Source organism: Pedobacter miscanthi (assembly GCF_003315595.1).
In the GTDB taxonomy this organism is placed as follows: domain Bacteria; phylum Bacteroidota; class Bacteroidia; order Sphingobacteriales; family Sphingobacteriaceae; genus Pedobacter; species Pedobacter miscanthi.
This window is the reverse complement of record NZ_QNQU01000008.1, coordinates 1-115343: the sequence shown is the minus strand read 5'-3', so window position 1 is coordinate 115343 and position 115343 is coordinate 1. Positions and strand designations below refer to the sequence as shown.

The window sequence follows — 115343 nt, the reverse complement described above, 5'->3', positions numbered from 1 at the left end:
TAAAGTATTGCTATTTTTATTTCCAGATTTTTTAACATTTCAATTTCGAAAATTATAGAACATCATTACTAAAACCACAAATATGAAAATAGGCTCTACTTTATTAAAGCGGTATGGTTCCATATTGCTCTTGCTTATTCTTTCTTTTTCTGTTAAAGCACAATATTTCGGACAAAATAAAGTAAGGTATAAAAAACTCGATTTTAAAGTATTACAAACACCACATTTCGAGATTTACTATTACATTAACAACGAAAAACTTCTTAAACGTTTCTCTCAGGATGCCGAAACCTGGTATAAAATGCACCAGGAGGTGTTTAGGGATACGTTTTTAAAGAAAAATCCGATCATTTTATATAATAATCACCCAGATTTTCAACAAACAACCGTTTTGAACGGAGAAATTGGCATTGGAACCGGTGGAGTTACCGAAGCCCTTAAAAACAGGGTAATTATGCCTGTTATGGAGCTTAACAGTCAAACCAGGCATGTTTTAGGTCACGAGCTTGTTCACGCTTTTCAATATCACCTTTTACTTGAAAAAGATTCGATCAGTTTAGAAAATGTCGGACAAACACCTTTATGGATGGTTGAGGGTATGGCCGAATACCTTTCTATCGGTAAAAAAGATGCTTTTACGTCGATGTGGATGCGTGATGCCATGTTAAACCGCGATATTCCTTCATTAAAAGACTTAACCAATTCAAATAAATATTTTCCTTACCGTTATGGTCAGGCATTCTGGACATATATCGGGTCACAATACGGCGATACCACCATTGTGCCTTTGTTTAAGAATACGGCTAAATACGGCTACGAAAATGCCATCAGGTATACTTTCGGTTATGACGACAAAACATTGTCGGGGCTCTGGAAAAATTCCATTGATGCCCATTACAAGCCGATGTTAAAAGCCGATAGTTCGCAGATTAAAATTACAGGTACGAAAATCATCGATAATAAAAATGCAGGAAACATGAACGTTGCCCCTGCCCTTAGTCCTGATGGAAAGTACCTGGCATTTATGTCTGAAAAAGATCTTTTTGGCATTGATTTATTCCTCGCTGACGCTAAAACCGGACGTATCATACGTAAATTAAGTAGCCAGATTTCCAACGGACATATTGATGATTTTAACTTCATCGAATCTGCCGGAGCGTGGTCGCCGGATAGTAAACAGTTTGCCTTTAGTATTTTTAGCCAGGGAAGAAACCAGATGATGGTCATCAATGTGGCCAACGGAACAACGGTATCGCAAATCCCGATGGCCCAGGTACAGCAGTTTGGCAATTTAACCTGGTCGCCAAACGGAAAAGACATCGCGTTTTCAGGTATGGTGGAAGGTCAGAGCGATATTTTTTCTTACAACTTCGACACCAAAGTAGTAACACAAATTACCAATGATGTTTATTCTGATTACGCACCAAGTTATTCGCCCGATGGTAAAAAACTGGTGTTTTCATCAGATCGTGCTGCTATTCAGGCGAATGTAATCAATGCTGTATTACCCATCAATCTGGCAGTTTACGACATTGCTTCAAAAACGGTTACCAATCTCGACGTTTTTCCGGGAGCAAATAATTTAAATGCACAGTTTTCGGCCAACAGTCAAAATATTTATTTCCTTTCCAACCGAGATGGTTTCAGGAACTTATATAAATACAATTTTGAAGATAACACGGTTGATCAGTTAACCGATTATTTTACCGGTATCAGCGGGATTACCGAGTTTTCACCTGCCATTTCCGTTTCTACAACTGATGAAATTGTGTATAGTTATTACCGTTATCAACGTTATACCCTATATAATGCAAAACTGAGCAGTTTTAAAGCCAAACGCATTGGTAACCGCGAAGAAAACTTTGATGCCGCTATCCTCCCCCCTATGGAAAACATTGGGGTTAATATTATTAATTCCAATCTAAATAATTTCGATCGTTTCGAAAAAATCGTAGCCGATTCGATGAGAACGGTACCTTACAAGCCTAAATTCAGGCTGGATTACCTGGCCAACAGTGGCGTTGGTGTTTCTACCAGCCGTTTCGGAACAGGTGTTTCTGGTGGTATTGTGGGTATGTTCAGCGATATATTGGGTACCAACCAGATTGTTGCCAACTTATCCGTAAACGGAGAAATTTATGATTTCGGTGGTTTGGTAGGTTATATCAACCAAAAAAGCAGGATAAACTGGGGAGCGGCCATTTCGCACATCCCTTATGTATCAGGTTTCAGATCTTATGGTTATGAAAATGTTCCTGTTGGTGATAATCAAACCATTAATGCCCTGGCAGACAGAACTGATATCATCAGGACATTCGAAGATCAGCTGCAGGTTTACGGTGCATATCCATTTAGTAAAATACACCGTTTTGAATTGGGTGGCGCATTTTCTCATTACAGCTACAGGGTTGATAGGTATAGCAATTATTATAATTCGGCTGGCAATTATATCGGTTCTGATAAAAGCAGGATTTCCAACGATGTTGCCTCCCAGGATTATGGCATTCCTTTCAATTCATTCACACTTTATCAGTTGAACGCTGGTTTTGTTGGCGATAATTCTATTTTCGGTTTAACTGGTCCGCTTGATGGTTACAGATACCGTGTAAGTGGCGAAAAATACCTTGGCACATACAACTTTGCCGGTGTAACTGCCGATCTTCGTAAATACTGGAGGGCAAAACCGGTAACCTTTGCCGTAAGAAGTTATAATACTCTAAGAATTGGTAAAGATGCCGACAGGCTTTATCCAATGTACCTGGGTTATCCATACCTGATCAGGGGTTACGAATCGAACTCGATTTACAAAAGTACATCTGCACAATCTTCTGAATCTTTCGATATCAACCAGTTAACAGGAAGTAAAATAGCCGTTTTCAATTTCGAGGTACGTTTGCCATTTACCGGACCTAAAAAACTGGCTGCTATACCATCGAAATTTTTATTTTCAGATCTGAATTTATTTTTCGATGCAGGTTTAGCCTGGACCAACGACACCAAGGTGAAGTTTAAAAGTGAACCAACTTATACTACAGAACCTTTACTAAACAGCAATGGAACGCCGGTTAAGGATGATAAAGGAAATCCGGTTACCTACCAGGCTACAACTGAGCGTGTTCCTGCCATGAGTGTTGGTATATCGGTAAGGGTAAATGTTTTTGGTTACTTTGTATTGGAACCTTATTATGCAATTCCTTTTCAACGTAAAGATGTTAAAACCGGTGTGTTCGGGTTAACATTTGCTCCGGGCTGGTAAGGAGGAGTTGAAGTATTGAATGAGAGAATATTGAATGAGGGGATATTTAATGTATGAATGAGGGGAATATTGAAGGAATGAATGTGGAAATTATTGATTGAATGAATAAGGAATAGGCTTCAGTGCTGGGATGTCGAAAATCATCTTACCTCAATATATCAACAAATCATGTGATAGATAAACTCATTAAATGCTTGAATGATGGATACGGGAAAGCGGACCTATCATTCAAGCATTCTTTTCATATATACCTATTTCTTTCATAGCAATCTTCTATTTAACGTTAATAAATAACTTAAGATAAGCTCGAGAAGGAAAGTTTCACCTGATTGGTGATATTCTTATGTAAAAGAATATTTTCGAAATCAAGGCCTATGGTCAAATCAATCCAATCAGGGTTGCAAGATCTTACCAAACGCTCTTTCTGCATACGGGTAAACCTGCTGATCGATTTAAAACGCACCAATGCCTGTGCTTCTGTTTTAAACTCTTCAAAATAAACCAGCCTGGTTAACTGCTGCCCGCTATCAAAAAATAAGTTTGGCATCTGTTTGTAGAAATCCAGTGTCTTAATCAAATCTGAGCTCATGCCCACGTGCATACTTGTACGATTTCTGTCGGTAACGATATAAACAAACTTTTTCATGATGGGGTGTTTAAAAATTAAAACTAAACTATTTAGTATACTTTCTTGCAATTCAAAATAATATTACTAACTTTATGAGCATAAAATTACTAACTATTTTAGTAATTCCAAATTTATTTTAAAATTTATTTTTATGTCAAATATTTCAAATAATTTAAAGTACCTCAGGAAGAAAAAAGGCCATACACAGCAAAATTTCGCTGATATTATGGAAATCAAGAGATCGCTTATCGGCGCTTACGAGGAAGACCGGGCGGAACCTAAATATGATTTGCTAAAAAAAATAGCCGAATACTTTGATCTTACCATCGATGAATTCATCAATGAGAAAATATCTGACAGCTGGAAACCGAAGCCAAAAAGCCAGGGATCGAACCTTAGGGTATTGAGTATTTCGGTAGATCAGAACGACCGTGAGAACATCGAACTGGTTCCTGTAAAAGCAAGTGCTGGTTACTTGAATGGTTTTTCGGATCCGCAGTACATCAGCGACCTCCCTAAATTTCAGCTTCCCCTACCCGCCTTAAGACAAGGTACTTTCAGGGCATTTGAAATCATGGGTGATAGTATGTTGCCTGTTCAGCCGGGGAGCGTAATTATCGGCGAATATTTAGACAACTGGAATGAAGTAAAAACAGGCGAAACCTATATCATCATCAGTAAAAATGAAGGTGTGGTATATAAAAGGGCCGGTAACCGCTTCAGAGAAAATAAAGATTTAAAACTGATATCAGATAATAAGGTATATGACGCCTATACTATTGCAGCTGAAGATATCCTCGAAATCTGGAAAGCCAAAGCTTATATCTCTACTTCATTGCCTGAGCCTGCACCCGATCCTACAATGGAAACATTAACCCAGATGATGGCGCAGATGCAGAAATCAATTTCGCAACTGAACAAGAATTAACATTTTTTAACAAACGCCGATTAAACCGTTTGCCTTTTTATGTATCTATTGATTTAACAAACACATAAAAAAACATAACATGAAAAAGGCAATTTTAACAATAGCAATTGCAGTAATGGGTTTAACTGCTGCATTTGCTCAAGACACAACAAAGCGAGAAAGAAGGGCAATGCCTAAAATGACCGCCGAACAGCGAGCTGAAAAAGTAACCGCCAGGCTGGATAAACAGTTGAGCTTAACCGCCGACCAAAAAACCAAAATTTATGCTATTGAGCTTGAAAATGCAAAAAAAATGGACGACTGGAGAACAGCAGACAAAAGCGACATTAAAGGCAAAATGAAAGAGCGCAAAGCGGCAATAGATGAGCAAAAAGCTAAAGTTGATGCTGTTTTAACCGCAGATCAGAAAACAAAAATGGATGCTTTCCGTGCTGAAGCCAAAGAAAAAGGAGAGAAAATGAGAAAAGGATTTGGCGCCAGAGGTAAAAAAGATAAAGCACCAGTGGTGTCTAATCCTCCTGCACAAGGATAAATAGAGCAGAGCAAGTAATTAATTAATATTTTGAAAAGCGTTCCGGTAATCCGGGGCGCTTTTTTTACTTTTGACCGATGAGTAAAATTGAACAGTTTCTTCAGGGAAAACTTCAGGAACGAAAAGATAATCTTTCGATCAGGAATTTATCTGCTGCCCACCCTCCCGTCGATTTCTGTTCGAACGATTATCTGGGTTTTGCAAGATCGACTGAATTAAAAAAACTGATTGATGAAATCGTAGCAACAATCCCCAATTATTTAAATGGTGCAGGTGGTTCGAGGCTGTTAAGTGGCAATACCCTATATACCGAAGAAACAGAACAGTTTATTGCTAATTTTCACCAGGCAGAAAGCGGCTTGATTTTCAACTCCGGCTATGATGCCAATGTAGGTTTATTATCAAGCGTTCCGCAGCGGGGCGATACCATTATTACCGACGAGCTGATCCATGCCAGTATTATCGATGGCGGTCGTTTAAGCCATGCAACGCGTTATAAATTTCTCCATAATAACATCAGCGATCTCGAAGCCAAGCTTAAACTGGCAAAGGGAAATATTTTTGTTGTGGTAGAAAGCGTGTATTCAATGGATGGGGATATTGCGCCATTGATAGAAATTTCAAACCTTTGCGAAAATTATCAGGCCAGTTTAATTGTAGATGAAGCACATGCCACAGGTATTTTTGGCAAAAAAGGTGAAGGTTTGATTAATCAGTTAAACCTAACCGAAAAGGTATTTGCGCGTATTGTTACCTTTGGTAAGGCTATGGGTACACATGGTGCCGTTATTTTGGGAAGTAAAAATTTAAGGCATTTCCTCATTAATTTTGCCAGGTCGTTTATTTATACTACTGCGGCGCCTATCCATAATATTATAGCCATTCGTTCGGCTTATCAGCTTTTGGATAAAACTGATCATCAGCTCATCCATCAGAAAATTGAATTGTTCAGAAGAACTATAAAAGAACAAAATATTAATGCTTTAGAAAGCGAAAGCACCATTCAGGGAATTTTATTCTCTTCAAATGAAGCAACTAAACAGGCTTCAGGCACATTACAAAATAAAGGCTTTGATGTTAGGGCCATATTAAGCCCTACAGTAACGCGGGGTAAAGAAAGGCTGAGGATCTGCCTTCATACATTTAATACCGACGATGAAATTATTTCGCTGGTAAAACACCTTAAAGAATTGAACTAAATGGCAACATATTTTATTACAGGAATTGGAACCGGGATTGGAAAAACATTGATCAGTGCCATTTTAACCGAAAAATTAAAGGCAGACTACTGGAAACCAATCCAGTCTGGAGATTTAGACACCAGCGACAGCTTAACAGTCGAAAAATTAATCAGCAACTCAAAAACAGTTATCCATCCCGAAAGCTACAGGTTAACGCAGCCGCTATCGCCACATTTATCAGCCAAACTGGACGGAATTGAAATCGACCTCAATAAAATTAACATCCCCTTAACCGAAAATAACCTGGTTATCGAAGGGGCTGGTGGTTTAATGGTTCCTCTAAACGAAAATGAACTGATTGTAGACCTGATTAAAAAACTCGATGCAGAAGTGATATTGGTTTCCCAAAATTACCTGGGCAGTATTAACCACACGCTTTTATCCATTAATCTGCTTAAGCAATATGGAATTGAGATTAAAGGAATTATTTTTAATGGCGATGAAAACGCCGAAACGGAAAGGTATATCCAGCAGTATACTAAAATAAAAAAGCTGGGGTTTGTGCCAAGTTTAAATCAGATTGATAAAACCAGTGTTGCTGTAGCTGGCGAAAATATATTGATTTAAATGATAAGATGTTTGCGATCGTTTCTAACGAGTGCATAAATAACTAAACGATTTTATCGTTTGTAAACGACAAACTATTTAACGCTCGTTAAAAACGAGCATTAACAGATTTCTTTTTTACTTTGTTTCAAGACCTCGCAGGTTTTTAAAACCTGCGAGGTCTTAGATTTTACGCTGGTCGAGATTTGCAATCTCGACCGAATGAGTTGTGGATTTTTAATCCACATCAAGGATTAAAAATCTCTAAGGTCGGGATTATAAATCCCGACCAACTCAGACCAACTGTTATTTCGCCTGCACTAAAATATCCGGATAGTCGGAAATAATTCCGTCTACATTTAATGCTTTTAATTTTTGGATATCGGCTAAGGTATTCGCTGTCCATGGAATAATTTTTACGCCATCCGCATGTGCCTTTTTAACCAGATCTTCATTCACCATCTGCCAAACCGGACTTAAAATAAAAGGTTTATATCCTAAATCGGCAATATTTTCTTCGTAAGTCTTTTTATTCGCTACTAAAAAAGAGGTTTTGATTTTTGGATATTTCTCATGGATGAGCTGAATGGTACGTTTATCAAAAGATTGAATGACCACAAAATCATCAACTTTTTTCCTGATGATTACCTCCATCAGAAGTTTAACAAACTCCTCCGGTTTAGGGTTAGTAATGCCATCACCGCTTTCGCTGCATTTGGTTTCGATGTTATAGAAAAATTGTTTGCGTTTATTGGTTTTGATATCGCGCTGTACAGCATCAATCAAATCAGTAAGCAAAGGTAAATGTGTTTTTATTTTTTTCTGTTGCGGAAAAAGATCATAATTCCTGGTACCTAAATCAAACTGTTTAATTTCATCGTAATTCATGCCGAAAATCGGATATTTCTTGGCATCAGTTGCAGGAATATCTTTTCCATCAGGTGTGAGCATAAAAGCCGGACTCAGGTAATCATCATGTGTAACCACCACTTTACCATCCTTTGAGATATGTGTATCCATTTCCAAAGTGGTAATACCATCAATTTTCATGGCATTTAACATGGCTTCGATGGTATTTTCGGGCATTAAACCACGTCCGCCACGATGGGCTTCGGCGCTAAATGCTGGAAATTTCACTTCCTGAGCGTTTGATTTGATCACAAAGGCAGATAAAAGAATAAGGATTGCTGTTTTTTTAAGTTTCATATCCAAAAAAGGGATTTTACAGTGGCGTTGAATGTTGCCATTTAATGCTATTAATTGAGCCACAATATAGAGATATCAGGCGTTTCCATTTAACGCAGTTAATTAAATCTATATTAAATTTACGAACAATTTCAGTGGTATGAGGTGTTGCCATCTAACGCTATTGACTATTTACAACTGTCGGATGGCAACATCCGACAGTACTCCTGGCATGATTAAGCATCAACTTCTACTTCAAACTTCTCGCCGAAACGATCGGTAGCCACTACTTTAACTTTTCCAACTTCAGGTCCGAAATGTGCCATAAATAAATGATCGGTAGAAATTGGCTCAACAAATGGCCTTGGATTGGGTAATTTATCACCTTTATATAATTTAACCGATAAAGGATCAAATCCATCCTGCTGCGCCAAAGCCCCCATTGCTTTACCATCCAGAAAGTATTCTACTTTCCATTCCGGATCGTAATTCCAAACGTTGGCAATTAGCCTTTTCTGATTGGTTAAGGTATCAACATAAGCACTTAACTGCTTTTTGCGGTCTTCGCCTGTTGATTTGTAATACCATTTTAAATCTGTCCCGTTTACTTCATAAACACCATAACCTCTTGGTGTTCCATCGCCACAAATTGGGCCTGTCCACCAGCCGCCGCAAACCGTACCATGGTTGTGCTCATAAATGCCGTTTTTGATTACATTTTTATTAAAATGCGTGTGGCCCGACATAATGTGCACGTTTTTGAAGTCTTTTAAAACAGCATAAAAATCTTCATTGTTTTTTACTGAATTATGTACCGGGATATGAAGACAAACAATCAGCAAAGCATCTTTTGGTACCAATTGTAAATCTTTAGCGAGCCATTCTAATTGTGTTGGCGTAATGTATCCATCATAGGTTCTCTCTACACCTAAATAACGTACATCATCTAGAACTACATAATGCGCCTTGCCCCTGTTAAACGAATAATAAGTAGGCCCGTAGTGTGCCTGAAAAGTCCGGTCAGAGGTATCATCACCGCCTTGTCTGTAATCCTGATCGTGGTTACCCAGCGCCTGGAAAAATGGGATTCCGATTTTGGCAATGGCTTCGTCGTAGGCAGGGAAAAGATCGAAGTTATCCCAAACCAGATCGCCTACTCCGATACCATGTACCAATGTTTTCCCCATGCCCTTAACCACTTCACGCGTATCAGGAACTGAAGTTTCCATCATCTGCACTACATCTTTTTTGGTTTTCACCTGCGATCGGCCCAAATGATAAAATTATGCTTGTTATCGTCTTGTTTTAATGGTTTCAGGTCAAAATTTAATTTACCAGCGGTATCTGGTTTATAATAATGGCGTGCTATGCTGCTTTCAGTTTTGAATTCGTAGCCTGAGGGTGTACTGATCCACACAAAGCGGGCGAGATCATGCAATTTTAGCTGATAGTTTCCGGTTTTATCGGTTTGTACTACGCTGTAACCGTCAGAAATGACAACCCCGGCAACGGCTTTACCTTTACTGGTTACCGCTCCGCTTACCACACCATCAACAGAAAATAGAGATGAAGGGAATGATTTTAAGCTAACAAATAAGGTGGTGGTTAATAAACTTGATTTTTGTATAAATGATCTTCTGTTCATGGTTTTGATTGGGATTCAATCATTGTGCTTAAATTTCTATGGTATTATGAAGACCGGCTTTACCGGTCTTCATTTATTTGTTTATTTATCGATCAGCGTGGTAACACCTCCTGTTTCTATATCGTTGAGTACCGAAGTATTGCTTAATACAACGCTGGTCATGGTTCTCACCGACTCCCATCCGCCTTTGGTTGCTTTGTATACACCGCCTAACTTTGCAAAACTTATAGCTGTCGGAAAACCCGCAAAACGCTTAGAAATATCATTGGTTCCTTTTCCATAATATTCTTGTGGAACTTTTCCGGCATACGTAGCAAATTTGTCTGTAATGGTAACCCTTAGGCCATACTCAGGTGGCCCTGCAGTATAAAAACTTCCGCCAGCTCCACCATAAAAAATAACATCTAATGGTATTGTACTCGGCGTGATATTTGTTCCTTCAAAGATGGCGACACCTGCAACATTCCCACTATTAGCCAACAGGTTACCCGTTACATCGCCCACACCGTTTGCTCCTGGTACTTTAGTATAATCCACAGGCGATATCCATTTTGAGGCTGCTATAACTGTCGAGCCTGAACCATTAATACGCTGTCCTGTTCCTCCAACATAGAAAAACTGACCTTTTTTCACTGATCCTGAAGTAAGATTGAACTTATAGGTCCTCAGTGCACCAGTGTTCCAGCCTAATGTTGGAAAAGCGGTTGCACCTGCATTATTGTTGGTATAAACAGAAAATGGTGTGGCAGCAAAATCAATATCCTTAGTGGCTAAAAACTGAATGTATTCATAATTTCCGTCTGTGCTGTTCGGATCAACCAAAAATCCCGAGATGATGGCAGGCGAAAGTTTAGGCATCGGAACGTAGAAAAAATCATCTACTGTCCGCATCCTGTATTCAATCTTTTTTGAGTTTCCGCTACCGGTAACATATACTATACCTGTAAAATTACCCGATGGCTGTATCGCCGTATTGGTAAAAGTAGCATTGGCACTGGTACGCAAGGTTGCTACACCAAAACCATCGTTCAATATCTTATCGCCCGAATATACCGTACCGATTGTAGGTTCCGGATCATACACCGCATTATTGATAGCTACCAATGTACTTTCGTAGCGATCGGGGTTGGCCAAAATGGTGTTTGTATTTGCTGCCTGCAACTTAATGGTTCTTCCTGACGCAACTTTCGTTATGGCCGAGCTTGTTAAACCAGTGATTTGTAAAATCCCGTCAACTCTTTTTAACACACCTCCATCCAATTTGATGTGCAACGAATCGCCAGGTACAAAATTTGAAGCAGCCGTACCGATATTGAATGAAATTCCTCTTAGCGAATCTGCTGTACCATTGATACGGCTATTCTGCAAAGCAATCAGTCCTGGCACCGAATTACCCGATCTAAAATCTGAAACCACTACTCCCCTGATACTGGTAGCACCGCCTATTGCCTCTGGATTGAGCGGAAGATCTGCATTTTTATAGTACCTTCTTAAATCGAAGTTGGAAATAAAACCACTTTCCGAAAATTTATAGCGGTAATCGTCATCCCGTTTACAGCTGGTGTAAATCGCTACAACAACTGTTAACAAAAGAAAATATTTTAATTTATTTTTCATCATTAATCGTATTTAAGGTTTTTGCCACCACATGAGTGTATTCACATCATCTGGTCCTTGTGCGGCCAGCACATTTTTATAATTTGTTGGATTTGTTGATTGGGCAAGTATTGGATAATATAAACGCACCGGCATTTTGCCTCCGTTTAGTAAACTTGCACCTTGCGGAAGTAATGGGTGACCGGTTCTCCTGTACTCAAACCACTGTTGAAAATCGACCAAAAACAAGGCATAGTATTTTTGTAAGTGGATCTGCTCCAGTTTGCTGTTGGCGCCAACTACCTTACTATCCAAAGGCAAAGCATTGTTCCATGCAAAATCGCCTTTAAAAGCATAATCTCTTACCGCGGCATCATTACCATTTGCATACAAGCTTGGGATCCAATAGTTGATTCCGTCTGCTATTCCTTTATAATAATAGTTTTCGCCAGTGCCATTAATCCAGCCTTTGGCAGCTGCTTCGGCCAATATGAAATCAACTTCGGCCACGTCCATGATCACCCCTGTTGAAGCATCAGTTTGCAAACTTGCCGGATTACCCGATTGTGCATCGGAATAAAAATAAGCCTGTTTTATCGGTGCTCCACTTCCTATCGGATAAGCACTCTGTACACCAACATATCCCGCTGGCCCTGCAGCAATGCCCCATCTGTTTATTCCATTCTTTCCGTAGGCTGGACTTATCCTTGGATCATTCCAGCTGGTAAGATTATTAATAAAAAAGTCGACAATGGCTGAGGCCCTGAAATCAGCTGGCCTAACGTTTACCATAAATGGCGAAGAATATACTGCCGTACTGCTGTTTGTACCGTTCCAAAGAATTTTAGCGGTGTGGGTATTGTCGGTCATGATCGGATACTTGGAAGGATTGGTATCAACAATCTCTTTAATTTTGGCTATTACCTGTGCACTTACCTCCGCCTTACCAGAAATACGCAATAACAGCCTTAAATACAATGAATTTCCAAACCTGCGCCATTTATTGATATCACCATTATAAACCGGATCGCTACTGGCTACAATCTTCTTTCCGGCAGTAAGAAGCGTATTGGCTTCTTCCAGCTTGCTCAGCAAAGACATGTAAATATCTTTCTGTTTATCGAAAGCGGGTTCGAGCACACCAAATTTACCCTGGTTAGCCTGTGTATAAGGCACATCGCCATAAGTATCAGTAAGCAATTGCATGGTCCATGCTTCTGCAATCTTTGAAATCGCCTGATAAGAAGTATTAACCGAATCAGGGCCGCTGGCGATAGTATTGATATCTTTGATATTGGTAAGTTCCGAATACCACGAATTCCACATGGCATCAGATAACTGCCGTCTGATATCGTATCTGTAAATCCTACCTTCCAGTACTTCATCAAGCGTAGAAATGGTAACTTGCATCAACTCGTTATTAATGCTCCTGTTACGAATCAGGTTGGCACCCAAAACATTTGTTAAAGTAGGTGCCAGTAATTTATCAGCTGCTACTTTGGGTACACCTATCGGATCGGTATTAATTTTATCGAAATCTTTCTTGCAGGAGAAAAATGAGGTCCCCATAACCATTAAGAAAGCATAACCTGTAATATTTTTAATTTTTTTCATTTTCTTATTAGTTTATACCCACTACTAAACGTGCACCAAAAGTTCTGGTTGATGGCAGCTGCCCTACTTCAAAACCTGTTACAATATCGCTACCGGATAATGTACCAAACTCAGGATCGAAAGCTGGCCATGGCGACCAGGTGTAGAGGTTACGTCCGTACACACCAATGGTGATGCGGCTCAAACCTAAACTCGAAACCAATCTATTTGAGAAGGTATAATTGATGTTGGCCTCTCTGAATTTCAGGTAATCGGTTCTGAAAGTACTTCCTTCAGCATTGGTAGAGCCATACATAGCTTCGTAAAATGCACCAATATCGGTAGCAACGGTTGTATTTGGACTGTAGGTAACACCATCAGGGTTCAACATTACACCCTCTCCAATCAATCCTCCATATCTTCCCGGCAGGGTCAGTTTCAATTTACCTAAACCTGCCATCCTTGCAAATGTTAACGAGTGAGCAACAGCACCCAATTGCGCATCAAATAACACATTGGCACCAAAGCCTTTATAAGTTACACCTGTACCAAAACTGAATCTGAATTTGGGCATGGTATTGCCGAGGTATTTTAACTGTGTCTGATCAGGAATGGCTTTACCCGTATTATCGAATATCACCTGTCCATCAGGAGAACGTTTCAGTCCAAAACCGTATATATCACCCAAACTACCCCCAACATTCGCTACAATCTGAGTACCTCCAAGCGGTCCGGTACGCAATATCACTGAGCTATCAGCAAGTTCTTTAATGGTATTTCTGTTTGCAGAAAAAGTTCCGTTAACGGTCCATTTGAATGAGCGGGTTTGTAAAGGAGTTGCATTTACCGACATCTCCAAACCTTTGTTATCTACACGACCGGCATTGAAAACCGCAATCGAATAACCAGTAGCCCTATCGATAGACCTGCTCAGGATCTGATTTTTCGTATTTCCGGTGTATGCAGCAAAATCAAAATTCAGTCTGTTTTTAAATAATTTCAATTCTGCCCCCACCTCCACTGTGGTTGTAGAAAGCGGCTTTAAGTTAACGTTAGGCAATATGGTTGGGTTCGTCATTGCGCCCCCCGGATAAATCCCGTTTGAAGCCAAAGTATAGTTATATGCTGTTCGGTATGGAGTTGTACCACCGCTACCCACCTGGGCAATTGATCCACGCAATTTAAAATAACTGATCGCTGAAGGCATTTTCCAAAAATCGGAAGCAATAAAAGATAAACTTGCAGATGGATAGAAAAAGCCAACATTATCGGTACGGAGCGGTGAGGCCAAAGTACTGTTCCAATCCTGCCTTCCCGTTAAATCCAGGTACAGGTAACTTTTTAGCGATAACGACATCGTACCGTACAAACTATTAATGTTATAGCGGGCAGTATCTGGTACAGAAATAAGCGGGTTCTGATTGTTATCGAGGCTATAATATCCCGGAATAACCAATCCATCGGCACGTAGTTCTGATTTGTAATAACGGTTTCTTAACTGGCTACCTCCTACCGATGCAGAAAGTTTTAAATCTCTTGATAAATCCTTATTGTATCTTAATAAGAAATCGGCATTAACCTCATACGAATTTATATTTTGTACACGAAAAGATCCCTGGGCAAATTTTGCTCCGGCGGCGTCCCAAGGGCGACTTGTTTCTCGGATATCGTGGTTATAATCAATAGATGAACGTACCAGTAAAGTTAAATCGTTGGTAAACTTATAAGTAGCCTGAATATTTCCAAGAATACCGTTTCTTCTTTGTCCGTTCAGGTACTGTTCAGAAATTGCATAGGGCCCCTCAGGGAAACTAGAAGTTAAGTCGATAAATTTCCGTTGTTCCTGTCCTGCCACCCAATAGTTTTTAAACCAGTCCAGATTCATATTTGGATGTGCAAACATAAACCAGTACATCAACGATTGATTGCCATAACCTGTGGCTGGTAGGTTATCACTATGCCTGTTATTATAACTGGCTTTAAAAACAATGCTCAGTTTTTTGGTTACATTGCTATTACCCGATAAAGAAACCGATGTACGTTCCAAACTTGTATTTGGAACAATCCAGTCGTTATTACCATGGCTTGCGGTAAAACGTAAACCCACTTTTCCGGCGTTGCCATCCAGGCTTACCGAATTGGTGGTTTCAACCCCTGTTTTGAAAAATGCATCAAGCGCATTCGGGTAAGCAACCCAGGGTGTGCGTACGGTTCCTCCTTTTTGCGTAGTTGGATCATATTGAAAAAACATGCTGGTACCATCAAACCTTGGTCCGTAAGTAGAACTCGTTGCATGGGTATCTGCACCATCGGCATTTGTTCCGAAACTGTAATAACTAGCACCGCCAACACCTGCGCCATACTCTTGCTGAATATCGGGTCCTCTGTTGATCTGCTCAAAAGCTGTATTGGAAGTATAGGTGATGTTGAATTTTCTCTTTTTACTACCGGCCGATTTAGTGGTTATTACAATGGCTCCGTTGGCCCCCCTCTGGCCATAAAGGGCTGATGCTGCCGGGCCTTTCAATACAGTAACATTTTCAATATCCTCAGAATTTAAGTCGTTAAGTGCACTTCCAAAGTCAGTAGGCAAAATATCGCCAGATGTACCATAAACGCCACCACCTGTTCCGGCTGTACGTTTTGCGCTGCTGCTGGCTACAACTCCATCAATTACGATTAAAGCCTCATTATCACCTGTTAAATTATTTTCGCCCCGGAGGATGATTTTGTTTGATCCCGCCAATCCGCTGTTACGCACCAGGTTCAAACCTGCAACTTTTCCTGATAAAGCATCCGTCCAGTTGGTTGCAACTGCGTTTGTAAATGCAGAACTATCCAAAGATGTAATGGCATAACCCAATGCACGTTCCGAACGTTTGATCCCCAAAGCCGTAACCACAACATCATCCAATGAATTATCTGATGATTTAAGTTTAATGGTTCCTACTTTAGTTACCTCATTAGTTCTTACTGTTAAATTCTGAACCCTGTTAGTTTGGTAAGTAATAAAGCTTGCCTCAACCGTATATGTTCCGGGTACCACAGAAATGTTAAAATTACCCTCATTATCGGTTTGTGTAACACGACTTAACTCAACAACTTTAATAGTTGCTGCCGGGATAGGTTCATTGTTTTCGTCAACAACCTTACCAACAAGCCTCCCGGTAGATGTAATTTTTGCCGTAATCAGAATATTACCTGCTGAACCCGATTTATAGGTAAAGGGCATCCCTTTTAAAAGCAGATCAAGTATTTCATATACCGATCGCTGTCCGCGCGAAACATATACCCTTTTCTGGTCATCCAGTTGCGAATTATTGTAGGCAATATGGTTGCCGCTAAGCTTTTCCAAAGTTTCGAAAGCTTTTTTTAATGTCATGCCATCCGCTTCGAATAAGATTTTATTATCGCTTTGTGCATAGGTATATAGAGAGAAAGAGAGCAGGTTCAACATCATTATGGCCATCACAACCATAATTTTTGAGGTATACTGGTGGAGATTTTTCATCCACCGGGTATTAATTTTCATATCTTTACTAAGTTTTACTTTGTCAAATGAGTATACAGTTTATCAGGGCTTGAAATGTGTCCAGCATTTCGAGCCATTTTTAGGTTCTGGTAATTTTATATCATATCTATTTTTACAGTTTATCGTTAATAAATAATTACTTTATTTTCATAGATTGTATATTTTGAGCCCGATAGCTTAGCAATTACATCCATAATCTGCTGCACCGAACATTTATCAAATTTTGCCGTAAGCTTTATTTCTTTAAGGGCTTCGGTTTTTATTAAAATATCAAGATCATACTCGCGCGAAATGATTTCAGCGATTTCATTTAAGGGTTTATCGTAGAAAAAAAGCTTGTATTCCCTCCAGCTGTTAAAATCGGTTGCATTTACATGTGTTTTGATAAGCTTTCCATTGTTTTTATCAATTGTAAGCTGCTCATTGGGTAGTAAAAATTGAACAGGATCATTTTTAACCTTATTTTTGAATATTACTCCCACTTTTCCGGTTTGAACAGTAACGGTAATATTTTTTAGAGATGGATAGGCATTTATATTAAATGAAGTACCCAGAACGGTGGTACTTACTTTTCCTGTGTAAACTATAAAAGGCTGTTTGCTACGGTGCTGCACATCAAAAAAAGCTTCACCTTCTAAATAAACAATACGTTTACCAGTATTAAAATTTAAAGCATAACGGATTTTACTGTCACCGTTTAGGTAGATATTCGAACCATCGGGCATGGTAATCAGTCTTTTTTGTCCGCGTGGGTTATAAATCTCGTTATAGGCAACAACTTCTGTCTTTTTTGGCTTAAACGTCTTGAAATACAACAATGGCAACAACATTATAACCACCATAGCAGCGGCAATGGTAAAATATTTACGGTAATTGATTTTACGAACAATTGGTAATTGAGGAGCTGTTGTATTTTCGATATGCTGTTGAACGGCCGACCAGCTTTTTGCCTGGTTTACAGGTTTGTTCAGGTAATAATCTGCAGCTTCGAAAGCCTGTAAGGTTTCCCTGAAAATCTGCTGATTCTGCTGGCTGCTTCCCACCCACATCAGTAAATCAGTTAAATCTTCACTGTTAATGGTTTTCTTGCTGTAATCTTCTATTAATCTGTAATAACGTTCGTCCATTTAGTAATGCTGTTCTGGATGTAAGACAGATTAAACGAATTGGATACGTAGCGGAAAAGATCAAGTTATTGTTAACAAATCGTTAAGTGTAAAGAATTGCTTCTTATCTAAAGGTTAAAGGATTATTCCATCAAGGGAAATATGAATTCTTTGGATTTGGAAATGAGAGGTCAGTGTTTCATAGATACTTTAGTCCCGCTTTCCGTTTGTAGTACCGGCGTGAAGCCGGCAGCTACCACTTCAATCGGGTTTAGACACAAAAGCCTGTTGTAAAACCAATCCATCCTGATCTGCCTTCGAAAAATGGTTTATTTGCCGAACACCATCCCCAGTTAAATAAACCCAATTGCAGGGAAGAGCTTCCGATCTTTCATCGGAACTCGTACCAAAAAGCGGGACTGAAATCCCCCATGAAAAACCGAACCTGCCTTTCCAAAAAATAATGCAAGTAATGTTATAATCAATTATCTTTTTTAGGACGATTGGGGTTCAATCATGTGCGCTTTCCAGGTAAAGAAAGGAAATTAAATCAAATAGCCGATCGGTCGGTGGTTAACAACCTGAAGTTTTTTATCGCCTGGTAAAGTAAGGTTTCTACTGTTCTTACCGAAATACCCAATAAATCGGCAATGATGTTTTTTTCCAAAAGATCAATCCGGCTCATCAATAAAACTTCGCGTTGCCTTTCGGGCAATAAATTAATCAGACCAATAATTTCAGAATAAGATTCTCTGCTGGTTAGCTGTTCGTGAGGATTTAAATAGGTATCGGGATAATCGAGCGTATCTTCGCGGTCGTTTATACTTAAAATATGGAGTTTTACACGCTGGATTTCGTTAAAGGCTAAATTCTTAGCTGCCGTAAACAGGTATTTTTTTACCGATTTGATCTGAAGCTCATTCTTTTTATCCCAAAGTTTCATAAAAAGATCTGCTATCAGCTCTTCGGCCTTATTATAATCCTTAATATAAATAGAGGTAAATTTGCACAACGCCGGATAATACCTGTTAAAAAGGGTTTCTAATGCAAGGCTGTCATGGTTTACCAATAAAGACATTAAATCTTCATCACTTTTGCTTAAATATACATCCTTCATCTTGCCTGCAAAAGTAGCCTGGCAATATTACGGTAATATTAAGCAAACTTTGCCTTTAAGTTACCTATGTATTAATTGTGTTGGATTTATATTGAGCACATGCTTCTTATACAAGCTGTTCAAAGAAAAATTACGTTCCAAAATAATCAATCCTACAACGGGGAATATTAAAAGTTCGATGATATTGAAAGTATAGAAAAAATAACCGAACACAAGGATCAATCTGAAACATTCGAGGTAGTAAATCCACTTCCGTTGTTCCAGTAATGCACCGATATTAATCAGCGTTACCAAAATAAAAATTGCTACAGCCACTTTATGTACCAGCGTTAGGTACCCGTAAAACATAGTAGTACCGGTTAGCATGGCTATCACCATAATCAGCTGGATATTTAAGTATATTTTAAACCTGGGTTTGGGTTTAGCTTCGTGCTGGCTTTTATTCTGATAGTAACGTTCTTCCAGAATTGGTCTGATATTCTGGTCCATTAAGGCCGGACTGCCAAATATGGCATTCCATTTTGCTTTAAAACCTTCCGCCCGTCGGTACGCCTCCCCAATTTCCAGGTAATAATGAAAATGCTGCCATAAAAAACTATAACTTTTAATGGGATGCGTTAAGCCATACTGTGGAGCCTCTTCCTCTTTTTGGAAGGTACCAAACAGCTTATCCCAAAAAACAAAAACATCGCCATAATTTTTATCGAGATATTTCTCATCCGATGCATGATGAACCCCATGCAGCGAGGGTGTAATAAATATATTTTCGAGCCAGCCAAGTTTGCCTACCAGTTGCGTATGCGTAAAAAACGAATAAGCACCGTGGGCTAAAAGAATGGTAATAATCATGTTTGGATGAAAACCGATTAATGGTAAGGCACACCAGAAAACGTTGCGAAAAATAGCCTGAATGGTAGTAATCCGCGCTGCTGCAGATAAATTAAATTCTTCACTCTGGTGGTGTACAATGTGCGCAGCCCATAAAAAATTAATCTCATGCCCTAATCTGTGGTACCAGTACCAAACAAAATCGGTAGCGAGCAAGAGCAAAACCCACACATACCATTTAGCAGAAATATCAAAAATGGCATAATTTGCATAAACCCATTTGTATACCTGGTAAAAACTGGCAGCAATAAAAAGGTTCAATAACCTTTCGGCAATGCCAACACTAAAATTTGCAACCGTACTTTCGTATTTAAAAATTTTAGCATTTTTTTGATGCTGGGCGATCTTAAGCTCTATATATACAAAAATAAAAAATGCTGGTATAGCAAAGGCCAGGTAATTTACCGTCATAACAATTGTGGTCTTTTTTTATGTTAACGAAACAAACATAATTATATTCTATTAAATACATAGACAATGTAGATAATTTTATTACACATAAATTACCTCGATATCGATTTTATGTTTGTGGTTTTAATTTATTTGTAGAACTTCGGATTTATAAATACAGAATTATGGCTGCACAGAAAAAAGCTGAAAACAATAATATATTATCGATCGATATTGGCGGTACCAGTATAAAAACCGTTCTTTTAGATGAAGGTGGAAACATGCTTACCGAATATTTAAAAAGCAAAACCCCGCCCGAAGCTACTCCAAAAGATATTGTTACGGGTATTGTAGAATTGATTAAGCCTTTTCCTGATAATTATAACCGTGTATCGATCGGATTTCCCGGTTATGTAAAAAACGGTATCGTAAAAACGGCCCCTAACCTGGCCAAAAACAAATGGACCGATGTAGATCTGGCCCAGCGCGTGGCAAATGAACTGGGCAAACCTGTGCGTTTGGTAAACGATGCCGATCAGCAGGGTTTAGGTGTAGTAGCAGGTAAAGGCTTCGAAATTGTGTTTACCGTGGGTACAGGTTTCGGTACAGCCTTATTATTTGATGGAGAACTGCTTCCTCATTTAGAACTTGCACACTTTCCGATCAACAAGGAAGAAGATTACGACGATTATATCGGCAACAAAGCTTTCGAAAAAATCGGAACCGAGCGATGGAACAAAAGGCTAAAAAAAGTAATCGAAATTTATAAAACGGTTTTCAATTACGATACCTTATATATAGGTGGCGGAAATTCGAAACAGATCGATTTTAAATTAGAAAGTAATATTAAAATCGTAACCAACAGGGATGGGATTAAAGGTGGTGCCAAGCTTTGGAAACTGGCCGATAAGTACAATATCTTTACGGTTGAACCTGAAAAATAATTTGACCTTTTATTACATTCTTTTAACAACAATAGCTGCAATATTAATTTGTAAACCCTAATTTTGGGTGCATTCTAAAAAATAAAAAATGGCAAATAACGATTCGAAAAAATATAAATTGGGGATGATTGGTTTAGGCACAATGGGCCGCAACCTGTTATTAAACATGGCTGATAAAGGTTTCTCTGTAACCGGTTACGATAAAGACCGTAAGATGATCTCGAAGCTTGAAGAAGAAGGCAAAAAGCATAATTTAGAAGGGTTTGATGATATTGAAAGCTTTATTGCAAGTTTACAAACGCCCCGTACACTGATTCTGCTGGTACCTGCCGGACCCATTGTAGATAGTGTTATTGCAGAATTAAAACCGCTTTTAAGCAAAGGCGATATCATTATCGATAGCGGTAACTCACACTTTACCGATACCAACCGCCGTGTGGATGAATTAGAAAAAGATGGACTACATTTCTTCGGAATGGGTATTTCTGGTGGTGAAGAAGGTGCACGTTTCGGTCCGAGTATGATGCCGGGTGGCGATAAACAGGCCTATAATGTAGTTAAAGATGTTTTCGATGCCGTAGCTGCAAAAGTGGGTACCGATCCATGCGTTACCTACATCGGCCCGGGTGCTTCAGGCCACTTTGTTAAAATGGTACACAATGGTATCGAATATGCCATTATGGAACTGATTGCCGAAGTTTATGGCATCCTTAAAAACGGCTTAGGCTACTCGAACGATGAGATTTATAAAGTATTTAAAAAATGGAACGAAGGCAGGTTGCAGTCATTCCTGTTGGAAATTACTGCCGAAATCTTCCTGTTTAAAGATACCGAAACCCAGAATGATCTTTTAGACCAGATTAAAGACGAAGCCCGCTCAAAAGGTACCGGAAAATGGACGTCAGAAGTTTCAATGGAACTTCAATTGCCAATCCCAACCATTAACGAAGCTGTTTCTAACCGCGATTTATCTAAATTTAAAACACTAAGGGTTTCATTGGAAGAGGCTTTTGGGAAAAAAGATACTAAAATCGATGTAACAGTTGAAGAACTGGAAGATGCTTTTTACTTCGCGATGATCAGTGCTTATGCACAGGGCATGCATTTATTGGTACAGGCCTCAAAAGAATATAAATACGATCTGCAACTGCAGGAAATTGCTAAAATCTGGCGTGGTGGCTGTATCATCAGGGCTAAATTCCTCGAAGATATTTATCAGGCATACGAAAAAAACAATGCTTTAGAGCACTTATTTGGTGATGCAAATATCCAGAACATCATTAAAGGCACTTTGGCAGGCACACGTAAAACCATTGGTGCAGCTATCGCTTCGGGCTTAGGTAGTCCGGCTTTTGCATCTACCCTAACCTATTTCGATACCATTACTACCGGCAGAATGCCTTCTAACCTGATCCAGGCCCAAAGAGATTTCTTCGGTGCGCATACTTTTGAGCGTATTGATAAAGAAGGCGTTTTCCATGCCGATTGGAATAAATTATCATAACCCATTTGATTCACGAACAACAAGATAAAATGAAAAGCAAAACCGCATTAAACCCTACCATTTTTGTAATATTTGGTGGAACAGGTGATTTGAACAAAAGAAAACTAGCACCTGCCCTATATAACTTATTTATAGAGGGTTACATGCCAAATAAGTTTGCAGTAATTGGTACGGGCAGAACCGAATTTACCGACGATAGTTACAAAGCTGCTTTAGAAGATGCCGTAAACCAGTTTTCGCGCAGTGGAAAAGTAAAGAAAGAAAAATGGGATAATTTTGCAGGTACCATGCATTATTGCCCTACTGATTTTGCACAGCCAAAAACTTTCGAAAACCTTAAAGCAGCCGTAGAAAAATATCAGAAAGAATTTGGCCCGGGCACGCAGGTAATTTTCTACCTGGCTGTAGCACCAAACTTCTTCCCTATCATTGCAGAGTGTTTACAAAAATACAAACTAACGCAGGATGAGGATAACAGCCGTATCGTGATCGAGAAACCTTTCGGACACGATTTAGAATCGGCAAAAGAACTTAATGCTTTACTGGCAACTATTTTTACCGAGAAACAGATTTACCGTATAGACCATTATTTAGGTAAAGAAACTGTTCAGAATATGATGGCTTTCCGTTTTGCAAATGCCCTTTTCGAACCATTATGGAACAGATCGTACATCGATCACGTTCAGATTTCGGTAACGGAGCAGCTGGGCGTTGGCGATCGTGGCGGTTATTACGAAGGTTCGGGTGCTTTGAGGGATATGATCCAGAATCACCTGTTGCAATTGCTTTGTTTAATAGGTATGGAAGCACCGATCAATTTCGATGCCGATGAAATCAGGAACCGTAAAGTAGAAGTTTTAAAGGCTATGCGTCCTTTTTCTGCTGAAGATATCCGTTTCCACACTGTTCGCGGTCAGTACAGCAAAGGCTGGGTTGAAGGTAAAGAAGTTCCCGGATACCGTCAGGAAAAAGGTGTGGATCCACATTCAAATACCGAAACTTTTGCTGCTGTTAAATTCCACATTGATAACTGGAGATGGCAGGGCATTCCTTTCTATTTAAGAACAGGAAAACGTTTAAACCAAACTTCATCGTTAATCACCATCCAATTCAGAGATGTGCCGCACCAGATTTTCTCTTCAGGTGTAACCGAAAATTGGCAGCAGAACAGGTTGGTAATCAGTATCCAGCCCGAAATGAGTATCCGTATGCAGGTTCAGGCCAAAAGACCTGGTTTGGATATGGTATTAAACCCGGTTGATATGGTTTTCGATTATAAGGGAACCTACGAGGGCGATACCCCCGAAGCTTACGAAACTTTATTACTTGATGCGATGATGGGCGACCAGACCTTGTTTATGCGCGGCGATCAGGTAGAAGCGGCATGGGAACTGGTAATGCCAATCCTGAATACCTGGGAAAGCAAAAAATCAATCAACTTCCCTAACTACCCTGCAGATAGCTGGGGACCGGAAGAAGCCGAAGCATTAATTGCCAGAGATGGTTTCCACTGGTTTAATTTGCCATTAAAAAATAAAGAATAAAACTCATCCGTCATTGCGAGGTACGAAGCCATCTTAAATCAATAGGTTTCGAATAGCGACCGTTGTAGGATTGCTTCGTTCCTCGCAATGACGATTAATATATTAGCATGAATCTACTCATATATAAAACATTAGAAGAACTTAACCAGGATCTGGCAGATTATGTAATCAAAATTGCAGAAATGTCTATCGAACAAAACGACCGTTTCAACTTTGTACTTACCGGTGGCAGTTCTCCTAAAGCACTTTACCATTACCTGGCTACAGAAGGCGAACACCGTATTGACTGGGAGAAAGTATATTTCTTTTTTGGCGATGAGCGTAACGTTCCGGCCACTGATGATAATTACAATGGTTTAATGGCCAAAAAAGCCATATTAGATCCGCTCGGCATTAAAGAAGATCACATTTTTTATGTAGATACCACTTTAGCGCCCGAAAAAGCAGCGATTGAATATAAAAAAGCCATTGATGCACATTTTAAAGGCGAAGATATTGTATTCGACCTGATCCTTTTAGGTATGGGAGATGATGCACATACCGCTTCAATTTTCCCACATACTACTTTGGTTAAGGATGAGGAAGTAAATGTAGCTTCGGTTTATGTAGAGAAACTGGATACTTACCGCATCAGTTTTACTGCTCCGTTGATCAACAAAGCAGAAAATGTAGCCTTTCTGGTTTTTGGGGAGAACAAAGCAGAAGCATTAAAACATGTGATTGGCGATACAGAAAAAAATGTTGATTTATACCCTTCTCAGTTAATCGATCCGATTGATGGTAAGTTAACATGGTTTACCGATGAAGCAGCGACAAAATTATTAGAAGATTAAAAAGAATGATGTCTGAAGAAAAACATTTGTCAGACTTTTTAAACGGGAAAACGGAACATACTTTAGGGTTGTTCCGTTTTTTTATGGAGCAATTGGCAGAAATGGGTGAAATTAAGCTTCGCGCTACCAAATCGATGATTGCTATCGAATCCAAAATCACTTTCGCATACGTGACGCAACTAGGCAAAAATTATGTACATATCGTTATTCCTTTCAATCAGGCTTACGAAGATAACCTGTGCTTCACCAAAATTGCACAGGTACCCGGAACCAGCCAGTTTAACCATCATTTAAGGATTTTCTTTCCTGAAGATATAAATGAAGAAGTGAAAAGTTTTTTGAGGCTGGCGATAAAACAAAATACGTCACCCTGACCTGAAGCGGAGCGGAAAGCTACGTAGTAAATTTATTTCAGGGTCTATATTGTGCCGCAATGGTTTTCCAAAAAAGATCCACACCATCCGTCATTTCGACTGGAGTGCAGTCCCGAATATTCGGGAGAGAAATCTACCTAGGTAACAATTCCAAACATAGATTTCTCCACTGCGGTCGAAATGACGTTTAGCGGGAGTGGTAGCCCGGGAATTACCTTAATCCAACTTCTCCTCAATTAATAACTTAATAATCCCATCGGCCATACCTACTTTAGGCACATAAATCTGTTTAATACCTGTCCATTTCATTAGGGTAAGGTAAATTTCGCAGGCCGGGATAATTACATCCGCACGATCGGGGTTTAAACCCAATGTATTGATGCGTTCTTTTAAGGAATAACTGGTGAGCTTATTATACATCGAATTTAATTTCTGCAACGATAAAGGCGCGTTTTCTTTCTCGTCCGACATGCGGAAAAGTTTATTGATGTTACCTCCGGTACCAATGCCAGCAAGGTGTTTATAAGCTTTAGTATGCTCTTTTACCCAGTCTTTCATTTCTTCCCAGGTTTCTTCCTTGTCCTGGTTATCCAGCATCCTGATGGTACCAATATTGAATGACCTGGAAGCTTCTGGCGCACCTTTCACAAAAACAGAAAGTTCGGTACTACCTCCACCCACATCAATATACAGGTAAGTTTTATTTTCGTCGAGTTCTTCTTCGATATGGTTGGCATAGATGATATTTGCCTCCCTTTGTCCCTCGATAATCTCTAACGTAAGGTTGGTTTCTGTTTTAATGAGTTTTACAATATCCTGTCCGTTATGGGCCTCGCGCATTGCAGAAGTTGCACAGGCCAAATATTCAGATACATGGTAAACATCCATCAGGTTTTTAAAAGCTGCCATGGTTTTAACCAGGTCTGCCGATTTTTTCTCTGAGATGTGCTGATCTAAAAATGCATCATCGCCCAAGCGCAATGGCACACGGATTAACGTATTTTTTTTGTATTTATATTTTCCGTCCTGTTTGCTGATATCGGCAATGAGTAACCTCACCGCGTTCGAACCGATATCTATAGCTGCGTATCTTAACATTATGATTGATGCTTGGTTTTTAAATAGTTGTAGATGTCTACCTGTGCCCTTATCTTTTTACTTAATCTATTTTTATGGTACTTATTATTGTTTAAAGGATTGATTTGCCTTGATTTTGTATTATCCTGCAGTTGCAGATCGATAATATCCTGTATTTCCTGTTTCACATCCTTGTCCAGAACCGGGAATCCCACCTCAACACGGTGTTCGAAATTCCGGCTCATTAAATCAGCTGAGGAAAGGTACATATCATTTTTACCGTTGTTGCCAAAAATATAAACCCTGGCGTGCTCCAAAAACTTATCAATAATGCTAATGGCCGTAATGTTTTCGCTAAAGCCTTTTACCCCAGGCACCAAACAACAGATACCACGGATAATCAGCTGGATTTTAACCCCGGCATTACTTGCGTCGTAAAGTTTAGAAATAATACCTTCATCTGCCAAACTATTTACTTTCAGCATGATATAAGCTAATTTACCCTGCTTTGCATTCCTGATTTCGCGGTTAATAAAATTAACCAGTTTCGAACGGCTTTCTAAAGGCGAAACAATCAGATGTTTAAATCCTTTGGTTACTGTACGTTTGCTCAAAGCGTCAAAAAGTTTGACCAGATCGTTCGTAATCTCCTTTTTGGCAGTAAAAATACTATGATCGCAATATAAGCCAGCGGTTTTTTCGTTAAAGTTACCTGTTGCTAAATTAGCGTAATAAACTGGTTTTTCTTTTTCGATCCGTTTAACCAAACAGATTTTCGAGTGTACTTTATAATCGGTTAAACCATAATTTACCTTCACCCCTTCTTCCATCAAGCGGGTTGTCCAGAAAATATTGGCCTGCTCATCAAAACGGGCTTTAAGTTCCAACAAAACTGAAACGGCTTTACCATTTTTAGCCGCATTGATCAAAGCATTGATGACTTTCGAATTTTCGGCCAAACGGTATAGCGTAATCTGAATTTCGGTAACTTTCGGATCTATTGCTGCCTCACGCAGGAATAAAATAATGTAGTCGTACGATTGGTAAGGCAGGTTAACCAGGTAATCGCGTTGTGCAACTCTGGCAAACATACTCTGCGTGCGGTGCAGATCGTGCACCTTAAGCGGCACATTCGGCGCATACTCAAGTTCCTTTTTACCCACATTCGGGAAAGCAATAAAATCGCCAAATTTATGGTAACGGTTACCGGGAATCAGGCTTTCTGCTTCCAGTTTAAGTTTGTTTACCAAAACGGTAAGCATATTTAAAGGCATAGCCGAATCGTAAAGCAAACGCATCGGCTTTCCCTTTTTGCGTTTCTCCAGACTGTTTTTTAAGTCCTCAATAAATTTATCATTGATATTTTTATCAATATCCAGCTCCGCATCCCGCGTAAGCTGTATCGAATAAGCTTCTAAATTGTCGTAGGTAAAAACGTAAAAAATATCATCTAAACAATATCTGATAATATCTTCGGCAAGAATGATAAATTTAAGGTCGTTTGTTTCAGGAAGCACTAAAAACCGTGGTAAATTAGGCGGAATCTCTATAATTGCATACTTTTCCCTTACTTTAGTATCCTTTTTTGAAAGTTTTACAAAAAAATACAGATACCTGTCTTTCAACTCCGGAAAGGGTTTATCCATATCCAGCATAATCGGAACCAGGTTGGATAAAATCTTGTCCCTGAAATGGTTTTTAACAAATTCGCCCCTGCTTACGTTCAGCTGCGTATCATTTAAAATAAAAATCCTGTTCTGTGCAAGTTCATTGATTAAAGTGGCCTGAAAAAGCTGATCGAATTTTCTTTCCTGCTTTACCACAATATTTTTAATCTCGTTAAGGATTTTTTTTGGATTAAATCCCAAAAGTGCCTTTGCTTTATCGTTCAGGTTGGTTAGCCTGCTCATGGTAGCTACCCTAACGCGGTAAAACTCCTCTAAATTTGAAGAAAATATGGATAGAAATTTAATCCGTTCAATCAGCGGCACCGTTTCATCGGCAGCTTCCTGCAATACACGGTCGTTAAAGTAAAGCCAGCTAATTTCACGGTTTAAAAAGGGGATCTTCTTATTGCTCATCTAAAAAAATAAAAAATCCCTGCCGAAAACAGGGATGCTCAAATCTGCATATTAATTTGTTAAATCGATGTTAATTCATCTACGTATTAACGTTAACAAATTTATTTTTTGACAGGTGTTTTAACCTCTTTCTTAACTGCAGGTGTTGCTTTTGCCACTGTTTTTTTAACAACTGGTTCTGCCTTTTTCACTTCAGTAGCCGGCGTTGTTTCTTTTTTAACTGCTGTTGCCGGCTTTGCGGGGGCTTTAGTTGCTGTAGTTACTGCCTTTTTTGCAACTGTAGTTGTTTCTGTTACTGCTTTTTTCGCAGCTGCAGCCGGTTTGGCTAAAACTTTTTCTGCTTTTTCTTCTGTTTCTATAGCTGCTACCTTAACACTCTGTACAACGGGTTTGGCCTTGGCAACTGCTTTTTTAACCACTTTTTTAGCAGTCTTTTCCGATTTGCTTACCGTCTTTTCAACCGGTTTTTTAGCCGTTTTTGCTTTCTCTTTTGATGTTTTCAGTAATTCATCAATTTTTTGTCCAACATCTGCTTTTACGATCGTAAATTTCTTGGTAAGTTTTTTAGCCACACGTTTACTCGCCTTTCCAACCTCCGTACTAATTTCCGATACATCATGACCTAAACTTTTGATTACATCCAGGAATTTATCAGAGATAGACTGCTCCAATTGTTTTTTAACTTCTTTCTTGGTGATCTTTTTTTGAGACTTTGGTTTAGTGGTTTTCATATAATTTTTCGTTTTTTTGTGAGGTTAGATTAATTTCTACTAAATCTACTTATTTTTTTACTTTAAAGCTAAAACCATGCCTTCTTTTGATATAGTAAGTAAAGTTGACGCGCAAACATTAGACAATGCGGTTAACAATGCAAAAAAAGAAATCCTTAACCGTTACGACTTCAACGGCTCGAAAAGTACCATCGATCTGGATAAAAAAGCAAACGTAATTACCATTGTTACCGAAGATGATATGCGTTTAAAAGCCATTGAAGATTCGATTATTTCGAGGATGATGAAACAAAACCTTGATCCTAAAAGTCTGGATTTTGGAGATGAACAACAGGCTTCGGGCAATATGATCCGGAAAGAAATCAGCATTAAAGAAGGATTGGACAAAGAAGCCGCTAAAAAAGTGGTGGCAAAGATCAAAGCCAGCGGATTAAAAGTACAACCTTCCATCATGGACGATCAGGTAAGGGTAACGGCAAAAAAAATCGACGATTTACAGGCAGTGATCAGTTTATGCAGAGGCGAAGATTTCGGACAGCCATTGCAATATATTAACATGCGTAACTAATGGGTTAACTGTTTAAATTGGTTAATCGGTTAACTGTTTTGGATGGTTGTTAGTTAAATTGGTTAACTGTGCAAAGTGCGTAAGCAATTAGTTATTGCTGCAATTTGCTTTTAAAACGCCCACCAAATTAATCATTCAAAATTCACTCATTAATTAATATGGAGATCAGCGAAAACGGATTTATATTTTCTGATAAAAAGGAGCTTTTAGATATTGAGGCCATCCACCATTATTTAAGTACCGAATCTTATTGGGCGAAGAATATTCCTTTTGATACGGTAAAACGTTCTATTGAAAACTCGCTTTGCTTTGGTATTTATAAAGATGGCGAACAGGTTGGCTTTGCTCGATGGGTAACGGATAAAGCTACCTTTGCCTGGCTTTGTGATGTATATGTAAAAGAAAGTTACCGTGGTTTGGGTTTATCTAAAAAACTGATGTCGTTTATGATTTTTCATCCCGATTTGCAGGGCTTGCGCCGTTATCAGCTTGCTACTTTAGATGCCCATGGCTTATACGAGCAATTTGGTTTTTCGGTTATCGAAAATCCGGACAGGCAAATGGGCATTGTGATACCAGATATTTACACCAGAACTGCTGAATAAGATCAAAAACCTTTTCTAGGCTTTCTTGTTTTCAATACACATCAAAATATAGAGAAAACATGAAAAAAATATTCTTATTGTCTACAGCTTTTGCATTAGCACTTTCATTCGAGGCCTGCCAAACTGCCGATAAAAAATCGTCGACGATGAAAGACAGTGTTTCGGGCGATACCAATATGGTAAATGGCAACCATGTTACCGGTGCCGAAAGTACCGAATCGGGCATTGACGAAGCTGGTGCTACTTTTGTAAGAAAAGCAGCGGTTGGCGGTATCATGGAAGTTGAAGCAGCAAAAATTGCGGCAAAAAATGCAAAAAGTACCAAAGTAAAAGATTTTGCAGCCAAAATGCTGGCCGATCATACCAAAGCCAACACCGAATTAAAAGCATAGCCCAAAGTAAAAAAGTAATTACGCCAGATGCTTTACCTGCCGATCAGCAAATCCATCTGGATGAAATGAAAAAAATGACCGGCGCAGCGTTTGATAAACATTATATGGATATGATGGTTACCGATCATGATAAAACGGTAGCACTTTTTAAAACAGGGACTGAAAACCGCGACCAAAGTATAAAAGAGTGGGCTGGTAATACGCTGAAAGTAATCGAATCGCATGATGAAATGGCAAAAAAGATTGTAGCTGGTTTGAAATAGGTTTATTCATTGTTAATAACAATCGGTCGTCATTTCGAGCGGAGTGCAGCGAAGTCGAGAAATCTGTCTAGATAGATCTCTCCGCTCCGCGATGCTACGGACGAGATGACGACTTCTTATTTGATCCAACGACAAAATATGCCAAAACCATTAATTTTTGTTACATTTTCTTTCAATAAAAAAATTAAAATTAACTTTCCGCGTTTAATACAAAAATAAATAAATGAATAAGAGTAGAATTTTCAGAACGCTTTTCAGTTTAGCGCTCGTAAGTACAGTACCAACTTTAGTAAACGCGCAAAAAGCCAATTGGCAAAATCTTGATCTTAAAAGCGACACTACGTTCGGTATCAGTACCGAGAAAGCATATAAAGAACTTTTAAAAGGCAAAAAATCAGTTAAAGTAATCGTTGCTGTTAATGATGGCGGTGTAGAAGCCAATCACGAAGACCTGAAACGCATCATGTGGGTAAATACCAAAGAGGTTGCGGGCAATGGTAAAGATGATGACAAAAATGGCTACATCGATGATATTAACGGATGGAATTTTATCGGTGGTGCAAAAGAATCTGTAAATTTCGAAACATTGGAATTAACGCGTTTAGTGCGCCGCGATCAGGAACGTTTTGCCAATACTACTGATGCGAACGTTACCGAAAAAGACAAAAAAGACTGGGAAACTTTTAAAGCAGAACGTGCTGATTTAGAAAAACAATTGGCCGAGGCTAAGGAAAATCTTGCCGGTATAACCGGATTTAAAGCTGCTTTAGATGCTGTAGTAAAGAAAATCGGCAAGGAAAATCCAACTGCTGAAGATTTTAAAAACTTCAAGCCATCTACTCAGATCGAAGGCAGGATCCAGAATGTTTTATCTCAACAATTAGAGAAAGGCAGTTTTAAGGATTTTTACGAAGACCAGATTGTAGAAGGACTGGATTATTACACCCGTCAGGCCAATTACAACCTAAATCTTGATTATGATCCGCGTTCGATTGTTGGTGATGATCCGAACAATGTAAAAGAGAAATTTTACGGTAATAACGATGTTAAGGGTCCCGATGCTATGCACGGCACACACGTAGCGGGTATTATTGCTGCCGACAGAACCAACAAACTTGGTATTTTAGGCGTAGCCGACAATGTGGTCATTATGGGTGTGCGTTGTACGCCAAATGGTGATGAAAGGGATAAAGATGTGGCTAATTCGATCCGTTATGCGGTTGATAATGGTGCAAAAGTCATCAACATGAGTTTTGGTAAAGCTTACAGCTGGAACAAAGAAATTGTTAACGAAGCAATGAAATATGCAGCTTCAAAAGATGTATTAATTGTACAGGCTGCCGGTAACGAAAACAAAAATATTGATGTAGAAAACAACTTTCCTAATCATAAAGATTTAGATGCAAAAACCATTGCATCATGGATTACGGTTGGTGCTTCTGGTCCGAAAGATGATGAAACACTTAAAGCAAGTTTTTCTAACTTTGGAAAAACACAGGTAGACGTTTTTGCTCCGGGTGTACAGATCTACTCCACCGTACCGGATTCTAAATACAAAAACCTTGATGGTACCAGTATGGCCTCTCCTGTTGTGGCTGGTTTAGCCGGATTGATCCGTTCTTACTATCCAAAATTAACTGCTGCGCAGGTAAAAGAAATTATCGTAAAGTCGGTTACCAAAGTTAACCATAATGTAGAGTACGCTAAAGGTGAGGAACCAAGTGCAGAAAAAGTTTCCGTTCCTTTCTCTGATCTTTGTATCAGCGGCGGAATTGTAAATGCCTATAACGCATTGAAATTGGCAGCTACTTATAAATAAATTATTGCAATTCGTCATTTCGAGCATAGTCGAGAACCACGGAGTGCTCAGCGAAGCTAAATCTGTCTCGAGATAGATCTCTCCATTCCACTACGTTTAAGTCGAGATAACGACCTTATAAATGAAATAACAAAAAAAGCGTCCCGATTTTAAATCGGGACGCTTTTTTGTTGAAGAACAGAGAAGTAAAGTTTTAAAAACTTGACTTCTCTAAACTATATCGTATCCATATCAATTACGAAACGGTATTTTACATCACTGTTCAATACGCGTTCGTAAGCTTCATTTACATAGTTGATGTTAATCACCTCTACGTCCGAAACAATATCGTGCGCGGCACAGAAATCAAGCATTTCCTGTGTTTCTTCTATCCCGCCAATGCTCGAAGCTGTTAAAACACGGTTACCATGCATTAAACCCGAGCCTGGGAATTTTATCGGCTCTGCAGGTATCCCCACACAGATATGTACACCATTTACATTTAATAATTTGAAATACATTTCATAATCGTGCGGTGCCGATACCGAATCGATAATAAAATCGAAATGTTTGGCATATATTCTTAACTGCTCAGGGTCTTTGGTAATCACAAAGTTATGCGCGCCTAAATTTTTAGCATCGGCTTCTTTTGATGGAGAGGTACTTAAAACCGTTACTTCGGCACCAAAGGCAACAGCAAATTTAACCGCCATGTGGCCTAATCCACCCAAACCTAACACCGCAACTTTATGTCCTTTCGTTATCCCCCAACGTTTAATCGGCGAATAAGTGGTAATACCGGCACACAATAAAGGTGCAACACCAGCCAAAGGCAATTTATCAGAAACATGTACCACAAATTCTTCCGTACAAACAATTTTGTTCGAATAACCGCCATAAGTTGGTGTGGTTTTATCACGCTCTACACTATTGTATGTCCAAACGGTTTCGCCTTTTTCGCAAAACTGCTGCTGACCACCTTTGCAGGTTGGGCATTCTTTACAGCTATCAACCATACAGCCAATACCTGCCAATTCGCCCACTTTAAATTTCGTAACCTCCGATCCTACTTCGGTAATGCGTCCAACAATCTCGTGTCCCGGCACCATCGGGTATCTTGCTGGTCCCCATTCGCTCCTTACCTGATGGATATCAGAATGGCAAATGCCGCTAAATAAAATTTCAATTAATACATCTTTCGGTCCCACGTTTCTTCTATCGAAATTCCATGGAGCCAATTTATCGGTTTGGCTGTGAACAGCGTATCCTTTTGCAGCTATCATATATATTTAAATTTTGTTCAAAGCTAGAAGATTAAGTATTATGCTTTGTCAGCGCGGGTTCATTTCGGCAGGTGCCATCTAGTTGCAATTGCAGACCTATCAGGTTTTTAAAACCTGATAGGTCTAAACTAATTTATAGTCCTCATTTGTAACGAGGATTATCGAAAGGTGCATTTATAATGCACATAAAATAGATTTCTTACCGCGATAAATTGCTTTTTCCATACATCCCGATTACAAATCGGTACGATGATATGGGCGTTACCCAAGCTACGCAAGGGTCGGGCTTTTCAGGGCTGCGCTTCGCTACGGTACCGATAAAAAATCGGCACTAAACCCTTACAATCCCTAACGCAAACCTCCCGCTTAAAATTAAGACCTCGCAGGTTTCGAAAACCTGCGAGGTCTGAACTAAACTAAGCCAATACCTTATCAGGCGTAATCGGCAAGGTTCTGATTCTTTTTCCTGTTGCGTTAAAAACCGCATTGGCTACTGCTGCCGAAAAGCCGATCAACGCAATTTCGCCCATTCCTTTTGCGCCCATCGGGTTGATATAAGGGTCGGGTTTATTAATAAAATTAACATCAATTTCTGGAACATCGGCATTTACCGGAACATGGTAATCGGCAAAGTTGTTGTTGATATACCTTCCGTAACGGTGATCAATAATAGATTCTTCTGTTAAAGCCATACCTATACCGCCAACAGCGCCACCCAGCATCTGACTCCGGGCCGTTTTCGGACTCACGATAGTCCCTGAATCGCCTACTGATACGATTTTACTCACTTTTACCACACCGGTTAAAGCATGAACTTTTACCTGCACAAAATGGATGGAAAAGGAATACATCGAATAATTATCCTTTTCTTTACCGCTCTGACTTTCTTTGGTTACTTCTATTTGCGGCAGGTTGTTTTTTTTCAATACCTCCACAAAATTAGCCGTGGCATCCATATTCGAATTGGCTGCCAGCTCGGCAATGGCTGATTTCAAAGCCACACAAACATCATTTACAGCTGACCCGACAGTAGATAAGGTAGCTGATCCTCCCTGACTTGGCGCAGGAGGTAAGGAAGAATCGCCCAGTTCAAACGTAATTTTATTTACAGGAATCTTCATTAATTTATTGGCAATTAAAGTCATTCCTGTACCTGTTCCGGGTCCAATATCACTTGTTGCACTTTGTAACAGCAAAGATCCATCAGCCTTTAATATGCCTTTAACGCTGGCCTTACCCCTGTTGGCATTAAATACCCCGACACTTACGCCGTAACCCGTTTGCCATGGTCCTTCAACCAAACTGCCCGGTTTATTTTTACGGTTGCTCCAGCCTATTTTTTCTGCACCCAGTTTATAAGCTTCTTTAATGTTTTTGCTTGAAAAGGGTTTATTCTTCTGCTGGTCGGTTTCAGGGTCGTTTTTAATCCTGAAATCAAGCGGATCCATATCCAGTGCATGTGCCATTTCATCGATGGCACTTTCTAAAGCAAAAGCGCCTGTTGCTTCGCCCGGACCACGCATCCAGATCGGTACCCCCAAATCAACTGGAACAATAGCATAAGAAGTATTTACATTGTCACATTGATACATAAATTTCGCCATATTCACCACACCTTCGGTAAAGTTCTCGTATGTAGAAGTTTCGCCATAAGCCCGGTGTGTAATACCCGTTAATTTACCGTCTTTATCCGCCCCCAAACCAATGGTTTGGATAGCCGCAGGCCGGTTACCTACCATCGTAAACATCTGTGCCCTGGTAATTACCACTTTTACGGGTTTGCCAATATGTTTCGAAGCCATTACGGTTGCAATTTCGAGCGGCCATGTACGCAAAGCCATACCAAAACCACCACCCACAAACTCCGAATTCACCTGAATATTTTCCATCGGGATTTTAAAAACATTGGCAATGGTGCCCTGCGTAGCTTTTACACCCTGTGTTTTGGCATAAACGGTAACCTGGTTGTTAGGACGCCAATCAGCAATTATACCGTGCAGTTCCATCGGATTATGCGTTTCAATTGGCAAAAAATATCGTTCTTCGAGTTTTACCTCAGCCGTTTTGTAGGCATTTTCAATACCGCGTTTATAGTCGGCCTGCCCTTGCAATTTTTTTGCCTTTGGATCTTTTAAAGCCTTTGCAAAATCAGTATTAAATTCTTCTTTCGCATAAGTTGCTTTTACCAGCGAAGCAGCATAAGTAGCCCTTTCGAAGGTATTAGCTACCACAATGGCAATTGGCTGTCCGTTATAAAAGATTTTATCAGTATAAAATATCTTCATCTGCGGACCACCTTCCTGCTCGTAAGCAGTTGCCGATGGTTTGTTTAAATGCGAAACCACAGCAATAACGCCAGGTGCATTTTCTGCTGCTTTGGTATCGAGTCCGGTAATTTTTCCTTTAGTGATGGTACTGGTTACCAATACTCCATAAGTTAAGCCCGGAAGTTCGTATTCTGCAAAATACTTGGCTTTTCCCGTAACTTTTAAAATGCCATCTACGCGGTCGGTATCTTCTTTTAACATGCGTTTTTCCATAATTAAGCTTTCGATTTTGCAAGATTTAACGCCTCGATAATTGTATTGGGAGCCAGTTTAAGCTTGAAATTATTTTCGCCAAAACCTTTAGCACCTGTCATAGCCAGTTCTGCTGCCTTTTCGAAATTCGATAAGGTAGCTTCTTTTCCTTTAAGGAAATTCTCGGATGCCGTTAAACGCCATGGTTTATGCGCCACACCACCCATAGCCAAACGGATATCGGTAATTTTATTATTATTCAATTCAAAAGCCGCTGCAACCGAAACGAGTGCAAAAGCATAAGAAGCGCGGTCGCGTACTTTTAAGTAATGGTAGTTTTTAGCGATATTATTCACCGGTATTTCCAGTCGGATAATCATTTCATCTGCTTTTAGGTTATTGTCTAGCTGTGGGGTATCTCCCGCCAGGCGGTGGAAATCTTTAAAAGCTATTTTCCGCTCGCCTTTGCTATTGGCCAGCACCACTTCGGCATCTAAAGCGGTTAAGGCAACACACATATCGCTTGGATGTACGGCAATGCATTTTTCGGAAGTACCAAAAATGGCATGCATACGGTTAAAACCTTCCATAGCGCCACAGCCAGTTCCGGGCTGACGTTTATTGCAGGGCATTTCGGTATCGTAAAAATAACCACAACGCGTACGCTGCATCATATTTCCTCCTACCGTGGCCACATTCCGCAATTGTGCCGAAGCGCCGGCCTGTAAAGCCCAAGAAAGCAGTGGCAGTTTTTCTTTGATCAAAGCATGATCTGCAACTGCAGTATTGGTAGTTAAAGCTCCAATGTGGATTTTATTTCCAATCTGTTCAATCTGTTTTAAGGGAACGTGATTGATATCAATCAGCTTTTCGGGTGCGGTAACGCCTCTCTTCATCAGGTCGATCAGGTTAGTACCGCCAGCTAAAAATTTAGCATTTTTATCTTTTAGCAATAGCGCAATGGCCGATTTGGCCGAGGTTGTTCTCAAATATTGAAAATTGATCATACGTTTGCCCCCCCTTCCTTCACATCCACAATGGCATCAACAATATTCGGGTAGGCACCACACCTGCAGATGTTGCCACTCATGTATTCGCTGATTTCGGCCCTCGAACTGGTGTGTCCTTCGCGGATGCAGGCCACTGCCGACATGATCTGCCCTGAGGTACAGTAACCACATTGAAAACCATCGTGTTTAATAAAAGCGGCCTGCATTGGATGTAAGGTATCTCCATCGGCCAGACCTTCTATCGTGGTAATTTTCTTTCCTTCGTTCATTACCGCTAAGCTTAAACATGAATTCACCCTTTGTCCATCTACGTGTACGGTGCAGGCGCCGCACTGACCATGGTCGCAACCTTTTTTAGTTCCGGTTAAATGCAATTCTTCACGTAGATAATCCAGAAGGGTTACCCTTGGCTCAACCGAAGCTTTGTACGCTTTGTTATTCACGGTGAGGTTTAGGGGGATTTTCTCAAAAAGTTCGGCAAAACGTTCATCGGCATTATTTTCAGCTGCTTTAACTGCAATGCCGGGTGTTAAGGCAATGGCTGTAATTACTGAACTTTTTTTAAGGAAATCGCGCCTGCTATCGCCCTGATTCGGCTTTTGATCAGAAGGTTTCATATTTGAATGTGATTAGCTTTAGGATGTTCTTCTAAGTTCGTAATTCTAAAGTTTAAATGATAGTAAATCAGAAATTTAGAATTGTTCTATAGAGTAATATTTCAGATAACTCCTTAGAAATAAATCATTAACAAAATAATTTTCAAAATGTTCATTCAATTTATATTTTTATAAAATGGACAACGTAAAACCACTACCCGATTTATCAGCAGAAGAACAACGCGTTTTGGGTGCTTTAATAGAAAAAAGCCGGACCACGCCCGATTATTATCCGATGACTTTGAACAGTTTAACAGCTGCCTGTAATCAAAAAAGTTCCAGAAATCCGGTTGTAAATTACGATGAGGAAACCATTACCCTCACTTTAAACCAGCTTAAAATAAAAGGACTGATCTCAACCGCAACAGGTGGATCAAGTCGTGCAACTAAATACAAGCACAACCTGGCAATAGTTTATCCGTTATTGCCTTCAGAACTGGCCATTATCTGTCTTTTGCTTTTGCGGGGGCCTTTAACTCCGGGTGAAATCAACAGCAACTCGGGCCGTTTATACGAATTTGAAAGCATTGAAGAAGTACTGGAACAGCTTCAGAAACTATCGGATGATGAACCTGCTTTCGTAAAACAGCTGGCTAAAAAAGCCGGACAAAAGGAAGCCCGCTTTGTTCACCTTTTAGGCGAACAGGCAGAAACCACCACCGAAACAGAAACCGAAACCCTTGCAGCGCCAACTTTTGATACCACAGAATTGGAAAACCGCATCCAAAAACTGGAATTAGAAGTAGAAGAGTTAAAAGAACTGGTTAATTTGTTGATGGATAAATAGGTTCATTAATCATTGGGCATTGGTTTATTGGTGCTAATCCGAACAAACTCCGTCACTTCGAGAGGAGCGCCCCTTAAAGCCGTCATTTCGAGCGGAGTGCAACGTAGTCGAGAACCCGAAGGCTCAGCGAAGCTAAATCTATCTCGAGATAGATCTCTCCGTTCCGCTTTGCTTCAGTCGAGATGACGACGCCTTTATTCCGTGTTTTCCGTGCCTCCGTGGCAAAACAAAACTTAACAAAAAAGGTCTTAGCGAGACGCTAAGACCAGTAAAGACCAGTAAATCACTTTATAAAACCTAATTAAGCACTATATTTCTTAAAAATCGTACTTGCCGTATGTCCACCGAAACCAAAAGTGTTATTTAAAACATAATTGATTTCCTTTTTAATCGGTTCGCCCAGCACAATATTTAATCCTTTCGGGATATTTTCGTCGAGATTTTTTGTATTAATGGTTGGAGGAATCACATTATCCCTGATTGAAAGGATACTGATTAAACTCTCAACGGCACCTGCAGCACCCAATAAATGGCCTGTCATTGATTTAGTAGCACCAATTATCACCGGCAAGCCATTAAAAACAGTATTGATACCATTTAATTCGCTTAAATCGCCTAAACCGGTTGAAGTAGCATGTGCATTGATATAATCGATTTTATCAGCTGTAATATTGGCATCTTTTAGTGCACTTCTCATACCCAAAGCAGCACCTATACCATCAGGAGGTGTTCCGGTTAAGTGATAAGCATCAGCAGCCATACCGCCACCGATAATTTCAGCATAAATATGTGCGCCACGGTGTAAAGCATACTCCAGTTCTTCCAAAACCAAAGCTGCTGCACCTTCACTCATCACAAAACCATCCCTGTCCTTATCGAAAGGTTTAGAAGCACCCTGAGGATCTTCGTTATTTTTAGACAAGGCCTGAGCAGCATTAAATCCACCAACTGATGATTTTGTTAAAGCCGCTTCCGAACCTCCTGCAATCATTACACTTGCCTTTCCTAAACGGATGGTATCAAATGCATTGATAATCGCTGTGTTCGACGATGCACAAGCCGAAACCGTACAATAATTTGGTCCGCGAAGTTTATGGCGGATGGAAATCGCCCCGGCAGCGATATCAACGATCATTTTCGGAATGAAATAAGGATTAAACCTTGGTGTTCCATCTCCGGCATGAAATTCTTCCAACTGCGATTCGAAAGTACCGATACCGCCGTTTCCGGTTGCCCAGATTACCCCAACTTCTGCCAGTTGATCATCGTTCATCATGGTGAAATCCAATCCGGCATCTTTTATCGCCTGATCGCTCGAGCCGATGGCGTACTGGGTAAAAAGATCGTACTTTTTAATTTCTTTTTTCTCCAGGTATTCTTCAGGATTAAAATCCTTTACTTCACCTGCAAATTGTGTTTTAAATTTGCTTGAATCAAATTTTGTAATGGGGCCAATGCCACTTTTACCAGCTAAAATCTGTTGCCAAAATTGCTCAACAGTATTGCCAAGCGGGGTTATAGCACCTAAACCTGTAACTACTACTCTTTTCATTTTATGTTTTTTAGTCACTAAGCTCAAATGATCAAACCATATAATATGCCTGATCATTCGAGTTTTACACTTATTGCCGCGAAAGTAAGCATTCCTGCGGTGAAAAATGTCATAATATAAGCAAAGGAAAATCCTTGCCTGTCTATTTCCGGTTATTGTTGAACCGAATCAATATTGGCTTTTCTGCTGGCATTCATTACGTTTAATGCATCAACCGGCGATTGCCTGAACAGTTCATAAATTTTTGCCGTATCACCTACCCTGATTTCATATTCATCATTGGCCAAAGCTGCCACTAAATCATCAGCTACTACGGATGGTTTGATACCGTTATGTCCACCAATTTCTTTCGAAAATTCTGTATCCACCAATGGAGGCATCAATTCGAAAACTTTAACAGCTGTATCTTCTAAACTTAACCTTAAAGAAGTACTGTATGAATGAAGTGCTGCTTTACTGCCCGCATAAGTAGGCAAATTTACCCCCGGAACATAAGCTACAATTGAAGATACATTAACAATTGCCGATGATTCCTGCGCTAACAAAACAGGTAATAATTTTTGATTGATCCTGATGATCGACAGGTAATTGGTCAGCATTTCGTCTTCTGCATTTGCAAAAGCATCCTGCCCCTGATCGGTTAAGTTGTAAACAAGTGCCCTGCCTGCATTGTTAATCACGATATTTAACTGAGGGAAATCTACCTTGATCTTTTCTACCAATTGCTCAACATCTCCGGCTTTGCTTACATCCGAAAGAATGGTGGTTACGTTTTTTAGCGACGCAGCAGCAGCATCAAGCCTTTCCTGGTTTCTACCGGTAATAATCACATGGTTATCTAAAGCGGTTAATTGTTTTGCGATTTCTAAACCGATACCGGCAGTTCCGCCGATTAATAAAACTGTATTTTGTGAAGTTTTCATTTTTATATTTTTTTAAAATTTTAAGATTAAACAGGTGCTCACAGCATGAGCGTAGGTAGTATTATTTTCATCAACCAGCTGTGCTTCTACCAAAGCAGTGCGACCGCCCAGATTAATCACTTTGCCAATGGTTTTTAGTTTTCCGGTTTTAATGGTGATGGCCTTGAGGAAATTTACCTTCAGCTCTAAAGTGGTATAACCTTTCCCGGCAGGTAATAGCGAATGTACCGAACAGCCCATGGCCGAATCTAAAATGGCTGTAATCACACCACCATGTACCGTACCAATCGGATTGTAATGGAATTCCTGTGGTGTAAATTCAAAAACTACATTGCCTGCCTCAATCACTGCAACACTAAAATCAAGCGTATGTGAAAGCGGCGGCAGAGGGAATTTATTATCGCTCATGGCTTGCAAGTAAGCAATTCCGTCCATTTGCATGGCTTCTTTTGCGCCTTTCATGGGGTCATCCCAGGTTATTGTTCTTTTTCTTTCCATATTAAAATACCAATCGGTATATTTTTGATTAAAAATTTTTAGCCGAGGCCATCTACATATTTTTTTAGCGAGCCCATAATCAGGCTCCAGTATTCAGTGTTTGAGGTGAGTTTCGAGATCATGATCCCTCCTTCCACCATTGCAATAATGGTTAAGGCAATTTGTTCGGGATTGTGATTCTTGCTGATTTCTCGATTGGCAATACCAGTTTTAACCAGTTGGGCCAATTTCTTTTTCCAGTCTAAAACGGCTTTTAAAACTCTTCTCCTTAATTCGGGATGGGTATCATCGGCATCTATGGCGGTATTTAATACCGGGCAGCCTCCTTCTGACACCGAACCATCGATAAATTTTTGATAAATATTAATATACACCAAAAGTTTATCCTTAATACTGGTTTGCTGGTTCATTTCGGCCTCTATCCTGGTTGATACATTATTCAGGTTATAATCAAAAGATGCCAGTGCCACTTCATCCTTATTGGCAAAATTGCCATAAATACTGCCCTTGGTTAAACCTGTAGCAGCGGTAATATCATTTAAAGAAGTACCGGCATAACCTTTCATATTAAAAATCGGTGCGGTTTTTTCTACAATGAATTTTCTCGTTTTTTCTGCCTTGGTCATGTTGTTGTGAATTGACGATACAAATATATACCAATCGGTATATTATTTCCAAATTGTTTTATCATTACAATCTCCTTTTAAAGATAGTTCTCGTTATGCTGTCCTGAAGATTCGGGATCAGCCCTTTTTGCTAAGTACATCTAAGGATATTTTTATCTAGTAGCCATCACCCTGAATTTATTTCAGGGTCTATCCGGCAGGAAAGATGCTGATCCCGATATAAAATCGGGACAAGTTGAGTACAATGAGTAATTTTACAACTCAATTTGTTTTACGTTTGAATTTTGTAACTTTGATTTATGAACAAACCAGAAAGCATAGAAGACTTTTATCAGAACAAATTTAGTTTCATGCCTGATAATCTACAAAACGGCGTTGGACATTTTAACGTTTTTAAACTGGAAGATTGTTTACGGGACGACTCGAAACCGATGAGTTATAACCGCAGGGATTATTATAAGATCTGCCTTACCCGTGGTCATAATGTATACCACTACGCCGATAAAAGTATCGAGATAGACGGAACGGCATTGATCTTTTTCAACCCCCTTGTTCCTTATACCTGGGAACTGGCCAGTGGAAAACAGAGTGATGTAACCGGTTATTTCTGCATCTTTACCGAAGCTTTTTTTAAAGAAAAAATCCGTGGAAACATTGGCGATCTTCCCATGTTTGTACCCGGCGGAAACCCTGCCTATTTTTTAAATGAAAGTCAGGATGCGCAGGTAGAAGGTATTTTTGCCAAAATGTTTGAGGAGATTAATACAGATTACGTTTATAAATATGATCTTTTAAGGAATTATATCACCGAAATCACTCATTTTGCCCTAAAAACACAGCCATCAGAAGCTCTATTTAAACATACTGATGCCAATACGAGGATTACTTCGGTGTTTACAGAGTTACTGGAGCGTCAGTTTCCAATCGAAACCACCACACAAAGACTAACCATGCGTTCGGCTAAAGATTACGCTGCACAACTTTCGGTACATGTAAACCACCTGAACAGGGCCATAAAAGAGACCACCGGAAAAACGACCACAAACTATATTACCGAGCGGTTATTGAGCGAAGCAAAGGCTTTATTGAAACATACCGACTGGAATATTTCAGAAATAGGCTATTGTTTGGGCTTTGAAGAACCCACACATTTTAACAACTTTTTTAAAAAACAGACCAACCATACCCCTACTTCTTATCGAATTGTTTGAATTTCGTAATCATAAGTTTGATTGGCGTAATAAGGAGTAGCGGTTTCTGCTGTAATTTTGTATCAATAAAAAGAATAAAATTATGGGCATGAAAAAAGTTTGGTTTATTACCGGTGCTTCAAAAGGCTTAGGATTAAGTTTGGTAAATCAATTATTGAAAGCTGGACAGTCTGTTGCGGCTACCTCAAGAAACATTGATGAACTTAAAAAAGCCGTAAATGCTGATACGGGAAAATTCCTTCCACTGGCCGTTAACCTGGCTGATGAAAAAAGTGTGGAGGATGCGATTAAAGCGACCATTGCAAAATTCGAAAGGATTGATGTAGTGATCAATAATGCTGGCTACGGCATCGGGGGCAGCATTGAGGAGTTAACTGATGCCGAAACACGCAATAGTTTTGATGTAAATGTTTTCGGAACATTAAATGTAATCAGAAAAGCTTCACCTTATTTACGGGCGCAACGTTCGGGACATATCATTAACATTGCATCAATTGCGGGCATAGCCGGCGCAACAGGCTGGGCAGTTTATGCGGCAGCAAAATCGGCCGTAATCGCATTATCGGAAGTTTTGGTCGAAGACCTTAAAGAATTCGGCGTAAAAGTAACTGTTGTTGCTCCGGGTGCTTTCAGAACAAGTTTCTTAACTGCTGATTCGTTAATACTCGCTGCCAATCCTATTGCAGAATATGAAGAAGTAAGGGCAATACACAGCAAATATTTAAAAATGGACGGTCAACAGATCGGAGATCCTGAAAAAGCGGCCGCTGCAATGATCTCTTTGGCCAGTATGCCACATCCACCTGTACATTTATTACTGGGCAACGATGCTTTTCAAAGGGCAACGGCCAAAATAGACTGTTTGACGAAAGAGTTTAACAGCTGGAAGGCCATCACGATTTCGACAGATTTCGATAATTAATCAAATGCTAATGGCGAATTAGCAATCAAAAAAGAGGTTGTATTATAAATATAGAATTGTCATCCTGAGCTTGTCGAAGGACCTGCAATAAAACTGTCTAAGGCGTTTCGACAGGCTCAACGTGACAAATTTTAGAGAAACTAGTTTTATAATCCAACTTCATCAATTCATTTCATTCTAAAAAAACAATAACATGGAAAATCAAAAAGTTTGGTTTGTAACAGGTGCGTCCAAAGGTCTGGGATTAACCTTAGTAAAAACATTATTAAACAACGGCGTTAATGTTGCCGCAACTTCAAGAAATTTAAACGATTTAATTAAGGCCGTTGGCGAACACGAGAACTTTTTACCGCTAAGTGTTGATTTGATTAACGAAAACAGCGTAGAAGCAGCAGTTAGCCAAACCATTAGCAAATTCGGTCAGGTTGATGTAGTCGTAAACAACGCTGGTTATGGCATGTTAGGCGCACTGGAAGAATTAAGCGATAAAGAATCGCGTGAGAATTTTGATGTAAACGTTTTCGGTTCGTTAAACGTGATCAGAAAAGTGCTTCCGCAATTAAGGAAACAACAATCAGGTCATATTTTCAATATCTCTTCTATTGGTGGTTTTTCGGGCAACTTCCCTGGTTTCGGAATTTACTGTGCTACAAAATTTGCCGTCGTTGGTTTTACAGAATCGTTGGCTGCAGAAGTAAAATCTTTGGGTATTAAAGCAACCGTTGTTGAGCCAGGTTATTTCAGGACAGCATTTCTAACCGAAGGTTCGTTAGCTGTTCCAAGTACACCAATTGATGCTTACAAAGAAGTACGCGACTCGCAGGCTGCACACCAAAACGATATCAATAATCAACAGCCAGGCGATCCGGCTAAAGCAGTTGAGGTAATTATCGAGGCATCTAAAAGCGAAAACCCGCCGCTTCATTTATTTTTAGGTCCCGATGCTTATCAGGTAGCGGATGCAAAAATTGCAGATGTGCAAAGAGATATGGCAAACTGGAAATATCTGGCAACGGCGACCAACTTTGATGAGGTTGGAGCGTAGTATTTACAAAATCGTCATTTCGAGCGGAGTGCAACGCAATCGAGAAATCTGTCTTGTGATAGATCTTTCCCCGCCTGTAAGGACAGGCATTTCGCTGCGATTCAGTCGAGATGACGTTTTTTTTTCGGCAAGCCGTCACCCTGAATTTGTTTCAGGGTCTATCATGAAAACTGGATCTCTCCATTTTGCTGCGATTCAGTTGAAATGACGTTTTTTCTTTTGAAGTCTATCAAAGATCTTTTACGCTTTAAAATATCTCTTTCTAAACCATTGCGCCAAATTAACCAGGGCTATTAATGCAGGTACTTCTACCAGCGGACCGATTACGCCGGCAAAGGCTTGCCCCGAGTGAATTCCAAATACACCAATAGCCACAGCAATTGCCAGTTCAAAATTATTGCCCGTAGCCGTAAAAGCAATAGCAGCACTTTTGCTATAATCAGCGCCAAAATACTTACCTGTAAAGAAACTAATCACAAACATTATGGCGAAATAGATTACCAAAGGCGATGCAATTCTTAATACATCCATTGGAATCTGAACAATTAATGCTCCCTTTAAACTAAACATAACAACGATGGTAAATAACAGGGCGATTAAGGTTATAGGTGAAATCATTGGAATAAAAGTTAAGCGGAACCATTTTTCACCTTTCCATTTCGTTAATAATTGCTGACTTAAAATACCCAGCAAAAAAGGAATCCCCAAATACACCCCAACACTTTTTGCTATTTCGGCAATTGAAATATTAATGGCTAATCCTTTTAACCCGAATACCGGAGGCAAAATTGTAATAAAGAACCAGGCAAACAAACTATAAAACAAAACCTGGAAAATGCTATTCAGGGCAATTAAACCGGCTGCGTATTCACGGTTTCCGTTGGCAAGATCGTTCCAAACCACCACCATTGCAATACATCGCGCCAAACCGATCATCATTAAGCCTACCATGTACTCAGGGTAATTATGTAAAAAAGTAATCGCCAGAAAAAACATCAATAGCGGCCCAATTATCCAATTTAGAACGAGCGAAGCACTTAATACCCTGATATTTTTAAATACCCCACCTATTCTCCGGTAATCAACTTTCGCCAAAGGTGGATACATCATCAGGATTAAACCAATAGCCAAAGGAATATTTGTAATTCCACTTGAAAAAGAATTAATCCACACAGCGGAAGAAGGGAATAAAGATCCCAACCCCACTCCTAATAGCATGAATAAAAAAATCCAAAGGGTTAAATAGCGATCTAAAAAGCTTAGATTTTTAGCCTTAGTTGCCGGAGAACAAACATTTTCCGGCATACTAACTTTTTAAATTCTCGTTTACGAACTCCTGCATATAGGTCTTGATCAGCTCCCTTGTACTTCTGAACTGCGCCATAATTTCGGCTTCGGTGCCCATTGCTTTTGCCGGATCGGGAAAGTTATGGTGTAATTTTATGGCCTTTGTGGGGAAATACGGACAACTCTCTTTCGCGTGATCACAAACTGTTATCACATAATCGAAAGGCACATCGAAATACTCCTCAATATTATTCGATGTTTGTCCTGAAATATCGATTCCGTCTTCGGCCATTATTTTTATTGCCCTTGGGTTAACGCCATGAACTTCAATCCCGGCACTGTAGATTTTTGCATTATTTTGAGCAAAGTACTTTAAGTATCCCTCCGCAAGTTGACTACGGCAACTATTTCCGGTGCAAAGCACCAATACATTTTTCATTGATATAAATTTTATTAACTAACAACAACCACTACCTGGTGTACAGCTGTTCTGATCAGCTGCCAGATTAATCAATTCGATCTTTCTTTTTTCAGTTTGAACAGGTGCGCAACATTCTTCACCGGTTTCTGTGGTGCCGCAACTTCCGCCACGACTAATGGCTTTGCATTGTGTGGCATCGGGTGTTAAATTTATAACCAGGTTATCACCATCAACTATAAATTCAGCCGGATACATTTGTCTGGTATCAAATTCTGAATTACCAAATTCGATTTTAACAATACCTTTGGGGTTTAAAGCCAACTTACTTTCTACCAGATCGATAATTGACAACGCTTTTTTCACCTGCATGGCCCTGCCTTCTTCCTCTTCTGTAGGTTCCCATAGCTGCACAATAATTTCTGTCCAGGCGTTCATCACCCCTCCGCAATCAACTGACGTAATCGGTGCCTGTTTAATTTCTGTGATGTGATAATTGGCCTTTACCCACTTATTTCGGGCATATTGAAACTGTAAAATCAGCTCGGGATGTTGTTGAAGTTCAGCTTTAAAGCTGCTCCATTCGATTGAAAATTTATTAATCATAATATTGCAATTTAACGATTGATTTAGGTAAAAAATTTTAACAGCAGTTTTGTTCGCCTTTATAAGAAGTGAAGAAATCGCCCAATCGATTTTGAAGTAATTTCCATGTTTTAGGTTCGATACAATAACAGATGCTAACCCCTTCTATGGTGCCCTGTATAATGCCGGCATTTTTAAGTTCTTTTAAATGTTGCGAAATGGTTGCCTGTGCCAAGCCCAGCTCTTCAACCAGATCGCCGCAAATGCAGGTATTTAATTTAAGAATGCGTTGAAGAATGGCTATCCTTGCCGGATGTGCCATCGCTTTTAGCAATGCCGCCATTTGGTTTTGTTCTTCAGAGAAGATTTCGGTTTTGGTAAGTCCCATAATTTCGTATCGCAATATTACGATAGATATTTTAAAAATCAAAACTTTATTTTAATTTTCAGTTTCATCAAAAACAGATTATCTACAGAAAGAGTTAATGTTTCTTAGCCACGGAGGCATAGAAATTTGGTTGATAATTGCATCTAACTAATAGATTCAAGAGCAAAGTCGTCATTTTGACAGAAAATCATTGGAGTGCCTATCTATAACGGAATGGTGAGAGATCCAATCTTTCATAAAAGACCCTGAAACAAGTTCAGAGTGACGACTCCCTACAACGATCGTCATCTCGAGCGAAGCAAAGCGGAACACTGTTGTGGTTCTCTACTGTTTTGCTCTCGCTACCATTGACGCTATTTTTTAAATACATATAAATTAGTACTTTTTTCATTTGTGCATTTCCACCCAGCTAGGCCACAGCACAATATCTCCGATCTATTTAATTCCGGCCTAATAAATTTTTCAGGTTCCACTAACCCCGCCTACATACTGGCTTTGAAAGAAAAATTTTCAGCCGGCGTTTTATTAATAAGCTGTTTATCTTTTTTATTTGCATTAATGAGCTCGGCAAGCCTCGGTTTTGGTTCTTTTTGACGCCAAAAGAAGGAGCCCTCCGGCGGTGGCGGACCTGTACCGATTTTTCATCGGTAGCCGAAGCAAGGCTATGCTGTTGGCAAAAAAATCAATTATATACATTGCTTATATTGACATTTACAAAAAAACTATTCTTCGAAATGACAACATCCGAAGAGAAAATAAAAAAACCGTTAACTAAATTAGTCAACGGTTTAATTTGTACAGGGATGAGAAAAATTATTTTTTAGGTTTCGGGCTCATGTAAAAAGTAAGCTTTCCACCACTGGTGATATCTGCATGTTTGATTTTATGATCGGTAATTTCTTTGCCGTTCAATAAAACTTTTTCTACATATACATTTTTGTCGCTTTGTTTGATGGCTTCAACAGTGAAGGTTTTGCCATTTTCTAAATTGATTACTGCATTGTTAACCAACGGACTACCTAACGAATACACATCAGAACCTGGGGCCACCGGATAAAATCCTAAAGAAGAGAACATGTACCAGGCGCTCATTTGTCCGCAATCGTCGTTTCCACCTAAACCATCAGCAGTAGGTTTATACTGCATATTTAAAATGTGGCGAACCTGTGCCTGTGTTTTCCATGGCTGATCGGTCCAGTTGTAAAAGTATACAATGTGGTGTGCCGGTTCGTTTCCATGAACATAACCGCCAATAATACCTTCGCGGGTAATATCTTCAGTATGTGCAAAAAACTCATCAGGTAAATGCATGGTAAATAAAGTATCTAAACGCGTTGCGAATTTCTTTTTACCGCCCATCATTTCTATCAGCGAAGCCGGATCCTGTGGAACGAAGAAACTATAATTCCAGCTGTTTCCTTCAATAAAACCCTGTCCTTCGGTATCTTTCGGATCAAACTGCTTTTTAAAAGTTCCATCTGCCAGTTTCGGGCGCATAAAACCCGAAGCGCTATCGTAATTGTTCTTCCAATTGTTAGAACGTTTGATAAACTCGTCGTAAACATCCATGCGGTTCAGTTTCTTGGCCAATTGTGCAATAGACCAATCATCGTACGAATATTCTAAGTTATTGGAAACAGAAATCCCCGATTTTTCGGCAGGGATATAACCCTTATCCATATAATAGCCGATGCCTTCGTAATCGCGGTGTTTAGCTGTTGCGATACAGGCATCCAATGCTTTATTCGGATCGCCGGTATAGGTACCTTTTATGATGGCGTCAGAAATTACCGAAACACTGTGGTAACCACTCATACACCAGTTATCGTTGGCATAGTGCGACCAAATGGGCAACATGTGCAAACTGCTCTGATCGTAATGCGCCAACATTGATTTCACCATGTCGTTACTGCGTGCCGGCTGTGTAATATTAAAGAACGGGTGTAAAGCACGGTAAGTATCCCATAGTGAGAATGTGGTGTAATTGGTAAAACCATCTGCTTTATGTACGCCCTGATCTAAACCTTTATATTCGCCGTTAACATCAGTATAGGTTGTTGGGTTAATGTAGGCATGATATAAAGCGGTATAAAAGTTTATTTTATTATCGTTTGAGGTTGTTACCTGAATTTTGTTCAGTTCTTTATTCCAGGTAGCCTGCGCCTGTGCTTTTACTTTCTCGAAATCCCAGCCCGAAATTTCTGCACGCATATTCTCTAAAGCATTTTCCTGACTAACAGGCGATAAAGCAAATTTAATTTTAACCTTCTCCCCTTCCTGTGTATCAAAATCGAAGAACATTTTTAACTTCTTGCCTGCAATTTCAGGGAAGTTCTGATCCTGGTTAAATTTACCCCAGAAACCCCTGTAAGCCTGTTTAGCATCGTAGCTTTTGCGTCCGTAGCTTTTAAAAGGCTTAGAAAAACTTATGGCGAAATAAACAGTCCTGGTTCTGGCCCAGCCATAAGTTTGGCGGTAACCGGTAACCAAAGTATCGTTTACCACGCGAACATACGTCCAAACGGTTTTATCTTCGTAGTTGTAGATACCTGCCATTAAATCGAGAATAATATGCGATTGATCCGATTTAGGAAAAGTATACTGGTGCATCCCTACCCTGGTGGTTGAGGTGAGTTCTGCGGTAATGTTATCGTCATCCAGTTTTACTTTGTAGTAACCAGCTTCTGCAACCTCGTTGGCATGCGAATATGCAGAACGGTAACCACCCTTAGGATTTGATGCAACACCAGGATTTAACTGTAGTTTCCCCTGTGTTGGCATGATCAGGAAATCGCCCAGATCAGAGTGGCCTGTGCCGCTGAAATGCGTGTGGCTGAAACCGGTGATGGTTTTATCTTCATATTTGTAACCTGCGCAGTATTTATATACATCGCCATTGTATTTGCCGTTTACTTCATAAGATAAAGTATCGGTTTCGGGACTTAATTGTACGGCGCCAAAGGGAACGGTTGCACCCGGATAGGTATGCCCCATTTTTGAGGTACCGATAATGGGCTTTACATACTGCACCAGATTCTGCTGTGCCGATACCATCATGGATGAAAGCAAAAGACAAGGCAGGATAACTTTTTTGATCATATTGATTTAAAATTAGCTTGTTTGTTGAAAATTCTAAGGTATAAATTTATCTTCAAATATGCATAAAACGCAAGACTAAAACGTTTAAGTAAAACAAAAAATACATTTCAGATTCCTGAAGGTACAATTTATTGCGGATTTTATTGAAACCTCACAGTTTTTTTAAAACCTGCTTGGTTTATGCACTTACACTACAAGCTTTGTTAAATAAACCTGATAGAATGGAAAGCCCGGAACGAAGCATGAGTGAGGACTTGGAGGGATAGCAGGACTGCCGGCAGCCATCAACACCAAACCCATCCTTTTCAAAAAATATTGATCACCTAAGCTACCTTAGCATAACGAAGAGATAAACATAAGCAATTTGACAACCGCTTTTTACAAGTAACTGACTTCCTTTAATTAATTTCAGCTAAATAAACCTTATTTTTGCATCCTTATATTTTTAAGATGAGTAAACACGGTAGAATTCTGGTTGCCATGAGTGGCGGGGTTGATAGTTCGGTAGCGGCTGTAATGTTGCATGAGCAGGGCTATGAGGTTATTGGCTTAACCATGAAGACCTGGGATTATGCCAGCTCTGGCGGTAGCAGTAAAGAAACCGGCTGTTGCTCGCTGGATAGCATTAATGACGCCCGTACACTTGCAGTAAACTATGGTTTTCCGCATTATATTTTAGATATCCGCGACGAATTTGGTGATTATGTAATCGACAATTTTGTGGATGAATACCTGGCAGGAAGAACACCAAACCCATGTGTATTGTGTAATACCCATATTAAATGGGAAGCGCTTTTAAAACGTGCCAATAAACTGGATTGCGAATTTATAGCCACCGGGCATTATGCCAATATACGCCAGCAAGATAGCGGCCGTTATGTTATTTCGAAAGGAAAAGACGAAAATAAAGATCAGTCTTATGTATTGTGGGGTGTTTCGCAAGAGAACCTTTCGCGTACAAAATTCCCATTGGGCAGTTTCGCCAAATCGGAAATCAGGCAGATGGCTTTGGATATGGGACAAGAAGAACTGGCCAAAAAATCGGAGAGTTACGAAATCTGTTTCGTACCGGATAACGATTACAGGGCTTTCTTAAAACATAAAGTAGAAGATTTAGAAGACAGAGTTGCCGGCGGAAATTTCATTTTAAGCAATGGAATGGTGGTTGGCCAACATAAAGGTTATCCTTTTTATACCATCGGTCAACGTAAAGGTTTGGGTGTGGCATTCGGAGAGCCGATGTTTGTAACCCAGATTTTGCCAGAAAGCAATACCGTGGTTTTAGGCAGGGCTGAAGAACTTGAACGTAAAGAAGCCATGGTTCGTAATTTAAACCTGGTTAAATATGCCAGCATTGAAGAACCAATGAATGATGTGATTACAAAAATCCGTTATAAAGATGCGGGTATGTTAAGTACAATTGTTCAGGAGAAAGATAAAATGCGAGTAGTGTTCGATCATAATGTTTCGGCAATTGCACCAGGTCAATCGGCTGTGTTTTACGAAGGAAACGATTTATTGGGTGGCGGGTTTTTGATTTAAAAAACTATCTATCTACAACTTAAATAGCAATCATCATGTTGTTCTGATTTTAACATTGGAATCAGCATCTTAATAATAGTTCCATGAAACTCGTCATCTCGACCGAAACGTCCCGAATATTCGGGAGAGAGATCTATCTCGAGGCAGATTTCTCGACTGCGTTGCACTCCGCTCGAAATGACGGTATTTATTAAGAGTGTACTTATTAAATACTCCGTTAGTAAAATTGATCTTTATGCAATAAATTCAAACTCAAATGAAGGTATGAATTGAGCTATCGTGAACAAAGAGGGCTTTGCAAATTAACTACTCAATCCCTTTAAAAACATTAATCGCAGCGGTTTTCCATTGGAGGTAACCTAAATTGCCGCAAATCTGTGTTACAAAATCTTCTACTTCTTCCGGAACATCGTTAACCACGCGCCACCTGATTTTATATTTTGGGTTATAACTTACATAAACCACCACATCATCGCTCCGCTGCCCAATGGCATTTAAATGCTGTAAATGAATATCCTGCAGATCTGCCGCAGCAATCCTCAATCTTTCATTCATAATTTTGCCCAATGAAGCATCCGGCCTGAAATCGGTTTCAAATATCGGTAAAACAGTAACAGTCATAAAAAAATATTAACCAACAAACCTGGCATAAAGCCTTTTGTTTAAAATAATCAATTCAATATGCCAATTTATCCTCTTGTTATCACTTAACATATCATTATCATCAAAACAAATATACTAAAAATATTAGTATTCAAAACTATTAATATACTTTTTTTAGTAAAAATTAGAAATTAATAATGATAGATAGGGCTCCATAAAGGTTAATAACTTTAGTATTGTGCATAACTCCCGTAAACATCTGATAACGAGATGAGTTATTGATATAATAAAAATAGAGCTTATGAAAAAGTGCATCTATGTGGTAGAAGATAATCCGAATATCAGAGAAATTATCGAATTCCTATTGATTGAGGAACTTTATGAAGTAAGAACCTGTCCCAATACCAACGATTTCTGGCTTCAGATGAATAAACACATACCAGATATGGTAATTTTAGACATTATGTTACCTGACGGGAACGGACTGGATATCTGTAATAGCTTAAAACGAAACATTAAAACGCACGATATCCCGGTAATGATGATGTCGGCGAACAATCATTTGAATGCAGTTAAGGCGAAATGTGACGCAGAGGATTTTATCAATAAACCCTTTGACCTGAATGACTTTGCAAGCAGAGTAGAAAAATATTTGGCAGCTTAATTTAGTCCAAAGTCAATAATATAAATTATAATAGGTCGTCAATTCGGCTGAAGCAAAGTGAAACGGCCTTTTGTGTGGCCAGGGAGAGATCTATTAGATTTCCCGACTACGCTGCGCTCCGCTCGAAATGACGACCTCGTGTGATGAACTAATAAGGTTAAAGTGCTATACTTTCGATCGCTTTTTCCAGCGCCACTTCTTTAAGATCCGGCACACTTAAACCTTCTGCCCTGTAAACGGTAACATCGGTCATACCCAGAAAACCCAGTACAGATCTTAGATAAGATTCGGTAAAATCATAAGCTTTCATTGGTCCATCCGAATATACACCACCAGATGAAATGGCCAAATACAGCTTTTTGTTTTTAACCAGACCTTGCGGACCGTTTTCAGAATAACTGAAAGTCTGGCCGGCGCGTGCAATGTGATCGATCCATGATTTTAAAGTTGACGGAATACCAAAGTTATACAACGGCACGCCGATTACCAGTACATCCGCATCTTTAAGTTGCGCAATCGCCTCGTCCGAATGTTTTATGGCTTCTGCAAATTCTGGAGTATGGTTTTCTTTCGGTGTAAAGAAAGAATTAATGTGAACTTCCTCTAAATGCGGGAATGGCGATTCGGCTAAATTACGTGTAGTTAAAGTACTATCAGGATTTGCAGCCTGTAATTTTTCTACTATGGCATTTCCCAGTTTAATACTGAAAGATGCTCCGCCCCTTGGGCTTGATATAAGATGTAATATTTTCATTTTTTTTTGCCTTTTTGTGCATGGCAAAATTATAGATACGAAGTATCAAAAAGCTATTACTATACCAAAGGATAGCGCTATCCTTTAGCATAGCAGCTATGCTTTTAAACGAAAAAAGGGAGCTGATCCTGTTACGATGCTCCCTTTTAAAACTATATTTCCATTATAAAATGAGTTACTGAATGATCTTCACCCTCTACCTTTCTACCTTAAACCTTCCACCTTTCAACTTTTATTTAACCTGTTCAATTACTGCAACAAAACCACCGTCTTTTACCATATTGATATCGATGGTTTCGCCAGCTTTAATTGGTTTTACAATGCGTTTAAAATCCATAGCCTGAAAATCAGCATTAATACCATCTTTGATCAAGGTTATCTGATAATTGGTATTTGCTTTTAAGAAACCGGCTTCAATTTTAAGGTCGTGTTTTTGATCATTACCCATTGCGCCGATATACCATTTTTCGCCTTTGCGTTTAGCGGTAACAATGTATTCGCCTACGCTTGCCTCCAAAATTCTGGTTTCATCCCAGGTTACGGGAACATTTGTAATGAATGAAGTAGTTTCGGGTTCGCGTAAATAATTGAACGGATTATCGGCCAGCATCTGAAAACCACTTTCGAACACGATGTACATCGCCAGTTGATGTGCCCTTGTACCAATGCTCATGGTATTTACCCAGCTTGGTTTGTAATCCTGTTTGTGTGCCGAGCGCATCGCCCCGGGCGTATAATCCATCGGCCCTACCGCATTACGGAGAAAAGGCAAAAATAAGTTGTTATTCGGGGTAGCCAATCCGCCCCCGATATTCTGTTCCATCCCGATTACCCCTTCGTACGACAGTACATTCGGGTATGCAACCTCTAATCCGGCAGGTTTAAATGCACCATGAAAATCGACTAAAATATGGTGTTTTGCAGCTTCTTTTGCTACGCGGGTATAATAGTTCACCATCCACTGGTCGCTCCTGTCCATAAAATCGATTTTTACCCCTGCAATGCCCCATTTTTCGAGTGTTTCGAAAATGTTGAAGTTGTTTTCAACTGCCAGCCACGTAAACCACAGCACAATCTTTACATTTTTCTGCTTGCCATAAGCAATCAGCTCCTGCAGGTTAATGGTAGGATTAGGTTCGAAAGGATTTAAGGTGGTTTTAGCCCAGCCTTCGTCCATAATGATGTAAGGAATACCAAATTTTGAAGCAAAATCGATATAATATTTATAGGTATCCTGGTTGTAGCCAGATTTAAAATCAACACCATAAACATAGGCATTGTGCCACCATTCCCAGGTAACCTGACCTGGTTTTATCCATTTGGTATCCTGCAACTGGTTGGGCGTGCTTAATTTATACACCATCTGGTTGGCCGCCAATTGGGTATCTTTATCAGTAATTACCAAAAAACGCCATGGAAATGATCTTTTCCCCGTTGTTTTGGCAATATAACCGGCTTCCTTTAAAATTTTCTTGCTCCTGTCGCCATCTTCTCCAAAAACCAAGGGCACTTTCGGGAAAACAGCATCTATAGCTTTATTATCAATTGCTTTTACAAACAAACAGGGATAATCATAAAGATCAGCTTCGGATAATAAAGCTTTGTACTTGCCTGTATTAAATAAAATCGGCAATACACTCATTTTATTCTTATCAACCTTACCAAGTTCGTTCTGGCGGTAAAGAATTTCGTAAGAGGTTTTAAAACCACCGGTTTCGAGATAGGCCGTTTTAACATCATCATTGAAATTAATATGAACATCTTCGCTGTTTACGATAACAGAATCTTTTTTATTGGTAATGAAACGGTAGGCAATCCCATCATTATATGCGCGAAATTCTACACTGAAATCGCCTTTAAAATCGAGTTTTAGGAGGTTATAATGATTTACCACTGTGCTGTTTTTAAGCGGAATTACGGGATTTGAGCTGCTATTGACTGTGGAAAATGTTTTTTTGATCAGTTTGGCATTGGCCCCAAGCTGAGCCTGATCTAAATTTAGCTGAAGATAAGAATTGGTTAAAAAAGGATCGCCGTTAAAGGTAAGTGAATAACTGATCCTGTCGTTAACGTTTACGGATACTTTTATGCGTTTGTCGGGCGACGACAGTTCAATCGGTGCACTGAAGAGCTTTGCTGTACACAAGAGCAATAAAATGAAGAGTGATAATGGTTTTTTCATACTTGATTAGGTTTTTTGTGTGTTCAACGAATTACATAAATCGTTTTAGTTATTTAAAGTTAAAAAAGTTCCTGAAATGGCAACAATTTTATTAAATAATACTTTTACAACATTAAGGGGTTAACATTTTAAACTTTCACTAAACTTAATCCTTCCGCAACCTGTTCTATTATAAAAGAACATACCATGGAAAATCAAGAAAATAATCAACCGGAAGAAGAAATTCAAAATATCGAACAGTTTCAGATTAACCGTTCGCAGGGAAATGCCGCTGAAGGCCATGCTGCTCCCGAACCTGAAGAGGATGCAACATACACTGAAGATGAAGTGCCATTTGCCGATGGAGAAGGAACTCAGTTAAATGAAGAAATTGATGGACCTGATGACGAGGAGGATGATGAAGGGGAGGAAACCGATGATTACAATGAATCGGACATTGAGGAACTGGATAACGATCCAAACGCTTATGATGAAGATGATAGCGAAATGCTTTAACACTTTATCTTTTAAAGATAAATGCCAGATTGATCAACAGTCTGGCATTTTTTTTATCTAAATAATGATGATCCGCAATATTTACAGAATAAAGCATCACTATCATGCCCTTCCCTGCTGCAGCTAGGGCACGATTCGGGTAGTTCCTTTTTCTGCCTGGCTGCAAGTGCAATATCATGGGTAATAATCCCGGTAGGAACGGCAATAATGGCATAACCGATCAGCATTACCACCGAAGCCACAAATTTACCCAGTGGCGTAATGGGCGAGATATCGCCATAACCAACGGTTGTAATGGTTACAATGGCCCAGTAAATGCTTTCGGGTATGTTCGAAAATCCATTTTCACGTTTTTCTACCAGGTACATTACAGAACCAAGAATTACCGTAATGGTTAAAACCGTTAACAGGAATATGCTGATTTTACGGACACTGTTTTTTAAGGCTGTGGTTAAAAAATTGATTTCCGTTAAAAAATGTCCGAGCTTAAAAATCCTGAAAACCCGGAGCAATCTTAAAGCCCTGAAAACCAATAAAGATTGTGCACCGATAAAAAATATGCTTAAATATGATGGCAGTAAAGCCACCAAGTCAATAATTCCCAGCGGACTGAATACATATTTGATTGGTTTCCGGATACTGACTAACCGCAAGATATATTCTATAGTAAAAAGCGCTGCAAAAATCCATTCGGTAATATTGAACAGTTTGCCATATTTTAAATGAATACTCTGTACACTATCGAGCATTACCACAATAATACTCGAAAAAATGGCGATCAACAGGCCAACATCAAAAGCTTTACCTGCCGGGGTATTCGATTCGTAAATTACCTCGTGCAGTTTAAACCGCCAGTCTTTTGGTTGATCTGATTCCATTGCGTTATATTTAGGTTAAAGATAAGGATTAACCGTTTACCACTTCCCCACCGTTTACATGCATCACCTGCCCGGTAATAAAAGAAGCGTCATCAGAAGCGAGGAAAACATAAGCCGGACCTAATTCAGAAGGTTGCCCTGCCCTTTCCATTGCTGTTTCAGACCCGAATGATTTAATTTTCTTTTCATCAAATGTAGATACGATTAAGGGTGTCCATACCGGTCCCGGTGCTACCGCATTTACACGGATACCGGTTTTGGCAAGGTTGGTGGCCAGCGAGCGTGTAAAAGAAGTGATTGCGCCCTTAGTTGATGAATAATCGATCAGGTTCGGCGACGAACGGTAAGCCGTTACCGAAGTGGTATTGATGATGGTGTCGCCGGCGCTAAAATGCTCCAGTACCTCGTGCGCAAAATAGAAATAACCGAATATATTGGTACGAAAAGTATCTTCCAGCTGTTTATCATCAATTTTCTTGGGGTCTTTCTGTGGCACCTGCATTCCGGCATTGTTAACCAAAATATTAATCTTTCCGAATTTTTTAAGGGTAGATTCTACTGCCTTCTTGCAGAATGCGGGCTTTTTTACATCGCCTTTAATTAGCAAACACTTTTTACCTTCTGCCTCAACCATTTTTTGGGTTTCTTTAGCATCAATATCTTCATCAAAGTAAACAATGGCTACATCCGCGCCTTCCCTTGCAAAATGCACCGCTACCGAACGCCCGATTCCGCTATCTCCGCCAGTGATCAGCGCCACTTTATCGTTTAATTTTCCTGCACCTTTATAATCTGCTTTGATCACTTCGGGTTTAGGATTCATTTTGGCTTCAATCCCAGGTTGCCGGTTCTGTTTAGCTGGTGTCTTTTGAGTTTTCATCTTAATGGCTTTATCCGTTTATTTTTTGTTGTTTACTAAACAAAAATTTTAACTGCAAAGTTTTTATCACCCGATATCGCCGGCAACTTATAAAACCAATTTAACTTAATATTTTGCTTATATCCCAACATTTTAGAAGCGCATAGCTCACTAAATTAGCACCTTATCCTAACCAAAATAACCACAAATGAGAAAACTAATTTTATCGGCCCTGCTGATACTGAATTTAACTTTACCCGGTTTTGCACAGAAACGGCTTGGTAATGAAACTACCGCACAAAAAACAAAACGCATGGAATGGTGGACGAATGCCCGTTTCGGGATGTTTATCCACTGGGGGCTATATGCTTTACCTGCCCGCCACGAATGGGTAAGAAATGCAGAACGCATTACCAACGAAAATTACCAGAAATATTTCGATCAGTTTAATCCTGATCTTTTCGACCCTAAAAAATGGGCAAAGGAAGCCAAAGATGCAGGAATGAAATATGCAGTATTAACCACCAAACACCACGAAGGTTTTACCTTATTTGATAGTAAATACACCGATTACAAAGCCACCAACACGCAGGCCAAAAGAGATCTGGTAAAAGAATTTTTAGATGCTTTTCGTGCCGAAGGCATAAAAGTTGGGTTTTATTATTCGCTGATTGATTGGCATCATCCTGATTTTCCTGTCGATAAATACCACCCATTAAGACCCCAACCTGAAACAGACGAAGCTTATGCAGCGCTCAATAATAACAGGGATATGGCCAAATACCACAAATACCTGTACAACCAGGTTACAGAACTGCTTACCAAATACGGCAAAATAGATATCCTCTGGGCCGATTTTTCTTACCCTGGCAAGCATGGTAAAGGCCGTGATGATTGGGGATCAGTAGAATTGCTAAAACAGATCAGAAAACTACAGCCCGGCATTATCGTAGATAACCGCCTCGATTTAAACGATTACGAAGATGGTACCGATTTTGAAACCCCTGAACAGGTGGGCCCGAAAGAACTCGAAAAATATCGTGGAAAAGTATGGGAAACCTGCCAAACCTTCTCGGGATCGTGGGGCTACCACCGTGATGAAAACACCTGGAAAACGAACAGAAAATTATTGGATTTACTGATCACCTCAGTAGCCAATGGTGGTAACTTGTTGTTAAATGTTGGTCCTACAGCACGTGGCGAATTTGATAACCGTGCCAATACTGCTTTAGATAGTTTAGCGCTCTGGATGCATGCCAATTCAAAATCCATTTACCACTGTACTTTTGCGCCAGCCGAATTTAAAACAGCTGAAAACATCAGGCTCACTTATAATCAGGATGCAAAAAAACTATATGTACACCTGTTCGAATATCCAAATACCGGCTCGATTACTTTAGAAGGCTATAAAGACAAAACAAAATACGCCCAGTTTTTACATGATAATTCGGAAGTACAGATTGATACCGAAAAATCAACCGGCAATAACCTCGTTTTAAAACTCCCTAAGAAAAAACCGGATTTCGAAATCCCGGTGATTGAATTAACCTTGAATTAATCTGCCTATATGAATCAGCCAGCCTGCAGGATAAAGCTTGCAGGCTTTTTTTGTATGATTTTATCTCCATGGCCTGAAAATGAATAAAACATATCCTTGTTTTTATTGTATTGATGTTAAATAATCCATGAGAATAAAAGGAACATTCATCCATCAGCTTAAAACGGGCGAAAATGCTTTGATTCTGCTAGCAGCCAGTAAAACAGAACAGGATAAACTGTACCAGCATTTAGCGGTAGACGCTTACCAGTTTAAAAAGGAGCTTGTGGAAGAAGAACCACGTATCGAGCTGATTTCGGCAGGCTATAAAAATGAAAATAACGAAGTAACCTGGAATGAAGAATATATCCCGGTGCCAAAATGGTACGAGCAGAATTAAAGCCAGCTAAACATTTTTTTAGAAACAACTGTTAAGTTACTTATGAAGTTTTTCGTGTTTCCGATTTTTCTGTTATTGTGTTATTTCCAATCCTTTGCCCAGTATACCGATAGCACCAATTACCATGTACTGCTTTCTTCAACAGGCTCAATTAACCGTACCAACGAAGACCGCGCTTATTTATTAAACAATGCATTAAATTTTGGGATGAAAAAGGAAAGTTTTGTGCTGAATTCTACTTCTGCTTGGCTTTACGGTAAACAGAATAACAGCTTAACCAATAATGATTTTTCTACCACCTTAAATTTCAATCTTTATAAAACCTTTCCGCACTTCTATTATTGGGGCCTGGTAAATTATAATACCAGCTATTCGTTAAAGCTGAAAAATCAATTGCTTGCCGGCGGTGGTGTTGCTTACAGCATACTGGATAAACCAAATGCATACATAAACCTTAGTGATGGGGTATTATTTGATCAAAGTAGTTTAATTGTTGGCGATAGTTACCATACTTATCGAAATTCATTAAGATTACAGTATCACTTTGCGATAAAAGAACTGATAACGATTGATGGCAACCATTTCCTGCAAAATTCGTTTAGCAGAAAAGGCGACCATATTATCCGATCCACTACTACCCTAGGATTAAAACTCCGTAAATGGATCAGCCTCACCACGGCACTTACTTATAATAAACTGAACATTACCCAAAGCGAAAACCTGAACCTTACCTATGGATTAACACTTGATAAGTATTTTTAGTTCGTACTCACCTCTCCTTTTTTAGCGATAAAATTGCGTTTGTGGCTTTCAATAGCAGGACGCCACTCTTTTAATGTGAGTTTGCACATCAAACAGGTATTCAGATCACATCTGCTATTTTTTTTCATATTTTAAAAGGGATGTTGGGTAAAAATAACAAATGATTGCACAACTTTATTGTACAACACACAAATTCTGTAGTTCTTCACCATTGTTGAAAATTTTACAAGAATAAAACCCGCTGAAATAGAACACATAGCATTTTTTTTGACTGCATCTGACCTGAAAAAGTTTAAAGATATGCCTCCAAATGGTAATTTTGTGTTATGGCAAATACAAACGTTAGAAAATCAATCCAGAATAAGATCGAATCATTAGGTAAGGAAATTGAAACCTTACAGGGAGAACTAAAAAGATGGGAAAAAATTGCAGCCGATTATGAAACCAACTCGGAAAGCATTGATTTGATTTTATCGATACAATTACCTGAAAAACCTGAACCAAAAGCCAAAAAGGTAAAATTGTAAAAAGATTAAAGAAACCCCGGACCGAATATCCGGGGTTTCTTTTTTAATAAATAGCCATCAACTACCTCCAAAGGTCGTTAACGCTGTCCCGAATCTTCGGGATCAGGTGCCAAAATAAACCCGGTGGTTATGGCATCAAAGCAAGTATCACTCAAACTTTCTTACGGGTTGTAAAACCCTTTTGCCTCATCTTCTGTTATTAATGTACAACAAAATCAGAATATATGAAAAAGTTAATGTATGTAATGGCAATTTCGGCCCTGGCCTTTCAGGCTTGCAGCGGTGGTAATAAAGATGCCAAAGAAAGTGCCGATAGTTTAAACATGGCAAAAGATACCACAAGCAATGCGGCAGCAACCGGCGGAATTGCAGTGGATGATGCTGATGCTAAATTTACCACCCAAGCTGCTGTTGGCGGAATGGCCGAAGTAGAATTAGGTAAGATGGCACTCGAAAAAAGCAGCAATGCACAGGTTAAAGAGTTTGCAACCATGATGGTTAAAGATCATGGCATGGCCAATACCGAATTAATGGCTATAGCGAAACAGAAAAACATTACTCTTCCAAGTACAGTAGATGACGAGCACAAGAAAAAAATGGAAGACCTGAGCAAAAAAACAGGTGCCGATTTTGATAAAGCTTATGTGAGTGCAATGGTAGATGGTCATAAATCTACTTTAAAACTAATGGAAGATGAATCTAAAGATGGAAAAGATGCAGATTTGAAATCATTTGCTACTAAAACAGCTCCAATAGTTCAAACCCATTTGGTCATGATCAATAAGATTAACGACAGCATGAAATAATATAGAGAACGCATTAAATTTCCAATCTGAGAAATTTAATGCGTTCTTTTTACCGTTTTTCCTTTCTGAAAATATCCCTAACTGCTGAGTTTATTTTTTCAAAACTGATGGGTTTAACAATAAATTTATCGCAGTATACAGCAAAGGCTTCCAGAGCATATTTTTCATGTCCGGTAACAAAAACCAGATAACGCACATGTGCGCGTAGCACTTTGGCTACATCTATCCCGGAAACTTCCATACCGATATCCAGAAAAAGCAGGTCAACAGCATCAATCTCCCTGATGGCCAGAATACCTTCTATCGGATCAGTATAAGTTGCAATTGTAGTTATTCCTTCGGTACGGGTAATAAAACTATTTAAAATATCGATGCTAAGCTGATCATCATCAATAATGACACAATTAAATGGAGCGGTACTAAATGATTGCATTAATGTTTTTGAGATGGTAAAGCTAAAAATATGCCTAATTACCAATCTATTGTATAAAAACCAGCCATCCTTATCATTTACGGTTGATTATTTTTGATTTAAATCAAAATATTGACACAATTTTCTATATTTCAAGAAATGACAGCAGTTGTAACTATTGCCGTACGGCAATGTATGATAATATTCTACCGCAATTTTAGCGGTTTTTGATTTAAAATTCAGGTGGAGTATGAAGATTGATAAAATTTTTACGGCTGATCATTTTTAGATAAGGATAATTTCCATTTAATTGTGTACGTTGTTTTAACTCGTACAAAAAATGTCCACCTAAGTCTACAATTATTTTTGCGGTAGCTAAATACCATACACTATGTGGTTGTTTCCAGCAAAATGAATATAAATTGGAAGTGAATTTAATATCCTTTAATTCCGGGTGGTAAAAATTGAGGATTTTTGGATTAACCAATCCCTGCTCCACCTCCGTTTTGCGCACCATTGAAAGATGGTCCGAATGACAAAATTCGTAACCTGCCAGTTTTGGATCATCCACATCAGGCAGGTGTTTCAGGATTTTAAAGCCTTTAAATTTTTTGCCGTTCAGTACCCAGATCAGATTGGGGTAAAAAGCTTCGCGACTGTGGAGTTCGGCTACGGTAATCGGAGAATTTTGAAATTCGATGGTATAACCTGATGGCGTAAAAATATCGGCACGGTGAAGATCGGTTTTGGCAGTATCGTAAAAGGCAACCTCCCTGAATGAAAGCGGGAAAGCCAGCTTCCAGTCGCGGTGCCATGCGGTTTCTCTTCGGTAATATTCCTTCTTAAGTGTTGGAATATCAGAAGCTGCTTCAGCCAGCTGAATCTCTTTATTTATTTCGCTGTTATCCATTCTATTCGGCCAGGATATTCAAATCATCATTAGGGGAAACAAATTTAAGCTAATTATTTTAGTATGGCAAGCGGATGGCGTTTGGCGGATGGCGTATAGTGTTAAGCGGATGGCGTTATGCGTAAAGCGTTAAGTGGAGAACGGATGCTTTAACTATGTGCCCGGAACTCGATCTGCTGGCTTTACGACTAAAGACTTAGGACTTCAGACTAAAGACTAAATTACTAACTTTGTACCCATGACCATCCAAGAAATACAGCAGCTAGAAGACTTTTTTAAACAGGCAGGAAAACAACAGGTACCCATTTACCTGAACGAAGCAACCGTAATTACCGATTATGAGCACTTTTTGGAAAGTCATTTAACCCCATTGAAACTTAATCCGGAGGCAAAGGTGAATATCCCGATTTTGCACCGGTTAAAAATGCTGAAGCTTTTGATCGAATCGAACGCTTAAAAACTGGAAAAAAATTTCCACATGCGTTTAAAACTTTTCTTTTCAAAAAATTGTTCTCTTGTTGATTTTTGATCCCTCACAATTGAACAACAACACATGGAAACCATTCTAACCGACGCTGATTACAAACTGGTAATTAACCGCATTGCTGTACTTTCGGCAAAATATGAACTTAATACTTTTGAAAACGAAGAGTTAAAACAGTTGAGTGCCATGGCAATAGTATATGAATGCAGGCGGTATGATTTTACGGTTAATCCTGCTTTTTATTATTCTACCACACAGCAGGTGTCTTAGAAATTAACTTTTAGAAAAACCGGCACTTCAGATACTATTGTACGCCATCAAAATGAAGAAACTGTTGTAAGCTTTGTTATCCTGGGGGATACTGAAAGATCTTTTAAGCTTCTTCAGGCATTTGGCATGATAAATTATTTTCTTCACTTATGCCTTTCAGAATATCCATCCAGATTATCTAATCCGGTGGTAAAACCTTATTCCATACCTATTTGGTTAAATATATTCACTGCTTCAATACAGCTATAGGCAGTTTCAACCTTTACGGCAACTAAAAACTTAACCTTCTTAAATTTTTAAAATAAATAATTCCAACTATATTGGGCGTTATTGGTTATTGCTTTAATTGTTCCCTGTTTTATGACAAAAAATATTTATATCGCTTCGGCGGAGCCCTATACCGGAAAATCGGTTATTGCTTTTGGAATGATTAATATGCTGCTGGCCAAAACCCAGAAAGTGGGTTATTTTAAGCCCATTATAGCGCAGGATGATCCGGACCAAAAAGACGAACATGTAGAGGCCATGCTGGATTATTTCTCGCTTCCGGTAAAGTATGAGGATGCTTTTGCCTTTACCCGGCAGGAAATGCTGCATCAATCGGATGATAGTGGTGCCATAATTAATACCATTATCAGTAAATACAAAAAACTGGAAGATAATTATGATTTCACGGTAATTGAGGGCAGCGATTTTTTGGGTGAAGGCATGGCTTTTGAGTTCGAATCGAATGCTTTAATGGCCAAAAACCTCGGTGCCCCGGTGCTGATCGTTGTATCAGGAAAGAATAAAACCGCGAGTCAGCTTTTTAAAACAGCCATTAACATTTACCGCAATTTTCTCCTGCGCGATGTGCAGGTGTTGGGTGTGGTGGCCAATATGGTAAATCCGGAGGAAGCGGAACGTATTAAACAAGCGTTAAGCAATCAGTTACCGGCAGAACTGCTCATTGCCGTAATCCCTACCGAAACCGGATTGCAGAGCCCAACCATGAAAGAAATTACGCTGGCTTTGGGCGGCGACGTACTTTTCGGGGCTGAATTATTGGGTAACCAGGTAGATAATTTTGTTACAGGTGCCATGATGCTGCCCAATTTTTTAAGGCATATTAAAGATAACCTGCTTATTGTTACACCAGGCGACCGTGGGGATATCATTATCGGCGCATTACAGGCCAATTTATCCGCTAATTATCCAAAAATAGCCGGAATTGTATTAACTGCCGGAAGTTTGCCCGACGAACCGATCATTAAACTGATTGAAGGTTTGCAAACTATCATTCCAATAATAGCCGTACAAAAAGGTACTTTCGAAACCACTACAACTATTGGTGGCATCCATTCAAAAATTACCATCGAAAACAAGAAGAAAATTGCCCTTGCGATTGAGCTTTTCGAAAAATATGTAGATATCAAAGCACTAGACGATAAAATTATCACCTTCAGTTATCAGGGCATTACACCGCACATGTTCCAGTACCAACTGGTTAAATGGGCCAAACGCGATAAAAAACACATTGTATTGCCCGAAGGAAATGATGAACGTATTTTAAAAGCAGTTGAAAAACTGATTGCACAGGATATTGTAGACATTACACTTTTAGGCGATCCGGCAGAAATTACCGGAAGTATAAAAAGACTGGGACTAAACTTAGACCTTAATGCTTTAAGAATACACGATCCTAAACAATCAACACATTACAACGATTATGTAGAAACCCTGCATGAATTGCGCAAGGCAAAGAATGTAAACCTTGAAATGGCGAGGGATATGATGACCGATGTTTCTTATTTCGGAACGATGATGGTTTATAAGGGCGATGCAGACGGCATGGTTTCTGGAGCCGTACATACCACTCAACACACCATCAGGCCGGCCTTACAATTTGTTAAAACCAAACCAGGGGTATCGGTGGTTTCTTCCATCTTTTTTATGTGTTTGCCAGAACGTGTGGCCATATTCGGCGATTGTGCGGTCAACCCCAATCCTACCGCCCAGCAACTGGCAGAAATTGCGATTTCGTCAGCCGAAAGCAGTGCAAAATTCGGGATAGAACCGCGTATTGCAATGCTCTCCTACTCATCTGGAACATCAGGTGAAGGTGAGGATGTAGAGCGTGTAAGAGAGGCAACTGCGATCGTAAAAGCAAGGCATCCGGAATTAAAAATTGAAGGGCCGATACAATATGATGCAGCCGTAGATCCATTAGTGGGCAAACAAAAATTACCTGGATCGGAAGTAGCCGGAAGGGCAAGCGTACTTATTTTTCCGGATTTAAATACAGGAAACAATACCTACAAAGCCGTACAACGCGAAACCGGTGCATTGGCCATTGGTCCGATGTTACAGGGCTTGAACAAGCCAATTAACGACCTAAGCCGTGGTTGCACAGTAGATGATATTTTTAACACCGTTGTAATTACAGCGATACAATGCCAGGATATTTAATATGAACATTTTAATCATCAATTCAGGGAGCAGTTCCTTAAAATACCAGCTTTTTAAAATGCCCGATAAAGCTCCGGTTTGCAGCGGCCTGGTAGAGCGTATTGGCATTGAAGGTTCTTTCATCAAACACACCGTTTATAGCCAAGGCGAAAAACACAGCATGGAAGAATCGGGCTTTATATCCAACCATGGCGAAGGATTAAAGCAGGTTTTAGCATTGTTAAGCCAGGGCGAATATGCTGTTATTGCCAGTCCGGATGATATTGCAGCAGTTGGTCACCGAGTGGTACATGGTGGTGAGCATTTTACAGGAGCAACACTCATTACAGAGGAAGTAAAAAAAGAAATCAAAAAGTTGTTTTCGCTGGCACCTTTGCATAATCCTGTTAATTATAAGTGTATCGAAGTTGCCGAGCAGACTTTTACCAATGCCAAACAGATCGCGGTATTTGATACGGCATTCCATCAAACCATACCCGAACAGGCCTATCGTTATGCCATCCCGGAGTGGTATTATAAGGAACATGGCATCAGGGTATACGGATTTCATGGTACCAGCCACAAATATGTGAGTGAACAGGCCATTAAATGGCTAAATAAGGAAAAATCCAAAATTATCAGCATCCATTTAGGTAATGGTTGTAGCATTACCGCGATTAAAGATGGTAAATCGATAGATACCAGCATGGGTTTTGGTCCTTTAAGCGGATTGATGATGGGAACCCGATCTGGAGACATCGATCCATCAGTAATTTTTCATTTAATGGAACATTCGGGATATAGCCTCGAACAGTTAAGCACTTTGGTAAATAAACAATCAGGGCTATTGGGCGTAGGGGGATCGAGCGATATGCGCGACATCAGAAAACTGGTAAGCGAAGGAAATGCAGCCGCAGCTTTAGCGCTTAAATTATATGCTTACCGGATTAAAAAGTTTATTGGTGCTTATGCAGCCATTCTGAACGGAATAGATGCCATTATCTTTACCGCCGGTGTTGGCGAAAACGATAGTAATATGCGCGAAGCAGTATGTACCGAACTGGATTACCTTGGTATTGAACTGGATAGCGCCCTAAACAAGGCATACAAGGGAGAACTGAAAGAAATTAATACGATAAGCTCAAAGGTTAAAATTTTGGTGATTCCAACTAACGAGGAATACGAAATTGCACACCAGTGTTACGGGCTTTAGTCCAAAACTTCCAAAGTTAAATTGAAAGACTTCCGAAGTTGACCGAGCGAAAGCCCTGGCGCAGACTTCGGAAGTTTTTAAGGCTAAATTCATAGATTTCTCCACTACGGTCGAAATGACGCACTATTTAGGTCGTTTCCAAAATTGATAAAATATTTCCTGCCGGATCTCTAAACCAGGCAATATTTGGTCCGCCGTTACCTCTGGAAATACCTTTTTCGTCGGTTTTAATCGATTCCTGATTGTAAATTTCGAACTTCACTCCTTTTGCAATCAGTTCATCAGCAGCCTGATCTATATTTTCGACAGGAAAATTAAGCACGGTAAAAGTTGCCGGAACATGATTTGGTTTTGGGTATAGCAAAATGTTTGATGATCCTGAAACCACCACTTCGATTACCCCCATCGGGTTATCTTTAACTTCGAGGCCCAATATGCCCTGGTAAAAATCTTTTGCTTTCTGTACATCGTCTACAGAAAATGAGCTAAATGCTTTTGAATTTTCTAACATAACCTTGTTTTTAAATCATTTATGAGAACGACAGTAAATTTAAGTTGAATATTCAGTATCAACCGGTTGCGAAAGCGGCAAATGATGCACCTAAACGAGACAATATCCTGGAATACTTGAGCACAGATAGAAAGCATGCACACAGATATAAAATCTGTATTTACTTGTGGTATCAGTGGTTAAAAATTTCTAACTTTTCCACGCGCCTAACAAGCGCCTGACAACTACAATTTCAGCAATGTGATACGCGTTATGATCGGCAATCTGCAAAGCTTCGCGCAATACCGTTTGCCCATCTCCATGCGGAATCTGCTTAAATAAATCCACCGAATCCAATAAGGCAATAAATTCATTCAGATCACTATCAATCTGTTTAAGCGTATTATACCAAGTTTTTTCATCTTTTGGCGCAACTTCTTTAGGCCAGTATTCATCTGGCCATTTTGGCGATTGATGTGCGCCATCCTTACTAAATTCGAGCATATCCCACTGGGCAATTTTAATATGTTCTACCAATTGCCAGATGCTGTAAGGCAAACCGTGTGGTTTTTCGCCCAAAAGCTCGAAAGGGAGATTTGCTACGGCATCTTTTATTCCAACGTGCGCCCCGCCTCCATTCAACAGTTTCTTAAGTTCGGTAATGAGAATCGATGTTTGATTTTCCATAATAATTAAAGGATTGTATAAACTTAACAAACGTGATTCTCATAGGTTTGTATAAAATTTGATTTTAGGCTATTACCCATCGTTTTAACACATTATTCTTTTAATTTTGAGTATGAATCTATCTTTCCCTATCCTCAACACCTACACTTATCTCAACACCGCTAATTCAGGGATTTTATCAACCAATATAGCTGCGTGGCGTAACCAACACGATGAAGCTTTTATTGCCGGTGGAAGCATTTTCAGGATGGAAAACCTGCCTGTAATCGGCGAGTTAAGGAACAATATCTCCAAACTTTTTGGTTCAAAAACAGAGCATACTTTTCTGGTACAGAACTTTTCTGTCGGGTTTAATACTTTACTGAACGGTTTGGATAAAAACCACCGTTTTTTATTGCTTGAAGAAGAATATCCATCGGTAAGTTATCCGGTCATCAGTATGGGATTTGAACATCACACGATTGCGATAGATGAAAACCTGGAAGATAACATTATCAAAGCCATTGATGCCTTTAAACCCACCATATTTGCCTTTAGCATGGTTCAGTACATCAGCGGGTTGCGGATGGATGATGATTTTATCAAAAAACTGAAAACAACTTATCCTAAGCTGTTATTGATTGGGGATGGCACCCAATTTTTAGGAACTGTTGATTTTAATTTCGAAAAATCGGGTTTGGATGCTTTACTGGGCAGTGGTTATAAATGGTTACTGGGCGGATATGGGAACGGTTATGCTTTTCTTTCCGACCAGATGAAAGCGGCCATTTACAATAAAAATAAATTAGCTGAACTACCTACAGCTCCTTTTTTAAAGGGAAAGGATCATCTATCGATGTGTTTCGAACCCGGCCACTTAGACAGCTTAAACTTTGGTACCTTGAACGAAAGTTTAAATTACCTCGGCAATATCGGTTTCGATTGGATTGAAAAAAATATACAGGAATTATGCAACCGCGCTAGATTGGAACTTCATTCGAGAGGCTTAATTCCGGAATGGAATTTAGACCGAAAATATCAATCCAGCATCATGAGTATGCCATTGGAGCAAAATATGGTAGATAAACTTGCATCAGCCAAAATACTCTGCTCACCCAGGGGAACCGGTACAAGGATTTCCTTTCATTTTTACAATACTGAAGAGGATTTGGATAAACTGCTCGAGGTTTTGGATCAATCTTAGAGGATGATAAATTAACTTCATTTAGCGAACTAATTGACTTCCGTCACCCTGAATTTATTTCAGGGTCTTTCTGCTAAAAAGATGCTGAAATAAATTCAGCATCACGAATCGATTTGGACTAGCCCTATTTTAAGCATCATCATCATCAACAAATATGATAAATTAACTTCATTTAGCGAACTAATTGACCTCCGTCACCCTGAATTTATTTCAGGGTCTTTCATGCTAAAAAGATGCTGAAATAAATTCAGCATGACGAATCGATTTGGACTAGCCCTATTTTAAAGCATCATCATCAACAAATAATTATCAAGTTCAGGTTATTAGCAAGAACTATGCTTGCCTCGAACATTCAAGATCAGCATGACGATCACATTTTGAATAAAAAAGATTAATCCACCTTCCAAATGGCATCTACAAAATACTGGTGCTGATCAAAAAAGCGCTGAAGCGGTTTAAAACCTGTTTTTTCGGCAAGCTCATCAATATCGTTTAAGGAATATTTCTGAGAAATTTCCATAAAAACATACTCATTTTCAGCAAAATGTATGGCATCGTGACCAATATTAACAATCTGGTTTTTTAAACTGATCAGGTAACTTTTGCAGGCACCAGATGCCGGATCGTAAGTGGCATAATGCTCAAATTGGTCAACGTTAAAATTACCATCAAGTTCCTTATTGATACGTTGGAGCAGATTAAGATTAAAAGACCTGGTAATGCCTCCCTTATCGTTGTATGCAGCCAAAATCTGTTGCGGATTTTTTTTCAGGTCGAAGCCAATAATCAGCAGGTCGTTAGGAGAAAGCCGTTTTTTTAGTGATAAACAGAAGCTTTCTGCTTCTGAGATTGTCATGTTGCCAATATTTGCCCCCATAAACAACACTACCTTTCTACGATCGGATAATTCTGTAGCCCTTTTCAGCATATCGAAATAATCACCATTCAAGCCCTTAATATCCAGAGCAGGCAGTTTTTTAGGTAAATTTTCTTCAAGATCTGAGATTACATGTTCAGAAATATCAATCGGCAAATAGCTAAACTCTGCTTGTTTATCGAGTAGTGATTTTAACAGGTGAATGGATTTGGTGGCATCTCCTGCCCCGAGTTCGATCAGATCGAAAGCGGTACCATTTGCAGATATGGCCTGCGAAAGCTGTGCAGATTGATATTGCAGGATTTCCATCTCCGCATTGGTGAGGTAATACTCCTCCATTTCCATAATCTGCTGAAAAATGCGATCGCCGGTAGCATCGTAAAAATACTTGGAAAGCATAAATTTCGGTTCGGCGCGTAATCCGGTTAAGGTTTCCTGAAGAAATTGTGTTCTGTTGTCTGTTGTTGTTTCAATGGTGGTGCTCGTGCTCATATTGGAATTATTTTACCAGGCGGATGCCTGTATACTGCCATCTTAAATGTGGGTGAAAAAAATTTCTGTAGGTAATGCGCGAATGTTTGGCGGGAGTAGCTATCGATGCGCCACGCAATACCTTTTGGTTAACCATAAATTTACCGTTATACTCGCCTATGGCACCAGGTGCCTTGCTAAAACCAGGATAAGGGAGATAGGCACTCTCTGTCCACTCCCACCTTTCGCCCCAGTTAAAGTTTTTTGCCGCTACCTCCCATTCAAATTCGGTCGGTAGTCGCATACCTTTCCAGCTGGCAAAAGCATAAGCTTCGTAATAACTGATATGGCTTACCGGGGCGTTTAAATCAACTGGCAGGAGTCCGTCTAAAGTGTAATTAAACCATTTGCCATCAATTAAATGCCAGTACATGGGCGATGTAACCTGATTACTGTTTACCCAGTCCCAGCCCTCTGCGTGCCAGTAGTTAAAGTTTTTGTAACCTCCTGCGTTGATAAATTCTAAAAATTCGGCATTATTTACCAATGTTTTACTGATTGCAAAATCGTGGAGATAAACTTTATGCCGGTTTAGTTCATTATCAAAGCTGAAATCCTTTCCATTATAACCGATCTCGTAAACGCCTTCTTCGATATTGATAAAACCAGGTTCGATTTTACTGGTTAAAACCTCTTTTTTATCCTTTGAATAAACCGGAAACAGCGGATTGTTACCTAAAATATATTTAATATCAGTAAGCAAAAGTTCCTGGTGCTGCTGTTCGTGATTAAAGCCTAAAATTAACAGTTCTTTTACTTCATCCGCTAAAGGGGCTTTTAAAAAGTTAACCATAGCTTCATCAACATAAGCGCGGTATTGATAAATTTCGTTTACACTCGGCCGACTCAAGTTACCTCTATCAGTACGGATTACGCGATTACCAACGGTTTCATAATAGCTATTAAAAACGAAATTATAATCATCGTTATGTACCTGATAGTTAACAGAAAAGGGCTTTAATATAAAAGTTTCGAAAAACCAGGTGGTATGACCTAAGTGCCATTTGGGCGGGCTTACATCTGCAACGGGTTGCACCACATAATCTTCGGTTTGTAAGGGTTCACAAATCTGCTCGGAATATTTCCTAATCCTTAAGTATTCTTCTACCAGTTCCATTAATTTTTATCTAGGTAATTTTTAAGGTCTGAGATGCTATTAACATTCAGTTCTTTTGATTGTTTTTGCCGCATCATTAATGCATAAGAGTTATTAAATCCGATTGGTTTTAGCCACTTGATTTTAAATTTCTTTTCAAATTCGGTGCTCACATAATTATAGGTCTTCTCTTTATCGTGTGCCATTTCTTTCGCGATTTTCAGGTTGGGTTGTAATAAAACCAATAATCCTGTTCCGGTATATTCGGGATAAAAATCGATCTGATCGTTCGTCAATGCATCGAAGCAAATTTTTGTACCGCCCAACCCGGTTTTAGTAGCCACATCGTAATCTGTATTTCCCTTAATCAGCATGCTGTACATTTCGGCAAGGATATACTGTTCACCAAAAATTTTTGAGCCAATCCTTACCGTTCCATTATGCCCGTTTTTAGCTGCTTTGTATAAACCATTGCTGATCAGGAAATCTTTGGCTACCCGTTCCGGCTGCTGATGCAGGTAATCGGTCTTATAATTCAAATCGGTCATGATCGAATCTGTGATTTTCCCTGCGAGTAAATTGAGGGTTTTCTCCAGCTCAGGAAATTTATTTAAAGCATCCTCTCTAACAATTGGTGCAGCATAATACGGAGGAAAAATATGTTTGTCGTCATCTAAAATTTTCAGGTCAAAAGCTTTTAAACGGCCATCGGTTGAATAACCGCTGATTACATCCAGCTCTTTTGCAAAAGCTGCTTTATACATCACCGCATCGCTGATGACGATGGTGTGGATTTTTAAGCCGTAAGTAGATTTTAAACCCAGATCGCCATCCTGCCTGCCCATAAATTCGGGCGTAAATCCGGCAGTTAAGGTAGAGCCATAAGCGGTAGGTAAAGCATAGAAGCCACCCAATATGAGAATAACAACGGGAAAAACGTACAAAGCTTTCCTCAGCTTCTTAAAATCCATTTTTTGGATAAGGGAAAGCAGGGCATCTAATATGATGGCGAGTAAAGCAGCAGGAATTGCTCCGGCTAAAATCATATTGGTGTTGTTAAGCGAAATACCGCCAAAAATAAATTCACCCAATCCACCCGCAGCAATAAACGAAGCCAGCGTAGCTACACCAACGTTAATTACGGTTGCCGTACGTATACCGGCCAGAATAACAGGCATGGCGAGGGGTAATTCGACTTTTAGCAAAATCTGACTTTTGCTCATGCCCATAGCCCTGGCAGCTTCTTTAACATGCTGATCGATGCCTATAATGCCCGTGTAGGTATTGCGTATAATTGGCAACAGGGCATAAATAAGCAGGGCTACAATGGCCGGTTTAGCGCCAATCCCCAAAACAGGAATCATAAAACCCAGCAAGGCAATGCTTGGCACGGTTTGGAGCACACCTGCAATACCCAAAACGGTTCCCGAAAGTTTCCTTTTTCTGGCAATCAATATGCCCAATGGTAAGCCAATGGCGATAGCAAAAAGTAAAGAAATAAAGGTTAAACCCACATGTTGCAAGGTTTGACTGAGCAATTTATCAGATTGCCCGGCCATGAACTGCCATAAGGTTTGCTGTTGCTCATTCATGTACCTGTGCGTTTTGAAACTGGTTAAATCCTTTGGTCAGCTGTTCGAAATTGATCGTTTTATTTTCCTGATTAGAACAGGTAATACGTAAATCAGAATGGTTATTATTTCTTAATAATTCCATTGCTTCCCATACGCTTAAATCAGCAGAATGACTATCTCCATCTTTTAGTGATTCTTTAGGTAAATAAGCCCAAATATCCTGTATAACAACTACTTTAAACTCTAATGCAAGCCTTTGGCTGGCTAAAAAATTCCTGGCAAAATCATTTACCGGTTTATAAAGTAATTCTTTAGGTGTTCCTATCTGAACCACTTCTCCTTTATCCATTAAGCAAATCCTGTCGGCTAGCTCAAATGCCTCTTGTACATCATGTGTAACCATCACGATGGTTTTTCTTTTCAATTCTTCGAGCGCTTTAAATTCTTTCTGGATACTGGCGCGGGTAACATTATCCAAAGCACCAAAGGGCTCGTCCATCAACAGTACCGAAGGATCGGTAACCAAAGCACGGGCAAGGCCCACACGTTGTTGTTGCCCACCACTTAATTCATGTGGAAACATCGTCAGCGTACTTTCAGGAAGATGGAGCTTTTGGATCAGCTCCTCCGTACGGCTTTTGATTTTTTCTTTATCCCATTTTAAAAGTTTAGGCACGAGAGCAATATTTTCTGCAATGGTATAATGAGGAAAAAGCCCGATGTTCTGCATCACATAACCTATTCCTTTGCGCAGCATATCGGGATCCTGATCGATAACATTCTCACCATTGATCAAAACCTGTCCTTCGTCAGGCTCGATTAAGCGGTTAATCATTTTTAAGGTAGTGGTTTTGCCACAGCCACTGGTACCCAGCAATACCAGTGTTTCCTTTTCGGAAACTTTAAAAGATACCTGTTTTACGGCCCGGGTATCTCCGAAGTTTTTGCTTATGCCTTTTAATTCAATCATGTTTTATTTATGGATTTTCATAAAAAGGTTATTCAGCGATTCGGTATATGTGGGATGTGCAAAAACGCAATACCTGATCTGATCGTAGGTAATGCCCCCTTCCATAGCCATTTGGAGAACCGACATGATCTCACCGCCTTCAGAAGCCAAAATAGCAGCCCCTAGTATCTTTTTTGTATCAACATCCACTACGGCTTTCATCAAACCCAAAGTTTCGTTGGTTTCGATACCACGGGCAACATAAGCCATGGGCAGAACAGCAACTTCATAATTCAATTTCTGTTCTTTAGCTTCCTTTTCCGAAATACCTATCCTTCCTAACTGCGGATCGGTAAACATACAATATGGTACAGGCCGATCGTGTATGGAATAGTTTGTACCTTCAATCAGGTTGCGGTAAACAATGGTATAATCGTTATAAGCAATATGGGTAAATGCCGGACCACCTTTTACATCGCCCAGGGCATAAATTCCTTTGATATTGGTCTCGAGCTTTTCATTCACGAGGATATGACCTCTATCATCAAGTTTTACGCCACAGCTTTCGAGCCCCAAATCGGCAGTTTGCGGTATACGTCCGGCTGCAATGAGCAAATGACTTGCGATGATGTTTTTCTTTGTTTTGCCGGATTCTACTGCAATTTGAATTTGCTTTTTATCTCTGCTTATTTTACTAACCTTCACATCAGTGATGATTTCGATTTTTTCGTTGGTTAAAATTTCGGTCAGGGCTGAAGAAATATCCTGATCCTCTTTGGCAATTATGCCGGATGATTTTTCTAAAATGGTTATTTTACTTCCAAAACGGTTAAACATCTGCCCAAATTCCAGTCCGATATAATTCCCACCGATAACCACCAAATGCTCCGGAACAGCTTCTAGATCCAAAATGGTTGTCGATGTCAGGTAATCAATGGCATCAAGGCCTTCTATTTCGGGAATAGCTGTTTTCGCGCCGGTATTGATAAAAATCAGATCGGCTGTTATTTTCTCCTCGCCTCCATCATTAAGGGCAATGGTTAGTTCTTTTTCGCCACTAAATTTGGCTGTTCCAAAAATCAACTGAAGTCCTTTAGTATTATTGATCCCTTTTTCCGAAGATTCGCGAAACTGCTTTACAATATCATCCTTACGCTGTTTAATTTTTTTGAAATTAATTTTAACATCGCCGATGTCCACACCTAAATCTGATGCTTTTTTTGCCTGATAAACTGCTCTGGCCGAAGCAATCATTGCTTTTGTGGGTGTACAACCATCGTTAATGCAAGTGCCCCCAACTAATCGTTTTTCAACAATAGCGGTCTTTTTTCCTGCTTCAGCAAGCTTTTTGGCCAATGGCGTGCCTGCCTGCCCCGCTCCGATAATGATGGCGTCGTAATGTTTCATGGAAAGGATTTGTTTTGTTGTTACTAATAACCTGAATAAGCGGATCAATGTTTTACACAACATGATTTATTCTTTTGCAGATTATATTCTTAAAGTTCAACTAAAAAAGTTACAAACCATATCAAAAAAACAACGTTAGATAATTATAGACATTAAATTGACAAACATTAAAATTTGCCTCATGCATACTCAAGCCGCAGACAACACCAACCTTACCGTTTATATACAGGATGACCTTTCCATCGAAGATAAAAGAGAATTGGTTTTAACCAGTTTATTGGATGATTTAAATAGCCAGACGGAGTTTATTACACATGATCGTCATCTCGATTGAAGCGTAGCGAAATAGAGAGATCAGTCTCGAGATAGATTCTCGACTGCGTTGCACTCCGCTCGAAATGACGGCAATGCAAAGATAAAAAGCTCTATTTCCCAAATAATGAAATAATAGCAATTATGTCACGATTAATGAAACAGATAATTATTTACCCAACACATCATCTGATCAATAAACATTTCTAATTGATTTTTGCCCTGCTGCGCAGCATCGGCTCGCCGCCGCCGAAGGGCTCTTTCTTTTTGGCATCAAAAAGAAACAAAAAATGCCGGCTGAAAACTTTTCTTTGGAAGTCAGTGGGGTGGCTGGGTCAGTAGAATCCGAAAACTTTGTTAGGCCGGATTAAAAGTAGAACGGTGATATGGTGCTTTGGCCTAATTGGATGGAAATGCATTATTTCGTAACCAGCACATTAACAATAAGTTATCGAATAGTCAATAATAGCGGGGCCAATAGCAAAAATAGAAAAGGGCAAACAAATTCATGCTTACCCCTTAAATATAAATTAACGCTCCCACAAAGTAAAAATGCCCTTAAATCTGTACGTAACAAATCCCGCCAGAAAAGGCGCCCATGCATTAAAATTAATGCATAATCTGCTGTGCCCTACGGAGGTTATCTGTAGTCTGCAAAATTTTATCTTTTAGTTTTGGACTGTAACCAGGATGCGACTTTAAAAATTCCTGCACAACAGCATAAGCCTTTTCACTGTTATAACCTGAAAATACTGCAGCCAGCCACGATTGAGGAAAAAATATATCTCCTGTTTTTTGTATCTCGGTCAATAAATCCAGGCTCTCACCAAGGTATTTTGCCGATGTAGCCTGCCTGACCGGATGATGCAGATATGCAAGCGCAGTAGCTACCCAAGCCTCTTTCTGGCGGTTTTTACGATCTTTTAAGCTATTAAAAAAGTTATCACGTTCTTTTACATCCAATGATAGCGCAGGCATTAAATAAATCAGCCTGTTTTTACGGTCTTCATTTTTTGTCCGCGATAGTTGTTCTTTTAGAATGGTGTTTGTGGTATCCGTTTTGAGCGCTAAGGTTAAAGCCAGTGAGCTATAATCATCTTCAGAAAGTTTAATCCCTTCAGGAGCTGATTGTTTAAACCAGATCCCGTACATACGCTTAGCCGCATCTGCGCTTTGATAAATATTCTGATAGGCATTAAATAAAATCTTCTTATTATTGGCCTGTTTTTCTTCATCTAGAGCCTTCCAGATCGTTTTCTCCATTAAAACATTAATAGATTCACGTTTTTCTGCTTTGAGAAATGTCCAGTAAATATTGGTTATGTAGCCCGTAAGCAAACGGAGGTTCATTTCGTTTTTGTCTACCGTAATTCCCTTAAGTAGTACCACCAGCAGTTCGTAGGGTTTAAAACTTTTGCCCGAAAGCATGTTTTCATAACAATTAATATAGGCAGAAGCTCTTTCTAAAGGATCGGTAATATTGTAAACATCAGCAACCATAAGTTGGTCAATCGGGAAAAGACCATAACCTGCCCCATTCGCATTAAACAAAATGTATTGAGGCTTAGCGAGCCCCTTTGCCTCCGTAATAATGGTTTTAGCTGTTTTGGCATTTACTGTTAAAACCTTATTATAGATAGGATAAACCAGCTTTATAGTGAATGATTGTGGCCAAACCCTTTGTCCACCTGTTTCGCCCGTTTGATTAAGACTTAAATCGCTTATTTTATCGCCATCATATTTAATATCGTAACTAAAAATTGGCCTGCCTGGCTCATTTACCCAAACTTTATTCCAGCTATAGAGGTCGCTTTTGGTGTATTTGCTTAGAATCGTAATCAGATCGTTCCAGGTAGCATTGCTGTAGGCATATTTTTTAAGATACTCCCTGATGCCTTTCTGAAAATCCGCTTTGCCCATCAATAGTTCGAGCTGCCGCATCATAATCGGCGCTTTGTGATAAATGATATTGCCATACATAGAACCCGCTTCCTGGAGGTTATCCAATTGCTGACGGATGGGATTGGCGCCCAGGGTTCTGTCTACACCATAGGCAGCCGGATAATGGTCCTGCAGGAATTTAAGATCGAAAGTACTTTTACCCATCAGCTTTTCGGTTACTTTATCAGCCATAAAATTGGCAAACACCTCTTTCATCCAAACATCGTTAAACCATTTCATAGTTACCAGATCGCCAAACCACATGTGTGCAGTTTCGTGTGAGATGAGGTTTGAACGCGAAATAAACTGATCTTTTGTTGCGCCCTGATCTAAAAATAAAGCTGATGCTTTATATTGCACTTCGCCCGGATGCTCCATACCTCCAAACTGAAAATCGGGAACCCCTACGAAACCAACTTTCTGGAAAGGGAATTTTATCGCGGTCCAATCTTCCAAAAAATCGATGGCATCGCGGTGGGCTACAAAAACAGAATCGACACTAAGCTTAATTTTTGCAGAATCGGTTTCGCGGTGCAGAAATTCCATATTACGGTCTTTCATTTTCTTATTAATGAAAGTGTATCTTCCTGCAGTAAAAGAGAAGAGGTAAGTTGGCAGTTTATCCGAATTTTTAAAATGATAGGTGATGGTGTTAGCCTGCAGCAACGAATCTTTCTTAACCGCATTAGCCATTACTTTCCAATCAATTGGAACAGTTAGCGAAAGTAAAAAGTTAGCTTTTAAATCAGGTTGATCAAAACAGGGAAATACTGTTCGGGCATGATCAGGAACAAAAAGTGCGTAAAGAAAATCCTTATTCCTGTTCAGCGATTCGTTACCTGCAATAAAAGCTATTTCAATGTGGTTATTGCCCAACTTTAAATATTGCGGTTCAATAAGGATATGTTCATCTTTAAAACTGATGGCAGTAGCCTCTCCATTTACTGAAATTGTTTTCAGATGATCCGTATTTTGTTTAAAGTCTATCTGTAACTGATCTATTTTATTTAATTTAAAATCAATACTTTCTGTTGAATGAATTAAAGCTGTTTGTTCAGCAGGAATATTAAAATGAAGCTGATATTGAATGTTACTGATACTGGCGCTTCGCGAAGTTGCCAGGGCAAACGAAACACCCGGTTCAACGGCAATACTCTGCTTCACCTGTTGCGCAAAACCTGTTGAAATTAAAAGAGGTAAAAGAAGTAAATATTTTGTGATGTTCTTCATTGTTGTGGTTTATTATTCTCCGCTAATCATCTGTAAAATGGTACCGTAACTCATCCAAACCATGGTGATTACCACAGCTAAACCTGTTAATGTTAACCAGAGCGGTTGTTTGTAATTTGCAATAATTTTGGTCCGATAGGCGGCAATAAGCATAATTCCTAAAGCAATTGGCAGGATAAAACCATTAATAGCCCCAACGGTAAGTAATATTTTAACCGGTTTACCGATCAGGATAAAAATAATACATGATATGGATATAAAAGTAATAATAATCTCCCTGTTAAATTTCAAGATCAGCGGATGAAAGCTTTTGATAAAAGAAACAGAAGTATAGGCAGACCCCACAACAGATGATATACCTGCCGCCCAGATGACTACTCCAAATATTTTATAACCGATTTCGCCACTGGCCAGTTTAAATACCGATGCTGCAGGATTAGCCGGATCTAAAGTTAATCCTTTACTAATTACACCTAAAGCAGCGATAAACAGCAATAAACGCATAACAGAGGCTAAACCAATTGCACTTAAAGCGCCTTTGTTTACTGCTTTAAGGTTTTCTATACCAGTTTGCCGGGCATCTAACAATCGATGTGCCCCCGAAAAGGTAATGTAACCACCAACCGTACCGCCAACAATGGTTAAAACGGCCGTAAAACTAAACTGGGTAGGATTTATTGCACGCAAGGCAGCCTCTGCCAATGGCGGCGAAGTGGTATAGGCAATAATTAATGCCAATACTATTTTAATGAGCCCCATGGTTTTGGCAAAAACATCCATGGCCTTGCCGGCTTCTTTATAGATAAAAATCCCAATAGCCATAATGGCGCTGATTACTGCTCCCTGCCCAACACTGATGCCAAACAATACATTTAAGCCCAAACCAGCACCCGCAATGTTGCCGATATTAAAAGCCAAACCACCCAAAAAAACCAGAAAAGAAATAAAATAACCCAAACCGGGGAATACCTTATTGGCAATATCCTGTGCGGGTTTATCGGCAACGGCAATAATGCGCCAGATGTTGAGTTGCGCAATCGCATCCAGTATAATGGATAAAAGGATTACAAAGGCAAAGCTGGCTCCCAGTTGTTGGGTAAAAACAGCTGTTTGCGTTAAAAATCCCGGACCAATTGCCGATGAGGCCATTAAAAATGCTGCACCTAAAAGTACGCTCCAATTGTATTTTTGCTTCATCGTTTAGGAGCTGTTATAGAAATACCTTCTTTTTTCAATCTTTCAGAAATGAGTTTGGCAAATGCAACCGCATGTGCGCCATCGCCGTGCAGGCAAACGGTTTCTGCAACAACCGAAATCAGGTTGCCATTTGTACTTGTTACTTCCTGTTTCAAGGCAAAACCAAGCACCTGATTAACAGCATCTGCTTCATTACCGATTAAGGCATTACTTGCAGTACGGGGAGTGAGCGTGCCATCATCCTGATAACTACGGTCCGCAAAAACTTCTGATGCCGTTGTAATCCCCTTCTCCTTTGCTTCGCTAATCATTTTACTTCCTGCCAGTGCATATAAAATCAAGCCGGGATCAAAATCGTACACCGCCTGTACAATTGCTTTTGCCAACGCTGCATCTTTTGCTGCCATGTTATAAAGTGCTCCATGTGCTTTAACGTGGTTTAATTTACCACCGGCAGCTTTTACAAAAGCACTTAAAGCACCAATTTGATATAAAGTAAGCTGATAAGCTTCGCTTGCTGAGACTTTCATTTCCCTGCGACCAAAACCCTGTAAATCGGGCAAACCCGGATGTGCGCCAATGGCCACCCCTTTTTTTATGGCCAGCGCAACAGTTTGCTGCATTACCGCGGGATCGCCGGCGTGGAAACCACAGGCAATGTTTGCAGATGAAATATAATCCATCAGCAGATCATCATTGGGCATGGTATAATTGCCAAAAGCTTCGCCCATATCGCAGTTAAGGTCGATCATTTTCATTATCTAATATATTTAAGGCTTATCGCCGTGGTAATTAAAGCTAAATCGTGTTCTCTTTCAAGATAAAGTTCTTCTGCCTCATCTTGCGAAATTTCAGAAAAACGGATTTCATCGCCCGGCTTTAACTGGGCACATAAGGGTAAATCAACCGCAGCAATATGGGCAATACGTGGGTACCCCCCTGTGGTTTGACAATCGGCCATTAATATTACCAAATCGCCACTTCCCGTAACCTGTATTATTCCTGGTGTTACTGCGGTGCTGAGGAGTTCTCTTTTAACTTTCCGCATTAATGGCTTTCCTACTAAATGATAACCCATCCGGTTACTTCGCCTATCAACGTTATAACTTTTGGTTAAAAACGAAATGATTGAAGTGGCATCAAACCAGTTGATTTCATTAGCTAAAACCACACGCAGGGTTTGTCTGTTGTGCGGCAATAAACTTTCACGCGAAATGCGCCAGTTCGGAAAAATCAATTCATTTTTAATAAGCTGATCCTTTATGCCTGCCGAAACCAGGTTTAATTCATTACCATTTCCCAGAACATCTCCTTTCTGCAATGCCCTTCCTTTTAAACCACCAAAACCAGCGGTAAGATAAGTACTTTTACTTCCCATTACATTGGGTACACTCCAACCACCTGCAACAGCTAAATAAGTGCGCACACCAATCGGATTGGCAATCAGTTTTATAATCGAGCTGGCACAAAAGAACAATGGTTTTTCTGCAGGCATTAATTCCTCATTATAAACTAGAAAGGCCCCATCCCCTGAATAAGCAAGCAAAACATCGGTTTCTGCTTTAAAAGAAGCCCCGGCATAAGTAAACTCTATGGTTGCCAGATCATCATCATTACCCACGGCTTTATTGGCCAGGCGATGCGACAACTGATCCATGGCGCCAGCAACCGGAACCGCCTGCGAAAGGTACCCATACCTGCCTAAATCCTGCACGGTACTTAACAAACCAGGTTTCATGATGCTAATTTTCATTATACAGCATAATCATTAAATTCTTCAACCTTAATGGGCTTAAAAGTAACCCGGGCTCCTCCCCTTAATAATGAAGGTTGCGAACGGTTTACATCGAACAGTTTTAAAGGGGTACGCCCGATGATCTGCCAGCCGCCCGGTGTTTCTATCGGATAAATACCGGTTTGTGTACCTGCTATACCCACTGCGCCGGCAGGTATTTTGGAATCAGGAATGGCTTTACGTGGTGTGGCCAATACTCTATCCATACCACCCATATAGGCAAAGCCGGGTACAAAGCCGATCATAAATACCGTATAAAATCCCGAAGAATGTATTGTTATCACTTCGTTTTCTGTAATCCCATTGGTTAGTGCAACTGTTGCAATGTCGGGTCCATATATACCGCCATAGCAGACCGGGATAATTACATTATCTGTGATAACAGTTGATTGTTCTCTTTTTGCCGATCCAAGTTTTTTAAGATAATTACTTACTTTATCGTAGCAGGTTGTACCACTGAGACCAGATGTGGAAATGATTAAAGGATCATAAAAAACAGTTAAAGTACAATAAGCTGGTACAGCAGTTACTAATCCAGGAAAAGGCTTTTTAAATAAAAGCTGATTAAAACCTGTAATTAAGCTCAATAAATTTTCATTTATTACGGTTCCGAACTCTATAGTAAGCGATTGTTCACTTAATCCATAAATTTTAATGGGATAATCATCCGAAAAATATGTTTCCTGTTCAGCCATATTAGCAACCTGATAATATTTCAGTAAAAATCATGCTCTTTAATGGCATAAGAAAAATGTTTAGCCATAAAAATGATTATATATTATCAAAATCGCAAAGGTTTTGTAAAAATGGACAAGAACTAAAGTCTTTGCGTAATTATAATTCTTAAATTAAATGCTATAGATATCAACCTAAATATAAATTTTAATGGTTCATTAATTAAACAATAATCTCAAAAAATCAAATTTATTAAAACAAATAAAACTAAACAATATAAAATAAACATTTTTGTTTATTTTTGTATATATGGAAGCGTTATTAGAAAAATATAAAGGCATACACCCCGGGTTAATACTGGATCGTGAACTAAAAAAGAGAAACTTGAAAAAGGGACCATTTGCACTTTCATTGCCAGAATATCCACAAACAATTACAGCTATAATTAAGGGCAGACGCCTGCTTACTGCCGAAGTTTCGTTAAAAATCGACCGGGCTTTGGAGCTTGAGGAAGGAACAATGTACCTACTGCAAGCTTATTACAGTATTACTGAGGAGATAAAAAGAGAGCAGGCCATGTATCGACCAGATTTGAACCTTTTGCGTAAGTCTCTTTTTTGGGATACCGATATCGAAAAACTAGATTGGCAAAAACAATACAAAACGATTATTAAAAGAATTTTTGAGCGTGGGGATGACCAGGAAAAAAAAGCCATATCCGATTTTTATGGTAGCAAGAAAATCAAAGAAGTTACCGGACGTAGTAGCATCGTTGAAAATAGTTTACCCATTATGTAAAATAGTAAATCGCTTTTGATCATGCTATATTGGAAAACAGTCAATAATCAGCTAAAGGAATATCTTCTTATTTTAATGAAAGCAGGGGAACTGGCACAATTTCGTTTGGTTGGAGGTACCGCCCTAAGTTTACATATAGGACACCGGATATCGGTAGATATCGACCTATTTACAGATGCAACTTACAATTCTATAGATTTTGAAGTGATTGAAACTTTTCTAAAGAAAAATTTCTCTTACGTTTTTGGGAATTTTGGAGGAAGTCCGATTATGGGTAAATCTTATTTGATTGGCTCTGATAAGAATAATACGGTAAAACTAGACATCTACTATTCTATGGATCCCTTTTTCCAGGATGCCGTAATCATTGAAGGACTCAGGTTGGCCAGTATAGAAGAAATTATTGCAATGAAGATTGATGTGGTGCAAAGAGGAGGAAGAAAAAAAGATTTTTGGGATCTGCATCAATTACTTGACAGATATGATCTTGATACCATGATAGATCTTCATTTAAAACGTTTTGAGTGGACTCATAACAGGGAATTGATTCTACATAATATTACTGACTTTACAGGTGCTGATATGGATTTTGATCCATTGTGCTTAATGGCGAAGGAATGGATATTCATCAAGGAAGACTTCGAGGCTGCAAAAGCAGATATGTCAAACCTTCCAGGTGAAGAATAATTCTTAAGTCTGATTTGATTAAATAGCTTTATTACTCCAAAAATAATTCCTCACCTTGGAGTCACTATATTCAGGGTTTGTCTTTTTTATTAATTCTTTTTAACCATTATTAGCTAAATCTTCCTTATACCAACGTTTAAAGGATACTACTTTACGCTGACTAACCATAAATACCTTACGCGATGTTAATGGTTCTTTAAGAATAAGCTTTAACCGACGTGAATCACCTGGTTGATAACCTGCAATGATACTCTTATGAATAATATCTGATCTGTTAATTAAAAAATATTCTTCTTCCGGCAGCTCCTTTAAGGTTTGTTCTATCGTTTTGCTCCAAATAACAGATTCTCCACTTTTTAAAATGGCCACAAATCCGCGTTCCACTGGATAAATAGCCACAATATTTTCGTTGGCATCTGCAAAAGCTTTTGGTTTTTCCTTGTTTGGCGTCCTTGTTTTAAGCTGTAAGTTACGGTATTGTACCAGCCCTATGGCCAGATACAGGGTATTTAAAAATATGATAAAGCCTGAAACAACCGTAAAATCATAGCGAAAATATCCTGCACTGATAATATCGGTTCTCCTCATCCAAAAATATAGGGCCGCCATGGTGATAGCGACTAAAATTGTAGAAAATATTCCCCAAAGTATTTGATAGACTATCCTTTTACCAAGGCCATAAAACTGTGGAAACATGCGATCTAAATATTTGGTAATGGCTAAAATGTATTCGGCAATAATAACTGTAATTATAAAACTGCCCATTAATGCGGGGTAATAGTATGGCAGGCTTAATAATTCAAAAAGGCTCTCCGCCTCACCGTACGAAACCATAAAGTGAGCACAGAACAGGTAAAATAATACCCGATAATAAATTGGCGGATAGAGAATCCAATTATTATTTAAAACCATGGAGCGCATTTAATTATTGGTATAGATTTATCTGTAGAATTGATAAATTAATATCCCAATTATCAAACATACAGCAAAATACTATCCAAAAATACAGACGTGTATCATTCAGTTTAAAATTTGCTATCGTTCAAATACAAAAAGTACGCACACAGCACTATCTCCAAAAGATCAAGAGTAAGTTTGTTTATCGGCCAGTTAAGGCCATCAAACAACTTAACGTCTTATCCAATGGAAAAATTCAATTTCTCAAACGAGGGTTTTCAAAACCTGCAAAAGTACTCCTATCAGAAAACAGATCAATCTCTGGAAATAGAAGTGAAATCCATTTCAGAGAACTTCATAAAATGGATTACTGAAAAATTCATTCTAAGTGATGAACAACTATTTTTCCTACACTCTCAAAACCCAAAAATGATCAGGTTTTTAGCTGCTCAAACTCAAATAGCAGTCGGCAATCGTTTGCCCATTACCTTAATTAAACCAGCAACAAAGCCACAAAGCCAACAGCTTGATAGTAAACTTATCCGTCCTGAAAGTAATTTCACAACCATATTTCATGGCAATGGCAAAATGGAAATCAGCGGGAGCCTGATCATATATATTTTTTACTCAACAAAAAACTATCCGGATTTTAAATCAAACGCTTCTCAAAAATATAATCAACAATACCTTAACCAACTTTTTTAGCTGTTTTTTCAAATGCAATAAAACAGTTCAGATTATGAAAAGTAGAAAATTAATGTTAAGCCTTGTAGCCCTGGTTGGGTTCGGCTCGTTCGTTACTTTGAATGCATTCAAGAATGTTTCCAAAACTCCTACTGTATACCAGTACCTGAGCAGTTCCTCCGATGAAGAAGATTTACACAATATTAATAACTGGGAAGAAGTTGATGGTTCGACACCAGGTTGTGGCACTTCAGGAAATTTAGTATGCCGTTATAGTTTTGAAGGAAACATAAGCGAATTCGAAGAGTTTATAGAAGATAAAACTCCAGTATTTTTGACTGATAATGCGTTAACGAAAAAACCATAACATAAAAAGCGGGGAAAATTTCCCCGCTTTTTATGTTATCTAGGATTCTGTTCTATATCTGTTATGTTAATAATATCTTCAGGTATAGATAAGGCATAGCGTAACTCATTTGGTTTTAACACGCTGTTACCACTATTCATATTTCTGCTCAGGGTAATGTTGGCTCCCATTTGATTTAGCCGTTTTATATCCATCCAACGTAAACCCCGCATCATTAATTCTTTTCTGCGTTCTTCTAAAACCCAGTTAATCACCGTTTCCTGCTTATTACTTTGATAAGGAATATAAGTTATTGCTTTATTCCATCTTTTTCTTAACAGTTGGTTAAGATCGGCCAGTGCTTCATTTAACTTACCTGCCCTCGCGTAACCTTCGGCACGGTTTAAATACATTTCATCTACTGCTGTTCCGCAAAACAAGTTAAGGTCACCATTATAACTTCCTTTAAAGGCCCAGGTATTGTTACCATTGTTTTTAAAAAATACTGTTTTTCTTAAATCGCCTGTTTTGTATTGTGTGTAAAGCTCGTTGGGTATTTTAGCCACACTGGGTTTCAGCGGATCGGGCGTGGTCATCATTAAACTCACCAATACCTCAACATTAAATATCGGTACAGGGTTTTCGGCATTGGCATTTAAGCTATTATAGTCTAAAAGCTGGTTATTTAACTGCAGGGCCGAATCGGCATACAGTGTGGCTTCGGCATATTTATTCATTGCCAAATAAGCCCGCGATAGCATGCCATAGGCGGCTATTTTACCTGGGCGCATTACATGTACCTGTTTAACTTTTAATAAAGCAGCGGCCTGTTTTAAATCAGCAATTAATTGTGCGTAAGTATCAGCAAGGTTCGATCTTACCGATGGCACATTAAAATCGGTGCTCTTTCTGATGGGTAATCCTAATTGTTGCCTGGCCGTATTTTCATCATAAGCCTGGCAAAATATTGCAGAGGCCGCGAGCATGCCTGCTCCTTTAAAAAAATAAGCCTGCCCTTTTATATTATCGTAATCGATATTATTTATACCATTACGTGTAATGTTGGGCAGTGTTTCCAATACCGAGTTTCCGTAATATACCGGCAAATAAGAATAATACCAATCGTTAGCATCACCCTGAAAATATTTGCCTGTTTCCCAATTATACAACTTACGGTAATTATCTTTAACCAATGCTGCTAAATCCACATCAGTAAGGTAATAATCATTTGAGGATACTTCGCCCATACTGGGCCATACATAATTGAGCCTTACTTCATCATCAAGTATCGATTGTAGGTTTTCTAAGGTTTCAAGCGTGGCCAATTTCGAATTTGGTTTTGCATCGAGGTACTTTTTACAGCCATTTAAGCTATAAACCAGCACAATGGCAAATAAATAATAAAATATTTTTTTCATGGTTTTAATTTTAAAATGTTGCGCGTAAGCCTAAACTGAAAAATTTTGACGGTGGGATGGTTGAGGTGGTATAATCAGGATCTAACCCCTTTTTATTTGCACGCCAGATAATGCCCAGATTAGAAGCATTTGCCTGTAATTGAACTGACTTAAATGGTAATCGCTTTATCTTTTCTTTATTTAACTGGTAAGTTATTGCCAGGTAGGCAATTCGTACATGATCACCTTTTTCTATTAATTGTTCGCTAGCAGAATAAAAACTTTCTCTGCTACTCACCACAGGGTATGGCATTGAGGGTACATCGGTAAAATTTTCGTCGCCAGGTTTTTGCCAGCGTAATGCATAATCGGCATGGCTGGTACCTGCACTGAAAAGCTTATTATAATCAATACTTGCCCGCCTAAAACAATAACCAAATTTATAATTCAGCCTTAGGGTTAAACTTAAAGCACCATAACTAAAGGTGTTACCCAGGTTCCCGTAAACGGTTGGAAATATTGGTCCATCATAAGATAAATCACTAAGTTTGGTGCCCGCCCCAACAATAGCATTATAATTACTAGAAACAGCACCATTTAAATAGCCCTGCGGGTTACCATTTTGCGGATCGAGGCTTGCCCACCTGTAACTGAACATTGCAAAAACAGGATACCCTTTGGCATTTACGATAGAAGTACCGCCATTTATGTACGAACTGCCATTGCTGCCTGATTTATAAACCTCTAAAACTTTATCACGGTATAGGCTAAAGTTAACATCACTGATCCAGCTAAATTTCCCGGTGATGTTTTTGCTTTGTAACAAAACATCCAGCCCTTTGGCCTGCATAGCACTTGTATTTTTAAAAAGGATCGTCGTCGGGACAGCTGTATAATCAACCTGGCTCGATCCATACAGATCTTTTGCATGCTTTTTATATACTTCAATACTTCCCGACAGCCTGTTATTAAGTACAGAAAAATCTAACCCCACATTAAAAGTGCCCACCTGTTCCCAGCGCAGATCGGGATTAACAAACTGATCAAACCTTGATTCAACCGTTCCGGTAAATGGAGAAATGGCACTACCAATTATGGTTGTAATGGCTACTTTCGACTGGTCTACGTTTCCGCTGTAGCCATAGCTTCCCCTTAATTTTAACTCCTGTAACCAGTTTACTTTAAAAAAGCTTTCATTTGTAATGTTCCAGGCAAAGCCTGCAGACCATAATGGCTTCCATTTATCATTCGCATTAAGCCCAAATAGGTTCGAGGCATCTTTCCGGGCACTGGCTGATAGTGTATAGCGTTGCTTATAAGTATAAGCAGCATTGCCGTAAAAGGAAACAAAGCGGTTAAGTCGCAATTGCCTATCGGTTGGCCCTTTGTCGATATAATTTAATACTCCCGTTACATAATTTGGATAGGTATTTGTTAAATCCGGATAGCTGAAAGTGGTATTTTCATCATTATAACCAAACAACCTGCTTCCCCAACTTTTCGTTTTGTTCTCATTCAGCTCTGCACCAGTAATGATATTGATCTCGTGCGCACCAAAATTCCTGCTATATGCCAGTTGTCCGCGTAAATTTTGCGATTGCAGCAAATTTTCAGTTTCATCTAAAAGTCCGCCCTTTGGCACCCTGTAGGTTGCCACCCCCGTATTGCTTACCTGTGTAAATAAATTTACCAGATTCCGGGCCGTAAAGCTGTTTGCTCCAAAAAGGCTGCGTGCATAAAACTGCTGAAACTCATATTGATATTTAACACTGGCTTTAAAACCTTTAAATACCGTTACATTTAAGCCAAAATTGCTTACGATATCCCTGGTGGTTTGTCCGATATCATTTTCAAGGTAATCGGTTAATGGATAGTATTTCCAATCAGCAAGCAGATTATAATTTAAACCGCTAAGATAGGATAGGCTGTAATTTTTAGCTATGGGCAGCGCATTTCCATTGGCATCTGCCAGGCTCAGATAAGGATAAATGATATTCAAATTATTGTCTAAATCGTTGTAACCGGCCTTACCATTGCCACTTTTTGATTGAGTTAAACGCAGACCAATATCCATCGTAAGCCAGGGATATAACCGAATAATATTGTAACTATTTAAATTTAACCTATTGCTTTGGGCTTCCAGATTTGAAGTATTGGCATCGTAGCCTGCGCTAAAAGTCCAGTCTGTAACCTTGCCACCCGTCCTGAGCGATAATGCAAACTGCCTGGCCATGGCATTTTGGTAATTGGTTTGAAGGATATTGCGGCGCGTATCCTGTTCAGCCAGCTTCGCCAAAGCATCCTGAAGGGCCTGATTGCTTAATGTTCCTTTTTTGTTCGCGATCAACAATTCTACAACGGGCGATAGCGGGGGTTTTGAGCTTGAGTTGATCCTCGAATTGTAATAGCCTTTATCATACAAAAATTGCTCTACACCAATATAATCAGGAACAGACATCTGGCTCAGGTAATATAAATCGGGTTTTGGCGTAATGCTGAAGTTTCCTGTAAAATCAATATTCAATGCCTGGCCTGCCTTTGCTTTTTTTGTAGTGATTACAATTACACCGTTACCTGCACGGCTCCCCCATATCGAACTGGCAGATGCATCTTTTAAAATGGTTATACTTTCTACATCATTGGGGTTGATATTATTTAAGTCACCCTGGTAAGGAAAATTATCAAGTATCACAAGCGGCTGGCCCGGACCGGTTATAGTACTTAATCCCCGAACCATTAATTTACCATTAGTACCAGAACGGTGGTTAACAGAAACGCCATTGGCTACAGCCTCTAACCGGCTTAACACATCAGTACTAAACTGTTCGTTCAGTTTTTTGGCATTAATACTTACAAAAGAACCTGTCGACCGCTCTTTGGGCAAGTCCTGATAACCCGTATGCACCACCACTTCCTGAAGTTCGTTCGTCAGTGGTTGCAAATAAAAATCAACACTCAAATCTCTGGTTATTTTAAAGCTTTTCTTTTGCTTTCCGTAACCAACATGACTGAAGTAAACATCATAATTACCGGATGGAAGATTAAACTGAAAATTACCGGCCAAATCACTTTGCATACTATAATTACCAGGTAAAACATGGATGCTAACTCCCGATACACCAGTGCTATCTGTAGTATTTAAAATCCGGCCCTTTAACAGGTATTGTGCATAGCTAATATTGAATGATAAAATAAAAAATAAGTTTGTTAGTAGTTTTTTCATTGTTTGAGGCGTTTTTAGTGTTTTAATAATAATGCATTTACTGTTTGTGCATTTAATAATTCGGCGGAGGAAATCAATTTCAGTGTCCCATCTTTACCAAACCATACATAATGCGGAAGATACCGATGCGGAAAAATTTTGGTCAGTACTGTATCATTGTAGATGGTGGGCAAAGTTGTTTTTCGAAAAGGCGCTTTAGCACCTGTTAATATCCCCAGTATCCGTTGCGGGGTATCTTTGGTTTCTTTAGAATCAACGAGGATGACCACCAGATCATTTTTGTATTCTTCCTGTAACTGTTCCAATACCGGAAATTTATAGATACAGCTGCTGCACCAGGAGGCCCAAAAATCGAACAGGATAATTTTATCCTTGTACTGGCTTAATTTTAGGCTATCGATGTTCACCGAACTACAACTGACAACCTGAAACGAGGTATTCAAAATTGCTTCTGGCAGCTTATCACCTATTTTTAATGGCTCAATGTTTTCATTTTGAGCAAAACAGTTCCAGGAAATGAGTACGAGAATTATAGATGTGCTAATCCTGAGCAGACTTTTCCTTTTTAAACGGTGAAAAACAACCTCACTTTTTGATAAACCGGCAAGCAGTTGCAAAATCTGATGTTCTTTCGTCTGATTGGGGTAATGATATGTCATAATTTCCGATGGCATGGGCGATGCCCGGAATCTTCTTTTTTTTAGGCATAGCGATGCCAATACGTTAAAAAATATACTTTTTCGCATGGTTTATTTAATTGAAATAATTTTAACTTTAGGCCAAACGATCCCACCCCGCCGCTTGTAAAAGCAGCAGAAATCGTAACACGCAAGCCAGTAAAACATCCTGATCTATGGCAAGCGGTTAAACCTTTTATTGAAATAAGAAATCTGGGTAAAAAAGCCCTATAAACAGCAGTTATAACCATTTATAACCTTAACAATATAACTGAACTGCTGCTATAGGGCAAGGATATGTACTAAACAGGGTTTTTAGGCTTTAAAGGGTACAACCAGTTAAAAGGACATTTCTGCGGAATACGAACATGGGACTGTGGATGATTTTGGGATATAAAAGAAACAACAAAACAGCCCTGATAAAAGGCAAACGGATAATTGCATACGTCTGTTTTCTGTTTCATGTTAAAATAGATGAATAAAGGCATAAGATATGACGGTAAAACGCAACACCATTAATACCCTGTTACTAAACCAAATATAATAAAATAATTTAAAATACGGTAATATATAACCGCAAAATTTTTAAATAAGTTGGAGACTTTGAGGTCGCAACTATTTAACCTCGATGATCAAGAAAGACGGCTCAATTATTAAAAAGGATTTCGGTTTCAATTTGAAGAAAATTAGAAACAGTAAGGGCTTGAGCTTGCGTGCAATGGCAAGAAACTGCGACATTGATGACAGCAATATTTCCAAGATCGAGAATGGTAAATTTGATGTTCAGTTATCCACTATTTTCGAACTTGCAAAAGGATTGGATATCCATCCAAAAGATTTATTGGATTATTAAAAAACCAAAAACCTGAATCTGGTTAATTCTCAAGTATTGACATATATTTTGCTTCAGAAAGCGTTATCATTCCTCTTGTAATGATGTCCAAGTAAATAACTCATAATCAAACTTATTTATTTATACCATATAAGACATTTAAGTGCATATAAGCTTATAACGGTCTCCTATGATCAAACAACAAACATCGCTGAAAAAGGAAAGTTGATTGCTTAAATATTCTCAAATGCTAAAGCTTGCGGATTGAATAAGCAGTTTGTTATTTTTTTACAACCACCTGAGATACCTTAACTCACCTGAGTTTTACAAGGAGCACAATATCAAAATCTGATAACATAATTTTAACCCATTTCTCATGGCAAAAGCCATGATGGTTACCCGAGATGATGGTAACTATAGGAAATTATATAAATTAACTTCTCATCATTGATATTGAAGCATTACGATATCACTAAATTCTTACCAATAAGTAAAGAGGCAAGTTCCTCCTGTTCTTCTACCTCCAGTTCAATCATTCCGTTAAATAATTCAAATAACTCTTCCTCCTGATTAGATTGCAGCAAAAGATTGATTAACCTTACCTGTACTTTCTTTTGATCGGTATTTAAACTGCTGAACAACTTCGGTTCTATCTCGTATAAAGCTTTTATTAAGTTAACAAGCGCTGGCTTTTGCTTATGCGTTTCTTTTTCATCGGCATAAGCGGGGAATATTTCATCCTGCTCGTATGTTTCAATCAGCCGGTTGGCATATTCCTTCAAAAAAGGTTTACGTTTTTCTTTAAGGTATGTGGTAAGTTCTTTAATTAAAAAACGGTATTCGGGAGAAGACTTTGCTGCACCAAATATGGCTACCTGACCTTCATTTTCAAAACTCTTAAAATCGAAATCACGAAAAAAATCGCTGTCGATATAAATGCTATGGAAATAATCATCGCTTTTTTTGTTCAGTGTGGTGTAATCTTTATAAATTTCTTCCCCTCCTGCCAGGAAATAATATTTAGACAGCTCTTTATGCAGGTTCTCTTTCCAGTGCACGTACTTAATTTTAAAAGTAACATTGCTATCAGGATAAAAAAGATTAAATTCTTCCAGACTTTTTATATTGGTGCTAACATCCAAAACCTCGCCATTTACCAAAACTGAGTAGTTTTTATGTTTATTCAGCTCTATAAACCAGCAGAACTCGTTGATGAGAAATGGCAATACCAGCTCTTGCATTTCCTGTTCGCTGATTCGAAGGTTGGTAAATAAAACTGTTGTACCGGTATTACCTGTGCTGGTGGGCTGGGCTGTAAAATCATGACTGTAACTGTTTAATCCTCCGGTACTGATCTGGATTTCGCCATAACGAAAACCCTCCTCTGACTGGTAAGTAGTTTGCCAGGTAGCATTATGCGCAAAAGTAAAAAAGGTAAGCCGCCCTACCCCGTTACGTCCATGCATTTTCGAGGTATCTTTCGGTGCAACAATCTGCAGCGACTTTTCAGATTCAAAAAAGGGATCGAATTTTTGCTGTAAACGGTCAAAATTAATACCATATCCATTATCGGCAATGGTTAAACTTTCTAAAAGACCTAAAGCATTTGCCGTATAATCTATTTTGATGGTATCGGCATTGGCATCAAAACCATTCCAGATGTACTCTGCAATGGCCTGTTTCTCGTTATAGTTTTTGAGAACTTTTTGTATTCCTTTCGACGTGATGTTAACCTTTACCGACATATACTTACTAAATTAATTAGCAAATATATCAATAATTTGTATTCAATTTATTGCAGCATTCTACAAGTTTTAAACATTATCTATGTCATGCATCAATCTTCCCGCTGGCTAAAATGCCTGCGGAGCTTTTCTTCTTCCAGATCGAGCAGTTCTAACTGTTCCCTGATCAGTTGATCGTTAATCTGCTCCTTTCTGTTCAGGTCTTTAAGTAAAATGCGTTGCTCGGCCATAATATCTTCGAGTGCAACCCGGTAATCGTGATAAAAACCCTCTGTTCTGAGTGTATTTTCTTCCTTTTCCCAATCTTTTAAAAATTCCATTTCAGCTTCGATACGGATTTTTATCGACCTGATCATATCATTATGTTCGAGGGCATTGTGATATTTCTCATTGATAATTTTAAGCGATAACATTGATAATTTTTTCCTTACCATTTGTTTCTGCTGTTCAAAAGATACCGTATAATCAGGGTCGGGCATATCTACCCATTTGATAAGCCAGGGCAATGTTAAGCCCTGCAAAACCAGCGTTACGAGTATTACACTAAAAGTGATGAATAAAATAAGGTTACGCTGAGGGAAAGCTTCGCCTGATTTTAAAGCCACTGGTATTGATAGTGCCGCCGCTAAAGAAACCACGCCACGCATACCTGCCCAACCAAATAACAGCGAGGCCTTCCAGTTTGGGTTCGGATCGGCAGTGGTAATAAAATGACTGATAAAACGCGTAAAATACAAGGCACCATAAGTACTGGCCAATCGTCCTAAAATTAAAACCAGACAGATAATTGCACTATAACGGATGGCAGGCAAAAGGCCCTCACTCCCTAAACCATAAATAATTACCGGAAATTCTAAACCTATCAGGAGGAAAACAAAACCATTTAACACAAAGGCAACGGCTTCCCAAACATTGATGCCCTGCAACCGGCTGCGATGCGTAAGAATACGATCTCGCCGGGCCGAAAGGAACAATCCGCCGCTTACCACCGCCAATACACCCGAATAATGAAACTCTTCAGCAGTCATATACATTACATAAGGTGTTAAAAAAGTAAGGATGATATCTACATTGGTGGTAGTAGGTAACCAACGGTGCAGCGCATAAAAAACAAGGGCCACACCAATGCCAATTAAAATACCCATTGCAATTACCAATACAAAATTACCTGCAGCCTGGGTAAGTACAAAACTGCCGGTCATTACTGCTGCCAGTGCAAAACGGAAAACCACCAAACTGGAAGCATCATTAAGTAAACTTTCGCCCTCTAAAATGGTGGTAAGCCTTTTGGGTACTTTTACATTTTTTAATATTGCTGAAGCAGATACCGCATCGGGCGGGGAAATAATGCCACCCAATAAAAAGCCAAGTGCCAGTGTAAAACCCGGAATAAGGCTACTCGAGATTAATGCCACCACTGTAGAAGTGAAAATCACGATAGGAAAAGCAAAACTGCTGATTACCCTGCGCCATTTCCAAAAATCCTTCCAGGAGGTATTCCAGGCGGCTTCGTACAATAACGGGGGCAGGAAAATAACGAAAATAAGATCGGGTTCAATCTCGATATCTTTGAGAATCGGCAAAAAACTTAGTGCCAAACCAACAATTACCAATAATATAGGGTAAGCTACCTTGATTTTTTGTGCCAGCATCACTACAAAAAGGATAACAGCAAGTAAAAAAGCGTATTGTATGATCAGTTGATGCATATATAAATTTGAGACTTGCTTCTAAAATACAAATTTGAATTGATTGGCAAATCGTTTTAGCGGAGATCTTTTTTTGTAGAAAATTTGGTTTTTCTATTATAAAGCCATAATTTCTCCGCTGTAATAGGTCATCCCAGCTTTTTTACATTGGTTTAAATTAAATGAGAACCATATTTTTTCTTATCGCTTTCATCACAGAAGCTATTCTGTGCGTAGCCCAACCAGTTATCCGGGTCGAGAAACAACCTTTTGTTAATATCGGTAGATCAGCATATTATTGGCAGGACAGTTTGGGAAACACTTCTTTTAAACAGGTAGAGCAATTTAAGGCCGAGCGGTTTTCGAAAGGCAGTTCGGCGATATTTAATGGTGGTACAAGCGGAAAGGTATGGTGGATGAAAATCAGGTTCGAACGGAACAGCCAAACCCTGCCCTATCTTTTTATAGATTATGCAAATATCGATTCCATCACTTTGTTCTATCGTGATACGCAAGGAAAACTCAACATGGTTAGTTCCGGTATGTTCAACCTTAAAAAAAGTGATGCTTCGCTCGGAACTGGTTATGCGTTTCCCTTAAACCTGGCAAAAGCACCAGTTGGTGAGGTTTACATCCGCATGCGGGCAATGAACACCCTTTTAGTACCTGCAAAACTGGTTACAGAATCGGTTTTAAACCACGAACTGATTAAGGCCTACAGCTTACAACTGATTTATGTAGGCATTGCCCTGATGATCCTCATCTTTCATGTTTTCATGTATATCGTTACGCGAAGCAAACTTTTTGCCCTGTATTTTGCAAGGGTTATTTTACTTTACTTTATTGTAATGGTGTGTTACCTGCAGGGTTATGGATTATTACTTGGACAGTTCGCCTCAAAATTTATCCTCGTTCATGCACATTTTTTTATAGCCCTGGGTTATATCTGTACAATCCTGTTTAACAATTATTTTTTAAAGTTAAAACGGCAGCTACCCCAGCTTAACAGATTTTTTATTGCGCTGATCATTGGCTGGGCGCTGATCCTGATCTGCTCTTTATGGGACGGAAGAAGCATTACCAATGCCCTTACACAGATCTTCTTTTTATTAACATCACTACTTTTTCTTTATAGCAGTATACAGGTAATTATTATTCGTGGATATGCCAAAAACAACCCCCTGATCTGGTGTTATGTGTTTGGATGGATCCCGGTTGCCCTGGTATCCATTTATTTTGTTTTTAGCCTGATGGAGCTAATTCCTTTCCAATCGTATAGTTTTAATCTGCTTACCTTGGCCGGAATAGTTGAAGGCATATTGATCAGTCTGGGACTTTTCGGACAACGGCTCAGGTTACTGGCCCGTCATAATGCACATTTTCGCAGGCAGCGGATCCTTTTACACGAGCAGGTAGAAGGTTACCGTAAACAGCTCAATAAAAAAACTGCACTGCCCGAAGAACCTTTATCGTTAAAAGAGCTTATTGAACTTGCTCAATCGCGTGATCCTTCTTTTATGAAAAAATTTAAAGAGACTGAAGCCACTTTTATTGAAGAATTGCTCCGTATTTCGCCACAACTGCTTCCTGCAGAATTAGAATTCTGTGCCTACATCAGGTTAAACTTCGATACCAAAGAAATTGCCCGTACCTGCAGGTTAAGTGTACGCGCTGTAGAGAGCCGTAAATACAGGCTGCGTAAAAAACTGGGGATCGACGGGGAAACAAATATGCATAACTGGATGTTGGACCTCACTAATCTGTCCTAAATAATATACAAAAACTAAGATCCATCGGCTTTCGCGTCATTTTAACAGTTAATCAACAAGAACACCTTAAAAAGCTTTATTACAAGCATTTGACTAGCCCTGCGTAGAAATGCGTAGTGCACAAAACGACCTGCCGCACCCTCTTTGCATATACCTAATGGAGTACAAGCGGTGCGATACCGTATAAACTAAACAGATTAAAACCTTTTTTTTCTGGATTGTACTCAATTTTTTGCCATGTCGGCAGAAACGGTCTTATCCGGGATGATTTGTTACACGACTGACGGCATGGCTTTATAAAAACGTTAATTCAACCAAAACCATATCCAATGAAATCAGAACTGAAGAGTATTTTAATTTTACAACTGTAAACCAGGCAGTTAAAAACCCTGCGTAATAGTGCGTAGTTAAATATTTTGATTAGCCTTAAACGCTCTATTCCTTTGTCCCTATCGCTATAACAAGAACATTTTAAATATTGCTGTACCGCAGGAGGTAAACAACGGGACAGTTTATCCTTCTGCACAACAGCATATAATAACTATGAAACCAAACCACACACCTGCACAAATTATTGGCAGCATCCACGAATTTTATAATGGCGGAGAACCTGAAGAAATTTGCGCCGAACTGGCCATTGATAAACCTTGCTTTGATACCTGGATCAGGGATTATGGCAGCATTGCCAATGAACTTATGGAACTGAGGGACGAAAATGAAACCTTACGCCAGATGTTTACCAACCTGAGCCTTGTTAACCAGAGTTTGCGGAACTCGCTCGACAGCCTTACGAGAACCGATTCGAAAATACTTGAATTACTGATTAAAAAGCGTGGCGCCAATAACCTCAGCTATCCTTAATAAAATACAAATGCAATCCATAAATAAAGCCAGGATACTGATTATCGAAGATCATCATGCAACACTTGATGCCATACGGATGATCTTCGAATTTGAAGGTTATGAGGTATTGGGTCTTTCGGGTACGGTGGATTTACACACGCAGGTGGCTTCTTTTTTACCAGATGTAATTTTAATCGATGTTTTATTGGGTATTACTGATGGGCGCGCAATATGTACCGAGCTAAAACTATCGGTACATGCTGCAATACCTATTTTGCTGATGTCGTCTAGAAATGGTTTTCAAAATGGTACCTATTACAAACAGCACTGGGACGATTACATAGAAAAACCTTTTGAAATGGAAACGATTACCGAAAGGGTGAAAATGCTTATTTCAAAACAAAAGAAATGAATATTTTAACCAAAAAGATCGCTGCTCAGGTAGCGGTCTCCCCTGTCGCAGGTAATAAATACGATGGTTCCATGATCTAGTTCGGAAGCTAACCTTAATGCTGCAGCACAGGCACCACCTGAACTCATTCCGGCAAAAAGTCCTTCTTCTCTGGCCATCCTGCGCGACATTACAATTGCTTCTTCCTGCGCAATGTCCATTACACGATCCACACGTTCGGGCTCGAATATTTTTGGCAGGTACTCGGTTGGCCAGCGCCTGATACCCGGAATTGACGAACCTTCGGTAGGCTGGCAGCCCACAATCTGTATAGCCTTATTCTGTTCTTTAAAATACCTCGAGCAGCCCATAATGGTACCTGTTGTACCCATCGAGCTTACAAAATGAGTAATCCCGCCCTCGGTGTCTCTCCATATTTCAGGTCCGGTGGTTTTATAATGTGCTAAATAATTATCGGGATTGGCAAACTGGTTGAGCAAAAAGTAACCTTTGCTGCTTCCTTTATCTTCTGCATAATCGCGGCAGTCTTCTATACTTTCTAAAAGGGTTACCTTAGCGCCAAAAGCTTCCATGGTTACCTTACGCTCGCGGGTAGAGTTTGCCGGCATGACCAGTTCGATATCGAGGTTGTATAAACTCGCAATCATGGCCAGTGCAATACCGGTATTACCACTCGTAGCTTCCACCAGTTTTGTTCCGGGAGCTATTTCGCCACGTTCTATCGCACTCCTGATCATGTTAAGCGATGCCCGGTCTTTTACACTTCCACCCGGGTTATTGCCTTCCAGTTTTGCGAAAACCTTAACAGCCGGGTTAATATTCATTTTTTGGAGCTCGGCCATAGGCGTATTTCCGATCAGATCGATGATTCCTGCCATAATATTGTATTGATTAAATCGTTTCCTTGTGGTTTCTGATGGTAATTATTGGAGAGTGATAAGCGGTAGAAAAAGGCTCGATACTTTCGGTAAGCCATACGTTACCACCGATAATGCTATCGTGGCCAATAATGGTTTCGCCACCTAAAATAGTAGCTCCGGAATAAATCACCACCCTATCTTCAACTGTTGGATGCCGTTTACTGCCTGCCAGTGTTTTTTTTACACTCAATGCGCCTAAAGTTACGCCCTGATAAAGCTTTACATACTGACCGATAGTACTGGTTTCGCCGATTACAATCCCTGTACCATGATCGATATAGAAATATTCACCGATTTTTGCAGCCGGATGGATATCTATCCCGGTTTTAGAATGGGCATATTCGGTTAATATTCTTGGTACCAGCGGTATATTGAAATTGTATAGTAAATGTGCAATCCGGTAAAAACAGATGGCGTAAAAACCAGGATAAGTTCTGATTACCTCGAAACGGCTCTGCGCCGCCGGATCGCCTTCGTAAATGGCCACGATATCGGTATTCAATACTCGGTAAAGTTCTGGTAATGCTGCAAAAAACTGGCCTGCGGCATTTTTACATTCACTGTTATTAAGTTTGCAACTGGCCGAAATAATGTCATAAAGTTCAGCTTCCAAAGCCAAAACTGTTTCTTTCACTTCTTCAATCCCTGAAAAAGCCTTGGGTCCGTTTTCGGGAAAGAGCACCTGAATCAGTTTTTCGGCCCAACGGAATATGACCTTATTAGGCGGAATATTGGGCTGTTCAAGCGGGTTCTTAAATATTTGTTCAAAAAAATGGTTATCCATAATGGTGGTCGTGCCCAGCCGATCTGCTCATCGACTAGATATATAGATTTAATCGCTAATGTAGGTTTTGTTTTTTTAAACCGGAACTGCTCGCCGAGTTTTATGATAAAAATGGCGGGGAAATAACAAAATAGTTGGGAGTTGAGAGTTTGAAGTACAGAGTTTGGAGTAGAGAGCTCTTCGTCTGCAGTATTGAGTCGATTAACTATCAATGAACGTCATCCCGACCAGAGCATCTTGGAGTGGAGAGATCTACGAAGTAATCCTCCATAGATTTCTCGACTGCGCTCGAAATGACGATAATTTTTAAACGACGGTTTAACAAAAAAACGTCATCTCGACTGAGGCACAGCGAAATGGAGAGATCTATGAAGTAATCCTCCATAGATTTCTCGACTGCGCTCGAAATGACGATAATTTTAAACAACGGTTTAACAAAAAACCGTCATCTCCGGAGCATCGCGGAGTGGAGATATCTACATCGAGGTAGATTTCTCCGCTACGGTCGAAATGACGAATTGGAGGAAACTTCGGCTCAATTACTTTTTCTGTTCAGATAAAAATGTAACCAAAGAGGCTAGTTCTTCATAAGATAACGAATTGGCCAAACCCTCTGGCATCATGGAGTTTTCCATTTCTTTACGCGATAAAATATCGCCTGCCTTGATGGTAAAAACTTCGCCGGCAATGTTACGCAAAACCACTTTGGCAGCAGTTTCTTCAGTAATAAAGCCCATATAGGTCCGGTCGCCTTTAGCAGTGATCATTACCGACGCAAAACCCTGAGAAATTGAAGCACTTGGTTTTAAAATTGATTCGGCAATCTGTTCGCGGTTCATGATCGAACCGATCTGCCCCATAAACGGACCTTTCATTTTCTCCGCTCTGCTTAAACTGTGGCAAGTAATACATCCTTGGTTGTTAAAAATAGCTCTTCCTTTTAACGGGTCGCCCTGTAATTTATTAATGGCCAGTAATACATCCTCAATTGAGGATTTACCCACCTGGCCCTTTTTGTTCTTGATCTTTTCGAGATCGATTTTTGGTTCTTCCGTTGCAGCAACTTTTTCTTCAACGGTAAACTCAGGGATATCCATTCTCTGGCGTGCATTTAAATCAACATAAAACTGTTTGCCCTGCGCACCTGCTTTTGCAGCCTCCTCTTTTAAGAATTTTTCGATTACAGGAGAAGCTTCCCAACTTACGGCTTTAAAATATGGTCCGTGCGAATCTGGACGGGTACCCCACCACCAGGAAGCATCATAAGCAATTTCTTTTTTATACAAACGGCCTAAGGTAACCAGGATTTGTTGTTTCAATTTTTCATCTTTCGATTGATTGTAAGTTTCAATCAATCCGTTTACCACTTTAGGGTTGTGCATATAACGTAATGCCCAAAGTGCTAAAGTGGCATTATCGGTTTTCACCGCAGCAAGTAAAGGCTCAACCGCATTAAGTTCAACCAAAGCACGTACTGCAAGGTGAGGTAATATAATTGCAGCGTTTGGTGTAGCATGTGCACCTTCGGTACCTTTTGCAGGTGCAACAAAAGAAGCAGGCACTTTAGTATTTAAAAGCACATTGGCAACTTCTGGTCTGCCCAAACGGTTTAAGCCGATTATCGAAGCCGCCTGAACACGTGGTGAAGAATCTTTAAGTCCTTCTAAAAATGGTTCAACAGGAACTTTATCAATAAAGGTTTTACGGTCGGCAAGTGCTTTTAACGCAAACTCTTTTAAGGCGTTATCTTTTGTAAAACCTACCAGCGTAGCAATACCATTTTCTTTGGCCAGTTGCGCATAAGTAAATAAGCCTGCAATGCGTACATCAAGTGCTAAATTTTGATCGGAAGCCGTTTTTAAGGCGGTTTCTGTTGCCTGTTTGTTATTACGAGAAATCAGTTCCTGCGAAGCATTTAATCGCGCAACAGCACTGTTCGATTTTAATAATTCGGTTAACTTTTTAACAGAAAGTTTTTTAACATCAGGAAAAGCTTTGTAAGTCCAGTTGTTTGGTACCGCACGAACGATATAGCCCTTATCTGGACTACCCGAATAACCAGCACCATCCCACGCCGAAAGGTAAAGCCTTCCCGATCCATCTACATCGAGGTCGGTAATTTGGGGTAGTTTAATAAATTCTTCGTCCTTTTGGGTAAAAGTTGGCCCATCGGCTGTAACCCTGTGAATGTAGAGCATGCTTCGGCCCCAATCGGCCATCATGGGTACATGGTTGTATTGTTCAGGCCAGTTCGGTTCGTCCATAAATAGCGCCCCTGTACCCGAACCACCACCTAAATCGGCCAGTGCAGGGATAATTTCGTCCGTAAAATTCTGGAACAAAACCGGATAACCATATTCTCCTGACTGGATATGGTGCGAAAAACGAACATTCCATCCACCACCATCATTGGTATTTTCGCGGGTAAAAACATTCATGTATGGATCAATCGCCACATCATACACGTTACGGGTGCCATGGGTATAAACTTCCATTTCGGTACCATCAGGACGGACGCGTAAAATACCGCCACCCAACATGGTGAGTTTTTTTCCGGTACGGTCTAATGCATCATGAAAGCCAAAATCGCCTACTGAAATATATATCCAGCCATCAATACCCATCCTGATACCATTGGTGGCATGATCGGTACCACGCTCACGGATATACTTTGCATTACTGATGTGTTCGATGAGTGGTTTTTCTGGACCATCGGCTTTACCATCACCATTTTTATCTTCAAAAACGACCAGATCCATCCCTGTGGCCTGTTTTGTTTCTTTTGAGAAAGTGGTATGCAGTACAAATACCTGACTGCCCTGAACAATAATGCCCCGGGGATTATCTACCTCTGCAAAATCGATATGCTGGTCCATTTTACCATCATTGTCTTTATCGATTAGTTTAAGGATATGGCCCTTACCCTGCTCTTTACCTAAAGATCCGATCATGTCTACGCCAACATATACCTCTCCAGTAGGCGCAACAGCCAAACAAGCCGGACTTGGTGTAACATCTGGACCAGCAAAATTAGTAATGGTTAAGCCCGGAGGCAATACCCGCTGCGTTTGTGGATCATTAAAAAAGCTCTTCAGCCCAAAAAAGACCAAAGCAAAAGAAATAAAACTAAGAGAAAATTTAATCATTGTGTGTTATTGTTTTTTTGGTTAGTTGTGGGGTAAACATACAAAAATTACCATTTACCGTTTGCCACAATTTTGTGCAATTCAACTCAAATTTTACCCTGCGGGTAAAGTTTAATATTTAACTTACAAAGGCATAAAAGTTAACATAATACAATATAAATCAATAGAATATCAATTAACTACACTGATTTTAGTCTAAAAAGGACTTAAAAAGGCTAAATAATCAAAATCATGTCAACAATCCTCTTTTTAATTTGTCAATAAGCAGATATTTTATTATATTTACTAAATCCAACATTCATTAAATCAGTATGTTATGAAAAATATTTTTTATTTCTTCCTGACTGCCCTGATCTCCTCCATTGCGCTGCTAATTACACAGGATTCATTTGATCCTGAACTGGTTTACAGCACTGTGGTTTTAATATGGATTCTGTACATCTGGTACCATATTTATGCTGCTGATAAGAGGAATTACAGCGAGTAGCCTGTATTTTGATTAAACTTGTTTTCCAACCAAAGGAGGTGTGGACAGTAATTTATTGCCTAAAATTTCAGGTTCTATTCATCTCCCACCGATACATTTCTGATCAGCTTCCTTAAAATTCGCTTTTTTAACAAAAACGTAACTTTATTTAACATTTAGTAAAGGTGCATGAGCAATTAAAGTTACTACCTTCGTTGAAAACTAAACCAGCAGTGTTTACGTTTATAGTAGAAGCAGGGCAAAATTGTCCTGATACACCAATAGCTTATATGAACTTGGATTATCCGCCTCGTACATGGGGTTGATAAGAGCACAAGATCATGAAATTAAAAGCAAAATTCCCATGTTTACCGGGAAACACGTTTTACGCCGAAGTACGCCGCAGGGTAAATAACGATTTTAAAGAAAACAACAGAAGCACCAATGCCAATAAATTGATGTGGTTTAAGGCCTGCCTTTTCCTTACTTTATTTATGGCATTTTATCTTATCATATTACTTTTACCGCTTCCCACCCTCATCCTTTCGTTTTTAACGATCCTGCTGGGTGCAACTTGTGCATTCATTGGTTTCAATATTTGTCATGATGCCATTCATGGTTCGTTTTCGAGTTCAAAGCGTATCAATTCTTTTTTTAGTTTCCTTTTTAACATGGTGGGTGCAAACCCTTATGTTTGGAACATTACCCATAACGTGGTGCATCATACTTATACCAATATTCCTGGCCACGATGAAGATATTGAGGTTGCGCCAGGATTGATCAGGATCTGTAGCGAAGATGAATTAAAGCCTCATCAGCGTTTCCAGCAGTGGTATGCTTTCCCGCTTTATAGTCTCGCCTCGCTCTCGTGGGTATTCCGTAAGGATTATAAAAAGTTTTTCCAGAAAAGTGTTGGTGCCTGTGCGCATAAACATCCGAAAATTGAATATTTTAACCTGTTTTTCTATAAATTTCTTTACTATTTTATTTTTATCGGTTTACCCATTTTAGTGATGCCTTTATTATGGTGGCAAATTGTTATTGGCTTTGTTCTGTTACACATGGCTCAGGGTTTAACCATGGGTCTGGTTTTCCAGCTGGCACATGTGGTAGAAGGAACAAATTTCCCTTTAACCAATGCAGAAGGCAATATGGAAGAGGCATGGGCAGAGCACCAAATGCGCACTACAGCCAATTTTGCTACCGAATGCCGTGTTTCGGCCTTTTTCCTGGGTGGTTTAAACCGACAGATAGAACATCATCTTTTTCCTAAAATCTGCCATGTGCATTATGGACGGATATCGGGCATTGTAAAACAAACGGCTTTGGAATTTGGATTACCTTACCACGAAAACACAACTTTTTTATCAGCACTGCGTTCGCATTTCAGGATACTGAAGAAAATGGGAAGGGCGGTTTAGTCTTGAATCTTTAGTCTAAAGTCTATTCTTCGCGCAAAGTATCACCCTGAGGAATTTATATAAAATCAATATTAATGACGTACAATTGATTTTTTCACCCTAATGCACAGTCTTGCCTCGGCTCGCCGCCGCCGAAGGGCTCTTTCTTTTTGGCATCAAAAAGAAACAAAAAATGCCGTCTGAAAATTTTTCTTTGGAAGCCAGTAGTTTGGCTGGGTCAATGGAGCCCGAAAAATTTATTAGGCCGGGTTTTAGTTGAACGGGGATGAAGTGCTTTGGCCTAGCCGGGTGAAATGCACAAGTGATACAAATCACTCACTAATACATGATTGCATAATAATATAAATAATCGCCGAGTGCAATGAAGACGATAACCACGTAGTGCTCTGCGAAGCAAAATCTATCTCTAGATAGATCTCTCCCTACCCGAAGCAAGCAGGCATTCCACTATGTTCCAGTCGGAATAACGCCTTGATGAACGAATGACCAATGAACTAATGACCAATGACCAATTAACCAATGACCAATGACCAATGACCAATTGCCTTAATTATTTTTATATTCGCTTAAATGCAATCTGGAATGACAAAAGGAAAACTAATCGACTTTTTTAATCAGGGTAACAACGTTTCTCCAGTTATCTACCAGCAAATTGCCGAACATTTTACCTATAAGAAATTAGCTAAAGGTGATTTTCAGCTTCTGGCTGGCAAAGTATGCAACGAGTATCTTTTTCTTGAAAATGGTTACATGCGGGCATTTGTACACGACACGGAGGGAAAAGAGGTGACCACAAATTTTTATATTCCAGGCGAGATGGTATTTGAGGTTTCTTCATTCTTTAAACGAGATAAATCAAAGGAGAATATCCATACATTAAGCGAGTGTGAGGGCTGGTTTATTACTTTTGCTCAACTAAATGAACTTTTCCATAGCATACCTGAATTTAGGGATTTTGGGAGATCGATACTGGTGCAAGGCTTTTCAGGACTTAAAAGCAGAACACTATCAATGATTACCGAAACCGCCGAACAGCGTTACGCAGAACTGCTAAAATCAAATCCTGAAATTTTTCAGCATGCCCCTCTAAAACATATTGCTTCCTTTTTAGGGGTAACAGATACTTCTCTCAGCAGAATCAGAAAAGATTTTGCAAAAAAACATTAACAGGTATTTCTTGCCAAATGCGAAGATAAACAGGAGTTAAAATGGGTTCTTTTGTAGAAACAATTAACTCATGGAACACTTACCGATATCACTTTACATCTTATTTGCGTTAACTGCCTTATTAACCATCGTATTATTTTTTAAGGCCGTTGGTTTTTCAAAAACTTTGACCAGCATATTCTTTTTATGGCTAACCATACAATCTTTACTAAGCATTTCGGGCTTTTATCAGGTGATCCACGTTATGCCGCCCCGATTTGTATTGCTCGTATTACCCCCTATTGCCCTTATCGTTGCTACTTTTTTCTCCAAAAAGGGGAAGGCATTTATTACCGGGATTGATATTGGTAAACTAACGATATTACATATTATCAGGATACCTGTGGAACTGACGCTTTATTGGCTGTTTATACATCATGCTGTACCAGAAATGATGACTTTTGAAGGCAGAAATTTTGATATTTTATGCGGAATTACCGCTCCCTTTATTTATTATTTCGGATATATTAAAAACAAACTAAATAAAAAAGTTTTACTGGCATGGAACATTATTTGCCTCTTACTATTGGCGAATATTGTAACCACAGCTGTATTATCGGCGCCATTTCCGATACAAAAATTTGCTTTTTCACAGCCAAATATTGCATTGCTGTACTTTCCTTTCAGCTTGCTTCCGGCCTTCATCGTACCAATTGTATTGTTTTCCCATTTAGTTTCAATCCGGAAGTTACTAGGTAGTTAGATTTTTTGATTGTAGGTTTGTTTTACTGTTACAAATCAATAACCAATGACCTAATAACCAATGACCAATGAACCAATGACTAATGACCAGTGAACCTGACCAATAAACTAATGACCAATGAACTAATGACCAATAAACTAATGACCAATGACCAATGAACTAATGACCAGTGAACCAATGAGCCAATGAGCCAATAACCCACTTCACATAAACTTAACATACAAGCCATTTCTATAAAAGGCAGATCTTTTTATCTTTAGCGTTATGTACTGGTACGAAGAAGAGGTTAAACAATTGGAAAAAAGGTATCGTTTAGACCGCGACCATCCGGGGATTATTTTCTATGGGAGTTCATCTATACGGTTATGGAACAGTTTGGAAGATGATTTCAACTTCACCAAGGTAACCAATCTGGGTTTTGGAGGATCTACCCTGGCTGCCTGTGTATGGTTTTTCGAAAGGATTATGACCGATTACAAGCCAAAGGCACTTGTGGTATATGCAGGAGATAACGACCTTGGAGATGGCCGAAACCCCGAAGAAATTTTTATATTCTTTCAGCAGCTGATCGTAAAAGTTAACCTTAGGTTTGGCACAATTCCATGTTATTTTATCTCTTTAAAGCCGAGCATTCACCGCTGGCATATTGCCGATCAGTTCAGGTATACCAACAACCTTATTGAAAGCGAGATTATCAAACTGAATGGGAACTGGAAATTTATTGATGTTTTTAAAAAAATGCTGGATAAATCGGGCAATCCAAATCCGGCACTCTACGATCACGATGGTTTACACTTAAGCGACGAAGGGTACCGTTTATGGACCGAAGCTGTTAAAGAAAAATTAGGTTAATCATTACCGTTAATTAATATCACGATAACATCGGAGCATTATTTTTCTATCAAGATTTTAAACAGATGAACAGGGAATACCACAAATGGTTCAGCCATAGTCTGCAAAGGGATATGGAGCTGCTGGTTTTCGGGCACAGCGGCCGGGCGGTTATCTTTTTCCCTACCCGCATGGCTCGTTTCTATGATTATGAAAATTGGGGAATTATTGCTTCTTTGGGCCAACAGATCGAAAATGGCGAACTCCAGGTTTTCTGTGTAGATAGTATTGATGGAGAAAGCTTTTATAATGATGATGTATTTCCATCGGTCAGGATTGAGCGGCATCTCCAATATGAAAAGTATTTGTTAGATGAGGTAATGCCATTAATCCACCAAAAAAACGACGGTAATTTTATAGAAACTGCAGGTTGTAGTATGGGCGCCTATCATGCCATTAATCTGGCGATGAAATATCCATGGTTATTTAAAAAGGCTGTTGGCATTAGTGGAAGATATGATTTGACGGATAATATTGGCGATTTCAGGGATTTGTTAAATGGATTTCACGACGAAAAAGTTTACCTAAACATGCCGGCACAATACCTGGCTAATTTAAATGATGATACATTGCTTACAGCAGTTAGGAATATTGAAATTATTTTAGCTGTAGGCGAAACAGATCCGTTTTTAAGCGGAAACCAGCACCTTAGCAGCCTGCTATGGGAAAAAGGTATCCCCAATCAGTTCCACACCTGGGAAAGCAATGCACACCGGCCCCATTACTGGCGAAAAATGGCACCGATGTATATTTAAGGTCTATAATTATTGTATTGCAGGAGTATAATATTGCTTAACATAAATGGTATCTACAGGCACAATAGATCCTATTACAGACAAAACGATATTTGATTCTAACAACCATTTTTCGGGTTCAGCACTATTTTTAACCACTTTTATTCCTTTAACAGTTCCTTTTAACGCTCTGAGTTCTACGCCGTAACATACCGGACAGCTAGAAACAAATTTTACCTTTCCGGCCTGCACATCCGCATCGTTCAACAAAAATCTATCTCCGGTCATAGGCGCCTGAAAATACATCCAGCTCGTTCTGGAGTCCTTCACATTCCTGGCCCAGAAAATCCGATGCTGCCCAGCTGTTATATTTAGCCAGTTTTCATCCATCGAAGCATTATCTGCATACTGAAAATGACATGTTGTACCCAGCGGACAGGCGGTTAAATTTTGATCATCAACCGTAAAATCCATCGGATCTTCGGTTTTCTTTTTACAGGCAAAGAAAGTTGTACATGCAATTAAAAGAATAGTGGTTGTTTTGACAGCGTTTTTCATTATTTAGTTTTTGTAAGGGATACGTTATAAAGCATGGTAATGCTACAACTCCTATATTAAGTTTATGTTAAATAAAAAAAGCCATAGAAAGCAGCATAATTGACCATTTTTGAAAGTTCAAAACCTGTAATTTAACGTTGATTGAACAAGAAAACATTAAGTTTGCATACAAGCAGATTAAATCTACAAAAACATGAAACAAGGATTATTAATAGATATGGACGGGGTGATTTATAGTGGGGAGGCGCTGATAACCGGAGCAGACAAATTCATTAAAAACTTAATCGACGAAGAAATTCCCTTCGCGTTTATGACCAATAACAGCCAGAGAACCCCATTAGAAGTGGTACGCAAATTAAAAGGACTGGGCATAAAGGTTGAAGAAAGCCATGTTTACACCAGTGCCATGGCTACGGCTAAATTTCTTTCGGATCAAAGCCCGAAAGGAACGGCCTATGTATTAGGTGAAGGAGGTTTATTGAGCAGTTTACACGATCATGGCATTACTTTGGTTAATACAGATCCTGAGTTTGTGGTATTGGGTGAAGGAAGAAATTTTACGCTCGAAATGGTGCAGCGGGCGGTAGATATGATCCTTGCCGGCGCAAAATTTATTACAACCAACCGAGATCCATCGCCTAAGAAACCGGGTTGGAACAATTTAGGTATCGCGGCAACAACAGCCATGATTGAAGAAGCTACCGGAAGAAAGGCTTTTGTTACGGGCAAACCCAGCCCTGTAATGATGCGCTCGGCACGTAAATTTTTAGGTTTGGAAACGAGCGAAACTACCGTTATCGGCGATACCATGGAAACCGACATCCAGGGTGGTGTACAAATGGGCTATAAAACCATTTTGGTGCTTTCGGGCATATCAAGCAAGGATACTTTAGGTCATTACGCTTTTAAACCGGATATGATTGCCAGTTCTGTTGACGAAATTAAATTTCCTTTAACCTGGTGGGAGGCTTGAATTTAGTCCTTAGTCCTTAGTCTTTAGTCCGGAGTCCGGAGTCTAAAGGGCATTGATATAAATAAAAGATTCTTCAATGCGTTTTAGATAAAATTAGAGATTGGTTTAGCCACAAAAACACAAATGATCATGGAATATTTATCTGTGAATTCTGTGTTTCCGTGGCAAAAAAGCATTATTATGTGTCAGATGGTAACATCTGACACCACATTAATGAACAATGGCAATTTGCCCCTAGTAAACAAATGACCAATAAACCAATGACCAATAACGAATAAACCAATGAACTTATTTCGTCACCAAAAAGTGTTTTGGCATTTCGGCGGCTTTTAACATGAAATTATGCAGTTCGTAATTTTTAACGAAAGGCTTTAGCTGTTCCGATCCCGGACCGAACATAGTAAGCTCAACATAATCGCCGGTATGGTTCATACCTGCCCATTGTACATCGGTGTATTTGCCTAAAATTTTTCCATATTCGTAAAAAGGAAGGTTGGCTTCGTTATATAACTGCCCCGGAACAATATCTTTAAAATGGCTTAGCAACGATTTTACATCTTCACTTTTCATTTCTATACCCTGGTTTTCTTTAATCATTTCCATAATTTTCTGCTCACTGAACGATTGGTCCAGTTGCGCAAGCAACCAGGTGTTGCTGTGTTTAAAACGCTGCAGGCGATCGAATTTTTTGTTGGCTTCGTCTGCATAAAACAAACCAGGGTTCGAATTTCCATGATCGGTGGTGATAATTACCAGGGTTTCGCCATCTTTTTCGGCAAATTCGATTACTTTACCAACCGCTTCATCAAAAGCCAGCTGATCGAAGATTAATCCGCCCAAATCGTTAGAGTGTGCTGCCCAATCTACCTTTCCACCCTCAACCTGTAACGCAAAACCATCTTTATGGTCTTTCATTAATTCAATGGCTTTCATTGTCATTTCGGCCAGTGTAGGCACAGTTTTCTGCAATTCAGCATCGTGCATACGGTCTACTTCATAAGGTAATCCGTCTTCTGCAAACAGGCCTAAAACCGGTTTCGATTTATCCAATGCCAACATTTCGTTCCTGTTTTCGGCAACTTTATATCCCTGGGTAAGAAATTTTGGGATCAGGTCGCCCCCTTCCCTCTTTTCGCCAAAGTATTTGCTTCCACCACCCATCATCACATCGAATTTTAAACCAAGGTAGATTTCAGCAATAATATCCTGTCCGCCACGGTTGTCAATATTGACGCAAAAACCTGCTGGTGTAGCGTGTGTAATGGGAACTGTTGTTACACAACCTACTTTTTTACCTTTTTCTTTAAATTTCTGAAGGATAGGCTGAGGTTTCTCACCATTAATACCTACATTAAGTGAACCGTTTTTAACACGCATGCCTCCGCCCCATGATGAGCTGGCAGCTGCAGAATCGGTAACCATTGAGCTGGCCGAAGCGGTATCCATCAAAGCGCGTACAGCTTTATTGTCGCGGTACAGGCCCAGCCATTTACTGCTTTTGCCATAAGCCCGGTTGGCATAAAGATCGGCCATATTTAAGGTACCAATGCTCATGCCGTCGCTCACCATCATAATGATGTTTTTTGCTTTTTTTGGTCCGCCAACAGGAGTAGCGATTACATCTTTCAGCCCCACAAGTGGTACACTTAAACCGGCCAGCAAGCCGCCTTTTAATAACGATCTTCTATTCATATTTCGATAAAGCAATGGTGCTTTTTATTGTTTTGTAAGTACAGAACTGGTTTCTACAGCACTTTTTACTGTGAAACCCAAATGCTTCTGAGCAGGCGTATTTACTTTGGCGCGTAACAACGAATCAGTTTGAACGGCATTAGCTGATATTGCAGCGCTCATTTTATCTTGTTGATGTGTTTCAATAGCAGCATGTGGTTCGTTGCTATGAGTAAGCAATGCAATTGCAGGTATAACCGTTAAAAGTCCGATGCATGAAACCAATCTCATATTATTTAACTTCTGATTCTTTTATTACAAAATTGATTTATAACTATTAGCCCTGTAAACAGATAGTGTTATGATATCATTAATATTGATGATCTGATTTTAAGTAAATATTAAGGATGAGCTAACGCAGGTGGTTTGTGGAGCAAAAAATAATGCTAGTGGTTCGTGAGGACACCAATGCTATTAACTTAGTGTTATAAATATTT

At 39.4% G+C, this 115343-nt stretch carries 103 protein-coding genes and 1 pseudogene; 47 read left to right on the top strand and 57 right to left on the bottom strand.

Annotation, left to right across the window (positions count from 1 at the left end):
• Positions 1-82: 82 nt before the first annotated feature.
• Positions 83-3256, top strand: a complete 3174-nt coding sequence (locus DRW42_RS10830) for a peptidase MA family metallohydrolase (RefSeq protein WP_113948847.1) — start codon at positions 83-85, stop codon at positions 3254-3256.
• A gap of 295 nt (positions 3257-3551) precedes the next feature.
• Here DRW42_RS10830 and DRW42_RS10825 read toward each other — a convergent pair whose 3' ends face one another.
• Positions 3552-3902, bottom strand: a complete 351-nt coding sequence (locus DRW42_RS10825; RefSeq protein ID WP_113948846.1) for a GIY-YIG nuclease family protein — start codon at positions 3900-3902, stop codon at positions 3552-3554.
• 133 nt (positions 3903-4035) lie between these two features.
• Between DRW42_RS10825 and DRW42_RS10820 the strand changes: the two genes are divergently transcribed.
• From DRW42_RS10820 to bioD, 4 genes are all read left to right on the top strand, one after another.
• Positions 4036-4812, top strand: coding sequence for an XRE family transcriptional regulator (locus tag DRW42_RS10820; protein WP_113948845.1), 777 nt, complete (start codon positions 4036-4038; stop codon positions 4810-4812).
• A 79-nt stretch (positions 4813-4891) separates the two neighbouring features.
• Positions 4892-5344, top strand: coding sequence for a hypothetical protein (locus DRW42_RS10815; RefSeq protein ID WP_113948844.1), 453 nt, complete (start codon positions 4892-4894; stop codon positions 5342-5344).
• 77 nt (positions 5345-5421) lie between these two features.
• Positions 5422-6543 carry an aminotransferase class I/II-fold pyridoxal phosphate-dependent enzyme gene (locus DRW42_RS10810; protein WP_113948843.1) on the top strand — a complete coding sequence of 374 codons (1122 nt, stop codon included), beginning with the start codon at positions 5422-5424 and terminating at the stop codon, positions 6541-6543.
• Positions 6544-7152, top strand: a complete 609-nt coding sequence (gene bioD / locus DRW42_RS10805) for a dethiobiotin synthase (RefSeq protein ID WP_113948842.1) — start codon at positions 6544-6546, stop codon at positions 7150-7152.
• Positions 7153-7437: 285 nt separating this feature from the next.
• On the opposite strand, the gene DRW42_RS10800 is transcribed toward bioD, so the two are convergent.
• From DRW42_RS10800 to DRW42_RS10765, 9 genes are all read right to left on the bottom strand, one after another.
• On the bottom strand, positions 7438-8337 hold the full coding sequence (locus DRW42_RS10800; protein WP_113948841.1) for a glycerophosphodiester phosphodiesterase family protein: 900 nt from the start codon (positions 8335-8337) through the stop codon (positions 7438-7440).
• A 215-nt stretch (positions 8338-8552) separates the two neighbouring features.
• Positions 8553-9575, bottom strand: a complete 1023-nt coding sequence (locus tag DRW42_RS10795; protein WP_244215244.1) for a calcineurin-like phosphoesterase C-terminal domain-containing protein — start codon at positions 9573-9575, stop codon at positions 8553-8555.
• Complete coding sequence (locus DRW42_RS29235) at positions 9572-9961, bottom strand: metallophosphoesterase N-terminal domain-containing protein (RefSeq protein WP_244215243.1); 390 nt, start codon at positions 9959-9961, stop codon at positions 9572-9574. Before DRW42_RS29235 ends, DRW42_RS10795 begins: the two co-directional genes overlap by 4 nt.
• Before the next feature lie 81 nt (positions 9962-10042).
• Complete coding sequence (locus DRW42_RS10790) at positions 10043-11581, bottom strand: DUF5689 domain-containing protein (protein WP_147243720.1); 1539 nt, start codon at positions 11579-11581, stop codon at positions 10043-10045.
• A gap of 9 nt (positions 11582-11590) precedes the next feature.
• Complete coding sequence (locus tag DRW42_RS10785; protein ID WP_113948839.1) at positions 11591-13171, bottom strand: SusD/RagB family nutrient-binding outer membrane lipoprotein; 1581 nt, start codon at positions 13169-13171, stop codon at positions 11591-11593.
• 7 nt (positions 13172-13178) lie between these two features.
• Positions 13179-16682: a SusC/RagA family TonB-linked outer membrane protein gene (locus DRW42_RS10780; RefSeq protein ID WP_208643542.1), complete on the bottom strand. Its 3504-nt coding sequence runs from the start codon at positions 16680-16682 to the stop codon at positions 13179-13181.
• Between the two features lie 125 nt (positions 16683-16807).
• Positions 16808-17809 (bottom strand): FecR family protein, encoded by a 1002-nt coding sequence (locus DRW42_RS10775; RefSeq protein WP_113948838.1) that lies wholly within the window; start codon positions 17807-17809, stop codon positions 16808-16810.
• 529 nt (positions 17810-18338) lie between these two features.
• On the bottom strand, positions 18339-18905 hold the full coding sequence (locus tag DRW42_RS10770) for an RNA polymerase sigma factor (protein ID WP_113948837.1): 567 nt from the start codon (positions 18903-18905) through the stop codon (positions 18339-18341).
• A 60-nt stretch (positions 18906-18965) separates the two neighbouring features.
• On the bottom strand, positions 18966-20204 hold the full coding sequence (locus DRW42_RS10765) for a sterol desaturase family protein (RefSeq protein ID WP_113948836.1): 1239 nt from the start codon (positions 20202-20204) through the stop codon (positions 18966-18968).
• A gap of 164 nt (positions 20205-20368) precedes the next feature.
• On the opposite strand from DRW42_RS10765, the gene DRW42_RS10760 reads away from it, so the two are divergent.
• From DRW42_RS10760 to DRW42_RS10740, 5 genes are all read left to right on the top strand, one after another.
• Positions 20369-21127, top strand: coding sequence for an ROK family protein (locus DRW42_RS10760; protein WP_113948835.1), 759 nt, complete (start codon positions 20369-20371; stop codon positions 21125-21127).
• 88 nt (positions 21128-21215) lie between these two features.
• Positions 21216-22631, top strand: a complete 1416-nt coding sequence (gene gndA / locus DRW42_RS10755) for an NADP-dependent phosphogluconate dehydrogenase (protein ID WP_113948834.1) — start codon at positions 21216-21218, stop codon at positions 22629-22631.
• A 29-nt stretch (positions 22632-22660) separates the two neighbouring features.
• Entirely contained in the window at positions 22661-24175 is a 1515-nt protein-coding gene (zwf, locus tag DRW42_RS10750; protein ID WP_113948833.1) for a glucose-6-phosphate dehydrogenase, read from the top strand.
• A gap of 107 nt (positions 24176-24282) precedes the next feature.
• Positions 24283-25008: a 6-phosphogluconolactonase gene (gene pgl, locus DRW42_RS10745; protein WP_113948832.1), complete on the top strand. Its 726-nt coding sequence runs from the start codon at positions 24283-24285 to the stop codon at positions 25006-25008.
• 5 nt (positions 25009-25013) lie between these two features.
• Positions 25014-25382 (top strand): DUF5655 domain-containing protein, encoded by a 369-nt coding sequence (locus DRW42_RS10740; protein WP_244215242.1) that lies wholly within the window; start codon positions 25014-25016, stop codon positions 25380-25382.
• Between the two features lie 216 nt (positions 25383-25598).
• Here DRW42_RS10740 and DRW42_RS10735 read toward each other — a convergent pair whose 3' ends face one another.
• The 3 genes from DRW42_RS10735 to DRW42_RS10725 form a co-directional block, all read right to left on the bottom strand.
• A complete protein-coding gene (locus DRW42_RS10735; protein WP_113948830.1) occupies positions 25599-26480 on the bottom strand; it encodes a Ppx/GppA phosphatase family protein in 882 nt (293 codons plus the stop codon).
• Positions 26480-28540, bottom strand: a complete 2061-nt coding sequence (gene ppk1 / locus DRW42_RS10730) for a polyphosphate kinase 1 (protein WP_113948829.1) — start codon at positions 28538-28540, stop codon at positions 26480-26482. Before ppk1 ends, DRW42_RS10735 begins: the two co-directional genes overlap by 1 nt.
• Before the next feature lie 101 nt (positions 28541-28641).
• Positions 28642-29271, bottom strand: coding sequence for a hypothetical protein (locus DRW42_RS10725; protein WP_113948828.1), 630 nt, complete (start codon positions 29269-29271; stop codon positions 28642-28644).
• 76 nt (positions 29272-29347) lie between these two features.
• On the opposite strand from DRW42_RS10725, the gene DRW42_RS10720 reads away from it, so the two are divergent.
• From DRW42_RS10720 to DRW42_RS10700, 4 genes and pseudogenes are all read left to right on the top strand, one after another.
• Positions 29348-29839: a YajQ family cyclic di-GMP-binding protein gene (locus tag DRW42_RS10720; protein ID WP_113948827.1), complete on the top strand. Its 492-nt coding sequence runs from the start codon at positions 29348-29350 to the stop codon at positions 29837-29839.
• Positions 29840-29997: 158 nt separating this feature from the next.
• Complete coding sequence (locus DRW42_RS10715) at positions 29998-30444, top strand: GNAT family N-acetyltransferase (protein WP_113948826.1); 447 nt, start codon at positions 29998-30000, stop codon at positions 30442-30444.
• A 59-nt stretch (positions 30445-30503) separates the two neighbouring features.
• Positions 30504-31099: pseudogene (locus tag DRW42_RS29490) on the top strand (DUF4142 domain-containing protein).
• Positions 31100-31322: 223 nt separating this feature from the next.
• Positions 31323-32918 (top strand): S8 family serine peptidase, encoded by a 1596-nt coding sequence (locus DRW42_RS10700; protein ID WP_113948823.1) that lies wholly within the window; start codon positions 31323-31325, stop codon positions 32916-32918.
• Positions 32919-33133: 215 nt separating this feature from the next.
• On the opposite strand, the gene DRW42_RS10695 is transcribed toward DRW42_RS10700, so the two are convergent.
• From DRW42_RS10695 to DRW42_RS10680, 4 genes are all read right to left on the bottom strand, one after another.
• Positions 33134-34180 (bottom strand): NAD(P)-dependent alcohol dehydrogenase, encoded by a 1047-nt coding sequence (locus DRW42_RS10695; protein WP_113948822.1) that lies wholly within the window; start codon positions 34178-34180, stop codon positions 33134-33136.
• A 416-nt stretch (positions 34181-34596) separates the two neighbouring features.
• Positions 34597-36720 carry a xanthine dehydrogenase family protein molybdopterin-binding subunit gene (locus DRW42_RS10690; protein WP_113948821.1) on the bottom strand — a complete coding sequence of 708 codons (2124 nt, stop codon included), beginning with the start codon at positions 36718-36720 and terminating at the stop codon, positions 34597-34599.
• A gap of 2 nt (positions 36721-36722) precedes the next feature.
• Entirely contained in the window at positions 36723-37706 is a 984-nt protein-coding gene (locus tag DRW42_RS10685) for an FAD binding domain-containing protein (protein WP_113948820.1), read from the bottom strand.
• Positions 37703-38326 carry a (2Fe-2S)-binding protein gene (locus DRW42_RS10680; RefSeq protein WP_113948819.1) on the bottom strand — a complete coding sequence of 208 codons (624 nt, stop codon included), beginning with the start codon at positions 38324-38326 and terminating at the stop codon, positions 37703-37705. Before DRW42_RS10680 ends, DRW42_RS10685 begins: the two co-directional genes overlap by 4 nt.
• Before the next feature lie 175 nt (positions 38327-38501).
• On the opposite strand from DRW42_RS10680, the gene DRW42_RS10675 reads away from it, so the two are divergent.
• The gene (locus DRW42_RS10675; RefSeq protein WP_113948818.1) at positions 38502-39152 is read left to right on the top strand and encodes a YceH family protein; all 651 of its coding nucleotides are present in this window, start codon (positions 38502-38504) and stop codon (positions 39150-39152) included.
• A 301-nt stretch (positions 39153-39453) separates the two neighbouring features.
• Here the strand turns inward: DRW42_RS10675 and fabF are convergent, their stop codons facing one another.
• From fabF to DRW42_RS10655, 4 genes are all read right to left on the bottom strand, one after another.
• Positions 39454-40704 carry a beta-ketoacyl-ACP synthase II gene (fabF, locus tag DRW42_RS10670; protein ID WP_113948817.1) on the bottom strand — a complete coding sequence of 417 codons (1251 nt, stop codon included), beginning with the start codon at positions 40702-40704 and terminating at the stop codon, positions 39454-39456.
• Between the two features lie 152 nt (positions 40705-40856).
• A complete protein-coding gene (locus tag DRW42_RS10665) occupies positions 40857-41627 on the bottom strand; it encodes an SDR family oxidoreductase (RefSeq protein ID WP_113948816.1) in 771 nt (256 codons plus the stop codon).
• Positions 41628-41639: 12 nt separating this feature from the next.
• A complete protein-coding gene (locus DRW42_RS10660) occupies positions 41640-42125 on the bottom strand; it encodes a PaaI family thioesterase (RefSeq protein ID WP_113948815.1) in 486 nt (161 codons plus the stop codon).
• A 38-nt stretch (positions 42126-42163) separates the two neighbouring features.
• Positions 42164-42751: a TetR/AcrR family transcriptional regulator gene (locus DRW42_RS10655; protein ID WP_113948814.1), complete on the bottom strand. Its 588-nt coding sequence runs from the start codon at positions 42749-42751 to the stop codon at positions 42164-42166.
• Positions 42752-43050: 299 nt separating this feature from the next.
• Here DRW42_RS10655 and DRW42_RS10650 point away from each other — a divergent pair, with 299 nt between their 5' ends.
• From DRW42_RS10650 to DRW42_RS10640, 3 genes are all read left to right on the top strand, one after another.
• Positions 43051-43962 (top strand): helix-turn-helix domain-containing protein, encoded by a 912-nt coding sequence (locus DRW42_RS10650; protein WP_113948813.1) that lies wholly within the window; start codon positions 43051-43053, stop codon positions 43960-43962.
• An 88-nt stretch (positions 43963-44050) separates the two neighbouring features.
• On the top strand, positions 44051-44884 hold the full coding sequence (locus tag DRW42_RS10645; protein ID WP_341866228.1) for an SDR family NAD(P)-dependent oxidoreductase: 834 nt from the start codon (positions 44051-44053) through the stop codon (positions 44882-44884).
• Between the two features lie 193 nt (positions 44885-45077).
• The gene (locus tag DRW42_RS10640; RefSeq protein WP_113948811.1) at positions 45078-45929 is read left to right on the top strand and encodes an SDR family oxidoreductase; all 852 of its coding nucleotides are present in this window, start codon (positions 45078-45080) and stop codon (positions 45927-45929) included.
• Positions 45930-46169: 240 nt separating this feature from the next.
• On the opposite strand, the gene arsB is transcribed toward DRW42_RS10640, so the two are convergent.
• The 5 genes from arsB to DRW42_RS10610 all read right to left on the bottom strand — a co-directional run bounded on the left by arsB (position 46170) and on the right by DRW42_RS10610 (position 51706).
• Positions 46170-47234 carry an ACR3 family arsenite efflux transporter gene (gene arsB, locus DRW42_RS10635; protein ID WP_113948810.1) on the bottom strand — a complete coding sequence of 355 codons (1065 nt, stop codon included), beginning with the start codon at positions 47232-47234 and terminating at the stop codon, positions 46170-46172.
• 1 nt (position 47235) lies between these two features.
• Positions 47236-47655, bottom strand: a complete 420-nt coding sequence (locus tag DRW42_RS10630; protein ID WP_113948809.1) for an arsenate reductase ArsC — start codon at positions 47653-47655, stop codon at positions 47236-47238.
• 18 nt (positions 47656-47673) lie between these two features.
• Positions 47674-48240, bottom strand: a complete 567-nt coding sequence (locus DRW42_RS10625) for a DUF6428 family protein (RefSeq protein ID WP_113948808.1) — start codon at positions 48238-48240, stop codon at positions 47674-47676.
• Positions 48241-48277: 37 nt separating this feature from the next.
• Complete coding sequence (locus DRW42_RS10620) at positions 48278-48607, bottom strand: ArsR/SmtB family transcription factor (RefSeq protein ID WP_113948807.1); 330 nt, start codon at positions 48605-48607, stop codon at positions 48278-48280.
• A gap of 813 nt (positions 48608-49420) precedes the next feature.
• Entirely contained in the window at positions 49421-51706 is a 2286-nt protein-coding gene (locus DRW42_RS10610) for a GH92 family glycosyl hydrolase (protein WP_113948805.1), read from the bottom strand.
• A gap of 450 nt (positions 51707-52156) precedes the next feature.
• Between DRW42_RS10610 and mnmA the strand changes: the two genes are divergently transcribed.
• Complete coding sequence (mnmA, locus tag DRW42_RS10605) at positions 52157-53248, top strand: tRNA 2-thiouridine(34) synthase MnmA (RefSeq protein ID WP_113948804.1); 1092 nt, start codon at positions 52157-52159, stop codon at positions 53246-53248.
• Between the two features lie 306 nt (positions 53249-53554).
• Here mnmA and DRW42_RS10600 read toward each other — a convergent pair whose 3' ends face one another.
• A complete protein-coding gene (locus DRW42_RS10600; RefSeq protein ID WP_113948803.1) occupies positions 53555-53869 on the bottom strand; it encodes a hypothetical protein in 315 nt (104 codons plus the stop codon).
• 283 nt (positions 53870-54152) lie between these two features.
• Here DRW42_RS10600 and DRW42_RS10595 point away from each other — a divergent pair, with 283 nt between their 5' ends.
• Positions 54153-54515 (top strand): response regulator transcription factor, encoded by a 363-nt coding sequence (locus DRW42_RS10595; RefSeq protein ID WP_113948802.1) that lies wholly within the window; start codon positions 54153-54155, stop codon positions 54513-54515.
• Positions 54516-54672: 157 nt separating this feature from the next.
• Here DRW42_RS10595 and DRW42_RS10590 read toward each other — a convergent pair whose 3' ends face one another.
• Positions 54673-55269: an FMN-dependent NADH-azoreductase gene (locus tag DRW42_RS10590; RefSeq protein ID WP_113948801.1), complete on the bottom strand. Its 597-nt coding sequence runs from the start codon at positions 55267-55269 to the stop codon at positions 54673-54675.
• Between the two features lie 232 nt (positions 55270-55501).
• Positions 55502-57451 carry a glycoside hydrolase family 97 protein gene (locus DRW42_RS10585; RefSeq protein ID WP_113948800.1) on the bottom strand — a complete coding sequence of 650 codons (1950 nt, stop codon included), beginning with the start codon at positions 57449-57451 and terminating at the stop codon, positions 55502-55504.
• A gap of 186 nt (positions 57452-57637) precedes the next feature.
• Here DRW42_RS10585 and DRW42_RS10580 point away from each other — a divergent pair, with 186 nt between their 5' ends.
• Positions 57638-57946: a hypothetical protein gene (locus DRW42_RS10580; protein WP_113948799.1), complete on the top strand. Its 309-nt coding sequence runs from the start codon at positions 57638-57640 to the stop codon at positions 57944-57946.
• A 53-nt stretch (positions 57947-57999) separates the two neighbouring features.
• Here DRW42_RS10580 and DRW42_RS10575 read toward each other — a convergent pair whose 3' ends face one another.
• Entirely contained in the window at positions 58000-58824 is an 825-nt protein-coding gene (locus DRW42_RS10575; RefSeq protein WP_113948798.1) for an ion transporter, read from the bottom strand.
• A 28-nt stretch (positions 58825-58852) separates the two neighbouring features.
• A complete protein-coding gene (locus DRW42_RS10570) occupies positions 58853-59704 on the bottom strand; it encodes an SDR family oxidoreductase (RefSeq protein ID WP_113948797.1) in 852 nt (283 codons plus the stop codon).
• 187 nt (positions 59705-59891) lie between these two features.
• On the opposite strand from DRW42_RS10570, the gene DRW42_RS10565 reads away from it, so the two are divergent.
• From DRW42_RS10565 to DRW42_RS10545, 5 genes are all read left to right on the top strand, one after another.
• Entirely contained in the window at positions 59892-61241 is a 1350-nt protein-coding gene (locus DRW42_RS10565) for an alpha-L-fucosidase (RefSeq protein WP_113948796.1), read from the top strand.
• 127 nt (positions 61242-61368) lie between these two features.
• Complete coding sequence (locus tag DRW42_RS10560; RefSeq protein WP_113948795.1) at positions 61369-61620, top strand: hypothetical protein; 252 nt, start codon at positions 61369-61371, stop codon at positions 61618-61620.
• 42 nt (positions 61621-61662) lie between these two features.
• Positions 61663-62382: a DUF481 domain-containing protein gene (locus DRW42_RS10555; RefSeq protein ID WP_113948794.1), complete on the top strand. Its 720-nt coding sequence runs from the start codon at positions 61663-61665 to the stop codon at positions 62380-62382.
• Positions 62383-62708: 326 nt separating this feature from the next.
• Positions 62709-62909: a hypothetical protein gene (locus tag DRW42_RS10550; protein ID WP_025142317.1), complete on the top strand. Its 201-nt coding sequence runs from the start codon at positions 62709-62711 to the stop codon at positions 62907-62909.
• Positions 62910-63133: 224 nt separating this feature from the next.
• Positions 63134-63715, top strand: coding sequence for a DUF4142 domain-containing protein (locus DRW42_RS10545; RefSeq protein WP_113948793.1), 582 nt, complete (start codon positions 63134-63136; stop codon positions 63713-63715).
• A 49-nt stretch (positions 63716-63764) separates the two neighbouring features.
• Here DRW42_RS10545 and DRW42_RS10540 read toward each other — a convergent pair whose 3' ends face one another.
• Positions 63765-64148 carry a LytR/AlgR family response regulator transcription factor gene (locus DRW42_RS10540; protein ID WP_113948792.1) on the bottom strand — a complete coding sequence of 128 codons (384 nt, stop codon included), beginning with the start codon at positions 64146-64148 and terminating at the stop codon, positions 63765-63767.
• 211 nt (positions 64149-64359) lie between these two features.
• On the bottom strand, positions 64360-65037 hold the full coding sequence (locus DRW42_RS10535) for a competence protein CoiA family protein (protein ID WP_113948791.1): 678 nt from the start codon (positions 65035-65037) through the stop codon (positions 64360-64362).
• A gap of 238 nt (positions 65038-65275) precedes the next feature.
• On the opposite strand from DRW42_RS10535, the gene DRW42_RS10530 reads away from it, so the two are divergent.
• From DRW42_RS10530 to DRW42_RS10515, 4 genes are all read left to right on the top strand, one after another.
• Positions 65276-65494, top strand: a complete 219-nt coding sequence (locus tag DRW42_RS10530; protein WP_113948790.1) for a DUF6965 family protein — start codon at positions 65276-65278, stop codon at positions 65492-65494.
• Between the two features lie 96 nt (positions 65495-65590).
• Positions 65591-65791, top strand: coding sequence for a hypothetical protein (locus DRW42_RS10525; RefSeq protein WP_113948789.1), 201 nt, complete (start codon positions 65591-65593; stop codon positions 65789-65791).
• A gap of 360 nt (positions 65792-66151) precedes the next feature.
• Positions 66152-68239: a phosphate acetyltransferase gene (gene pta, locus DRW42_RS10520; RefSeq protein ID WP_113948788.1), complete on the top strand. Its 2088-nt coding sequence runs from the start codon at positions 66152-66154 to the stop codon at positions 68237-68239.
• A gap of 1 nt (position 68240) precedes the next feature.
• Entirely contained in the window at positions 68241-69431 is a 1191-nt protein-coding gene (locus tag DRW42_RS10515; protein WP_113948787.1) for an acetate/propionate family kinase, read from the top strand.
• Between the two features lie 127 nt (positions 69432-69558).
• Here the strand turns inward: DRW42_RS10515 and DRW42_RS10510 are convergent, their stop codons facing one another.
• Positions 69559-69942, bottom strand: a complete 384-nt coding sequence (locus tag DRW42_RS10510; protein ID WP_113948786.1) for a VOC family protein — start codon at positions 69940-69942, stop codon at positions 69559-69561.
• Between the two features lie 189 nt (positions 69943-70131).
• Positions 70132-70608, bottom strand: a complete 477-nt coding sequence (locus DRW42_RS10505; RefSeq protein WP_113948785.1) for a DinB family protein — start codon at positions 70606-70608, stop codon at positions 70132-70134.
• Between the two features lie 112 nt (positions 70609-70720).
• Between DRW42_RS10505 and DRW42_RS10500 the strand changes: the two genes are divergently transcribed.
• Complete coding sequence (locus DRW42_RS10500; protein WP_113948784.1) at positions 70721-71791, top strand: aminotransferase class V-fold PLP-dependent enzyme; 1071 nt, start codon at positions 70721-70723, stop codon at positions 71789-71791.
• 391 nt (positions 71792-72182) lie between these two features.
• Here the strand turns inward: DRW42_RS10500 and DRW42_RS10495 are convergent, their stop codons facing one another.
• From DRW42_RS10495 to DRW42_RS10475, 5 genes are read right to left on the bottom strand one after another with little or no spacing between them, the layout of a single operon-like run.
• A complete protein-coding gene (locus DRW42_RS10495; RefSeq protein ID WP_113948783.1) occupies positions 72183-73160 on the bottom strand; it encodes an L-histidine N(alpha)-methyltransferase in 978 nt (325 codons plus the stop codon).
• Between the two features lie 7 nt (positions 73161-73167).
• Positions 73168-74316: an ergothioneine biosynthesis protein EgtB gene (gene egtB / locus DRW42_RS10490; RefSeq protein ID WP_113948782.1), complete on the bottom strand. Its 1149-nt coding sequence runs from the start codon at positions 74314-74316 to the stop codon at positions 73168-73170.
• Complete coding sequence (locus DRW42_RS10485; protein WP_113948781.1) at positions 74316-75887, bottom strand: ABC transporter permease/substrate-binding protein; 1572 nt, start codon at positions 75885-75887, stop codon at positions 74316-74318. The genes egtB and DRW42_RS10485 overlap by 1 nt, the downstream gene beginning before the upstream one ends.
• Positions 75880-76839: an ABC transporter ATP-binding protein gene (locus DRW42_RS10480; protein ID WP_113948780.1), complete on the bottom strand. Its 960-nt coding sequence runs from the start codon at positions 76837-76839 to the stop codon at positions 75880-75882. Before DRW42_RS10480 ends, DRW42_RS10485 begins: the two co-directional genes overlap by 8 nt.
• 3 nt (positions 76840-76842) lie before the next feature.
• On the bottom strand, positions 76843-78225 hold the full coding sequence (locus DRW42_RS10475; protein ID WP_113948972.1) for a mercuric reductase: 1383 nt from the start codon (positions 78223-78225) through the stop codon (positions 76843-76845).
• 181 nt (positions 78226-78406) lie between these two features.
• Here DRW42_RS10475 and DRW42_RS28750 point away from each other — a divergent pair, with 181 nt between their 5' ends.
• Positions 78407-78559 (top strand): hypothetical protein, encoded by a 153-nt coding sequence (locus tag DRW42_RS28750; RefSeq protein ID WP_158544322.1) that lies wholly within the window; start codon positions 78407-78409, stop codon positions 78557-78559.
• Positions 78560-79146: 587 nt separating this feature from the next.
• On the opposite strand, the gene DRW42_RS10470 is transcribed toward DRW42_RS28750, so the two are convergent.
• From DRW42_RS10470 to pxpB, 5 genes are read right to left on the bottom strand one after another with little or no spacing between them, the layout of a single operon-like run.
• Entirely contained in the window at positions 79147-81708 is a 2562-nt protein-coding gene (locus DRW42_RS10470) for a M1 family aminopeptidase (RefSeq protein ID WP_113948779.1), read from the bottom strand.
• Between the two features lie 12 nt (positions 81709-81720).
• Positions 81721-82905 carry an NRAMP family divalent metal transporter gene (locus tag DRW42_RS10465; RefSeq protein ID WP_113948778.1) on the bottom strand — a complete coding sequence of 395 codons (1185 nt, stop codon included), beginning with the start codon at positions 82903-82905 and terminating at the stop codon, positions 81721-81723.
• A complete protein-coding gene (locus tag DRW42_RS10460) occupies positions 82902-83663 on the bottom strand; it encodes a 5-oxoprolinase subunit PxpA (RefSeq protein WP_113948777.1) in 762 nt (253 codons plus the stop codon). The genes DRW42_RS10465 and DRW42_RS10460 overlap by 4 nt, the downstream gene beginning before the upstream one ends.
• A complete protein-coding gene (locus DRW42_RS10455; RefSeq protein ID WP_113948776.1) occupies positions 83663-84658 on the bottom strand; it encodes a 5-oxoprolinase subunit C family protein in 996 nt (331 codons plus the stop codon). The genes DRW42_RS10460 and DRW42_RS10455 overlap by 1 nt, the downstream gene beginning before the upstream one ends.
• Entirely contained in the window at positions 84658-85395 is a 738-nt protein-coding gene (pxpB, locus tag DRW42_RS10450) for a 5-oxoprolinase subunit PxpB (protein WP_113948775.1), read from the bottom strand. The genes DRW42_RS10455 and pxpB overlap by 1 nt, the downstream gene beginning before the upstream one ends.
• Before the next feature lie 289 nt (positions 85396-85684).
• On the opposite strand from pxpB, the gene DRW42_RS10445 reads away from it, so the two are divergent.
• Both DRW42_RS10445 and DRW42_RS10440 read left to right on the top strand, forming a co-directional pair.
• The gene (locus tag DRW42_RS10445) at positions 85685-86173 is read left to right on the top strand and encodes a helix-turn-helix transcriptional regulator (RefSeq protein ID WP_113948774.1); all 489 of its coding nucleotides are present in this window, start codon (positions 85685-85687) and stop codon (positions 86171-86173) included.
• Between the two features lie 75 nt (positions 86174-86248).
• Positions 86249-86860, top strand: coding sequence for a nucleotidyl transferase AbiEii/AbiGii toxin family protein (locus DRW42_RS10440; protein ID WP_244215241.1), 612 nt, complete (start codon positions 86249-86251; stop codon positions 86858-86860).
• Between the two features lie 99 nt (positions 86861-86959).
• Here the strand turns inward: DRW42_RS10440 and DRW42_RS10435 are convergent, their stop codons facing one another.
• Complete coding sequence (locus DRW42_RS10435) at positions 86960-87556, bottom strand: LytTR family transcriptional regulator DNA-binding domain-containing protein (protein WP_158544321.1); 597 nt, start codon at positions 87554-87556, stop codon at positions 86960-86962.
• A gap of 447 nt (positions 87557-88003) precedes the next feature.
• On the opposite strand from DRW42_RS10435, the gene DRW42_RS10430 reads away from it, so the two are divergent.
• Together DRW42_RS10430 and DRW42_RS10425 are read left to right on the top strand one after the other, a co-directional pair.
• Entirely contained in the window at positions 88004-88462 is a 459-nt protein-coding gene (locus DRW42_RS10430; RefSeq protein WP_113948771.1) for a hypothetical protein, read from the top strand.
• 34 nt (positions 88463-88496) lie between these two features.
• Positions 88497-88808 carry a hypothetical protein gene (locus DRW42_RS10425; protein ID WP_113948770.1) on the top strand — a complete coding sequence of 104 codons (312 nt, stop codon included), beginning with the start codon at positions 88497-88499 and terminating at the stop codon, positions 88806-88808.
• 35 nt (positions 88809-88843) lie between these two features.
• On the opposite strand, the gene DRW42_RS10420 is transcribed toward DRW42_RS10425, so the two are convergent.
• From DRW42_RS10420 to DRW42_RS10410, 3 genes are read right to left on the bottom strand one after another with little or no spacing between them, the layout of a single operon-like run.
• Positions 88844-90205: a RagB/SusD family nutrient uptake outer membrane protein gene (locus DRW42_RS10420; RefSeq protein WP_113948769.1), complete on the bottom strand. Its 1362-nt coding sequence runs from the start codon at positions 90203-90205 to the stop codon at positions 88844-88846.
• A gap of 10 nt (positions 90206-90215) precedes the next feature.
• A complete protein-coding gene (locus DRW42_RS10415) occupies positions 90216-93407 on the bottom strand; it encodes a SusC/RagA family TonB-linked outer membrane protein (protein WP_113948768.1) in 3192 nt (1063 codons plus the stop codon).
• Between the two features lie 14 nt (positions 93408-93421).
• Complete coding sequence (locus DRW42_RS10410) at positions 93422-94066, bottom strand: TlpA family protein disulfide reductase (RefSeq protein WP_158544320.1); 645 nt, start codon at positions 94064-94066, stop codon at positions 93422-93424.
• A gap of 646 nt (positions 94067-94712) precedes the next feature.
• On the opposite strand from DRW42_RS10410, the gene DRW42_RS10400 reads away from it, so the two are divergent.
• Positions 94713-94937: a helix-turn-helix domain-containing protein gene (locus DRW42_RS10400; protein ID WP_113948765.1), complete on the top strand. Its 225-nt coding sequence runs from the start codon at positions 94713-94715 to the stop codon at positions 94935-94937.
• A gap of 440 nt (positions 94938-95377) precedes the next feature.
• Here DRW42_RS10400 and DRW42_RS10395 read toward each other — a convergent pair whose 3' ends face one another.
• The gene (locus DRW42_RS10395; RefSeq protein ID WP_113948764.1) at positions 95378-96661 is read right to left on the bottom strand and encodes an ATP-binding protein; all 1284 of its coding nucleotides are present in this window, start codon (positions 96659-96661) and stop codon (positions 95378-95380) included.
• Positions 96662-96753: 92 nt separating this feature from the next.
• Positions 96754-98370, bottom strand: coding sequence for a Na+/H+ antiporter (locus DRW42_RS10390; protein ID WP_113948763.1), 1617 nt, complete (start codon positions 98368-98370; stop codon positions 96754-96756).
• Between the two features lie 161 nt (positions 98371-98531).
• On the opposite strand from DRW42_RS10390, the gene DRW42_RS10385 reads away from it, so the two are divergent.
• The 3 genes from DRW42_RS10385 to DRW42_RS10375 all read left to right on the top strand — a co-directional run bounded on the left by DRW42_RS10385 (position 98532) and on the right by DRW42_RS10375 (position 101373).
• A complete protein-coding gene (locus DRW42_RS10385) occupies positions 98532-100118 on the top strand; it encodes a 7TMR-DISM family protein (RefSeq protein ID WP_113948762.1) in 1587 nt (528 codons plus the stop codon).
• A gap of 543 nt (positions 100119-100661) precedes the next feature.
• The gene (locus DRW42_RS10380) at positions 100662-100979 is read left to right on the top strand and encodes a hypothetical protein (RefSeq protein WP_113948761.1); all 318 of its coding nucleotides are present in this window, start codon (positions 100662-100664) and stop codon (positions 100977-100979) included.
• Positions 100980-100989: 10 nt separating this feature from the next.
• Positions 100990-101373: a response regulator transcription factor gene (locus DRW42_RS10375; RefSeq protein WP_113948760.1), complete on the top strand. Its 384-nt coding sequence runs from the start codon at positions 100990-100992 to the stop codon at positions 101371-101373.
• Positions 101374-101378: 5 nt separating this feature from the next.
• Here DRW42_RS10375 and cysM read toward each other — a convergent pair whose 3' ends face one another.
• The 3 genes from cysM to DRW42_RS10360 all read right to left on the bottom strand — a co-directional run bounded on the left by cysM (position 101379) and on the right by DRW42_RS10360 (position 106223).
• Positions 101379-102251: a cysteine synthase CysM gene (gene cysM / locus DRW42_RS10370; protein WP_113948759.1), complete on the bottom strand. Its 873-nt coding sequence runs from the start codon at positions 102249-102251 to the stop codon at positions 101379-101381.
• A 13-nt stretch (positions 102252-102264) separates the two neighbouring features.
• Complete coding sequence (epsC, locus tag DRW42_RS10365; RefSeq protein WP_113948758.1) at positions 102265-103077, bottom strand: serine O-acetyltransferase EpsC; 813 nt, start codon at positions 103075-103077, stop codon at positions 102265-102267.
• Positions 103078-103616: 539 nt separating this feature from the next.
• A complete protein-coding gene (locus DRW42_RS10360) occupies positions 103617-106223 on the bottom strand; it encodes a DUF7133 domain-containing protein (RefSeq protein WP_113948757.1) in 2607 nt (868 codons plus the stop codon).
• A gap of 316 nt (positions 106224-106539) precedes the next feature.
• On the opposite strand from DRW42_RS10360, the gene DRW42_RS28745 reads away from it, so the two are divergent.
• From DRW42_RS28745 to DRW42_RS10335, 6 genes are all read left to right on the top strand, one after another.
• On the top strand, positions 106540-106710 hold the full coding sequence (locus tag DRW42_RS28745; protein ID WP_158544319.1) for a hypothetical protein: 171 nt from the start codon (positions 106540-106542) through the stop codon (positions 106708-106710).
• Positions 106711-107030: 320 nt separating this feature from the next.
• Entirely contained in the window at positions 107031-108110 is a 1080-nt protein-coding gene (locus tag DRW42_RS10355) for a fatty acid desaturase family protein (protein ID WP_113948756.1), read from the top strand.
• Positions 108111-108692: 582 nt separating this feature from the next.
• Positions 108693-109277, top strand: coding sequence for a Crp/Fnr family transcriptional regulator (locus DRW42_RS10350; RefSeq protein WP_208643541.1), 585 nt, complete (start codon positions 108693-108695; stop codon positions 109275-109277).
• A gap of 70 nt (positions 109278-109347) precedes the next feature.
• Positions 109348-110019 carry a hypothetical protein gene (locus tag DRW42_RS10345; protein WP_113948754.1) on the top strand — a complete coding sequence of 224 codons (672 nt, stop codon included), beginning with the start codon at positions 109348-109350 and terminating at the stop codon, positions 110017-110019.
• 264 nt (positions 110020-110283) lie between these two features.
• Positions 110284-110871, top strand: a complete 588-nt coding sequence (locus DRW42_RS10340; RefSeq protein WP_113948753.1) for a GDSL-type esterase/lipase family protein — start codon at positions 110284-110286, stop codon at positions 110869-110871.
• A gap of 65 nt (positions 110872-110936) precedes the next feature.
• A complete protein-coding gene (locus DRW42_RS10335; RefSeq protein ID WP_167437802.1) occupies positions 110937-111665 on the top strand; it encodes an esterase family protein in 729 nt (242 codons plus the stop codon).
• Positions 111666-111674: 9 nt separating this feature from the next.
• On the opposite strand, the gene DRW42_RS10330 is transcribed toward DRW42_RS10335, so the two are convergent.
• Positions 111675-112202 carry a hypothetical protein gene (locus tag DRW42_RS10330; RefSeq protein WP_113948752.1) on the bottom strand — a complete coding sequence of 176 codons (528 nt, stop codon included), beginning with the start codon at positions 112200-112202 and terminating at the stop codon, positions 111675-111677.
• Between the two features lie 193 nt (positions 112203-112395).
• Between DRW42_RS10330 and DRW42_RS10325 the strand changes: the two genes are divergently transcribed.
• The gene (locus DRW42_RS10325; protein WP_025142364.1) at positions 112396-113175 is read left to right on the top strand and encodes an HAD-IIA family hydrolase; all 780 of its coding nucleotides are present in this window, start codon (positions 112396-112398) and stop codon (positions 113173-113175) included.
• Positions 113176-113463: 288 nt separating this feature from the next.
• On the opposite strand, the gene DRW42_RS10320 is transcribed toward DRW42_RS10325, so the two are convergent.
• Both DRW42_RS10320 and DRW42_RS10315 read right to left on the bottom strand, forming a co-directional pair.
• Positions 113464-114867: an alkaline phosphatase gene (locus tag DRW42_RS10320; protein ID WP_113948751.1), complete on the bottom strand. Its 1404-nt coding sequence runs from the start codon at positions 114865-114867 to the stop codon at positions 113464-113466.
• Positions 114868-114891: 24 nt separating this feature from the next.
• On the bottom strand, positions 114892-115137 hold the full coding sequence (locus DRW42_RS10315) for a hypothetical protein (protein WP_113948750.1): 246 nt from the start codon (positions 115135-115137) through the stop codon (positions 114892-114894).
• Positions 115138-115343 lie beyond the last annotated feature (206 nt).

Excerpts from the sequence above, each read along its gene's own strand:
- DRW42_RS10350 (WP_208643541.1), top strand. The coding sequence starts at position 108,693 with ATGACAAAAGGAAAACTAATCGACTTTTTTAATCAGGGTAACAACGTT.
- DRW42_RS10570 (WP_113948797.1), bottom strand. The coding sequence starts at position 59,704 with ATGAAAACTCAAAAGACACCAGCTAAACAGAACCGGCAACCTGGGATT.
- DRW42_RS10335 (WP_167437802.1), top strand. The coding sequence starts at position 110,937 with ATGAACAGGGAATACCACAAATGGTTCAGCCATAGTCTGCAAAGGGAT.
- DRW42_RS10815 (WP_113948844.1), top strand. The coding sequence starts at position 4,892 with ATGAAAAAGGCAATTTTAACAATAGCAATTGCAGTAATGGGTTTAACT.
- DRW42_RS10485 (WP_113948781.1), bottom strand. The coding sequence starts at position 75,887 with ATGAATGAGCAACAGCAAACCTTATGGCAGTTCATGGCCGGGCAATCT.
- DRW42_RS10800 (WP_113948841.1), bottom strand. The coding sequence starts at position 8,337 with ATGAAACTTAAAAAAACAGCAATCCTTATTCTTTTATCTGCCTTTGTG.
- DRW42_RS10600 (WP_113948803.1), bottom strand. The coding sequence starts at position 53,869 with ATGACTGTTACTGTTTTACCGATATTTGAAACCGATTTCAGGCCGGAT.
- DRW42_RS10810 (WP_113948843.1), top strand. The coding sequence starts at position 5,422 with ATGAGTAAAATTGAACAGTTTCTTCAGGGAAAACTTCAGGAACGAAAA.
- DRW42_RS10345 (WP_113948754.1), top strand. The coding sequence starts at position 109,348 with ATGGAACACTTACCGATATCACTTTACATCTTATTTGCGTTAACTGCC.
- DRW42_RS10320 (WP_113948751.1), bottom strand. The coding sequence starts at position 114,867 with ATGAATAGAAGATCGTTATTAAAAGGCGGCTTGCTGGCCGGTTTAAGT.
- DRW42_RS10455 (WP_113948776.1), bottom strand. The coding sequence starts at position 84,658 with ATGAAAATTAGCATCATGAAACCTGGTTTGTTAAGTACCGTGCAGGAT.
- DRW42_RS10560 (WP_113948795.1), top strand. The coding sequence starts at position 61,369 with ATGAGAATAAAAGGAACATTCATCCATCAGCTTAAAACGGGCGAAAAT.
- DRW42_RS10535 (WP_113948791.1), bottom strand. The coding sequence starts at position 65,037 with ATGGATAACAGCGAAATAAATAAAGAGATTCAGCTGGCTGAAGCAGCT.
- DRW42_RS10650 (WP_113948813.1), top strand. The coding sequence starts at position 43,051 with ATGAACAAACCAGAAAGCATAGAAGACTTTTATCAGAACAAATTTAGT.
- DRW42_RS10675 (WP_113948818.1), top strand. The coding sequence starts at position 38,502 with ATGGACAACGTAAAACCACTACCCGATTTATCAGCAGAAGAACAACGC.
- DRW42_RS10585 (WP_113948800.1), bottom strand. The coding sequence starts at position 57,451 with ATGAAAAAACCATTATCACTCTTCATTTTATTGCTCTTGTGTACAGCA.
- DRW42_RS10735 (WP_113948830.1), bottom strand. The coding sequence starts at position 26,480 with ATGTTAAGATACGCAGCTATAGATATCGGTTCGAACGCGGTGAGGTTA.
- gndA (WP_113948834.1), top strand. The coding sequence starts at position 21,216 with ATGGCAAATAACGATTCGAAAAAATATAAATTGGGGATGATTGGTTTA.
- DRW42_RS10500 (WP_113948784.1), top strand. The coding sequence starts at position 70,721 with ATGAATCTATCTTTCCCTATCCTCAACACCTACACTTATCTCAACACC.
- DRW42_RS10395 (WP_113948764.1), bottom strand. The coding sequence starts at position 96,661 with ATGTCGGTAAAGGTTAACATCACGTCGAAAGGAATACAAAAAGTTCTC.
- DRW42_RS10330 (WP_113948752.1), bottom strand. The coding sequence starts at position 112,202 with ATGAAAAACGCTGTCAAAACAACCACTATTCTTTTAATTGCATGTACA.
- mnmA (WP_113948804.1), top strand. The coding sequence starts at position 52,157 with ATGAGTAAACACGGTAGAATTCTGGTTGCCATGAGTGGCGGGGTTGAT.
- DRW42_RS28750 (WP_158544322.1), top strand. The coding sequence starts at position 78,407 with ATGCATACTCAAGCCGCAGACAACACCAACCTTACCGTTTATATACAG.
- DRW42_RS10390 (WP_113948763.1), bottom strand. The coding sequence starts at position 98,370 with ATGCATCAACTGATCATACAATACGCTTTTTTACTTGCTGTTATCCTT.
- DRW42_RS10620 (WP_113948807.1), bottom strand. The coding sequence starts at position 48,607 with ATGGGACTTACCAAAACCGAAATCTTCTCTGAAGAACAAAACCAAATG.
- DRW42_RS10400 (WP_113948765.1), top strand. The coding sequence starts at position 94,713 with ATGATCAAGAAAGACGGCTCAATTATTAAAAAGGATTTCGGTTTCAAT.
- DRW42_RS28745 (WP_158544319.1), top strand. The coding sequence starts at position 106,540 with ATGAAAAATATTTTTTATTTCTTCCTGACTGCCCTGATCTCCTCCATT.
- DRW42_RS10580 (WP_113948799.1), top strand. The coding sequence starts at position 57,638 with ATGGAAAATCAAGAAAATAATCAACCGGAAGAAGAAATTCAAAATATC.
- DRW42_RS10525 (WP_113948789.1), top strand. The coding sequence starts at position 65,591 with ATGGAAACCATTCTAACCGACGCTGATTACAAACTGGTAATTAACCGC.
- DRW42_RS10355 (WP_113948756.1), top strand. The coding sequence starts at position 107,031 with ATGAAATTAAAAGCAAAATTCCCATGTTTACCGGGAAACACGTTTTAC.
- DRW42_RS10680 (WP_113948819.1), bottom strand. The coding sequence starts at position 38,326 with ATGAAACCTTCTGATCAAAAGCCGAATCAGGGCGATAGCAGGCGCGAT.
- DRW42_RS10655 (WP_113948814.1), bottom strand. The coding sequence starts at position 42,751 with ATGACCAAGGCAGAAAAAACGAGAAAATTCATTGTAGAAAAAACCGCA.
- DRW42_RS10740 (WP_244215242.1), top strand. The coding sequence starts at position 25,014 with ATGATGTCTGAAGAAAAACATTTGTCAGACTTTTTAAACGGGAAAACG.
- DRW42_RS10515 (WP_113948787.1), top strand. The coding sequence starts at position 68,241 with ATGAACATTTTAATCATCAATTCAGGGAGCAGTTCCTTAAAATACCAG.
- DRW42_RS10475 (WP_113948972.1), bottom strand. The coding sequence starts at position 78,225 with ATGAAACATTACGACGCCATCATTATCGGAGCGGGGCAGGCAGGCACG.
- DRW42_RS10590 (WP_113948801.1), bottom strand. The coding sequence starts at position 55,269 with ATGAAAATATTACATCTTATATCAAGCCCAAGGGGCGGAGCATCTTTC.
- DRW42_RS10540 (WP_113948792.1), bottom strand. The coding sequence starts at position 64,148 with ATGCAATCATTTAGTACCGCTCCATTTAATTGTGTCATTATTGATGAT.
- DRW42_RS10685 (WP_113948820.1), bottom strand. The coding sequence starts at position 37,706 with ATGATCAATTTTCAATATTTGAGAACAACCTCGGCCAAATCGGCCATT.
- DRW42_RS10480 (WP_113948780.1), bottom strand. The coding sequence starts at position 76,839 with ATGATTGAATTAAAAGGCATAAGCAAAAACTTCGGAGATACCCGGGCC.
- DRW42_RS10575 (WP_113948798.1), bottom strand. The coding sequence starts at position 58,824 with ATGGAATCAGATCAACCAAAAGACTGGCGGTTTAAACTGCACGAGGTA.
- DRW42_RS10550 (WP_025142317.1), top strand. The coding sequence starts at position 62,709 with ATGGCAAATACAAACGTTAGAAAATCAATCCAGAATAAGATCGAATCA.
- DRW42_RS10470 (WP_113948779.1), bottom strand. The coding sequence starts at position 81,708 with ATGAAGAACATCACAAAATATTTACTTCTTTTACCTCTTTTAATTTCA.
- DRW42_RS10640 (WP_113948811.1), top strand. The coding sequence starts at position 45,078 with ATGGAAAATCAAAAAGTTTGGTTTGTAACAGGTGCGTCCAAAGGTCTG.
- DRW42_RS10360 (WP_113948757.1), bottom strand. The coding sequence starts at position 106,223 with ATGATTAAATTTTCTCTTAGTTTTATTTCTTTTGCTTTGGTCTTTTTT.
- epsC (WP_113948758.1), bottom strand. The coding sequence starts at position 103,077 with ATGGATAACCATTTTTTTGAACAAATATTTAAGAACCCGCTTGAACAG.
- DRW42_RS10820 (WP_113948845.1), top strand. The coding sequence starts at position 4,036 with ATGTCAAATATTTCAAATAATTTAAAGTACCTCAGGAAGAAAAAAGGC.
- DRW42_RS10715 (WP_113948826.1), top strand. The coding sequence starts at position 29,998 with ATGGAGATCAGCGAAAACGGATTTATATTTTCTGATAAAAAGGAGCTT.
- DRW42_RS10645 (WP_341866228.1), top strand. The coding sequence starts at position 44,051 with ATGAAAAAAGTTTGGTTTATTACCGGTGCTTCAAAAGGCTTAGGATTA.
- DRW42_RS10495 (WP_113948783.1), bottom strand. The coding sequence starts at position 73,160 with ATGAGCACGAGCACCACCATTGAAACAACAACAGACAACAGAACACAA.
- DRW42_RS10595 (WP_113948802.1), top strand. The coding sequence starts at position 54,153 with ATGAAAAAGTGCATCTATGTGGTAGAAGATAATCCGAATATCAGAGAA.
- DRW42_RS10770 (WP_113948837.1), bottom strand. The coding sequence starts at position 18,905 with ATGAAGGATGTATATTTAAGCAAAAGTGATGAAGATTTAATGTCTTTA.
- DRW42_RS10765 (WP_113948836.1), bottom strand. The coding sequence starts at position 20,204 with ATGACGGTAAATTACCTGGCCTTTGCTATACCAGCATTTTTTATTTTT.
- DRW42_RS10830 (WP_113948847.1), top strand. The coding sequence starts at position 83 with ATGAAAATAGGCTCTACTTTATTAAAGCGGTATGGTTCCATATTGCTC.
- DRW42_RS10410 (WP_158544320.1), bottom strand. The coding sequence starts at position 94,066 with ATGACATATCATTACCCCAATCAGACGAAAGAACATCAGATTTTGCAA.
- DRW42_RS10625 (WP_113948808.1), bottom strand. The coding sequence starts at position 48,240 with ATGATTAATAAATTTTCAATCGAATGGAGCAGCTTTAAAGCTGAACTT.
- egtB (WP_113948782.1), bottom strand. The coding sequence starts at position 74,316 with ATGGAACTGGTAGAAGAATACTTAAGGATTAGGAAATATTCCGAGCAG.
- DRW42_RS10775 (WP_113948838.1), bottom strand. The coding sequence starts at position 17,809 with ATGGACGAACGTTATTACAGATTAATAGAAGATTACAGCAAGAAAACC.
- DRW42_RS10435 (WP_158544321.1), bottom strand. The coding sequence starts at position 87,556 with ATGTTTCCACAGTTTTATGGCCTTGGTAAAAGGATAGTCTATCAAATA.
- DRW42_RS10530 (WP_113948790.1), top strand. The coding sequence starts at position 65,276 with ATGACCATCCAAGAAATACAGCAGCTAGAAGACTTTTTTAAACAGGCA.
- DRW42_RS10690 (WP_113948821.1), bottom strand. The coding sequence starts at position 36,720 with ATGGAAAAACGCATGTTAAAAGAAGATACCGACCGCGTAGATGGCATT.
- DRW42_RS10510 (WP_113948786.1), bottom strand. The coding sequence starts at position 69,942 with ATGTTAGAAAATTCAAAAGCATTTAGCTCATTTTCTGTAGACGATGTA.
- DRW42_RS10440 (WP_244215241.1), top strand. The coding sequence starts at position 86,249 with ATGAAAGCAGGGGAACTGGCACAATTTCGTTTGGTTGGAGGTACCGCC.
- DRW42_RS10425 (WP_113948770.1), top strand. The coding sequence starts at position 88,497 with ATGAAAAGTAGAAAATTAATGTTAAGCCTTGTAGCCCTGGTTGGGTTC.
- zwf (WP_113948833.1), top strand. The coding sequence starts at position 22,661 with ATGAAAAGCAAAACCGCATTAAACCCTACCATTTTTGTAATATTTGGT.
- DRW42_RS10415 (WP_113948768.1), bottom strand. The coding sequence starts at position 93,407 with ATGAAAAAACTACTAACAAACTTATTTTTTATTTTATCATTCAATATT.
- DRW42_RS10385 (WP_113948762.1), top strand. The coding sequence starts at position 98,532 with ATGAGAACCATATTTTTTCTTATCGCTTTCATCACAGAAGCTATTCTG.
- DRW42_RS10725 (WP_113948828.1), bottom strand. The coding sequence starts at position 29,271 with ATGAAAACCACTAAACCAAAGTCTCAAAAAAAGATCACCAAGAAAGAA.
- DRW42_RS10665 (WP_113948816.1), bottom strand. The coding sequence starts at position 41,627 with ATGAAAACTTCACAAAATACAGTTTTATTAATCGGCGGAACTGCCGGT.
- DRW42_RS10505 (WP_113948785.1), bottom strand. The coding sequence starts at position 70,608 with ATGGAAAATCAAACATCGATTCTCATTACCGAACTTAAGAAACTGTTG.
- DRW42_RS10460 (WP_113948777.1), bottom strand. The coding sequence starts at position 83,663 with ATGAAAATGATCGACCTTAACTGCGATATGGGCGAAGCTTTTGGCAAT.
- DRW42_RS10780 (WP_208643542.1), bottom strand. The coding sequence starts at position 16,682 with ATGAAAATTAATACCCGGTGGATGAAAAATCTCCACCAGTATACCTCA.
- DRW42_RS10660 (WP_113948815.1), bottom strand. The coding sequence starts at position 42,125 with ATGGAAAGAAAAAGAACAATAACCTGGGATGACCCCATGAAAGGCGCA.
- cysM (WP_113948759.1), bottom strand. The coding sequence starts at position 102,251 with ATGGCAGGAATCATCGATCTGATCGGAAATACGCCTATGGCCGAGCTC.
- DRW42_RS10465 (WP_113948778.1), bottom strand. The coding sequence starts at position 82,905 with ATGAAGCAAAAATACAATTGGAGCGTACTTTTAGGTGCAGCATTTTTA.
- DRW42_RS10695 (WP_113948822.1), bottom strand. The coding sequence starts at position 34,180 with ATGATAGCTGCAAAAGGATACGCTGTTCACAGCCAAACCGATAAATTG.
- DRW42_RS10565 (WP_113948796.1), top strand. The coding sequence starts at position 59,892 with ATGAGAAAACTAATTTTATCGGCCCTGCTGATACTGAATTTAACTTTA.
- DRW42_RS10760 (WP_113948835.1), top strand. The coding sequence starts at position 20,369 with ATGGCTGCACAGAAAAAAGCTGAAAACAATAATATATTATCGATCGAT.
- DRW42_RS10340 (WP_113948753.1), top strand. The coding sequence starts at position 110,284 with ATGTACTGGTACGAAGAAGAGGTTAAACAATTGGAAAAAAGGTATCGT.
- DRW42_RS10445 (WP_113948774.1), top strand. The coding sequence starts at position 85,685 with ATGGAAGCGTTATTAGAAAAATATAAAGGCATACACCCCGGGTTAATA.
- DRW42_RS10630 (WP_113948809.1), bottom strand. The coding sequence starts at position 47,655 with ATGAAAAATGTATTGGTGCTTTGCACCGGAAATAGTTGCCGTAGTCAA.
- pxpB (WP_113948775.1), bottom strand. The coding sequence starts at position 85,395 with ATGGCTGAACAGGAAACATATTTTTCGGATGATTATCCCATTAAAATT.
- DRW42_RS10555 (WP_113948794.1), top strand. The coding sequence starts at position 61,663 with ATGAAGTTTTTCGTGTTTCCGATTTTTCTGTTATTGTGTTATTTCCAA.
- DRW42_RS10420 (WP_113948769.1), bottom strand. The coding sequence starts at position 90,205 with ATGAAAAAAATATTTTATTATTTATTTGCCATTGTGCTGGTTTATAGC.
- ppk1 (WP_113948829.1), bottom strand. The coding sequence starts at position 28,540 with ATGAGCAATAAGAAGATCCCCTTTTTAAACCGTGAAATTAGCTGGCTT.
- DRW42_RS10825 (WP_113948846.1), bottom strand. The coding sequence starts at position 3,902 with ATGAAAAAGTTTGTTTATATCGTTACCGACAGAAATCGTACAAGTATG.
- DRW42_RS29235 (WP_244215243.1), bottom strand. The coding sequence starts at position 9,961 with ATGAACAGAAGATCATTTATACAAAAATCAAGTTTATTAACCACCACC.
- pta (WP_113948788.1), top strand. The coding sequence starts at position 66,152 with ATGACAAAAAATATTTATATCGCTTCGGCGGAGCCCTATACCGGAAAA.
- DRW42_RS10325 (WP_025142364.1), top strand. The coding sequence starts at position 112,396 with ATGAAACAAGGATTATTAATAGATATGGACGGGGTGATTTATAGTGGG.
- bioD (WP_113948842.1), top strand. The coding sequence starts at position 6,544 with ATGGCAACATATTTTATTACAGGAATTGGAACCGGGATTGGAAAAACA.
- fabF (WP_113948817.1), bottom strand. The coding sequence starts at position 40,704 with ATGAAAAGAGTAGTAGTTACAGGTTTAGGTGCTATAACCCCGCTTGGC.
- arsB (WP_113948810.1), bottom strand. The coding sequence starts at position 47,234 with ATGCCGGAAAATGTTTGTTCTCCGGCAACTAAGGCTAAAAATCTAAGC.
- DRW42_RS10380 (WP_113948761.1), top strand. The coding sequence starts at position 100,662 with ATGAAACCAAACCACACACCTGCACAAATTATTGGCAGCATCCACGAA.
- pgl (WP_113948832.1), top strand. The coding sequence starts at position 24,283 with ATGAATCTACTCATATATAAAACATTAGAAGAACTTAACCAGGATCTG.
- DRW42_RS10610 (WP_113948805.1), bottom strand. The coding sequence starts at position 51,706 with ATGATCAAAAAAGTTATCCTGCCTTGTCTTTTGCTTTCATCCATGATG.
- DRW42_RS10720 (WP_113948827.1), top strand. The coding sequence starts at position 29,348 with ATGCCTTCTTTTGATATAGTAAGTAAAGTTGACGCGCAAACATTAGAC.
- DRW42_RS10700 (WP_113948823.1), top strand. The coding sequence starts at position 31,323 with ATGAATAAGAGTAGAATTTTCAGAACGCTTTTCAGTTTAGCGCTCGTA.
- DRW42_RS10785 (WP_113948839.1), bottom strand. The coding sequence starts at position 13,171 with ATGAAAAAAATTAAAAATATTACAGGTTATGCTTTCTTAATGGTTATG.
- DRW42_RS10430 (WP_113948771.1), top strand. The coding sequence starts at position 88,004 with ATGGAAAAATTCAATTTCTCAAACGAGGGTTTTCAAAACCTGCAAAAG.
- DRW42_RS10545 (WP_113948793.1), top strand. The coding sequence starts at position 63,134 with ATGAAAAAGTTAATGTATGTAATGGCAATTTCGGCCCTGGCCTTTCAG.
- DRW42_RS10315 (WP_113948750.1), bottom strand. The coding sequence starts at position 115,137 with ATGAGATTGGTTTCATGCATCGGACTTTTAACGGTTATACCTGCAATT.
- DRW42_RS10790 (WP_147243720.1), bottom strand. The coding sequence starts at position 11,581 with ATGATGAAAAATAAATTAAAATATTTTCTTTTGTTAACAGTTGTTGTA.
- DRW42_RS10375 (WP_113948760.1), top strand. The coding sequence starts at position 100,990 with ATGCAATCCATAAATAAAGCCAGGATACTGATTATCGAAGATCATCAT.